The organism is Aeromonas australiensis (assembly GCF_000819725.1).
Lineage (GTDB): Bacteria > Pseudomonadota > Gammaproteobacteria > Enterobacterales > Aeromonadaceae > Aeromonas > Aeromonas australiensis.
Map to the genome: position 1 here is coordinate 1 of NZ_CDDH01000014.1, position 86,055 is coordinate 86,055.

Annotated in this window: 73 protein-coding genes and 1 pseudogene; 22 read left to right on the forward strand and 52 right to left on the reverse strand. The window is 55.5% G+C overall.

Annotated elements, in window-relative coordinates:
* The 5 genes from iscA to trmJ all read right to left on the reverse strand — a co-directional run.
* A partial coding sequence (iscA, locus tag BN1117_RS02460; RefSeq protein WP_040094673.1) for an iron-sulfur cluster assembly protein IscA occupies positions 1 to 301 on the reverse strand: 301 nt, incomplete at its 3' end.
* A gap of 15 nt (positions 302 to 316) precedes the next feature.
* Positions 317 to 700, reverse strand: coding sequence for a Fe-S cluster assembly scaffold IscU (gene iscU / locus BN1117_RS02465; protein WP_040094674.1), 384 nt, complete (start codon positions 698 to 700; stop codon positions 317 to 319).
* 41 nt (positions 701 to 741) lie between these two features.
* Positions 742 to 1,956, reverse strand: a complete 1,215-nt coding sequence (locus BN1117_RS02470; RefSeq protein ID WP_040094675.1) for an IscS subfamily cysteine desulfurase — start codon at positions 1,954 to 1,956, stop codon at positions 742 to 744.
* Between the two features lie 53 nt (positions 1,957 to 2,009).
* Positions 2,010 to 2,513 carry a Fe-S cluster assembly transcriptional regulator IscR gene (gene iscR, locus BN1117_RS02475; protein ID WP_040094676.1) on the reverse strand — a complete coding sequence of 168 codons (504 nt, stop codon included), beginning with the start codon at positions 2,511 to 2,513 and terminating at the stop codon, positions 2,010 to 2,012.
* 92 nt (positions 2,514 to 2,605) lie between these two features.
* Entirely contained in the window at positions 2,606 to 3,328 is a 723-nt protein-coding gene (trmJ, locus tag BN1117_RS02480; RefSeq protein WP_040094677.1) for a tRNA (cytosine(32)/uridine(32)-2'-O)-methyltransferase TrmJ, read from the reverse strand.
* Between the two features lie 189 nt (positions 3,329 to 3,517).
* Here trmJ and BN1117_RS02485 point away from each other — a divergent pair, with 189 nt between their 5' ends.
* A complete protein-coding gene (locus tag BN1117_RS02485) occupies positions 3,518 to 3,934 on the forward strand; it encodes a hypothetical protein (RefSeq protein ID WP_040094679.1) in 417 nt (138 codons plus the stop codon).
* Here the strand turns inward: BN1117_RS02485 and ubiT are convergent.
* Positions 3,887 to 4,420: a ubiquinone anaerobic biosynthesis accessory factor UbiT gene (gene ubiT, locus BN1117_RS02490; RefSeq protein WP_040094681.1), complete on the reverse strand. Its 534-nt coding sequence runs from the start codon at positions 4,418 to 4,420 to the stop codon at positions 3,887 to 3,889. The two genes, BN1117_RS02485 and ubiT, sit on opposite strands and share 48 nt — an antisense overlap.
* 189 nt (positions 4,421 to 4,609) lie before the next feature.
* Between ubiT and ubiU the strand changes: the two genes are divergently transcribed.
* Both ubiU and BN1117_RS02500 read left to right on the forward strand, forming a co-directional pair.
* On the forward strand, positions 4,610 to 5,605 hold the full coding sequence (gene ubiU / locus BN1117_RS02495) for a ubiquinone anaerobic biosynthesis protein UbiU (protein ID WP_040094683.1): 996 nt from the start codon (positions 4,610 to 4,612) through the stop codon (positions 5,603 to 5,605).
* 11 nt (positions 5,606 to 5,616) lie between these two features.
* Positions 5,617 to 6,489 (forward strand): U32 family peptidase, encoded by an 873-nt coding sequence (locus BN1117_RS02500; RefSeq protein WP_040094685.1) that lies wholly within the window; start codon positions 5,617 to 5,619, stop codon positions 6,487 to 6,489.
* Between the two features lie 63 nt (positions 6,490 to 6,552).
* Here BN1117_RS02500 and nlpI read toward each other — a convergent pair whose 3' ends face one another.
* From nlpI to queA, 7 genes are all read right to left on the reverse strand, one after another.
* Positions 6,553 to 7,497: a lipoprotein NlpI gene (nlpI, locus tag BN1117_RS02505; protein WP_280135994.1), complete on the reverse strand. Its 945-nt coding sequence runs from the start codon at positions 7,495 to 7,497 to the stop codon at positions 6,553 to 6,555.
* 92 nt (positions 7,498 to 7,589) lie between these two features.
* Positions 7,590 to 7,958 (reverse strand): rhodanese-like domain-containing protein, encoded by a 369-nt coding sequence (locus BN1117_RS02510; protein ID WP_040094687.1) that lies wholly within the window; start codon positions 7,956 to 7,958, stop codon positions 7,590 to 7,592.
* Positions 7,959 to 8,055: 97 nt separating this feature from the next.
* Positions 8,056 to 9,003 carry a protein translocase subunit SecF gene (secF, locus tag BN1117_RS02515; RefSeq protein ID WP_040094689.1) on the reverse strand — a complete coding sequence of 316 codons (948 nt, stop codon included), beginning with the start codon at positions 9,001 to 9,003 and terminating at the stop codon, positions 8,056 to 8,058.
* Between the two features lie 11 nt (positions 9,004 to 9,014).
* Entirely contained in the window at positions 9,015 to 10,868 is a 1,854-nt protein-coding gene (secD, locus tag BN1117_RS02520) for a protein translocase subunit SecD (protein ID WP_040094691.1), read from the reverse strand.
* Between the two features lie 18 nt (positions 10,869 to 10,886).
* The gene (yajC, locus tag BN1117_RS02525; RefSeq protein WP_005337327.1) at positions 10,887 to 11,222 is read right to left on the reverse strand and encodes a preprotein translocase subunit YajC; all 336 of its coding nucleotides are present in this window, start codon (positions 11,220 to 11,222) and stop codon (positions 10,887 to 10,889) included.
* Positions 11,223 to 11,273: 51 nt separating this feature from the next.
* Positions 11,274 to 12,410: a tRNA guanosine(34) transglycosylase Tgt gene (gene tgt / locus BN1117_RS02530; protein WP_040094693.1), complete on the reverse strand. Its 1,137-nt coding sequence runs from the start codon at positions 12,408 to 12,410 to the stop codon at positions 11,274 to 11,276.
* 74 nt (positions 12,411 to 12,484) lie between these two features.
* Positions 12,485 to 13,537, reverse strand: a complete 1,053-nt coding sequence (gene queA, locus BN1117_RS02535) for a tRNA preQ1(34) S-adenosylmethionine ribosyltransferase-isomerase QueA (RefSeq protein WP_040094694.1) — start codon at positions 13,535 to 13,537, stop codon at positions 12,485 to 12,487.
* 212 nt (positions 13,538 to 13,749) lie between these two features.
* On the opposite strand from queA, the gene BN1117_RS02540 reads away from it, so the two are divergent.
* From BN1117_RS02540 to ahpF, 3 genes are all read left to right on the forward strand, one after another.
* Positions 13,750 to 14,196, forward strand: coding sequence for a CBS domain-containing protein (locus BN1117_RS02540; protein WP_040094695.1), 447 nt, complete (start codon positions 13,750 to 13,752; stop codon positions 14,194 to 14,196).
* A 698-nt stretch (positions 14,197 to 14,894) separates the two neighbouring features.
* The gene (gene ahpC, locus BN1117_RS02545; RefSeq protein ID WP_005299724.1) at positions 14,895 to 15,461 is read left to right on the forward strand and encodes an alkyl hydroperoxide reductase subunit C; all 567 of its coding nucleotides are present in this window, start codon (positions 14,895 to 14,897) and stop codon (positions 15,459 to 15,461) included.
* Between the two features lie 183 nt (positions 15,462 to 15,644).
* Positions 15,645 to 17,231, forward strand: coding sequence for an alkyl hydroperoxide reductase subunit F (gene ahpF / locus BN1117_RS02550; protein WP_040094697.1), 1,587 nt, complete (start codon positions 15,645 to 15,647; stop codon positions 17,229 to 17,231).
* A 128-nt stretch (positions 17,232 to 17,359) separates the two neighbouring features.
* Here ahpF and BN1117_RS02555 read toward each other — a convergent pair.
* Positions 17,360 to 17,741 (reverse strand): annotated as a pseudogene (locus BN1117_RS02555) (LD-carboxypeptidase); the annotation flags it as partial.
* Positions 17,742 to 18,006: 265 nt separating this feature from the next.
* On the opposite strand from BN1117_RS02555, the gene BN1117_RS02560 reads away from it, so the two are divergent.
* From BN1117_RS02560 to cysG, 5 genes are all read left to right on the forward strand, one after another.
* Positions 18,007 to 18,849: a patatin-like phospholipase family protein gene (locus BN1117_RS02560; protein ID WP_040094699.1), complete on the forward strand. Its 843-nt coding sequence runs from the start codon at positions 18,007 to 18,009 to the stop codon at positions 18,847 to 18,849.
* A 200-nt stretch (positions 18,850 to 19,049) separates the two neighbouring features.
* A complete protein-coding gene (gene asrA / locus BN1117_RS02565; RefSeq protein ID WP_040094700.1) occupies positions 19,050 to 20,108 on the forward strand; it encodes an anaerobic sulfite reductase subunit AsrA in 1,059 nt (352 codons plus the stop codon).
* Between the two features lies 1 nt (position 20,109).
* Positions 20,110 to 20,949, forward strand: coding sequence for an anaerobic sulfite reductase subunit AsrB (gene asrB / locus BN1117_RS02570; RefSeq protein WP_019446166.1), 840 nt, complete (start codon positions 20,110 to 20,112; stop codon positions 20,947 to 20,949).
* Between the two features lie 11 nt (positions 20,950 to 20,960).
* Entirely contained in the window at positions 20,961 to 21,971 is a 1,011-nt protein-coding gene (asrC, locus tag BN1117_RS02575) for a sulfite reductase subunit C (RefSeq protein WP_040066440.1), read from the forward strand.
* A gap of 197 nt (positions 21,972 to 22,168) precedes the next feature.
* Positions 22,169 to 23,548, forward strand: coding sequence for a siroheme synthase CysG (cysG, locus tag BN1117_RS02580; protein WP_040094701.1), 1,380 nt, complete (start codon positions 22,169 to 22,171; stop codon positions 23,546 to 23,548).
* Between the two features lie 117 nt (positions 23,549 to 23,665).
* Here the strand turns inward: cysG and BN1117_RS02585 are convergent, their stop codons facing one another.
* The 8 genes from BN1117_RS02585 to BN1117_RS02620 form a co-directional block, all read right to left on the reverse strand.
* On the reverse strand, positions 23,666 to 23,983 hold the full coding sequence (locus BN1117_RS02585) for a heavy metal-binding domain-containing protein (RefSeq protein ID WP_040094702.1): 318 nt from the start codon (positions 23,981 to 23,983) through the stop codon (positions 23,666 to 23,668).
* Between the two features lie 172 nt (positions 23,984 to 24,155).
* Positions 24,156 to 24,938: a cell division protein DedD gene (gene dedD, locus BN1117_RS02590; protein ID WP_040094703.1), complete on the reverse strand. Its 783-nt coding sequence runs from the start codon at positions 24,936 to 24,938 to the stop codon at positions 24,156 to 24,158.
* An 83-nt stretch (positions 24,939 to 25,021) separates the two neighbouring features.
* Entirely contained in the window at positions 25,022 to 26,281 is a 1,260-nt protein-coding gene (folC, locus tag BN1117_RS02595) for a bifunctional tetrahydrofolate synthase/dihydrofolate synthase (protein WP_040094704.1), read from the reverse strand.
* A gap of 2 nt (positions 26,282 to 26,283) precedes the next feature.
* A complete protein-coding gene (gene accD, locus BN1117_RS02600; RefSeq protein WP_040094705.1) occupies positions 26,284 to 27,147 on the reverse strand; it encodes an acetyl-CoA carboxylase, carboxyltransferase subunit beta in 864 nt (287 codons plus the stop codon).
* Positions 27,148 to 27,266: 119 nt separating this feature from the next.
* On the reverse strand, positions 27,267 to 28,076 hold the full coding sequence (gene truA, locus BN1117_RS02605) for a tRNA pseudouridine(38-40) synthase TruA (RefSeq protein WP_040094706.1): 810 nt from the start codon (positions 28,074 to 28,076) through the stop codon (positions 27,267 to 27,269).
* Between the two features lie 200 nt (positions 28,077 to 28,276).
* The gene (locus tag BN1117_RS02610; protein ID WP_040094707.1) at positions 28,277 to 30,454 is read right to left on the reverse strand and encodes a FimV/HubP family polar landmark protein; all 2,178 of its coding nucleotides are present in this window, start codon (positions 30,452 to 30,454) and stop codon (positions 28,277 to 28,279) included.
* A 271-nt stretch (positions 30,455 to 30,725) separates the two neighbouring features.
* The gene (locus tag BN1117_RS02615) at positions 30,726 to 31,742 is read right to left on the reverse strand and encodes an aspartate-semialdehyde dehydrogenase (protein ID WP_040094708.1); all 1,017 of its coding nucleotides are present in this window, start codon (positions 31,740 to 31,742) and stop codon (positions 30,726 to 30,728) included.
* A gap of 193 nt (positions 31,743 to 31,935) precedes the next feature.
* Positions 31,936 to 33,057, reverse strand: a complete 1,122-nt coding sequence (locus BN1117_RS02620; protein ID WP_040094709.1) for a 4-phosphoerythronate dehydrogenase — start codon at positions 33,055 to 33,057, stop codon at positions 31,936 to 31,938.
* 248 nt (positions 33,058 to 33,305) lie between these two features.
* Here BN1117_RS02620 and BN1117_RS02625 point away from each other — a divergent pair, with 248 nt between their 5' ends.
* The 3 genes from BN1117_RS02625 to BN1117_RS02640 all read left to right on the forward strand — a co-directional run bounded on the left by BN1117_RS02625 (position 33,306) and on the right by BN1117_RS02640 (position 36,405).
* On the forward strand, positions 33,306 to 34,043 hold the full coding sequence (locus BN1117_RS02625) for a phosphatase PAP2 family protein (RefSeq protein ID WP_040094710.1): 738 nt from the start codon (positions 33,306 to 33,308) through the stop codon (positions 34,041 to 34,043).
* 100 nt (positions 34,044 to 34,143) lie between these two features.
* On the forward strand, positions 34,144 to 34,821 hold the full coding sequence (gene rnt, locus BN1117_RS02630; RefSeq protein ID WP_040094711.1) for a ribonuclease T: 678 nt from the start codon (positions 34,144 to 34,146) through the stop codon (positions 34,819 to 34,821).
* A 261-nt stretch (positions 34,822 to 35,082) separates the two neighbouring features.
* Positions 35,083 to 36,405 carry a Na+/H+ antiporter family protein gene (locus BN1117_RS02640; RefSeq protein ID WP_040094713.1) on the forward strand — a complete coding sequence of 441 codons (1,323 nt, stop codon included), beginning with the start codon at positions 35,083 to 35,085 and terminating at the stop codon, positions 36,403 to 36,405.
* A gap of 70 nt (positions 36,406 to 36,475) precedes the next feature.
* Here the strand turns inward: BN1117_RS02640 and phnE are convergent, their stop codons facing one another.
* From phnE to ydiJ, 7 genes are all read right to left on the reverse strand, one after another.
* Complete coding sequence (gene phnE / locus BN1117_RS02645) at positions 36,476 to 37,273, reverse strand: phosphonate ABC transporter, permease protein PhnE (RefSeq protein WP_040094714.1); 798 nt, start codon at positions 37,271 to 37,273, stop codon at positions 36,476 to 36,478.
* A gap of 60 nt (positions 37,274 to 37,333) precedes the next feature.
* A complete protein-coding gene (phnD, locus tag BN1117_RS02650) occupies positions 37,334 to 38,317 on the reverse strand; it encodes a phosphonate ABC transporter substrate-binding protein (protein WP_040094715.1) in 984 nt (327 codons plus the stop codon).
* 55 nt (positions 38,318 to 38,372) lie between these two features.
* Positions 38,373 to 39,206 carry a phosphonate ABC transporter ATP-binding protein gene (phnC, locus tag BN1117_RS02655; protein WP_040094716.1) on the reverse strand — a complete coding sequence of 278 codons (834 nt, stop codon included), beginning with the start codon at positions 39,204 to 39,206 and terminating at the stop codon, positions 38,373 to 38,375.
* A 281-nt stretch (positions 39,207 to 39,487) separates the two neighbouring features.
* Complete coding sequence (locus tag BN1117_RS02660) at positions 39,488 to 41,389, reverse strand: DEAD/DEAH box helicase (RefSeq protein WP_040094717.1); 1,902 nt, start codon at positions 41,387 to 41,389, stop codon at positions 39,488 to 39,490.
* A gap of 180 nt (positions 41,390 to 41,569) precedes the next feature.
* Positions 41,570 to 42,031 carry a hotdog fold thioesterase gene (locus BN1117_RS02665; RefSeq protein ID WP_040094718.1) on the reverse strand — a complete coding sequence of 154 codons (462 nt, stop codon included), beginning with the start codon at positions 42,029 to 42,031 and terminating at the stop codon, positions 41,570 to 41,572.
* A gap of 104 nt (positions 42,032 to 42,135) precedes the next feature.
* A complete protein-coding gene (locus BN1117_RS02670) occupies positions 42,136 to 42,624 on the reverse strand; it encodes a hypothetical protein (RefSeq protein ID WP_040094719.1) in 489 nt (162 codons plus the stop codon).
* A complete protein-coding gene (gene ydiJ / locus BN1117_RS02675; RefSeq protein ID WP_040094720.1) occupies positions 42,624 to 45,695 on the reverse strand; it encodes a D-2-hydroxyglutarate dehydrogenase YdiJ in 3,072 nt (1,023 codons plus the stop codon). The genes BN1117_RS02670 and ydiJ overlap by 1 nt, the downstream gene beginning before the upstream one ends.
* Before the next feature lie 166 nt (positions 45,696 to 45,861).
* Between ydiJ and BN1117_RS02680 the strand changes: the two genes are divergently transcribed.
* The 3 genes from BN1117_RS02680 to BN1117_RS02690 all read left to right on the forward strand — a co-directional run bounded on the left by BN1117_RS02680 (position 45,862) and on the right by BN1117_RS02690 (position 49,922).
* Positions 45,862 to 46,788, forward strand: a complete 927-nt coding sequence (locus BN1117_RS02680) for a cation diffusion facilitator family transporter (protein WP_040094721.1) — start codon at positions 45,862 to 45,864, stop codon at positions 46,786 to 46,788.
* 288 nt (positions 46,789 to 47,076) lie between these two features.
* A complete protein-coding gene (locus BN1117_RS02685) occupies positions 47,077 to 48,612 on the forward strand; it encodes a TerC family protein (RefSeq protein WP_040094722.1) in 1,536 nt (511 codons plus the stop codon).
* A 188-nt stretch (positions 48,613 to 48,800) separates the two neighbouring features.
* Positions 48,801 to 49,922, forward strand: coding sequence for an alkene reductase (locus BN1117_RS02690; RefSeq protein ID WP_040094723.1), 1,122 nt, complete (start codon positions 48,801 to 48,803; stop codon positions 49,920 to 49,922).
* A gap of 125 nt (positions 49,923 to 50,047) precedes the next feature.
* Here BN1117_RS02690 and BN1117_RS02695 read toward each other — a convergent pair whose 3' ends face one another.
* A complete protein-coding gene (locus BN1117_RS02695) occupies positions 50,048 to 51,112 on the reverse strand; it encodes an adenosine deaminase (protein WP_052441393.1) in 1,065 nt (354 codons plus the stop codon).
* 198 nt (positions 51,113 to 51,310) lie between these two features.
* Here BN1117_RS02695 and BN1117_RS02700 point away from each other — a divergent pair, with 198 nt between their 5' ends.
* From BN1117_RS02700 to asnB, 4 genes are all read left to right on the forward strand, one after another.
* Positions 51,311 to 52,060: an HAD-IIA family hydrolase gene (locus tag BN1117_RS02700; protein ID WP_040094724.1), complete on the forward strand. Its 750-nt coding sequence runs from the start codon at positions 51,311 to 51,313 to the stop codon at positions 52,058 to 52,060.
* Between the two features lie 15 nt (positions 52,061 to 52,075).
* Entirely contained in the window at positions 52,076 to 53,704 is a 1,629-nt protein-coding gene (locus BN1117_RS02705) for a cation:proton antiporter family protein (protein ID WP_040094725.1), read from the forward strand.
* 66 nt (positions 53,705 to 53,770) lie between these two features.
* Positions 53,771 to 54,139 carry a cupin domain-containing protein gene (locus BN1117_RS02710; RefSeq protein ID WP_040094726.1) on the forward strand — a complete coding sequence of 123 codons (369 nt, stop codon included), beginning with the start codon at positions 53,771 to 53,773 and terminating at the stop codon, positions 54,137 to 54,139.
* Between the two features lie 192 nt (positions 54,140 to 54,331).
* Positions 54,332 to 55,996, forward strand: a complete 1,665-nt coding sequence (asnB, locus tag BN1117_RS02715) for an asparagine synthase B (RefSeq protein WP_040094727.1) — start codon at positions 54,332 to 54,334, stop codon at positions 55,994 to 55,996.
* Positions 55,997 to 56,108: 112 nt separating this feature from the next.
* Here asnB and BN1117_RS02720 read toward each other — a convergent pair whose 3' ends face one another.
* From BN1117_RS02720 to BN1117_RS02800, 18 genes are all read right to left on the reverse strand, one after another.
* Positions 56,109 to 57,443 carry a capsule biosynthesis protein gene (locus BN1117_RS02720; protein WP_040094728.1) on the reverse strand — a complete coding sequence of 445 codons (1,335 nt, stop codon included), beginning with the start codon at positions 57,441 to 57,443 and terminating at the stop codon, positions 56,109 to 56,111.
* 7 nt (positions 57,444 to 57,450) lie between these two features.
* Positions 57,451 to 59,556, reverse strand: a complete 2,106-nt coding sequence (locus BN1117_RS02725) for a capsular polysaccharide export protein, LipB/KpsS family (RefSeq protein ID WP_040094729.1) — start codon at positions 59,554 to 59,556, stop codon at positions 57,451 to 57,453.
* 49 nt (positions 59,557 to 59,605) lie between these two features.
* Positions 59,606 to 60,157 (reverse strand): dTDP-4-dehydrorhamnose 3,5-epimerase, encoded by a 552-nt coding sequence (gene rfbC / locus BN1117_RS02730; protein WP_040094730.1) that lies wholly within the window; start codon positions 60,155 to 60,157, stop codon positions 59,606 to 59,608.
* A gap of 63 nt (positions 60,158 to 60,220) precedes the next feature.
* Positions 60,221 to 61,099 carry a glucose-1-phosphate thymidylyltransferase RfbA gene (rfbA, locus tag BN1117_RS02735; RefSeq protein WP_040094731.1) on the reverse strand — a complete coding sequence of 293 codons (879 nt, stop codon included), beginning with the start codon at positions 61,097 to 61,099 and terminating at the stop codon, positions 60,221 to 60,223.
* Positions 61,100 to 61,211: 112 nt separating this feature from the next.
* Positions 61,212 to 62,099 (reverse strand): dTDP-4-dehydrorhamnose reductase, encoded by an 888-nt coding sequence (rfbD, locus tag BN1117_RS02740; protein WP_040094732.1) that lies wholly within the window; start codon positions 62,097 to 62,099, stop codon positions 61,212 to 61,214.
* A 96-nt stretch (positions 62,100 to 62,195) separates the two neighbouring features.
* Complete coding sequence (gene rfbB, locus BN1117_RS02745) at positions 62,196 to 63,332, reverse strand: dTDP-glucose 4,6-dehydratase (RefSeq protein ID WP_040094733.1); 1,137 nt, start codon at positions 63,330 to 63,332, stop codon at positions 62,196 to 62,198.
* 1 nt (position 63,333) lies between these two features.
* Complete coding sequence (gene galU / locus BN1117_RS02750; protein WP_040094734.1) at positions 63,334 to 64,263, reverse strand: UTP--glucose-1-phosphate uridylyltransferase GalU; 930 nt, start codon at positions 64,261 to 64,263, stop codon at positions 63,334 to 63,336.
* A gap of 26 nt (positions 64,264 to 64,289) precedes the next feature.
* A complete protein-coding gene (locus BN1117_RS02755) occupies positions 64,290 to 65,315 on the reverse strand; it encodes a glycosyltransferase family protein (protein WP_040094735.1) in 1,026 nt (341 codons plus the stop codon).
* A complete protein-coding gene (locus BN1117_RS02760; RefSeq protein ID WP_244463501.1) occupies positions 65,303 to 67,168 on the reverse strand; it encodes a glycosyltransferase family 2 protein in 1,866 nt (621 codons plus the stop codon). Before BN1117_RS02760 ends, BN1117_RS02755 begins: the two co-directional genes overlap by 13 nt.
* A 244-nt stretch (positions 67,169 to 67,412) precedes the next feature.
* Positions 67,413 to 68,315, reverse strand: coding sequence for a glycosyltransferase family 2 protein (locus tag BN1117_RS02765; RefSeq protein ID WP_005361368.1), 903 nt, complete (start codon positions 68,313 to 68,315; stop codon positions 67,413 to 67,415).
* 64 nt (positions 68,316 to 68,379) lie between these two features.
* On the reverse strand, positions 68,380 to 69,579 hold the full coding sequence (locus BN1117_RS02770; protein ID WP_052441398.1) for a nucleotide sugar dehydrogenase: 1,200 nt from the start codon (positions 69,577 to 69,579) through the stop codon (positions 68,380 to 68,382).
* 5 nt (positions 69,580 to 69,584) lie between these two features.
* A complete protein-coding gene (locus BN1117_RS19315) occupies positions 69,585 to 71,249 on the reverse strand; it encodes a hypothetical protein (protein WP_156129848.1) in 1,665 nt (554 codons plus the stop codon).
* Complete coding sequence (locus BN1117_RS18855) at positions 71,249 to 74,074, reverse strand: glycosyltransferase (RefSeq protein WP_167334806.1); 2,826 nt, start codon at positions 74,072 to 74,074, stop codon at positions 71,249 to 71,251. Before BN1117_RS18855 ends, BN1117_RS19315 begins: the two co-directional genes overlap by 1 nt.
* A gap of 131 nt (positions 74,075 to 74,205) precedes the next feature.
* The gene (locus BN1117_RS02780) at positions 74,206 to 75,408 is read right to left on the reverse strand and encodes a sugar transporter (protein ID WP_040094738.1); all 1,203 of its coding nucleotides are present in this window, start codon (positions 75,406 to 75,408) and stop codon (positions 74,206 to 74,208) included.
* A gap of 15 nt (positions 75,409 to 75,423) precedes the next feature.
* On the reverse strand, positions 75,424 to 76,074 hold the full coding sequence (locus tag BN1117_RS02785; protein WP_040094739.1) for an ABC transporter ATP-binding protein: 651 nt from the start codon (positions 76,072 to 76,074) through the stop codon (positions 75,424 to 75,426).
* A gap of 12 nt (positions 76,075 to 76,086) precedes the next feature.
* The gene (locus tag BN1117_RS02790; protein ID WP_040094740.1) at positions 76,087 to 76,887 is read right to left on the reverse strand and encodes an ABC transporter permease; all 801 of its coding nucleotides are present in this window, start codon (positions 76,885 to 76,887) and stop codon (positions 76,087 to 76,089) included.
* A gap of 65 nt (positions 76,888 to 76,952) precedes the next feature.
* Positions 76,953 to 78,674 (reverse strand): polysaccharide biosynthesis/export family protein, encoded by a 1,722-nt coding sequence (locus BN1117_RS02795; protein WP_040094741.1) that lies wholly within the window; start codon positions 78,672 to 78,674, stop codon positions 76,953 to 76,955.
* 50 nt (positions 78,675 to 78,724) lie between these two features.
* Positions 78,725 to 79,096 (reverse strand): hypothetical protein, encoded by a 372-nt coding sequence (locus BN1117_RS02800; protein WP_040094742.1) that lies wholly within the window; start codon positions 79,094 to 79,096, stop codon positions 78,725 to 78,727.
* Between the two features lie 1,074 nt (positions 79,097 to 80,170).
* Between BN1117_RS02800 and BN1117_RS02810 the strand changes: the two genes are divergently transcribed.
* A complete protein-coding gene (locus BN1117_RS02810) occupies positions 80,171 to 80,695 on the forward strand; it encodes an acyloxyacyl hydrolase (RefSeq protein WP_040094744.1) in 525 nt (174 codons plus the stop codon).
* A 121-nt stretch (positions 80,696 to 80,816) separates the two neighbouring features.
* Here BN1117_RS02810 and BN1117_RS19320 read toward each other — a convergent pair whose 3' ends face one another.
* The 4 genes from BN1117_RS19320 to BN1117_RS02825 all read right to left on the reverse strand — a co-directional run.
* Positions 80,817 to 81,032: a hypothetical protein gene (locus BN1117_RS19320; protein ID WP_167334807.1), complete on the reverse strand. Its 216-nt coding sequence runs from the start codon at positions 81,030 to 81,032 to the stop codon at positions 80,817 to 80,819.
* 167 nt (positions 81,033 to 81,199) lie between these two features.
* Positions 81,200 to 81,916, reverse strand: a complete 717-nt coding sequence (locus tag BN1117_RS02815) for an SIMPL domain-containing protein (RefSeq protein WP_040094745.1) — start codon at positions 81,914 to 81,916, stop codon at positions 81,200 to 81,202.
* Positions 81,917 to 81,971: 55 nt separating this feature from the next.
* Positions 81,972 to 82,532 carry a hypothetical protein gene (locus BN1117_RS02820; RefSeq protein WP_040094746.1) on the reverse strand — a complete coding sequence of 187 codons (561 nt, stop codon included), beginning with the start codon at positions 82,530 to 82,532 and terminating at the stop codon, positions 81,972 to 81,974.
* Positions 82,533 to 82,618: 86 nt separating this feature from the next.
* On the reverse strand, positions 82,619 to 86,055 hold a 3,437-nt coding region (locus BN1117_RS02825; RefSeq protein ID WP_040094747.1), incomplete at its 5' end, for a type I secretion C-terminal target domain-containing protein.

The window sequence follows — 86,055 nt, forward strand, 5'->3', positions numbered from 1 at the left end:
AACCACACTCGCCTTTGGCGTTGGGATTATTGAACTGGAAGCCCTCGTTGAGGCCCTCCTTGACGAAATCCAGCTCGGTGCCATCCAGATGGATCAGGCTCTTGGCATCAACAATAATCTTGACGCCCTGCTGCTCGAACACCTGATCTTCATCGGTCAGTTCATCAACGAACTCAAGCACGTAGGCCAGACCGGAGCAGCCGGTGGTTTTGACGCCGAGGCGCAGGCCAATGCCCTTGCCCCGGTTAGCCAGAAAAGAGGAAACCCGTGCCGCAGCGGCATCTGTCATGGTAATAGCCATACTGCTCTCCGGCGCTTAGAGACCTTTCTTCTGCTTGTAATCGGCGATGGCTGCCTTGATGGCGTCCTCAGCCAGAATGGAGCAGTGGATCTTCACCGGTGGCAGGGCCAGCTCTTCAGCGATATCGGTGTTCTTGATGCCAGCCGCTTCGTCCAAGGTCTTGCCCTTGACCCATTCGGTCACCAGGGAGCTGGAGGCGATGGCAGAACCGCAGCCGTAGGTCTTGAACTTGGCATCTTCGATGATGCCTTCATCGCTGATTTTCAGTTGTAGCTTCATCACGTCGCCACAGGCGGGCGCTCCGACCATGCCGGTCGCGATGCTGGGATCATTCTTGTCGAAACCACCAACGTTGCGAGGATTCTCGTAGTGGTCGATTACTTTTTCACTGTAAGCCATTTCTCACTCCTGCTAATTCTGTTGTGCACTGCTCCAGTGGATCAGTGATGAGCCCATTCGACCGTGTTCAGATCGATGCCGTCTTTGTACATCTCCCACAGGGGGGACATCTCACGCAGACGACCGATGGAGTCACAAATAAGCTTGACCGCGTAGTCGATCTCTTCTTCGGTGGTAAAGCGACCCATACTGAAACGGATGGAGCTGTGTGCCAGCTCGTCGTTCAAGCCAAGCGCACGCAGCACATAGGAAGGTTCCAGGCTGGCAGAGGTACAAGCCGAACCGGACGAGACAGCCAGATCCTTCAGCGCCATGATGAGGGATTCCCCTTCCACATAGGCAAAGCTGACATTCAGATTGCCCGGCACACGATGCTCCAGATCGCCATTGATGTAGACAGCTTCAATATCCTTAATGCCATTCCACAGACGCTGACGCAGTGCCAAGATACGCTCGCCTTCACTCACCATCTCTTCTTTGGCGATGCGGAAAGCTTCACCCATACCGACAATCTGGTGGGTCGGCAGAGTACCGGAACGCATGCCACGCTCGTGACCGCCACCGTGCATCTGGGCTTCCAGACGAACGCGGGGTTTGCGGCGCACAAACAGCGCACCGATCCCTTTCGGACCATACACCTTGTGCGCAGAGACGGAGAGCAGGTCCACTTTCAGTGCTTCCACATCTACCGGGATCTTGCCCACACTCTGAACGGCGTCCACGTGCAGCAAAATCTTGCGGGAGCGGCACAGTTCACCAATAGCAGCGATGTCTTGTACCACACCGATCTCGTTATTCACATGCATGATGCTGACCAGGGTGGTGTCGTCACGCATAGCGTTCTCGATCATCTCGACGGTGAACAAGCCGTTGGGCATCGGCTCAAGATAGGTCACCTCGAATCCTTCACGCTCCAGCTGGCGACAGGTGTCGAGCACCGCCTTGTGTTCAGTTTTGGAGGTGATGATATGCTTGCCCTTGCCAGCATAGAAATGGGCAACACCCTTGATGGCCAGGTTGTTGGACTCGGTAGCACCGGAAGTAAAGACTATTTCGCGCGGGTCGGCACCAATCAACTCTGCCACTTGATTACGGGCCAGATCTACCGCCTCTTCGGCCTGCCAGCCAAAACGGTGAGAACGGGAGGCCGGATTGCCAAACAGGCCATCCATGGTGAGACACTGCATCATTTTTTCTGCGACACGCGGGTCCACCGGACAGGTTGCCGAATAATCAAGGTAAATAGGCAGTTTCATGTTTTTCTCCGTCACAGTCCGGGTCATACAGAATCCCGCTGTGGAAAGCACGTTTATAGTTGGACTTTCAAGCTCACATCGCCGCGTTCTGCCCGTTCAACCAGGGACAACACGGACTTCATTTGTTCATCTTGCTTGCCGGCTATCCGGCGTACATCGGCCTGGCGCACCAGTTCAGCCAAGGTTATCTCGCCAAGAAAACTGGAAATTCGTTCGCTTAGATCTCGCCACAAAGAGTGAGTCAGACATTGGGTGCCGCCATGGCAGCCCCCTTTCCCGAGGCACTTGGTGGCATCGACCGACTCGTCTACTGCGGTGATCACCTGACCCACAGAGATCTCGTCAGGTGCCAGCCCGAGACGATAACCACCACCCGGGCCACGCACACTGCTGACCAAACCATGTTTGCGCAGGCGGGCAAAGAGCTGCTCAAGATAGGACAACGAGATGCCCTGGCGCTCGGAAATATCGGCAAGGGGAACCGGCCCCTGCTCTGCATGCAGTGCCACGTCGAGCATGGCGGTTACAGCGTAACGTCCTTTTGAAGTCAGTCTCATGTGCCTTACCGTCTTGCGAACCAATTCAATGGGGCACATGGTCACATACCCGACCAAATTAGTCAAGTATATAGTTGAGTGATTTAGTCGGATTAATCCGGAATACGGGACTTCTGCACGGAAGTCAAAATGCCCCGCAATATATTCAACTCTGCCGCTTCTGGCCGTGCCCGATTAAACAGGCGGCGCAGCTTGCTCATCACATGACCTGGGTGATCATCGGCGATAAAGCCGGTCTTTAGCAGGGTCTGTTCCAAATGCTGATAAAACCCTTCCAGCTGGGCGGCGCTGGGATAGGTGACCTCATCCTCAGGCTCTGTGGCTAGCCCCTGCAGCCAGCGCATCCGCACCTCGTAACAGAGGGTCTGTACCGCCATCGCCAGATTGAGGGAGCTGTATTCAGGGTTGGCCGGGATTGCCACATGGTAGTGGCATTTCTGCAGCTCATCGTTGGTCAGACCGGTGCGTTCACGGCCAAATACCAACGCGACCGGATGTCGCTCGCCCTCACTAACCAGTTTCTCCCCTGCTTCACGGGGATCGAGCATCGGCCAGCTAAGGGTTCGGGAGCGGGCGCTGGTGCCAATCACCAGACCACAATCGGCGATCGCGTCGTCCAGTGTCGGGACGATATGGGCATTGGCAAGCAGATCGCTGGCACCAGCCGCCAGAGCGAAGGCATTGTCATCCGGTAAGGTTTGCGGATCAACCAGTACCAGTTGGGTCAACCCCATGGTCTTCATGGCACGTGCCGCAGACCCCATGTTGCCGCTATGAGAGGTGTTTACCAAAACAATACGAATCTGATCCAACATGCCCAATCAATCTTCAGTCAAAAAATGGCGCGCAATTGTAACATAAGAGAGCGCTCTGTTGGCAGCGTAAAAGGCAAGCCATTTCAGAACAAAAACCACCGGTTTGTATAACAAAGCAGCATGAGGAGAGTGTGAGGGGAGAACTAAACTTGATAGATATCCGGTAAACGGTACAGGAGACACAACGCTATGCTTCCTCCCTTTATTTATGAGAGATTGCCCAGCCTCTACCTGCTGGCGGCCATCGCCGTCATTATGTTGGGTGAACAACCCCTGCTCTGGTTTGCAGGCGGCCTGCTGTTTATCGCCGGAGCGGTGACCTGGATGATGCGCTCCAGCTACCGGCGTACCGACCTGATTATCTTTCCAAGCAAACGCTGGCTGCAGCCGGAGTGGCTGTATGAAGCGCAGCCCTTTATCTGGCTGGCTGCGGGGCTGGCCATGTCACAGTTGCCCGCCCCTGCGGCACTCGTCGCCTTGGTGCCTTGTGTCTGGGCCTGTCGTTGTCTCTGGGCACGGCACCATTATCGTCACCATGCCCACGGAGTGATAGTTCACTTAAGACGGGATCCCGCCCGGCGCCGTCTGCACCGGAGCCTGCGCTGACTCGGTGCGGGCGCGTTCGATAAAGGTCGCCAGATCCATCAGGGGATACTTCATCAGGCTCGGCAGGCCATCGAGATCCAGACTGTCCATCAGATTTTTCACCTCAAGGCCCAGCTCGGTATCCCCTTCTATCTTCAGCTTGCGCTGGAAGAAGAGCGAATCCGGATCCTCTTTGCGACCGGCGATCAGGATCAGGTCATTGGCGGTCCCGCTGAAGCAGACATCGGCCTTGTCACACTCGCGCGCCACCACCAGCTGACCGTTTTGCTCACTGATAAACCAGCACAGCGCCAGATCAGAGACCTCTACCTTCAGCCACTTGTTTGCCAGAAACGCGAAATCGCCATCTGCGATGGCCTCTTTGAAAACCCGGGCCAGCAAGCTCTCCATCAGCTGCTTTTGCAGATTGAATGGCACCAGCTTGAGGGGATGGCGCAAGAAGCGCGGAGCCTGTTCGACCAGGCGGCGTTGCAGTTGTTGAAACACGATAGACTCCCTTTTTTGCGCATTCAAACACAGGGGGAGTGGCAAGATCCTGTTGGAAATCAAACTTGTGCAAGGTTACCTCAAGAAGGGTAAAGCCACACAAAGCTGCCTCAGGTCAAAATGCGGGAGTGCATGGCTGCATACAATCAGGGCTCGTTTGCCCTTCATATGCACTCTCGGAGCGTACCAATGGAATTACTCTGTCCGGCAGGCAGTTTGCCGGCACTGAAAACCGCCGTGGATAACGGGGCCGATGCCGTTTATATCGGTTTCAAGGATGACACCAATGCCCGCCATTTTGCCGGTCTCAACTTTACCGACAGCAAACTGGAGAAGGCGGTGGATTATGTGCATCAACATGGTCGCAAGCTGCATATTGCCATCAATACCTTTGCCCATCCCGGGGCCGATACTCGATGGAAACAGGCGGTTGATCGCGGGGTGGCCCTCGGCGCCGATGCATTAATCATCGCCGATCTCGCCGTGCTGGAATATGCCAGCCGCCACTACCCCGAGATGGAGCTCCATGTCTCGGTGCAGGCCAGCGCCACCAATGCTGCCGCCATTCGCTTCTATCAGCAGCAATTCAATGTCACACGGGTAGTGCTGCCCCGGGTGCTCTCCATGCATCAGGTCAAGCAACTGGCCCGCGAGACCGATGTTGGCCTCGAGGTGTTCGCCTTTGGCAGCCTCTGCATCATGGCCGAGGGGCGCTGCTATCTCTCCTCCTACATGACTGGCGAGAGCCCCAACACCGTCGGCGCCTGCTCACCGGCCAAATTCGTCCGTTGGGAAGAGACCCCGAATGGCCTCGAGTCACGGCTCAACGAAGTGCTGATCGACCGCTATGGCCCGGGCGAAAATGCCGGTTATCCGACCCTCTGCAAGGGGCGTTTCGACGTGGATGGCCAGACCTACCACGCGCTGGAAGAGCCCACCAGTCTCAACACTCTGGGCCTCTTGCCCGAACTGTTCCAGACCGGGATCCAGTCGGTCAAGATTGAAGGGCGCCAGCGCAGCCCCGCCTATGTGGAGCAGGTGACCCGGGTATGGCGTGCGGCCATCGATGCCTATCAGGCCAATCCCGAGGCCTATCAGGTCAAAGCTGAGTGGGATGCCCAGCTCGCCCGCGTTTCAGAAGGTAGTCAGACTACCCTCGGCGCCTACCATCGTCAGTGGCAATAAGGAGCCCACTCATGCAATTTTCTCTCGGGCCTCTACTCTTCTACTGGCCCAAAGCCGATACCGAAGCCTTTTACCATGCCGCAGCCGACAGCCAGGCCGACATCATCTATCTGGGGGAGACCGTCTGCAGCAAGCGGCGCGAACTCAAAGTGGATGACTGGATTGCGCTGGCCCGTCAGGTGGCCAGTTCCGGCAAACAGGTGGTGCTCTCGACCCTCGCCCTTATCTCCGCCCCTTCCGAACTCAAAGAGGTGAAGCGGTTGGTCGACAATGGCGACCTGATGGTCGAAGCCAACGATCTCGGTACGGTACAACTCGCCTGGGAGGCAGGGATCCCCTTCGTCTGTGGCCCCGCCATCAACGCCTATAACGCCGATGTGCTGCGCATGCTGCTCAAACAGGGGATGAAACGCTGGGTCATGCCGGTGGAGCTCTCCCGTGACTGGCTGATCCAGCTCAATCAGGATCTGGGCCCCCTGCGCGACCAATTTGAGGTGGAGGTGTTTGCCTACGGCCATCTGCCGCTCGCCTACTCGGCGCGCTGCTTCACCGCCCGCTCCCTCGACAAGCCCAAGGACAACTGCGAACTCGCCTGCATCAACTACCCCACCGGACGACTGGCCAACAGCCGTGAGGGGCAACGGGTGTTCAATCTCAACGGGATCCAGACCCAGTCCGGTTACTGCTACAACCTGGGTAACGAGCTGGCTGGCATGGCGGGTCTGGTGGATGTGGTCAGGCTGTCGCCGCAAGGGATGGAGACGCTGGAGACGCTGGCCCGCTTCAAAGCCAATCAGCAGGGCCAGGATCCCCTGCCCCTGCAACAGGGGAGCGACTGCAACGGCTACTGGCGTCAGATCCCCGGCATGAGCCTGGTGGAATAAACCCGCCACTCGCGCAACAAAAAGGCCTCATCGCGAGGCCTTTTTACTGCAGAATGATATGGGTCAGGAGGGTTGATCGCTCTTACCACGAGCGCTCTGGGCACCCAGTGGCAGGGGTTTGCGTGCCATCAGCTCCAACTCCAGCAGCGCATAGCGATGCTCGATAAAGTCATAGACGTTGTTGGAGAGGGCCAGCTTGAAGTAGCTGATGGCCTCCTTGCGGTTGCCTTTGCCCAACTCGAACTTGCCCAGATAGAAGTAAGTTTCACACAGGCGCTCGGCAAGCTCCCGGTTATCCCTCACCCCGTTGACGACCTTGCCCATCAGCTGGGACGAGGTTAGCTCACCGGTATAGAGACGGACCAGATCCCAGTTCCAGGCATCATCATCATACTTGCCCAAACGCTGGCGCATCCGGCTCATGGCTGCCGACGGGTCGAGTTTCTGCTCGGCCAGATAAAGCCAGATCACCCGATAGGGGTCTTCCGGCTGCGCCTCGTAGAAACGCTTCATATCGGCCGCTGCCAGCTCGGGACGGTTGCCGTAATAGAGTGCGATGCCACGGTTGAGATAGGCATAGTCATAGTCCGGCGCCAATTCGAGGGCGGAATCAAACGCCTCGTAGGCTTCGTCGTAATTTTGCTGCTGCACCAGATAGACACCGATGAAGTTATAGGCTTCAGCGAAATCCGGCTTCTCCCGCAGGGCACGGTTGAAATCGAGCCGCGCGAGGGAGCGCAGGCCTACCCGATCAAACACCACGGCTCGCTCATAGAACAACTCAGCCCGTTGCTCGGTGGTCAGTTCCATTTCACTGAGCATTTGCCCGAGGCGCGCCAACGCCAGCTCGCTTTGGTAGGAGACCTGCAGGGGGGTCGCCAACACCAGTGAAGCAGGCTGCGGTTTGGGAACTTTAGGGGTGTTAACCTGACTGCTACTGCTGCAACCCCATATGGGAAGCAACAACAGGATACCGAGGAGGTATCCAATCCCTTTCCTGACGTTCAATGAACACTCCGACGACGCTTACGCTTGACCCGCATATGGTAAAGGTCAACCGCGACTTTGTCATGTGGCTGAGCCCCTCTGGCTCAAATAAATCAGGATTCGACGGGATATCCGGCCTCACACCAGGCGCGAAAACCACCATCCACACTGATCACCTTGTGATAGCCCATCTGTTGCAGGTTGTCCGCCGCCAAAATGGAGCGAAAGCCACCGCCACAATAGAGGTAGAGCTCGGTCTCGGGATCTGGGAACAGGGTCTCGATATCCCGCTCGATTACGCCACGGCCAAGATAACGGGCGCCGGGCAGATGGCCTTTGGCCCACTCGCTCTCTTCCCGCACATCGATCAGGTGAAACGAGTGCCCTTGCTCCTGCCAGCGTTTGATCTGGTGTATATCTGTCTCTTCAATGCGGGGACGAATAGCGTCGACCAATGCCAGAAAGCGGGGGTTATGTTGCATCGCGTTCTCCTTGTTTTTAGCCATGAACAATGACTGAAGATGATGGTTATCATGCATCGAAACCATAAAAAAGGGCGCCCTGAGGCGCCCATCTTCATTACGGCAGGATTTCCTGTTGATCCGCGCCCTCTTTCTCCACCTGGGTCGGCAGCATGTGCTCACGCTTGACCCCGAGGAACATGGCAAAGGCACTCGCCACATAGATGGAGGAGTAGGTACCGAACGCCACACCGATCACCATGGCCACAGCGAAGCCGTGGATCAGTGCCCCGCCCTTGAGCAGCAAAGCCAGCACCACCACGAAGGTCAGACCCGAGGTAATGATGGTTCGGCTCAGGGTCTCGGTCATGGAGAGATCCAGGATGTAATCGGTATCGCCCTTGCGCACCTTGCGAAAGTTCTCTCGCAAGCGGTCGAACACCACAATGGTGTCGTTGAGGGAGTAGCCCACCAGGGTCATCAAGGCTGCCAGCACCGTCAGGTCGAACTCGTACTGGAAGTAGGCAAACACACCTAGCGTGATCACCACGTCGTGCACCAGAGAGAGAATGCCCCCCACCGCCAGACGCCACTCAAAGCGTACCGCTACGTAGATCATGATGCAGAGGATGGAGGCCAGCATGGCCAAGGCACCATCGGTGGCCAGTTCATCCCCTACTGAAGGACCAACGAACTCAACACGCTTGAGCACGGCAGCCGGGTCGATAAGCTGAGCTGCAGCCAGCACCTCGTTACCCTGCTGTTCAACCTTGATCCCCTCTTGCGGGGTCAGGCGGACCAGCACATCACGACTGGAGCCAAAGTGTTGCAAGGTCGCCCCGTCAATCTTCTGGTTGTCCAGCACCTCGTGCATCTTATCCAGGCTCACCGACTCGCTGAATCCCACCTCGATGGTGGTACCACCGGTAAAGTCCAATCCCCAGTTCAGACCCCGATCAAACAGGAAGAACAGGGCGATCACCATCAGCAGGGAAGAGAAAACCACACCCGGCTTGGCATAGCGCATAAAGGGGATGGGTTTTTCAAAATGCAAAATCTGAAACATCGTCTCTATCCTCAGATGGGCAGCTTATCGATACGCCGTCCACCCCAGCCCAGATTGATAATGGCGCGGGATACCGTGATGGCAGTAAACATGGAAGCAGTCAGACCGATGCCCAGGGTCAGGGCGAAGCCCTTGATGGGGCCGGTGCCGATACCGAACAGGATCACACAGGTGATAAGCGAGGTCACGTTGGAGTCAGCGATGGTCGAAAAGGCACGATCAAAACCTTGATGGATGGCCTGTTGAACACCACGCCCATTGCGCAGCTCTTCACGTATCCGCTCGAAGATCAGCACGTTAGCATCCACCGCCATGCCCAGTGTCAGCACGATACCGGCAATGCCGGGCAGGGTCATGGTCGCGCCGGGGATCATCGACATGATGCCGACAATCAGCACCAGGTTGAACACCAGTGCCAGGTTGGCAACCCAGCCAAAGACACGATAGTAGATCCCCATGAACAGCACGATCACCAACATGGCCCAGCCGATGGCTTCCATCCCGTTGTCGATGTTCTGCTGGCCCAGGCTCGGACCAATGGTACGCTCTTCGACGATCTGGATCGGAGCAATCAGAGCACCGGCACGCAGCAGCAGCGCCAGGTTGTGGGCTTCATTGGCATTGTCGATGCCGGTGATGCGGAACTGACTACCAAGGCGAGACTGGATGGTGGCGACGTTGATCACCTCCTCCTGCTTACGGAACTTGCGCTTGCCATCAGGCCCTGGTTGACCGACCGGCTTGTATTCGATGAACACGGTGGCCATCCCTTTACCAACGTTGTCCTTGGTAAAGTTGGACATCTTGTTGCCACCCTGGCCATCCAGCTTGATGTTGACCTGGGGGCGGCTGTACTCATCAAAACCGGACTGAGCACCCACGATGTGGTCACCAGTCAGGATCACTCGCTTTTCCAGTACGACCGGACGCCCGTTGCGGTCGGTGTAAACCTTGGAGCTGGGAGGAACACGGCCATCTGCAGCAGCCTGGATATCGGCGGCCTCATCCACCATGTGGAACTCCAGGGTCGCTGTGGCCCCCAGGATCTCCTTGGCGCGGGCAGTGTCCTGGATACCGGGCAACTGGACTACGATGCGCTCGGCACCCTGTTGCTGTACCAGTGGCTCGGCCACACCCAGCTCATTGACGCGATTACGGATGATGGTGATGTTCTGCTCGAGGGCATACTTTCTCACTTCCTTGATCTTGGCATCACTGAGCGCAGCCTTGAGGATAAACTCATCCCCTTTCTGTTCGCTGGTGAAGGTCAGATCCGGGTTGAGGCGGCGCAGATGAGAGAGGGCTCGTTCCTGATCCCCTTCGTCACGAAACACCACCTGTACCTGATCTCCTGCCCGACGCACCCCGGAATAGCGGATTTTCTGGGTACGCAGTTCAGAACGGAAATCCTGCACCATCTGCTCTTGCTGCTTGGTCAAGGCTTCGGCCATGTCCACTTCCATCAGGAAGTGCACACCACCGCGCAGATCGAGACCCAGCTTGAGGGGCGCCGCACCGATGGCTTCGAGCCAGGCGGGAGTAGAAGGTGCCAGGTTGAGTGCGGTAATGAAGTTATCGCCCAGCTTGCTGGCAACGAGATCACGCGCCTTGAGCTGGTCTTCGGTGTTCATGAAACGGACCAGGATAAAACCGTGCTCGAATGCAGCATGTTTAACCGGGATCTTGGCCGTTTCAAGGGTCTCTTTCACCAGATCAAGGGTATCTAGCTTGACTTCGGCACCACGGCTGGCAGAAACCTGCAGAGCCGGGTCTTCACCGTAAAGATTGGGGGCTGCATATAGAAAACCGATGGCGATCACGAAGATCACCATCAGGTATTTCCACAGCGGATAGCGATTTAACACGCTGTGCTCCTTGGGAGATTAAAGGGACTGGATAGAACCCTTGGGCAGAACGGCAGAAACGAAGTCTTTTTTGATGGTGACTTGAGTCTGGTCGTTCAGGGCGATCACCAGATAATCGCTGTCTGCAGCCACTTTGGCGATCTTGCCAACCAGGCCACCGGAAGTGAGCACTTCATCGCCCTTGGACAAGGAGCTCATCAGATTACGATGGTCCTTGGCACGCTTGGCCTGGGGACGATAGATCATGAAGTAGAAGATCAGGCCAAATACGGCCAGCATGATGATCATTTCCATGCCACCACCCTGTGCACCCGGTGCTGCGCCTTCTGCATATGCCTTGGAGATAATGCTCATTTAACAACCTCTTATTGATGTAGATTTGAAAAACAAAATTATATGTTGTTGTTATTTAACGTCATTTTCAGCTAACGGAGGCACAGGCTTCCCTTGCCGACGGTAAAACTCTGTTACAAAGTCGTCTAATTTACCCTGCTCGATCGCGTCCCGCAAACCTTGCATCACCCGCTGGTAATAACGCAGGTTATGAATCGTATTCAGACGAGCACCGAGGATCTCATTGCACTTGTCCAGATGATATAGATAGCTGCGGGTGTAGTTCTTGCAGGTATAGCAATCGCAGTCAGCATCCAGAGTACTGGTATCGCTGCGATACTTGGCGTTGCGGATCTTCACGACACCATCGGTGGTGAACAGGTGGCCGTTGCGGGCGTTGCGAGTCGGCATCACGCAGTCGAACATGTCGATCCCACGACGCACCCCTTCCACCAGATCTTCCGGCTTGCCAACACCCATCAGGTAGCGCGGCTTGTCAGCCGGAATTTTCGGGCAGACGTGCTCAAGGATACGGTGCATGTCCTCTTTGGGCTCGCCCACTGCCAGACCACCCACAGCATAACCATCAAAGCCGATCTCCAGCAGCCCCTTAAGGGAGACATCCCGCAGATCTTCGTAGACCGATCCCTGAATGATGCCGAACAGGGCATTCTTGTTGCCCAGCGCGTCAAACTTGTCGCGGGAACGCTTGCCCCAGCGCAGGGACATCTCCATCGACTTGCGCGCTTCTTCGTAAGTGGCCGGATACGGGGTGCACTCATCGAAAATCATCACGATATCGGAGCCCAGATCGTACTGGATCTCCATGGACTTCTCGGGGTCGAGGAAGATCTTCTCGCCATTGATGGGGTGACGAAAGTGGACACCCGCTTCGGTGATCTTGCGAATATGCCCCAGGCTGAACACCTGGAAACCACCGGAGTCGGTCAGGATCGGGCCCTGCCAGTTCATGAAATCATGCAGATCGCCGTGGGCACGCATCACTTCCTGACCCGGCCGCAGCCAGAGGTGGAAGGTGTTGCCCAGCAGGATCTGGGCACCGGTCTCGCGCACTTCTTCAGGGGTCATCCCCTTGACGGTGCCATAGGTACCAACCGGCATAAAAGCCGGCGTCTGGACAGTACCACGTTCGAACACCAGTTGACCGCGACGGGCACGGCCATCGGTGGTTTTCAATTCAAATTTCATTGCTACCTCGGCTGCGTCAGAGAAACAGTCTGACAATAGGGGGGCCGCTCACGGCCCGGTAAATAAGCTGAAACTTATGTTTCAACCTGGCGACGGGTGACGAACATAGCATCCCCGTAGCTGAAGAAACGGTACTGCCCGGCCACGGCTGCCTGATAGGCTGCCATCACGTGGTCATAACCGGCGAAGGCACTGACCAGCATGATCAGGGTCGACTCCGGTAGATGGAAGTTAGTGATCATGGCATCGACAATCTGGAACTGGTAGCCAGGGAAGATGAAGATATCGGTATCACTAAAAAAGGGTGCCAGCGGTTTGCCCTGCGCCAGGGTCACCTTGGCCGCACTCTCGAGGGAACGGACCGAGGTGGTGCCCACCGCAATCACCCGACCACCACGGGCGCGGGTCGCCGCAATAGCATCTACCACCTCTTGTGGCACTTCCGCATACTCGGAATGCATGTGGTGATCTTCGATATTGTCCACCCGTACCGGCTGGAAGGTCCCCGCCCCGACATGCAGGGTGACGAACGCTGTTTCAACCCCTTTGGCGCGAATTTTCTCAAGCAGCGGTTCATCAAAGTGCAGGCCGGCAGTCGGCGCAGCGACAGCCCCCGGCTTCTGGTTGTAGACAGTCTGATAGCGCTCCTTGTCGGCATCCTCGTCGGGCCGATCGATATAAGGAGGCAGCGGCATGTGACCGATGGCCTCCAGAATCTCCAGCACCGGGCGCGGGTCAAGGAAGTGGATCTCGAACAGGGCATCGTGACGGGCACGCATCTCGGCCTCCACGCCACCATCCATGATCATCCTGGTTCCGGGCTTGGGCGCCTTGGAGGCTCGGACATGGGCCAGTACGCTGTGCTCGTCCAGCATGCGCTCGACCAGAACCTCCAGCTTGCCGCCGCTGGCCTTCTGGCCAAACATGCGGGCCGGAATCACACGGGTGTTGTTGAATACCAGCAGGTCACCCGGATTGAGCTGGTCCAGCACATCCACAAATTGACCGTGGCGCAGGGCGCCAGTTTGACCATCGAGCTGCAACAGGCGGCTGGCGGTACGCTCTGCCATCGGATAGCGGGCAATCAGCTCGTCTGGCAGATCAAAATGAAAATCGGATACTTGCATCTTTCACCTCGGAGGGAATCGGCGGCTAGTCTAGTTATCCCCATCTTCCAAGGCAACCCAAAAGACCAAAAACCCAAGAGAGACAAGGGGTAGCGAGCAATATTGAGACACACCTCCGGTTAATTATTCTTTAATGATTTGTATTGACCCTGATCATGTTTTGCCCGTTGGGGCTGGGCTAGGGTGAAAGCAGATACATAAGGAGGCCCACCATGATGACCCTATCTGAAATCATGACCGAACATCCCTTCACTCTGGGTCCGTCAAACAGTGTCAAACAGGCGATGGATCTGATGCAGCAAGAGCGGATCCGCCACATTCCCATTGTTGACGAGCAGCACCAGCTGCTGGGGCTGGTGACCCTCACCGATATCCTGGCTACCCGGGAATCCAAGCTGCTGCTCATCAGCCCGGAGCGGGAAGCCGAATTTACCGACAGCGTGCAACTCGACGAGATCATGACACGGCAAGTGGCGAGCGTAGACCCTCACGCCGGCATCAAGGAGGCAGCACTCTACCTGCAGCGCCACAGATATGGCTGCCTGCCGGTACTCAAAGGACGCAAGTTGATCGGCATTGTCACCGAATCGGACTTCATTGCCGTGGCCATCAACCTGCTGGAATTGATGGAGGAGCAGGAACCACCTACCGATTTTTGACGGGTTAAACTGTAATTAAATTACAATAAAAGCGTTTTCAGCCGTTAAAACAGGCTTAAATCATGAAACACTTTCATTTTGATTGAAAAATTACAACAAACACTTGCCTTGTGATCTGCGTCACACTATTATCCCTCCCATGCAATAGTTGCCGAGGGGGAGATGAGGGATTGTGCACCCATTATCTGCCTCTCATATGTCTGCAAGTTTGCACACCCCGTAGTTAGTCTTTGCTGTAAAGCATTTGTTTATATAGCCATTCCTTGTTTGATGACCCGGCCCTGTCGTTGCGATAGCGCCGGGATTTTTTTATCTGCGCTTTTTGGCTTCCCCCTTGCCAACAGATCCCCATCACTGCGACCAGTTCCCTCAAGCTCCTGCGCCACACTCCCCTGCACCACACTTTGCTCCACCGTGTCTCTTAATCGCGGCTTTGCACACCTCTTCTGATGCCTTGAAAAGGGGATGTAGCGCACAGATATTGAACCACGACAAGGAGTTATCTCTGTATGCCAGAGATATTCATGTAATGTACAGCCATAGTGACTTATCTAATAAGTAGATTTAAGCGATTCAAAATTGCGGCTTTTATCGATTAGCGGAAGCCCCTATGATGAATCCATCGACAGTTAAGCGCCTCGTCTGGCAAGACTCTTCAACACCAGACCGGCATATGTACATCACCAAGGAGCAATTACATGTCTACCTACATCAACACTGAAATCAAGCCGTTCAATGCTACCGCCTACCACAATGGTAAATTCGTTCAGGTGTCTGACGCTGACCTCAAAGGCAAGTGGTCCGTGGTCTTCTTCTACCCTGCTGACTTCACCTTCGTCTGCCCGACCGAGCTGGGCGACCTGGCTGACAACTACGCCGAATTCCAGAAGCTGGGCGTCGAGATCTACGCTGTCTCCACCGACACCCACTTCACTCACAAAGCCTGGCACGACACCTCTGACACCATTCAGAAGATCCAGTACCCGATGATCGGCGACCCGACCGGTACCATCACCCGCAACTTCGGCGTGATGATCGAAGAAGCCGGTCTGGCTGACCGCGGTACCTTCGTGATTGACCCGCAGGGCATCATCCAGATCGTCGAGATCAACGCTGGCGGCATCGGCCGTGACGCACTGGAACTGCTGCGCAAAGTCAAAGCGGCCCAGTACGTTGCCGCTCACCCGGGTGAAGTGTGCCCGGCCAAGTGGAAAGAAGGCGACGCCACTCTGGCCCCGTCCCTGGATCTGGTAGGCAAGATCTAAGCCTCCTGCTTCCAAGACCGGCCCGCTTCAGGGCCGGTCTGCTTTCCGGCCCGGTTAAAGGCACCGGTCTGCTTTCCGGCCCGGTTAAAGGCGCCGGTCTGCTTTCCGGCCTTGCCAAATAGACCTGAAAGCAGACCGACTCACATTTAATGCCAACTCGCCATTACAAGAAGGAATTCGACCATGTTGGATACCAACCTTAAACAACAGCTGAACACCTATCTGCAGTACATCGTCAATCCCATCGAGATCAGCGTGTCCGGCAACGACAGCGACAAATCTGCAGAGCTGCTGGCGCTGGCCAGCGAGATCGCCGAGATGTCCCCCAAGATCACCCAGACCTCTGGCACAGCCGCTCGCAAGCCTTCCATGAGTGTCGCGCAGCAGGGCCAAGCTCCGCGCGTTCACTTTGCCGGCATCCCCATGGGTCATGAATTTACCTCTCTGGTACTTGCCCTGCTGCAAAGCGGCGGTCACCCCTCCAAGGCCAATCCGGCGGTGCAGGAGCAGATCCGCAATCTCAAGGGTGAGTTCCATTTCGAGACCTATATCTCCCTCTCCTGCCACAACTGCCCGGACGTAGTACAGGCCCTCAACCTGATGGCCACCCTGAACCCCGGCATCACCCACACCATGATCGATGGCGCCCTGTTCCAGGAAGAGGTTGCCGAGCGTCAAATCATGGCGGTACCGAATGTCTACCTGAACGGTCAACCGTTCAGCCAGGGCCGCATCTCGCTGGAAGAGATCGTCGCCAAACTCGACACTGGCGCCGCCGAGCGCAAGGCCGCCGAGCTGAATGAGAAAGATCCCTACGATGTGCTGGTGGTGGGCGGTGGCCCGGCTGGCGCCGCAGCGGCCATCTATGCTGCGCGTAAAGGCATTCGCACCGCCATCGTTGCCGAGCGCTTCGGTGGTCAGGTGATGGACACCGTCGGCATCGAGAACTTTATCTCCGTCCCCTATACCGAAGGCCCCAAGCTGGCTGCCAGCCTGGAGCAGCACGTCAAACAATATGGCGTGGAAGTGATCACCGAGCAGCGCGCCGCCGCCATCAGCAAAGATGGGTATGTGAACGTGGATCTCGCCTCCGGTGCCACCTTGAAGAGCCGCGCCGTGATCCTGGCGACCGGTGCCCGCTGGCGTGATCTGAATGTGCCGGGTGAGCTCGAGTACCGCACCAAGGGGGTGGCCTACTGCCCGCACTGCGATGGCCCCTTCTTCAAGGGCAAGCGGGTTGCGGTGATCGGTGGTGGTAACTCCGGCATCGAGGCGGCCATCGACTTGGCTGGCATCGTCGAGCATGTGACTGTGGTGGAGTTCGCCGACACCCTGCGTGCCGATGAAGTGCTGCAGAAGAAGGCTCGCTCCATGGGCAATATCGACATCATCATGAGCGCCCGCACCACCGAAGTGATCGGTGATGGCAGCAAGGTGGTGGGCATGGATTACGAAGATCGCACCACAGGTGAGATCAAACACTTAGGCGTGGCGGGTATCTTCGTCCAGATCGGGCTGGTACCGAACACCGAGTTCCTCAAAGGGAGCGAGATTGCCCTGACCCGCTTTGGCGAGATCGAGATCGATACCAAGGGGGCGACCTCCCTGCCCGGCGTCTACGCCGCAGGGGATGCCACCACGGTACCGTTCAAGCAGATCATCATCTCCATGGGTGCTGGCGCCACCGCCGCACTGGGTGCGTTTGATTACCTCATCCGCAACCCGGCTCCGGCAGCGGAAGTGGCGAAAGTTGACACCGCCACGGCCTGATCATTCTCTGCATCGCAAAGCCGACTCCATGAGTCGGCTTTTTTTCATCCCTTCAGACTCATGCTGTTGAGCAACAGCCACAATAAAACACGCCGTAACTCTGCTGCGTAGCTGCATGTTCCAGCAAAGCCAGTTTGGCGATAACTACCGAGCAGCAGGGCCGTCACCTCGCAGTCACCGACCATGCCCCAGGTGCACGCCCAGTGCCTCAAAATCGAGGTAGGGCAACAAGGCGTTTGAGTTGCTGCCGCCAATCACCGACATGATGCAGCGCACTTCGGGGTCGCGCATACGGCCGTTGAGCTCCTCGGCCCGTGCAGCGATGGCACCGGAGCGCCAGTGATCCTGCTGGCCGGTGAGGCTGCCCGCCTTGAGTTTAAAACCCTGCCCCTCAAGAAACGCCCTGGCACGGGCAAAACGCTGCGGGGCCCAGGCGGTCGCCGCGCTGGAGGGGGAGAAAAAAGCGATGGTATCGCCACGTCGGAGCAGCGGGGGAACCAGTAACGTCATAAATTGCTCATCCTTGCCAATATCCAGCCATCACAGCGTCGTTGAGACTCCTACAAATCCTCCACTAGTACAACAGTTTTATCGTTAATGTTTAGAAATACAAAACACCTCATTCATTATTAACAGATATTCTAAACGCCATCCCCTTCCTAGAATGACCTCATTGCGATGACCAATCCCGGTTGGTTGTCAGAATGGTCGGCCTGACAGCCCGAACGTTCTCTTTCCCACTTTTTCTCTCTGACTTATCAATGAGGTACCTGTCATGAACAAAAACGCATCCCCCAGCGCATTGGTTGTAGAAGGCGGTGCCATGCGCGGCATATTTGCCAGCGGCGTGCTGGATGCGTTTATCGAGCATGACTATCGCCCCTTTGACTTCGCCATCGGTGTCTCGGCGGGAGCCACCAACTTGCTGGCTTATCTCGCCAGCCAACATGGCCGCAGCCACGAGATCCTGACCAAACTGGCATGCAGCCAGCAGTTTATGGATCCCCTGCGTTTTGCCAAAGGAGGCAATCTGGTGGATATCCTCTGGCTGTGGCACACCAGCTGCCGCAAGTATCCCCTCGACATTCACGCCTACCGGGAGACCGGCATCCCCTTCTATGCGGTGGTGACCAATACCCTGACCGGCAAGGCGGAGTACATCCGGGTCAAGCCGGAGAACATGAACGAGGTGCTGCCCGCCAGCTGCGCCATTCCCCTCGCCTCCCACGCATACCCGGAGGTGCACGGGGTGCCGATGACAGATGGCGGGGTGGCCGACTCCATCCCGGTGATCGAGGCCTACCGCCGCGGTGCCCGTCACCTGACGGTGATCCTCTCCGAGCCCCTTGGCTATCGGCTCAAGCCGATGCCCTTCCCCTGGATGATCCGCACCCTGCTCAAGACCCGCCCCGCGCTAGCACAGGCGCTGGAGCAGCGGGATCGCAGCTATAACGAGGCGCTCGATTTTATCGCCAATCCGCCGGATGACTGCCAGATCGAGGTGATTGCCCCGGCCGATTACTTCCCCGTCTCCCGTTTCACCCGCGATATCAACAAGCTGGAGATGGGATACGTGATGGGCAAGTGCGCAGGCTATCAGGCCGCCCTGCTCAATTGATAAGGGTTTTACAGGCATGACCCGACCTGCCGCGACGCTCGCGCCGCCAACACAATAACAATCGGGTCAGTTGAACAAGATGAGTCATAAAAACAGACCGTGGCGAGGCAAGCGCGGCCAGAATCGGTGCCAGACACTCTGAGCGGCTTGCGCCTCATCCCTATGCCAGGGCATCTCACCCTCATACAAGGTGTTTATTTATGTCGTTTCTTCTCACCCATCCCGCGCTGGCGCAGCTGTTCGAGCGGCTGCTGCCCGATTACCGGATCATGGCGCCCGCGGCCGAATATCGGGGCGGCCGCTTCTCCGACACCGACAACGTCACCTACCACAGCATCCGCCATCCGGCCGATCTGGTGTGGCAGGAGAAGTCCCACTTCTCCCCGAAAGAGGTGGTGCTCCCCATCACCCAGACCCTGTTCCACTTCGACAATCTGGCGCTGCGCGAATCAAAGGTGGAGGCCAAGCCCACCCTGTTGTTCTTGCGCAGCTGCGATATCCACGCTCTGCGCAGGCTGGATCAGGTCTACCTGAAAAATGGCCAGAACAGCGACGTCTACTACGCCCGGCTACGCAGCAAGCTCAAGCTGGTGCTGCTGGAGTGCCGCGAGAGCTTCGAGAACTGCTTCTGCGTCTCCATGGGCAGCAACAAGACCCAGGACTACGCCGCCGCCATTCGTCTGAGCGATGAGGGTGCCCGCATCGAGGTGAAGGATCCCGAGCTGCTCGGCTACTTTGCCGAACTGGGTGAATCCGATGACTTCACCCCGGAGTTTGTCCAGAGCAACCCGGTCAAGGTACGCACCCCGGACAGCGTCTGTGACGACCCCCAGCGGATCCGCCAGATCCTCACCGCCCATCCGGTCTGGGCCGAGTACGACAGCCGCTGCATCGGCTGCGGACGCTGCACCACCTCCTGTCCCACCTGCAGCTGCTACAGCGTGCACGACCTCACCTATGCGGAGAACCCCAAGCAGGGTGAACGCCGTCGCCAATGGGCCAGCTGCATGGTGGATGGCTTCAGCGACATGGCCGGTGGCCACGGTTTTCGCGCCAAACATGGCGAGCGCCTGCGTTATCGCGCCCTGCACAAGGTCAACGACTACAAGGCCCGTCAGGGGGAGGAGCACATGTGCGTCGGCTGTGGCCGCTGCGACGATCGCTGCCCTCACTACATCTCCTTTAGCAACATCATCAACAAGATGACCGATGTGGTCGAACAGACCATCGCAGCCGACAACGCGCAGGGGGCGAACTGATATGTGCCAGTGCCAGCAAACCGCAACAGCAGAACAACAGCAGGAAGCAGTCGAAAACCGCCTGCTGCCCAAGGCCTACACCATTCTGGCCATCGAGCGTCACACCGAGCTGGAGTGGAACTTTCGGGTCTCCCGCGACTTTGATGTCCACTACGGCCAGTTTGTGGAGATCTCCCTGCCCACCGTGGGCGAGGCGCCCATCTCGGTCTCCGACTATGGCGATGGCTATGTGGATCTGTTGATCCGCAAGGTCGGCAAGGTGACCGATGCGCTGTTTGCCCTCGATGTGGGCGACAAGGTGTGGATGCGCGGCGTCCACGGTAACGGCTATCCGCTGGAGACCTACCGCAACCAGCACCTCATCGTGGTGGCGGGCGGCACCGGCGTCGCGCCGGTCAAGGGGCTGCTGCGCCGCTTCAGCAAACATCCGGAAGAGGTGAAGTCCCTCGACATGATCCTCGGCTTCAAGAACGAGCAGGCGGTGCTCTATCGCCACGAGATGCCGCTCTGGGCCGAGCAGCAGAACCTCATCGTCACCCTGGACGAGGGCAAGGAGAGCGAGCAGTTTCGCATCGGCCGGGTCACCGACTACATCGACCAGCTGGATCTCGCTGACAAGGAGGATATCCAAGTGATCGTGGTCGGCCCCCCCATCATGATCCGCTTCGTGGTGCTCGCCTTCCTCGAGCGGGGCATCCCCAAGGATCGCATCTGGGTCGACTACGAACGCCGCATGGCCTGCGCCGTGGGCAAATGTGGCCACTGCCGGATGGGCGACACCTATATCTGCGTGGATGGACCGGTCTTTCGTTTTGACCAGGCCCAGCATCTGATCGACTGAGGGAGCACACCATGAGTCTCGATATCGACATCATCAAGGCCCGCGCCAAGAACGAATACCGCCTCTCCAAGGTGCGCGGCGAAGCGATGATCAGCGTACGCATTCCCGGCGGGATCATGCCCGCCCACCTGCTGGCGGTGGCCCAACAGATCGCCGAACAGTACGGCAACGGCCTGATCCACCTCACCACCCGCCAGAAGCTGGCGATGCCCGGCATCAAGTATCAGGACATGGACAAGGTCAACGCCGCCCTCGAGCCCTTTATCAAGGAGATCGAGGTGGAGACCTGCGGCATCGAGGTAGAGGACACCACAGCCGGTTACCAGACCATCGGCGGGCGCAATATCGTCGCCTGTCAGGGCAACACCATCTGCCAGAAGGGCAATATCGACTGCACCGGGCTGGCCCAGCGGATGGAGAAACACCTCTACCCCAACCCCTATCACCTCAAGATGGTGATCGCCGGCTGTCCCAACGACTGCGCCAAGGCCAACATGGCCGACTTCGGCATCCTCGGCATCGCCAAGATCCACTTCAATGCCGAGCGCTGCATCGGCTGCGGCGCCTGCGTCAAGGCATGCAGCCACCACGCGGTGGATTGCCTCGCCATCAAGCATGGCAAGGCGGTCAAAGAGGAGAGCAAGTGCATCGGCTGTGGCGAGTGCGTGCTGGCCTGCCCGACCCTGGCCTGGCAGCGGGATCCCAAGCAGCTCTACATGGTCAAGCTGGGGGGGCGCACCAGCAAGAAGACCCCTCGTACCGGCAAGCTGTTCCTCAACTGGGTGACCGAAGAGGTGCTGCATGCGGTGATCAAGAACCTGTTCGAGTTCGAGGCCGAGATGCTGGATGGCAAACCCATCTACCTGCACATGGGTCACCTTATCGACCGGGCCGGTTATCACAAGTTCAAGGAGCGGGTGCTGCGCGGCGTCACCCTCAACCCGGAAGCCATGGTCGCTGACCGCATCTTCTGGGCCGAAGATCAGTACGTCGCCAACATGCACGTCAAAGCGGTGCAATAGGAAAAACCTCGTTTGGGGAAGCGTGATCAAGTGGCCGACACCGGTGGGGATCTGTCGTTGGCCCGGGCGTAGATCACCCTTCCCCTTTTTTATTCCCGTCGGGTGATCTTTCCCCCGACCATCCGGGGTGCGCCACGGCGCGCCCTGCTATCTCGCCCGGCGCGGCATTGCGAGCGGGCCAGCATCCGGAGCCTGTTATGGACTTTCTCCCTCTCTTCTGTCAGCTGCAAAACAAGCCGGTCCTGATCGTCGGCGGCGGTGAGGTGGCGGTGCGCAAGGCGCGCCTGCTGCTCGATGCCAAGGCGAAGATCACCATCAATGCCCCGCACCTGGAACCCCAGCTGATGAGCTGGGCCGAGCAGGGTCGCCTGACCATCTGCGCCGCCGGCTTTCATCCCGAGCTGCTCGATGGCAAGTGGCTGGTGATCGCCGCCACCAATAATCCGGAGGTCAATCATCAGGTCTTTCACGAGGCGAACCTGCGCCAGATCTTCTGCAATGTGGTGGACACTCCGGCCCACTGCAGCGCCATCATGCCCGCCATCATCGACCGCTCGCCGCTGATGGTGGCCATCTCCAGCGCAGGCGCGGCACCGGTACTGAGCCGCCAGCTGCGGGAAAAACTTGAAGCGTTGCTACCGCAACACCTCGGCCAGCTCGCGGCGCTGGCGGGCAAGCTGCGCGAGCGGGTCAAACTCATTCCGGACAAACTGGCCCGCCGCCGCTTCTGGGAGCGGCTCTTTAGCCACGATCGACTCGCCCGCCAGCTGGCCCGCGGCCAACAACAGGCTGCCGAGCAGAGCGTTGCCGAGCTGCTCGATGAGCCGCTGCAGAGCAAGGGGAGCGTGACCCTGGTGGGGGCTGGCCCCGGCGATGCGGGGCTGCTTACCCTGAGCGGCTTGCAGCAGTTGCAACAGGCGGATGTGGTGGTCTATGACCGTCTGGTCTCACAGGAGGTATTGGCGCTTGTTCGCCGGGATGCCGAGCGGATCTTTGTTGGCAAGGAGGCGGGGCGCCACTGTGTGCCCCAGCAGGCGATCAACCAGCTGTTGCTGGAACAGGCGCTGCTGGGCAAACAGGTGGTCCGGCTCAAGGGGGGCGATCCCTTTATCTTTGGCCGGGGCGGCGAGGAGCTGGAGACCCTGGCCGAGGCGGGCATCCCCTTCTCGGTAGTACCGGGCATTACGGCAGCCTCAGGCTGCGCTGCCTACAGCGGCATTCCCCTCACCCACCGCGATCACGCCCAGCGGGTGCAGTTCATCACCGGTCATGACAAGGAGGGCAATATTGCCCAGGAGTGGTCGGCGCTGGCCGCCCCCCGCCAGACCCTGGTGTTCTACATGGGCCTGGCCCATGCTGCCCGCATTCAGGATGCGCTGCAAACCCACGGCATGCCCGCTCACACCCCGGTGGCGCTGGTGGAGCAAGGCACCCAGCTCAGTCAGCGGGTGGTGCGCGGCGAGCTGCAACAGCTGGCCGAACTGGCCCGTCAGGTGAAGAGCCCGAGTCTCATCATCATCGGCTCTGTGGTCACTCTGGCCGACCAGCTGGACTGGTATGGCAACGGCAAAAATTGATCAATAAACGAGAAGGGCCGACAACCGGGTTGTCGGCCCTTGCGCAGCCAGCAGTTATCCACTTTATCCGTGACCCTGCCTGCGACGGCAGTTGTCGGCAAACATTGCCGTGGTTCGTCACACCAGCACGGCGGTACCACTGATGCTAACCATCAGCATGCTGCCATTTTGCCCCACCACTTCGTAGTCGATATCGATACCGACCACCGCATTGGCGCCAAGGGCGGCGGCACGTGCTTTCAGCTCATCGAAGGCGATCTCGCGGGCGCGGGCCAGCTCTTTTTCATAGGCGCCGGAGCGGCCGCCGATGATGTCGCGGATCCCGGCAAAGAGATCCTTGAAAATGTTGGCGCCGAGAATGGCTTCGCCCACCACGATGCCGCGGTATTCACGAATGGTTTTGCCTTCCAGCGTGGGGGTTGTCGAGAGGATCATCTTGCACTCCTGTCAGTAGCAGAAGAGCTCAGACTACCCCAACTACCCGAAAATCCCAACCGGGTGGCAGCCAGCACCACGCTCCCCTTGTACATCGTTACGGCCAGATAAAAAAACACCGCGCACGGGGCACGGTGTTTGTTTCAGAGGGCCATAGCCAACGGCAACGCCGTTACGGATTGTAAGCGACCACAGAGCCACTGAGGCCGGTCATCTGTGCAATCCGCCCCTGCATCCCCTGCAGTTTGGCCTTGGAGACATCCGGTCCAATAAAGACCCGGTTGATCTGGCCCTGCACCGGGGTGCGCGGCGAGGTGTGGGCTGAGTAGCCCGCCGCCCGCAACTTGCTCACCAGCGCATTGACGCTGTCGACGTTCTTGAAGGCGCCAAGCTGGAGGATCCAGCTCCCCTGCGCCGGTGCCGCTGCAGGCGTGGTTGGCTGGGCCAGCTTGCTTTCAATCAGATCATCGAGGGATCTGATCTGTCCTGGCTGCGGTTTGGTCGGTGCAGGGGTTTTGCTAACTTCAACCGGTTTGGCCGCTACGGGCTTGGGTGCTGGCTTTGGCGGCTCGACCGGTTTTTTAGCCACCACTTCCGGCTTGGGTTGGGCATTCTGTTGCGGCTGGACCGGCGCCGGTGCGGCAGGGGTTGTCGCCGGCTGCGCGCCATTGTCCTGACCGGCAAGGGTCATGGGATCAGCCACCTCTTCCACTTGCCACTGCTGGGCCGCAGAGGCCTGTTGCTGGCTGGCCAGATGATCGGCTGGCAGGCTGCTGGCGGCAGAGACCTGCAGCGCCGGTTTGGCAGGCTCCAGCTCGGGGCGCAGCGGGATCTTGGCAAAGGCTTCCTCCTTTTGTGCCAGCTTGTGACCATCCAGCAAGTCCGGCAGGAAAATCACAACCAGGGCCACCAGGATGACGGTGCCCACCAGACGGTTTTGAAACTTAGAGGCCAAGTTAAATCCTACCTTTAACGTAACTCAATATGGGATTGGGCTCCCCGCCCGAGGGTTAGAGGGTTAGGGAGCCAGGGTGTGGCCTAGCTGGCGACACCCGCCAGAATGTCGGCGACAGTGTAAAACGAACCAAACACAATGACCATATCGTCCGGACTCGATGCGGCCAACGCTGCCTGATAAGCGGCGCTGACATCATCAAACGCCCTGGCCGGCCCCTTGCCCTCCCCCAATGCCGCAGCCAGTTGCGCAGCGGTGGCGGCGCGCGGGCCGGTGAGGCTGGCCAGATACCATTCGCCAATCAGGCCATCGAGTTCGGCAAGAGAGCCCGCCATGTCCTTGTCTTTGAGCATGCCGACCACGGCGCGGCGCACACCCGCGCTGGGCATTTTGCGCAACTGAGCAGCCAGATAGGCTGCCGAATGGGGATTGTGGGCCACATCGACGATCACCAGCGGTGCGCTTTGCAGCTGCTGCATCCGGCCAGCCAGCCGGGCATTGGCCAGCCCGTCGCGGATAGCAGACTCCGGCAGCGGCAAGCCGAGGGACTCCAGCGCCGCCAGCACAGTCACCGCATTCATCAGCGGCAGCGCCGGTTTTGGCAGATCCCGCCACTGGTTGAGGCCGTGATAATCCCAACCGCTCTCGTACTCATCGCCACGAAAATCGATACCCACCTGACGCAGGTTGGCGCCAAGACGCTGTGCTTCGCTCGTGATTGTCGCTGGCGGATTGGGCTCGCCGCTGATGGCAGGTTTGCCGGAGCGATAGACCCCAGCCTTCTCCACCGCCACGGCTTCGCGGGTATCCCCCAGCCAGTCGCAGTGATCGAGGGCAATGGAGGTGATCATCGCCACATCTGACTCCACCACATTGGTGGCGTCAAGCCGACCGCCCAGCCCCACTTCCAGCAGCAGCACATCCGGCGCGGCGCGGCGAAACAGCCACAGCCCAGCCAGGGTGGCGAACTCGAAGAAAGTAAGGGCTATCTCGCCGCGGGCGGCTTCCACCTCGGCAAAGGCGGCGCAGTGAGCGTCATCAGGCAGCTCTTGGCCATTGATCCGCACCCGCTCGGTAAAGCGCAGCAAATGCGGGGAGGAGTAGACGCCAACCTGATAGCCTGCGGCCATCAGAATACTGGCCGCCATGGCGCAGCTGGAGCCCTTGCCATTGGTGCCCGCCACTGTAATCACCTTGAACGGTAGCTGGGTAAGCCCCATGCGCCGGGCGACAGCACCGACCCGATCCAGCCCCATGTCGATATTGACCGGATGGATCTGTTCCAAATAAGAAAGCCAGTCGACAAGCGACCGGCTTTGGGATTGTTGCATGTTTGAACTCATCTTCACTCTTCGATGACGTGAGTATTCAGCATTTTGGCGAGCAGGCTGGCCAGACGGTTACGCATTTCACGGCGATCGATGATGATATCGATGGCACCCTTTTCCAGCAGGAACTCGGAGCGCTGGAAGCCTTCCGGCAGTTTCTCGCGCACGGTCTGCTCGATAACGCGCGGGCCGGCAAAGCCGATCAGCGCCTTGGGCTCGCCTACGTTGATATCGCCCAGCATCGCCAAACTAGCGGAAACACCGCCAAGAGTCGGGTCTGTCAGCACCGAGATATAGGGCAGACCCGCCTTGGAGAGTTTGTCCAACGCCGCACTGGTTTTGGCCATCTGCATCAGGGAGAAGAGTGACTCCTGCATGCGGGCGCCACCGGAGGTGGAGAAGCAGACCAGACCTCGGCCTTCCTTGATGCACTCCTCGACGGCGCGCACAAAGCGGGCGCCAACCACGGATCCCATGGAACCACCGATAAAGGAGAATTCGAACGAACAGGCGACAACCGGTACCCCTTTGAGGGTCCCTTTCATCACCACCAGCGCATCTTTCTCACCGCTCTCTTTCTGGGCGGCAGACAAACGATCCTTGTAGCGCTTGGCATCCTTGAATTTCAGTACATCTTGCGGCTCCAGCTCGGCACCGAGCTCGGTACGTCCCTGCTCGTCGAGAAATCGTTCGAGACGGGCACGGGCGCTGATGCGCATATGATGATCACACTTGGGGCACACTTCGAGGTTGCGCTCCAACTCTGCCCGGTAGAGCACCTGTTCACAAGCACTGCACTTGGTCCACACCCCTTCCGGAATGTTGTGACGACGAGGCGCAGTGATCTTGCTCTTGGGAAGAATCTTCTCAAGCCAGCTCATGGAATTCCTTAATGCTTTTGTGCCTGACAATACGCATCGAGCCTAGGTTGTTCAAGGACTTACCTGCTCGATGGCAACAAATGACGGGTCATTAAACCACAATTTTTCGGGCGCAGTTACTAAAAACTGGTCGTACCCGGTGCCGAGTCCGGCAGCCACAGCGGGCCGAGCGGCAACTGCGGCAGAGCAAACTCGGCCGGGTAATCCACATCCACCAGATAGAGGCCACCGGCCTTGGCGGTCGGCCCGGCCAGATTACGATCCCGGGCGGCCAGCACCTCGGCAATCCACTCCACCGGTTTAAGCCCCTGCCCCACCAGCAGCAGGGAGCCGGTGATGTTGCGCACCATGTGGTGCAGGAAGGCGTTGGCCTTGATGTCGAGCACGATGTAGGGGCCGGAGCGGCTGACGCACAGGTGGGTCACATTGCGCCACGGGGTGTTGGATTGGCAGGCGACCGCCCGGAAGGTGCTGAAGTCGTGCTCCCCCAGCAGGCTCTGGCCCGCCTGGTGCATCAGTTCGGCATCGATGGTCTCATGGTAGTGACTGACGCCACTGCCGAGGATCGCTGGCCGGAAGTTGTGGTTGTAGATGACATAACGGTAGCGCCGTGCTGTGGCGCTGAAACGGGCATGAAACGTCTCATCCACCTCCTTGACCCAGCGCACCGCGATATCTGGTGGCAGATTGGAGTTGAGTCCCAGGGTCCAGGCACCTTCGGCACGATTCGCCTCGGTATCGAAGTGGATCACCTGGCCTGTGCCATGAACACCGGCATCGGTACGTCCGGCACACTGGATGGAGACAGGGTGGTTGGCGATCCGGCTGATGGCCTTCTCCAACTCCTCCTGCACGCTGATCACTTCACGCTGACGCTGCCAGCCGAAATACCGGCTGCCGTCATATTCAATACCTAGAGCAATTCGCATGGATAAACTTGTCTTGTTGTGAAACGCAGTGAAAGAAACGGGGCGGATTATACGCGCTCAGCCCGCAAAGTCCCACCACGCGCGCAATTGGCCTCTATTATGGGCCTGCGCGGCCATGCTCACCCCATCGCCAATCGCCAAAAGAAGAGGGCAGCCTGCTGGCTGCCCTCATTCTTGCTGCTCCCGTCATGGGAAATCATTTAGCCCAGCCGCTTGAGCAACTTCTCGGCTTCGGCACGCTGGTGATCGCTGCCCTGCTCCGCAGCCTCTTGCAGCAGCTCGCGGGCGCTATCCTTGTCGTCAATCTCGAGGTAGGCACGGGCCAGATCCAGCTTGGCCCCCACTCCGCCGTCATCGGCATCCACGTCAAACCCGGTGGATTCCGGCAGCACCTCGGGGAAGCCATCGAGCCCCACATCCAGCGAGAAGCCCTGATAGGGCTCCGGCTCCGGCGCGGTGGCATCCGCTTCGGCCAGCAGCTTGTCGATCTCGACATAGCCACTCTCCTGCGCCTGCTCGCGGGGCTGAAGATCTGCCGGATGTGATTCCACCTCGGCGAATGCATCTTCGAAATCAGAAAGCGCCAGCTCGTTGGGATCCCACTCCAGATCCAGCTCGGCATCCTTCGCCTTGCCAGACTCAAGACCCAGCTCGGCCAGCATGGCATCCGCGCTATCATCGGCTCCATCTGCGGCACTGAGATCAATGGCGTTATCATCTTTGTCTGCGGCGGTGTCGTTGAGGGCATTTTCAAAATCGCCGAGATCGAAGCTGGCCAGATCGTCGTCAGCGGCGCCGACTTCATCAGTGGCGCTCAAATCGGGTTCGAGGTCAGCAGAGAGATCCGCATCCAGCTCGGCAAACAGGGCTGCTTGCAGCTCCTCTTCGCTCATAACCTCATCAGCGGCATCGGGCTTGGGATTGAACTCGCTGGCCAGATCCATGGCGGGCTCGTTGGCCAGCGCGATGGGTTCATCCTGCGAGAGATCGAGATCCGGCACCAGGTCCGGGTCACGACTGGCCGGCTGGGCAGCCATCCGCTCCGGCTCGAAACCTTGCAGCTCCATCTCGCCATCATCACTGAACACCAGATCGACATCTGGCTTGGCGACGGGCTCTTCAGGCTCCATCGGCATAAAGCCATCCGGGGTGTTGAGATCCGGCACCGGCCGCTCCGGCTCACTGTCGGTCACATCGACACTCAGCAGCTCATCAAACTCGCTCTGCTCCTGATCCATCATCATGGCAGTGGACTCGGAGAGGCTCTTCTCCTGCTCTTCCAGCTCGCGGCGGGCTCGGGCACGTAGCCACAGGGTCACCAGTGCCAAGACCAGCAGCACCGGCAGCAAGATGATCATCGCGAGGTTGAGTGGTGAGGCGAGCAGATCCATCAACCAGTTTTGCTTGGATACGGGCGCTGCTGCCACCGGGGGAACCGGCCGAGCTTTGAGCTCGGCAATCTCTTTTTGCAGCGCAGTCTGATCCTGCAACTGGGCTTTGAGGGTCTCCACCTCTTCGGTCAGCGCTTGCAGACGCAGCTTGAGCCTGTGGTTCATTTCACTCACCTGGCCGAGCTGGGCATTGGCATCTTCCAGTGCCAACGCCATCTCGGTGGCCGGTTTACCCACCGGTTTATCCAGATCGGAAGGCAGAGGCGCCGGTGTGGTGCCTTCTGCAGCGCTCGGCGCAGGAGCTACCGCCTCTTTCGGCGCAGGCTCGCTTACCTTGGCCACCTCTTTGGTTTCAGCGGCCGGAGCGGGGGCCACAACCGGGGCAGGAATGGGGGCGGCTTTCACCACTGGCTGCGGCGCAGGTGCTGCTTTTACCGGCTCGGACTTGGCAGCCTGGACCTTGACGGGCTTAGCCGTGTTAGTTTCCTTATTGGCCAGATATTTGGGGCTTAACCCCTTCCAGCTGGCGTTATCGCTGCGGAATCTGGCGCGCGCCTGGGCATCGGTGATAACGCTCGCTTCAGCCGCGGTTGGCAGCTGAATACGGGACCCCACCAGAATGTGGTTGATATTGCCATCGGCAAAACTGCGGGGGTTTTTCTCGTAGATCGCCACCATGGTCTGGTAGACGCTCACGCTCGTGGAGGGGCGATATTTAGTCGCCAGGCTCCAGAGGGTATCGGTCGGACGAACAGGGCCGTAGCTACCGGCATTGGCAGTGACCTGACGCACCACTGGCTGGGCAGTTGCACGCACCGGTTGTGCAACAGGGTTGGCGACCGGCTGAGTATTGACGGCGGGAGGTGCAGGTTCGTCAGGGCCTTTTAGCTCGACAAAAAAAGGCTCCCGTACCGAGTCCTGTGCCTGGGCGGTGCCCAGCAGACCAAATACGAGTAGCGTTGCCAATGTTATGCGGGAATGTCCCATATTCGTTCCTTCGTATGACGGCCCTATCACATTGAAAAATCTGGATAGTTACCCCAAAACAGTCGGTTCAATATAAATCAGGCTCGCCTGGCAAGCCAGCAGTCCGACACATTTAGCACCCAACTTGACCCTGAGTGTAGGAAAAAACTTAATCAGTTGATATCGCAACAGAATCTTGAAGTGACGGAGTGCGGCATGGGTCACACCCCGGTTTGATCACAGGCCGGATGCGCAGCACTCCCTGCTGCGCATCCGTGGCATCTGACCAGCCTTACAGATAGTCGCGAACCAGCAGCTCGGCAATCTGTACACTGTTGGTTGCCGCGCCCTTACGAACGTTATCGGCCACGATCCACATATTGATACCACTTGGATGAGAAATATCCTGACGCACCCGACCCACCAGCACCTCATCCTTGCCGGTTGCGTCGCGCACCGGGGTCGGATAATCCCCTTCGTCATCAAACAGGGTCACACCCGGTGCATTGCGCAGCAGATCCTTGACCTGTTCGGCATCCAGTGGCTGGTGCAGTTCGACATGTACCGCCTCTGCATGGCCGTAGAAGACCGGTACCCGCACGCAAGTCGGGTTCACCGCAATGCTGGCATCGCCGAGGATCTTCTGGGTTTCCCATACCATCTTCATCTCTTCACGGGTGTAGCCGTTGTCAGTGAAGCTATCGATCTGTGGGATCAGGTTAAAGGCGATCTGCTGCGGATAGAGGGTCGGCTCCACCGGACGACCGTTAAGCAGATGAGCAGTCTGACCCGCCAGCTCGCTGACCCCCTCTTTGCCCGAGCCTGACACAGATTGATAGGTGGCCACGTTGATGCGGGCAATGCCCACTTCATCGTGCAGCGGCTTCAGGGCCACCAGCATCTGGATAGTGGAACAGTTGGGGTTGGCGATGATGTTGCGATTGCGAAAATCGGCCAGCGCATCCGGGTTCACTTCCGGGATCACCAGCGGGATATCTTCGTCGTAACGGAAGCAGGAGGTGTTGTCGATGACGATGCAGCCGTGTTCGGCAGCAATCGGCGCCCACTTGGCCGAGACCTCTGCACCGGCGGAGAAGAGTGCGATCTGCACCTGGCTCCAGTCAAACTCCTCCACATCGAGGATCTCGAGGTTCTTGCCGGCAAAGCGCACGGTATCACCGGCACTGCGGCTGGAAGCCAGTGGATAGAGGGTCGCTACCGGAAATTCGCGCTCTTCCAGGATCTCGATCATCGCCTGACCCACGGCGCCGCTGGCACCCAATACCGCTACGTTAAACTGCTGGCTCATTCTGTTCTCCTCTGATAATGCTGCAATGGCGTCGGCTGGCGCCATGGTCGGCAGGCTCTCGCGCGGCGAGATGACGCTGCCTGATATGGCTGAACCGGCGCAGTAGCATCTGCGCCAGCTCAGTAAAAAATGGCGGCGAGGTGGCCAGTGCGGCTCACCCCTTCCGGTTATCTTCCAACTCCGAGTCCCCGATTCAGGGGAGTGACAGCGCAAATCCCAACGCGCCCAGCGCTTGGTTGGCAAAGGCTCCCTCGACCTGCAGGGAGGATAGTTCACGGCGCTCGGGATAGTGCTTGCGCTGCTCGTCAAAGCTGCCGGGCAGGCCGAGTCGGGCCCGGAAACGGGCATCATCACGACGCACGTCATAAACCAGATGCACCAGCTGCTTGATTAGCGCCTGATCCGGGATGCGGCCCGGCACCACCGCCTGCAAATCGGGGGCTGGCAACAATTGATTCAAATCCTGACGAGGCTGGCGTCCCAACTGCTGGCAGAGCGCCTGATAGAGCATCCAGGTACCGCGGGCCTTCCCCTCCAGGCTGTAACCGGCGATATGGGGGGTGGCAATCTCGGTATGGGGCACCAGCGCAGCCAGTGGCTCGGGCTCGTTCTCCCACACATCCATCACCAGTCGCAACGGCTTATCGCTCAACTGGCGCGCCAGCAGGGCCCGGTTATCCCACACCTCGCCACGGGAGGCATTGATCAGGATCTGCCCGGCAGGACGGGCGGCAATCTGTTCGGCATCCAGCAGATGGTAGGTGGCATCCGGCCCTTCACGGGTAATGGGCACATGGAAGCTGACGATATCGGCACCAAGAGCGGTCTGATAATCGACAAAGCCCGCATCGGGGGTATTACGCGCCTTGGGTGGATCGCAGCGCAGTACCCTCATGCCAAGCGCTTGGGCCTTGCCAGCCACGCACTCGCCGGTATTGCCCGCGCCAATCACCGCCAACGTCATGGCCGAGAGGTCGAGTTCATAGCGCTCCGCCAGCACCAGCAGGGCTGAGAGCACATAATCCCCCACCGAATACTTGTTGCAACCGGGGGCGCTGGAGAAGGGAATATTGCGGCTTGCCAGCAGCGCCTTGTCCACATGGTCGGTGCCTATGGTGGCGGTGCCGACAAACCCGAGTTTGGGGCTGGTCGCCAGCAAATCGCCGTTGACGCGGGTGACCGAACGCACCAGCAGCACATCGGCATCCAGCAGATCGCGGGCCTGCATCTGCCGTCCGGGCAGCGCCACCACCTCGCCAAATTCGGCAAACAGCTCCACGGCATGGGGCATATTCTCATCAACGACTATCTTCATCGGGCTCTCTTTGGTCACAACCGCCACGGGGGCGCCATTCTAGCGCAAAGCCTCCCGAGATTTCAGCCTGTGATGCAATCAGCAACGAAAAGGGCCATATTGCGCGATAACCGCACTATCCAACTGGTCAAACAGCTTGTTTGCCACAAAAATGTAAGCTGCGGTAACAAACCCACGGCTCGGCTTGGTCAGGGCATGCCGCGATGGCACAATGCCCCTCTTTTTCGCGATCGTCCATACCAATCATCATGCCACCACACACCTCATCGCCAATACCCTCTTCACTCACCCGCAGTCAGGTGATTGGATTCAGCACCCTGTTGATCCTGCCCCTGCTGCTGCTTGCCACCCTACCCTGGCAGCCTTTTCTGACCGGCTCCCTGCAATCAGGCTGGCTATGGTGGTCATATGCCCTGACCCGCATGGTCGATATTCCCGGGATCGGGGTCAGTTGCGCCCTCTTGCTGCTGCTAACCCGCTACAAACTGAAACTGGCGCCAGCCCCCTTCATTGCGCTGGGATGTGCACTGGCGGCCCTGCTCGCCAGCGACTGGGTACTCAAGAGCCTGATCAAGCACCTGACCGAAGAGCCCAGACCCTATCTGCTCTGGCTGGAGAGTCAGTCGCTGATCCCAGCCATCAAGCACTTCTACGCCAGTAGCATCGATGTGCGCAGTGAACAGGTTCATGCCGCCAGCCAGTTGCTGGCCCTGCCTGAGTGGCTCGGCCACCACTGGCAGGCCGAGGTGAACTACGCCTTCCCCTCCGGCCACAGCATCGCCGCCATCAGCCTGGCCCAGTTTTTCGGCCTCATCTGGCTGGCCCGTGCCCCCACCGGCATCTGGCTGCTACCACTGTGGGCGCTGGGAGTTGGCCTGTCACGCATGGTGTTGGGGATGCACTGGCCGATTGATGTGCTGGCCAGCGCTCTGTTGGGTACGCTCACGGCGCTGATCGCCGCCCGCTGGTGGCTGCACAGATACTGACCCAAGGGTCATACTACCGCGGTTTACTCTAATGGGATGGGGGGACAAGCCTGTGCTTTTTTGCCATAATGCCGCCTCATTTTATCCCGACCGAGATCCCATGACCGACGCAGTTCATACCCTCAAGGGCCGTTTCCGTGGTTTTTACCCCGTCGTCATCGATGTTGAAACAGCCGGGTTCAACGCCAAAACTGATGCCCTGCTCGAAATCGCGGCTTACACCCTGAAAATGGATGAGCAGGGCTGGCTCGTTCCCGATCATATATTCCACTTTCATGTCGAGCCCTTCGAAGGGGCCAACCTGGAAAAGGCCGCGCTGGATTTTACCGGCATCGACCCCTACAACCCGTTGCGGGGCGCTGTCTCGGAAAAAGAGGCATTGACCGAGATCTTCAAAGGGATCCGCAAGGGGATGAAGGAGCAGGATTGCGGGCGCGCCATCATAGTTGCCCACAACGCAACATTCGATCACGGCTTTGTGATGGCTGCCGCCGAGCGCGCTGGCCTCAAGCGTAATCCGTTCCACCCGTTTGCTACCTTCGACACCGCGGCCCTCTCCGGGCTGGCGCTGGGTCAGACTGTATTGGCCAAGGCGTGCCAGAGTGCAGGCATCACCTTTGATAACAAAGAGGCGCACTCTGCCCTCTATGACACCGAACGGACCACCGAGCTGTTTTGTCATATTGTCAACCGCTGGAAAAGCATGGGGGGCTGGCCGCCAGCTCATCCAGATCACGAGACACCGGATGCCCCCACCAATGAAGAGGGGCTGGAGTAAAGAGATGCAGGCTGCCACTGGCAGCCTTCTTTTTTTCGGGACGAAATTGATCGCACCACACAGCAGAGCTCACCAGCAACCCGTTTGCATGCAACAGACGAAGACAAACAGGTCACAACCCCTCATGTTGATCAACCTTGTGCCAGATACTGCTGCGATAAGAGGGGTTTTACTGATTTTTTGCTCGACATTTGTCACATTTTTCGCAAACTAACTCCCCTTCACATGACAGACAGCAATAACAAAACATAAGGAAATCAAATGAATCCAGTTGTTATCGCAGTCGGGCTGATGCTGGTGCTCAGCCTGCTGCGGATCAATGTGGTGGTCTCGCTGGCGCTAGGGGCCATTGCTGGCGGCCTGGTCGGTGGGCTGTCGTTGACCGATACCCTCACCACCTTCAGCGGCGGCCTGGGTGGTGGCGCCGAGATTGCCCTCTCCTACGCCATGTTGGGCGCCTTTGCAGTTGCCATCTCCCGCTCCGGTATCACCGATCTGCTGGCCCGCAAGGTGATCAGCCAGTTGGGCAAGGATGCCAGCAGCAGCCGTATTTTGTGGGTCAAAGCTCTCTTGCTCTGTTCCGTGCTGGCCGTGGCTATCTCGTCCCAGAACCTGATCCCGGTTCATATCGCTTTTATTCCGATCCTGATCCCGCCATTGCTGCATGTGATGGCGCAGATGCAGATTGACCGCCGTCAGGTCGCTTGTGTCCTGACTTTTGGCCTGACAGCTACCTATATGCTGCTACCGGTCGGTTTTGGTGGCATCTTCCTGAACAACATTCTGGCCAAGAATCTGATTGATAACGGTGTGCCCATCACTACCAGCCAGATCCCGCTGGCGATGGCCATGCCGGTCTCAGGTATGCTGCTAGGGCTGTTGGTGGCGGTATTTATCAGCTATCGCAAACCTCGCCAATACGATCTGGCCAAGATCCTGGATGCCGAACCCGAAGCGGTGGAGCTCAACCTCACCCACATCTGGGTAGCGCTGCTGGCCATTGGTGTGGCACTGGGGTTGCAATTGATGACCAACAGCATCGTACTGGGTGCGCTGGCCGGTTTTGTCATCTTCACCTGTGGTGGCGTCATCAAGTTTCGCGAAAGCCAGGATGCCTTCACCCAGGGGGTACGCATGATGTCGCTGATCGGCTTTATCATGATCTCCGCCGCCGGTTTTGCCGCCGTGATGAAAGCCACCCACGGGGTCGACAGTCTGGTTCAGTTGGTCGCCTCGGGCATCGGCCAGCACAAGGGGCTCGCCGCCTTTCTGATGCTGCTGGTGGGCCTGCTGATCACCATGGGGATCGGCTCCTCCTTCTCCACCGTGCCCATCATCGCCACCATCTATGTGCCGCTCTGCCTGCAGCTGGGCTTCTCTCCGATGGCGATCATCGCCCTGGTCGGCACCGCGGGCGCACTGGGGGATGCCGGCTCACCGGCCTCCGACTCGACGCTGGGCCCCACCTCCGGCCTCAATGCCGATGGTCAGCACGACCATATTTGGGATAGCGTGGTGCCAACCTTTATCCACTACAACATCCCGCTCATTCTCTTCGGTTGGATTGCCGCCATGGTGCTCTAGCGCTCGGACAAGATGCAGACATGCAAAAGGCGACCTCGTGGTCGCCTTTTCACTTTGTGGACCAAGGCCCTTAGATAAACTGTTTGCGCAGCCGCTGGGAAAGCAGGTCCAGCATGCTCACCACCAGAATGATCACGATCAGCAGGGCGCAGGTCTGGCCAAACTGAAACCCGCGAATGGCTTCCCACAGCATCACCCCTATTCCACCTGCACCCACCATGCCCACCACAGTGGCGGAACGGACATTGGACTCAAAGCGGTAGAGGGAGTAGGAGATCCACAGCGGCAGCACCTGGGGAATGACCCCATAGATCACCTCCTGCAGCGCACTGGCGCCGGTTGCCCGCACCCCTTCCACAGGACCCGGCTCTATGGCTTCCACCGCTTCGGCAAACAGCTTGGCCAGTACCCCTGTGGTTCCGATAAACAGCGCCAGTACACCGGCAAAGGGCCCCAGTCCCACGGCCACCACAAACAGCATGGCAAACACCATTTCATTGATGGAGCGACAAGCATCCATCAGACGGCGGACCGGTTGATAGACCCACCAGGGCACTATGTTCTCGGCACACAAGATGCCAAGGGGAATGGCGCAGATAATGGCAAGTACAGTCCCCCACAGAGCGATCTGAACCGTCACTATCATCTCGCGCAGGTAGAGCTGCCACTGGGAAAAGTCCGGAGGAAAGAAGTCAGCGGCAAACTGGGCCATGTTGCCCGCATCCCGGTAGAGGGCAAGCGGATTCATCTCAGCCCCTTGCCATGACCAGGCCAACACGGCCATAAAGAGACCCCAGCCTGTCAAGCTGCGCCAGGATGGCTTGCTATTGGGGACAGCGGGATGAGGAACGGCAGTGATACTGCTCATAGTGACTCTCGACAAGGTATCGTGAAGATAAGTGCCCCCGGGCGGGGGCACGGGTTGACATCAGCTGGCACTGGCAGCCATGCGCTGCTCCAGCTGGGCCAGTTGCTCGTCCAGTATCTTGAGCTGGGCGGCTTTATCGCTCTCTTTGAGGTTGCCATTCGCCACCTCGGTACGCTTCTTGAAAAGCTCCAGCTGACGGATGGGCAACAGTTGATCATCGTCAGAGGGCTTGAACTTGGCCCACTGCAAACCGGTCAGGACCTGCTGCTCGGCGGGTTGATCCCCATAGGTCATGAAGAAGGTGCGGATACGTTCCTTGGCCCCATCATCGAGCCCTTTACGCCATACCATGGGGTCGGAAGGGATCAAGGGTGAGGTCCAGATCACTTTCAGCTGAGCGGCTTTATCCGGTGCCGTCTCTTGCAGCCTTTCCATCCCCTCGCTGTTGAAGGTACCCACATCCACCTGCTTGTTGGCCACGGACAGGGCGTTCACCTCGTGGCTGCCATTCATGGTGCGTTTGAAGATACGGCTAGGATCGGCATTGTTCTTGGCAAACACGTAATAGCCGGGCACCAGGTAACCTGAGGTTGAGTTGGGGTCACCATTGGCGAAGGTGAGCTCGCCTGCTTTGGCCAGCATGTCGTCGATGGTGCTGACCGGATTGTCCTTGTGGACCACCACCAGACTGTAGTAACCCTCGGATCCGTTGGCGGCGACCGTCTGAGCGAAGATTTCACCGTTGGCGCGATCCACGGCTTCCATGGCTGCCTTGTTGCCATACCAGGCCACGTCCACCTTGTTGAAACGCATGCCCTGTATGATGCCCGCATAATCAGGGGCAAAAAAGGCGTTGACCTTGAAGCCGGTCTGCTTGCTCATGTCGGCGATGAACGGATCCCACATTGCCTTGAGATTCTGGGACGACTCGGTAGAGATAATCCCGAAATTGAGCTCTTGCCCGGCTGCCTGGGCCTGGCCACTGACCAAGGCCCCACCCAGCAGGGCAGAAGCCGCGAGTACGTGACGCATACGCTTGAACATGAACTGACACTCCTTTGTATTGAACAGCTAATGGGTTAAATGACACTAAACAGGATCAGGCCAGAGCCTCGGTCAAACCGGACTCATGCCTGGAGGAGGCAACTTCGGAGAGAATATTGACGCTGTCGTAGGACGCTGCGCCATAAAGGGAGTCCAGCTGCATCTGGGTCAGATCGCAGATGGGACCATCAAAGTGAATGTGCCCGCCCTTGAGGGCCACCGCGCGTCGGCAGTAACGCATGGCGTAGTCAACCTGATGCAGGGTGATCACCACCGTCTTGCCATCCTGACGATTGATGTCTGCCAGAATGGACATCACCTTGCGGGCCGACTCGGGATCCAGCGATGCGATAGGTTCATCGGCCAGGATCACCTCGGCTCGCTGAGTCAGGGCCCGTGCGATAGCAACACGCTGCTGCTGGCCGCCAGAGAGGGTGGAAGCTCGCTGCATCGCCAGTTCAGCCAGCCCGACTCTAGCCAGTGCCTGCATGGCATCGGCTTTCTCTTCTGCACTGAAGAGCCCTAGAGAGCCTCGCCAGCAGGGGATCCTGCCCAAGGTGCCAAGCAGCACGTTGTGAAGCACACTCAGCCGTCCCACCAGATTGAACTGCTGGAAGATATAACCGATATCTGCACGTACTTGGCGAACGCGGGGGCTCAGTTTGCCTTGCTGCTGCACCTGGCGATCCAGTACCCGAACCAGACTACCCGGCCCGCTGTTGGCGTGGCACAGTCCAGCCAGATGGCGCAACAGGGTTGACTTGCCGGAGCCTGATGCACCGATCAGCGCCACCATCTCACCGGCCTCCACTGTCAGACTCAAATTATGTAGCGCCGGCTTGCCATGGAAGCTCTTGCTGAGACCCTCGACTCGTATAACAGGATTCATCACGCCTCTTTCTCTCCATTGACAGATTCGGGCAACCCTGCCCATTGATGGTCATCAAGGTAGTCAGGTTTTATGTCAGCTTGAGTGGATTTGAATGACACTAAGATGACAGGCAGTGACAACGACGGAGAAGAGAGAAGCTCAGAGAAACAAAGCCTAAAAGATGTAAACAGAGCCATTAGGCCGAGCGAGAAAAATCGATACGCTGTTCGATACGCATAAAAAATCCTGAACAAAAAAAGCCGCTCAATGAGCGGCTTTTTTCATAACGGGAGCAGCAATCAGCTTTCGCGACGCTTGCCACCGAATTTGCGATCTTTGTTGAAGCCACCTTCACGGCGCTCCCCGTTCTTGTTGAACGGACGGTCACCCTGGGGACGACGATCCTTGTTGAAAGGACGGTCACCACGGAACGGACGATCACCGCGCGGCGGACGGCTGCTGGTGTTGCCACCGGCCGGCACTTCGGTGTAGCGAGTGATTTGCAGCGGACGCTGGCAGACACGGGCTTTCTTGATCACTTCCAGTACATCAGCGGTCATGCCTTTGGGCAGATCGACAGTAGAGAAGTCATCTGCGATATCGATGTTGCCAATGAAACGGCTCTCGATGTTCGCTTCGTTGGCGATGGCGCCCACGATCTGGCCCGGCTTGACGCCATGATGGGCACCCACGTCTACACGGTAGCGCTCCATCTCCACATCCGGATTGTCTTTAAGCGGACGCGGCTCCAGGGAGGGCATACGACGAGCCGGGCGGTCGCCACGGTCACCGAAGTCACGGCCACCACGGTCGTTGAAGTCACGACGCTCGAAGCCGCCACGATCATTGCTGTTGTTGAACAGCGGATCCGGGATGGAGTCATCCAGCAGCAGCGGTTGGTCGCCCTGTACCAGCTTGGCCAGTGCGGCAGCCAGCTCCAGCGGATCGGCAGAATCTTCTTCGATCAGCTCGTTGACCAGGTTGTGATAGATCTCGAGCTCTTCGCCCATCATGGTTTCGCGGATGCGCTCCTTGAACTTGGCCAGACGATGCTGGTTGATGTCCTCGGTGCTTGGCATCTTCATCGGCTCGATGGCCTGACGAGTTGCGTGCTCGATGGCGCGCAGCATACGACGCTCGCGCGGAGCAACGAACAGGATGGCTTCGCCTTTACGACCGGCACGACCGGTACGGCCGATACGGTGAACGTAAGATTCGGTGTCGTACGGAATGTCGTAGTTCACAACGTGGGTGATACGCTCAACGTCCAGACCACGGGCGACAACGTCGGTGGCAATCAGGATATCCAGCTGGCCTTGACGCAGCTTGTCAACGGTACGCTCACGCAGTTTCTGCGGGATGTCGCCGTGCAGTGCTTCACAGGCGTGACCACGGGCGGCCAGCTTGCCAGCCAGCTCTTCAGCGGCATTCTTGGTACGCACGAACACCAACAGGGCTTCGTAAGATTCCACTTCCAGCAGACGGGTCATGGCATCCAGCTTGTGCAGACCGGTTACCTGCCAGTAACGCTGGCGAATGGTGGTAGCGGTCGCAGTCTTGGAGGCGATCTTGATCTCTTTGGGCTGCTTCAGGTGCTTCTGGGCCACGCGACGGATCTGCTCCGGCATGGTGGCAGAGAACAGGGCAACCTGACGAGAACTCGGGCACTGCTCCATGATCCAGTCGACATCGTCGATGAAGCCCATGCGCAGCATCTCGTCCGCTTCGTCCAGCACCAGGGCTTTCAGACCGGAGAGGTCGAGGTTCTTGCGACGGATCAGATCCATCACGCGGCCCGGGGTACCAACGACAACCTGAGCACCGCGACGCAGGGCACGGGTCTGGGTTTCGTAGGAGGCGCCACCATAGATAGGCAGCACGTGGAAATCAGGCATGTGGTGGGCATAACGTTGGCACGCTTCGGCCACCTGCAGCGCCAGTTCACGAGTCGGTGCCAGCACCAGGATCTGGGTGTTGCGGTTACCAGCTTCCAGACGAGACAACAGAGGCAAGGCAAAAGCAGCGGTCTTCCCTGTACCGGTTTGCGCCTGCCCCAGCAGATCGTGGCCCGCCATGAGGTGGGGAATTGCTGCGGCCTGGATGGGGGACGGGCGCTCATAGCCCACGTCCTGCAGCGCTTTCAATACAGGCGCGGCCAGTCCAAGCTCACTAAAAAGGGGCAGTTGTTCGGTATCAGACATAGATTCTTCCAGATTAAGGCAGGCGGCTAACACCGCGGAATAGCAAAAAGGCGGCGATTATAGCGCCACTTTGTTCTGCTGTCTTGAAAAATGTGATAGGCCTCTCAAGACGTTGGCAATTATAGAGGGATCTGACGACTATGGCTTGCTTATTTTGCACTCATGGTGCGTTATTGCAGATCACTCCTCGCTGGAGTCCTTGCCCCGCTTGTGTTTGAGCACCGCCATGGTCAGTCGGCTGGTGCACAATAAACGTCCCCGTTCATCCCGGATTTCAATTTGCCATACCTGGGTGGTCGCCCCCAGATGCAGCGGCGTGCAACGACCGGTCACTACCCCTTCCCGCTTGGCCCGCAGATGGTTGGCATTCACCTCCAGTCCCACGCAGTAGCTATCTGGCCCCACCGCCATATTGGCCGCCAGCGACCCAAGCGTCTCCGCCAATACCACTGACGCACCACCATGGAGCATGCCCAGGGGCTGGTGGGTGCGGTGATCCACCGGCATGGTCGCTTCCAGCCAATCGGTGCCAAAGGCGGTATAGACGATGTCGAGATGGGCCATCAGGGTGTTGCGAGAGGTGGCATTAAGCCCCTCCAGACTGATGGGCTTGCGCCAGATGGGGGCGTTTTCTTGATTCATGGCAAGCAGACTCCTTAGTTAATCAATGGGTTAGATACGAGCTGTGGCAGTGAAAAAGACACAGGAAAATGCCCCGTTCGAGGCATGCTGGCAACCACCTTATATCACCAGGGATAGGTAACGCCGGGCCACTCGGCCCAAGGCACCTCTCGCCCCGGCAGACGCGGCTCGGACCAGCGCCATACTCTGGCGAGCCAGTCGCGCAGCTGAATCTCCAGCTCTTCATCGGTGATGGGCGCCTCGGCCACCTTCCAGAAGAAGAGCTCAACCTCTACCTCCGGCAGAACCGAAGGGTAGAGATAGACCCCGCCCCAGAACTCGGATTCCCGATCCGGACTCCAGAGGCCATAAGCAAAGGAGCGTTTGGCCAGAAACTCCGACTGCTGCCACTCCAAATCCCCTTCGTGCTGACTCAGGCTGAAATTGGCGGAGGGCCAGATATCGTTTGGCCGAAACAGCTGATGAAGCTGTTCGCACTCGCGCAGGATGGCGACAAACTCCAGCACCGCCTGCGCGGGAGTCGCGGGCAACAACAAGAAACGCGGGTGCCGATAGGCCTTCGGCACCCGAAACCGTTTGGGAAAACGCAGCATCAAAGCAGCTCCAACAGAGCTTGCACTGGATGTTTGAGCTTTTCCCCCTCCATTCGCTTGACCTGACTGCGGCACGAATAGCCGGTGGCCAGACAACGCGCTTTGGGCAGGCGGGCTAGCGGGTCGGCCCAGCTCAACCCATAAATGCCCTTGGAGTTCTCCACCTGTTTGACGTCGTGACCATAGGTGCCTGCCATACCGCAGCAGCCCACCGAAACCGGCTGCAGTTTGGCGCCAAAGCGACCAAACAGGGTGCTCCAGTCGCCGTGAGTGGAGGGCTTGGCGGTCTTCTCGGTGCAGTGAGCAAACAGATACCAGGGCTCGCCCCCCTCCTCGCTCTTGGTCTTGTCGGTGCTGACAGGCAACTGCTCTGCCGGCAACGACAGCAGCCACTCCTGGGGCAGCAACACCTGAAAATCACCGCGAGCCGACCCCAGTGCCTTGGCATACTCGTCGCGATAGCAGAGCACCATGGCCGGATCCACCCCCACCATGGGGATGCCAAGCGCTGCCACCTTGTTGAAGAACTGGGCGCTGTTGGCGGCGGTGCGGGCAAAGGCGCGCAGGAACCCCTTGATATGCTGGGGTTTGCCGTTGGGTTTAAAGGGCAGCAAGTAGGGCTGGAACCCAAGCTTGCTGGCGAGTTTCACCAGATCGCGCACCACGGGGGCGTCGTAATAGCTGGTGAAGGGATCCTGCACGATGAGCACCACCTGCTTGCGCTGCTCGGCGCTCATCCGCTCCAGCCCCGGCAGATCAAAATAGCGGGCGCGGTTGTCGTGCAGGCTCTCGGCCAGAGTCGGCACACTCAGAAGCGGCACATCCACCATGCCGATGCTCTTCTCGGCCGCCTTCTGGGCCCACTCTTTTTCCAGGAAGAAGTTGACCAGCTTCGGCGCCTTGGCGAGCAGCGGCGTATAGCTTTCGACGGTACCGACGACGTAATCCTTGGGGGCGCGCAGGTAGCGGCCGTGATAGAGCTGCATAAAGCGGGCGCGAAAATCGGGTACATCCACCTTGATCGGGCACTGGCTGGAGCACGCCTTGCAGGCCAGACAGCCAGCCATCGCCTCCATCACCTCGTGGGAGAAGTCATACTCGCCGCGCTGTTTGGCCCAGCTGTTGCGCACCTTGTCCACCAGCTGTTTGAAGCGCACCCCACCGGATTGCAGTGCCACCTCTTCCGCCAGCGGATCGAACCCCTGCTCCGATAACTGACGCAACCATTCGCGCATCAGGCCCGCCCGCCCCTTGGGGGAGTGGCGGCGATCGCGGCTGATCTTGACCGAGGGGCACATGGGGGAGTCGGTCTCGAAGGTGAAGCACAAACCATTGCCATTGCAATCCATGGCGCGGGTGTAGCTGGTGCGCACCGCGAGCGGGATCTGGCGGTCATACTTGCCGCGCTTGGGGCCATCTACCGATACCAGCTCGGCGCCACTACCATAGGGAATACAGATCTTGCCCGGGTTGATCCGGTTAGCCGGGTCGAACGCCCCCTTGACCCGCTGCAGCTCCTCCCACAACTCGCCAAAGAAGGCGGGGCTGTATTCGGAACGAAACCCCTTGCCGTGCTCCCCCCACATCAGGCCGCCATATTTGGCGGTCAGCGCCACCACCTGATCGGAGATGCGGCGCAGCAGCAGCTCCTGCTCGGGGTCGCACAAATCCAGCGCCGGGCGCACGTGCAGCACCCCGGCATCGACGTGGCCAAACATGCCGTAGTCGAGGCCGTGGGCATCCAGCAGGGCGCGAAACTCCATGATGAAATCGGCCAGGGATTCGGGCGGCACGGCGGTATCTTCGGTGAAGGCCACCGGCTTCTTGCGCCCTTCGGCGTTGCCCAGCAGCCCCACCGACTTCTTGCGCATGGCGTAGATGGTCTCGATGCTCGGCAGGTGGTCACACACCTGATAGCCGATGATCCCCGCCTCCCCCTTGGCCAGCAGGTCGTCGATACGGCGGCAGAGCTCGGCCACCTTGGCCTTGTGTTCCGCTTCATCGGTATCGGCAAACTCGACCATATTGAGCCCCTGCAGATCCTTGCCGGGCACATCCTGAATCAGTTCTTTCACCGAATGCCAGATGATGTCGGCGCGGGCCAGCCCGAGCACCCGGGAGTCCACCGTCTCCACCGACAGGGCTTGCGCCTGCACCATAAAGGGGGCGTTGCGCAGAGCCGAGGGGAAGCTGTCGTACTTGACGTTAACGAGCGTGCGATAACGCGGGATGGGGGTGATATTGAGTTTGGCTTCGGTGATAAAGCCGAGGGACCCTTCAGAGCCGCACAGCACCCGGCTCACATCCAGGGTATCTGTGTCGGGTTGATAGAGGTGCTTGAGATCGTAGCCGGTCAGAAAGCGGTTGAGCCTGGGGAAGGTCGCTTCGATATCGGCGCGGCGCTCCTTGCCGATGCGATAGAGGGTGCGGTAGATCTCCCCTTCGCGACTCTCCAGCGCCAACTTGTCGGCAAGCCGTTCGCCATTTAGCGGCTCGGTGGCCATGATGTCGCCACTCTCCAGCACGGCTTTGAGGCCGAGCACGTGATCCGAGGTTTTGCCGTAAACCAGCGATCCCTGCCCCGAGGCATCGGTGTTGATCATGCCCCCTAAGGTGGCGCGGTTGGAGGTCGAAAGATCCGGCGAGAAGAAGTAGCCGTGGGGCTTGAGATAGGCGTTGAGCTGGTCTTTCACCACCCCGGCCTGGGCGCGCACCCACCCCTCCTCCAGATTAATTTCCATGATCTGGTTCATATAACGGGAGAGATCGACGATAATGCCGCCGCCCAATGACTGACCGTTGGTGCCGGTACCGCCACCGCGAGGGAAAAAACTCAAGGAGGCAAAAACCGGATCAGCAGCCAGCTTGAGCATCACTGCTATTTCATCCGCACTGCGCGGATAGAGCACCGCTTGAGGTACTACCTGATAGACGCTGTTGTCCGTCGCCATCGCCAACCGGCTTGCATAAGACTTTTCGATATCACCACGAAATGCACTGCGCGCTAACAACTCAAGAAATTGCAGGGTTGTGGGTGACAAACTGTCCTGGTAATCGAGTCTCGGGATCATGAATCCTTGTTCCCTTGTTTACTTGATGCCGGCACGCCGGCGACTACGACCGGTCCGTCGCCTGTCAATGGCATCCAGACCAGTCCGCTCACATGTGAGCGGGCAGTATATCAGCTAGAAAACCGCTTGCCCTTGGCAATATTCACCATTTGAAAGGAGGACTTTTATGGCTCACACCAGCCATGTTATCAGTACGCTTATCACCACCGAAAAACAGGCGCTGACCCTGTCGCTGTTCGGTTGTATCACCTTTGCCATCTTCGGCATCGGCTACGGCCTGTTGGTTGGTTCCAACGCCATCATGCTCGATGGTATCTTTACCCTGTTCAGCATGGGCATGACCGGCCTTGGCCTGGTGACCGCCTATCTCGTTACCCGCCCTTCCGATGCGCGCTTCCAGTACGGCTATGCCCACTTCGAGCCCATCGCCAACGTCATCAATGGCACCATTATTCTGCTGCTCTGCCTCGGCGCTCTCTATAGCGGCATCACCACCCTGCTGGATGGCGGACGGGAGATCGATCTCGGCCACGCCCTTATCTATGCCGCCGTCTCCACCTTCTTCTGCGCCATCATCTACCGGATTGAAGCCCGGGTCGCCGAGCAGGTAGACTCCGAACTGGTGCGGGTCGACTCCAAGGAGTGGCTGGTTGACACCATTTTAAGCGCCACCCTGCTGGTCGGCTTTCTGATCGCCATTGGCCTCGATGCCATCGGTCACGGTCAATACAACCGCTACATAGATCCGGTGCTGGTCTCGCTGCTGGCACTGTGCGCCACTCTCATTCCCATCAAGGTGCTGAGCATAAACCTGCGAGAAGTATTCAAACTTGCCCCCAAGGGCGATGTGTCACAGCAGGTCGAGCGGGAAATAGAGACGCTGCGCCAGCGTCACGGTATAGAGTGCTACAGCCATCTGGCCAAAAGCGGTCGCCGCTTCGATCTGGAATTGAATATTCTGGTGGCACCGGGTCAGGAGTGGCCCGTCGAACGTCAGGATGCCCTGCGTCAGGAGCTCTGGTCTCGCCTCGGCGATACCCTGGGGGATGCCTGGCTCTCGGTCTGTTTCACCCGCGAAAAGCGCTGGTTGTAACGACCGCACGGGGGAGTGCGGCATGGCCGCCTCCCCCTGTCGCATCACACCCCGCTGACACTGCTCTTGCCAAATTGGCGCCAGCCGCTATCATCGGGGCTCATTTTTCACCCGAGGTTTTATTGCCCATCATGGACAATCCCCGAAGTTGCCCTTCGTCTCTCTCTGTCAAAGCCTATCTTTTTCTGCTTAATCAGCGCCTCTGAATAACACCTTTGCCTTGCTGTTACTGCGGCCCTCGTGCGCCCTGCTCACGCTCTGCTCTGTCTGTTTTTTTGAGGTCACTACATGGAATTGCTGCTGGACCCCCATATCTGGATCGGTCTGTTTACCCTGATCCTCCTCGAGATTGTGCTGGGGATCGACAATCTGGTCTTTATCGCCATCCTGGTGAAAAAACTGCCCCCCGCCCAGCGGGACAAGGCGCGCGTCATCGGTCTGTCGCTGGCCCTGCTGATGCGCCTTGGCCTCTTGAGCGTGATGTCCTGGCTGATCACCCTGACCACCCCCATTTTGCACCTGTGGGATCACCCCTTCTCCGGCCGGGACCTGATCCTGATGGGCGGCGGCCTGTTTCTGCTGTTCAAGGCCACCTCCGAGCTGCACGAGCGGCTGGAAGCCAAACCCCAGGATGATGGGCCGCTTGGCGTCTACGCCCGCTTCGGCGTGGTGATCGCCCAGATCCTGGTACTCGATGCGGTCTTCTCCCTCGACTCCATCATCACCGCCGTCGGCATGGTCGATGAACTGTGGGTGATGATGGCTGCCGTCACCATCGCCATGGTGGTGATGGTGCTCGCCTCCAAGCCGCTGACCCGCTTCGTCAACGCCCACCCGACCGTGGTGGTGCTCTGCCTGAGTTTCCTGCTGATGATAGGTTTTAGCCTGGTGGCGGAAGGATTCGGCTTCCACATTCCGAAGGGTTACCTCTATGCGGCCATCGGCTTCTCGGTACTGATCGAGTTCTTTAACCAGCTGGCCCAGCGCAGTGCGGCGCGCCAGGATGCCAAACAGCCCCTGCGCGAGCGCACCACCGCCGCCATCTTCAAGTTGATGGGCAGCAAAGCCTATCAACCTCGGGAAGATGATGATTTTGATACAGCCCCCGCCGAGCGAGTGAGCTTTGGCGAGGAGGAGCGCTATATGGTGACCGGCGTGCTGTCGCTGGCCGAGCGCTCCATCCGTACCATCATGACCCCGCGCTCCGAAATGGCCTGGATCGATATCAACGACGCCAGCGACGAGATCCGCGCCCTGCTGAAGCGGGAACCCCACAGCCTGTTCCCCCTCTGTGACGGGGATCTGGACGAGGTGATCGGGGTGGTCAAGGCCCGCGACCTGCTGTTTGCCTTGAACGAAGGACAATCCTTAAGCGAATTGGCCAGGCAGAACGACCCCATTATCGTGCCGCAGACCATCAACGTGATTAAGCTGCTGGCTGAACTTCGCCAAGCCAAGGGGAGCCTGATCCTGGTCGCCGACGAGTTTGGTGTCATTCAGGGGCTGGTGACCACCCACGACCTGCTGGAGGCCATCGTCGGCGAACTGCCAGACGAGGACGAGACCCCGGATATGGTACGTAGCGGGGAAGGGTGGCTCGTCAACGGCAGCACCAACATCCACCATGTGGAGCAAGTGCTGGAGCACGAAGGGCTGGTGAGCGAGAGTGACGAGTATGTGACCCTGGCGGGCATGCTGCTCTCCCACTTTGGCACCCTGCCCACCCCGGGCCAGCAACTACAGTTGCAACAACTCTGCTTTGAGGTGGTTGACGTCAGTGAGCGGCGCATCGAACAGGTGCGGGTAATGCCGGCGATGGGCTGAGTGTGCCCGAACATGACCAGAGGGCCTGCGGGCCCTCTTTTGTTATCCCCCTTGCGATCGGCCAGCCCTCCATCAACACACCGCACCCGATTGCTGCACCAGATGCAATTCAATGGTGCAATTACCCCTCTTTTTCACAGCAAGATGGCGGCATAGAGTGGCCTCATTTCCACCATGAGGAACTCAAGATGAGCCTGGATCCCCTGTTTTGCCCGCAGCGCCTCGGCCAACTGCACCTTGCCAACCGCATCGTCATGCCCCCCATGACCCGCTCCCGTGCCAGTCAGCCCGGTGATGTGGCCAACGCCATGATGGCGAGCTACTACGCCCAGCGCGCCGAGGCGGGCCTGATCATCAGCGAAGGCACCCAGATCGACCCCGTGGGCAAGGGCTACGCCTGGACGCCGGGTATCTACAGTGCAGAGCAGATCGCCGGCTGGAAGCTGGTGACCGATGCCGTGCACGCCAAGGGGGGCACCATCTTCGCCCAGCTCTGGCACGTGGGCCGGGTCACCCATCCGGACAACATCGGCGGCGCCCAGCCCATCTCCGCTTCAGCCCTGCCCGCAGTGGGCGTCAAGGTGTTCGTCGATAACGGCAGCGATGCGCCGGGCTTTGTCGAGACCGTCACCCCGCGCGCCATGACTCAAGCCGATATCGATGCGGTAGTGAGCCAGTTCCGCCAAGCGGCCCGTAACGCCATCAGCGCCGGTTTTGACGGCATCGAGCTGCACGCCGCCAACGGATACCTCATCAACCAGTTCCTCGACTCCGAATCCAACGCCCGCACCGACAATTACGGCGGATCGCTGGAAAACCGACTGCGCTTTCTCAAAGAGGTGACCGAGGCGGTCAGTAGCGAAATCGGGGCTGACCGGGTTGGGGTGCGTCTTGCGCCGCTCACCACCCTCAACGGCACAGTCGATGCCAATCCGCAGCAGACCTATCTGGCGGCCGCCCGCCTGCTGGGCCAGCTCAACGTGGTCTACCTGCACATTGCCGAAGCGGACTGGGACGATGCCCCCCTGATGCCGGAGCACTTCAAGCAGGGTCTGCGGGATGCCTTTCCCAACACCCTGATCTATGCCGGCAAATATGATGGTGAACGTGCCCGAGCGGCCCTTGAGGCGGGCTGGGCCGACATGAATGGCTTTGGCCGCCCCTTCGTCGCCAACCCGGACCTGCCGAACCGGCTGCGCCACGGCTATCCGCTGACACCCCACGATCCGGCCACCCTGTTTGGCGGCGGCGAGCAGGGGCTGACTGACTACCCGAGTTATCAACCGACCGCTGCGCCGCTCCCGGTCTGATCTCCGTAAACCGCTCGCCGGTTGGTACACCAATACCGCCATACATAAATGAACGAGGCCCGCCAGTGATGGCGGGCCTCTTTTTATATCAACTGCTTTTCATATCGAGGGCATTGGCACCTGACTCAATGCAGGATCACCCCATGGAGCGCGGCATAGCCGCGGATCTCCCGGGTCAACCGCGCCTTGTCGGTCAGAGAGAGCCAGCTCGCCTCAACGGCATTGAGCGACAAACGGCAGAGCTGACTCGGGCTGGCACCCAGCGCATCCGCCAGGGCCACAAAGTTGGCGTTCATATAGCCGCCAAAATAGGCGGGATCGTCCGAGTTGATGGTGACGCAAAGCCCCTGCTCCAGCAGCCGCAACACATTATGCTGGGCCATATTGCCGAACACCTTGAGCCTTGTGTTGGAGAGGGGGCAGACGGTGAGTGGCAACCGGGTATCGGCCAGATAACGGAGCAGCTCAGGGTCATCTGCCGAGCGCACCCCGTGATCGATACGCCGCACCTGCAGCTCGTTGATCGCCTGCCAGATGTAGTCGGCAGGCCCCTCTTCACCGGCATGGGCCACCACCGGCAGCCCCAGCTCGCGGCATTTGGCAAAGACCCGGGCAAACTTGGTCGGCGGATTGCCCTTCTCCCCGGAGTCGAGGCCGATGCCGTGAATACGCGACAGGAAGGGCTGCGCCTGCGCCAACGTCGCAAAGGCCTCCTCTTCGCTCAGGTGGCGCAAAAAGCTCATGATAAGGCGCCAGCTGATGCCAAACTCCTTCTCTCCGGTCTGCAGCGCCCGCTCGATACCACTCAGCACAGTAGCAAAAGGAACGCCGCGGGCGGTGTGGGTTTGCGGGTCGAAGAAGATCTCCACATGTACCACCTTGTCGGCGGCGCATCGCTCAAGATAGGCCCAGGTGAGGTCAAAAAAATCCTGCTCGGTCACCAGCACGCTGGCGCCGAGATAGTAGAGATCAAGAAAGGATTGCAGGCAGTCAAAGTCATAGGCGGCGCGCACGCTGGCCACATCGGGCCAGGGCAGTGGCACACCGTTGCGGCGGGCCAGCTCAAACATCAGCTCGGGTTCGAGGCTGCCCTCGATATGCAGGTGCAGCTCCAGTTTCGGCAGTCCGGCGATAAATTGCGCGGCGGTGAGGTGTTCGGGTGTGACTGGCTTGGGAATCGGGGTGTCCATAGCGACGGCTCCAGCAGCAAAGTGATCCCGGCGTCAGCCCCTCCACCAGAGTGACACCATGACAACTTAATTGTGCACCCAAGTGGCGAGACAGGGGAGACTTGTCACCAAACAGACTTATAATGGCGTCACAAAAATCATAAATGATTGAACATCTTAACGATCGGCGACTCGCCTGCGCCCTGACAAGGAGTTTTCATGAAGAAGAACGTCATCTGCGATATTGACGGTGTCATCCTGCACAACAACGATCTCATCCCCGGTGCCGACCGTTTCGTCCACCGCCTGCTGGAGCAGGGCTGCAAGCTCTTGTTCCTCACCAACTACCCGGCTCAGACCCAGAAAGATCTGCAAAACCGCTTCCGCTCCGCCGGGATTGAGGTGCCGGAAGAGTGCTTCTACACCTCCGCCATGGGCACCGCCGACTTCCTCAAACGTCAGGATGGCAAGAAAGCCTATGTGATTGGCGAAGGAGCCCTGACCCACGAGCTCTACAAGGCCGGTTTCACCATCACCGACATCGACCCCGACTTTGTGGTGGTGGGAGAAACCCGCAACTACAACTGGACCATGATGCAGCTGGGTGCCAAGTTCGTCGATCAAGGCGCCCGCTTTATCGCTACCAACCCCGACACCCACGGCCCCCTGATGCACCCGGCCTGTGGCGCCCTGTGCGCCCCCATCGAGCGGATGACCGGCAAGAAGCCGTTTTATGTCGGCAAGCCAAGTGCCTGGATCATCCGTGCGGCGCTCAACCGGATGGAAGCCCACTCCGACAACACCATCATCATCGGCGACAACCTGCGCACCGACATTCTGGCGGGCTTTCAGGCCGGTCTCGAGACGGTGCTGGTGCTCTCCGGGGTAAGCAAGGTCGCCGATATCGACCGCATGCCGTTTCGCCCGAACCATATTTTCGACTCTGTGGTCGACATCGATATCGTCTGATCACAGGAGCCATCCATGGAACCGCTTTTCATCGCCGTAGCCTTTGCCTGCGGCATGCTGGTCAACCTGGTGGGACTGCCCCCCCTGATTGGCTTTCTGGCCGCTGGCTTCGTGCTCAATCTATTGGGCTATGGCAGCTCAGTGGTCATGACCACCCTGGCCGATCTGGGGGTGACCCTGATGCTCTTTACCATCGGCCTCAAGCTCAATATCAAGACCTTGCTGCGGCGGGATGTGTGGGGAACAGCCTCCCTGCATATTCTGATCTCCAGTGGCTTGTTCTGGGTGCTGCTACTGGCCTGCAAGGGGCTGGGCATGAGCCTGATGATGGAGCTGGATTGGCCGCACGCCCTCATGCTCGGTTTTGCCCTCTCCTTCTCCAGTACCGTGTTCGCCGTCAAGGTACTGGAGGAGCGCAGCGACATGAACGCCCTCTATGCCAAGCTGGCGATCGGGGTGCTGATCATGCAAGACATCTTTGCTGTAGGCTTTTTGACCGTATCCAGCGGCAAGTTACCCAGTATCTGGGCGCTGTGGGTATTGGCACTGCCCTTCCTGCGGCCACTGCTGTTCAAACTGCTGGAGCGGGCTGGCCACGGTGAATTGCAGATGCTGATGGGGATCACCCTGGCCCTGGTGGTGGGTGCCGCCGGCTTTGAAGCGGTCGGCCTGAAACCGGATCTCGGGGCCCTGATCATCGGCATGTTGCTGGCTCCCCATCCGGCGGCGGCCGGTATGGCCAAATCCCTGTTCAATCTCAAGGATCTGTTCCTCATCTGCTTTTTTCTCTCCATCGGTCTCAATGGCATGCCCACCGAACAGACCATGTGGATGGCGCTGGTACTGATGTTGGCCCTGCCGCTGAAAAGCGCGCTCTACTATCTGGTCTACAGCGCCGCCCGGCTGCGGGTGCGTACAGCCCTGCTCTCCACCCTGGTGCTTGCCAACTACTCAGAATTCGGGCTCATCGTGGCAGCCATTGCCGCCAAGGCAGGGTGGCTCTCCCATGAATGGTTGATTGCCCTGTCGCTGGCCCTGGCTGGCAGCTTTATGCTCTCTGCCCCCCTTAACAGCTACAGCGAGTGGATTTATCAACAGCTGGGGCCCTGGTTGCGGCGGCTGCAGGCCGATACGCTGCATGTGGAAGATAGACCCATCGAACTGGGAGACTCGGAGGTGATCGTGCTTGGCATGGGCCGCATCGGACAGGGCGCCTACCAGGAGCTGGAACACAAATATGGTCAGGTGATCCTCGGGGTAGAAAATGATGCCGAAAAAGTGGTGCAACTGCGGCAACAGGGGGTAAATGTGCTGGAGGGCGATGCCACCGATACCGATTTCTGGGACAAGGTGATCCTCTCTCATCAAGTCCAGCTGATCATACTCGCCATGCCCCATCACTCGGGAAATCTGTATGCCATCGATATGCTGCGCCAACGTGGCTTCAACGGCAAAATCGCCGCCATCGTCCGCTTTATCGATGATATCCCCTCGCTGCAGGAACACGGTGTCGATGCGGTCTTTAACCTCTATGACGAAGCGGGCAGCGGCTTTGCCCGCCACGTGATCAAGCAGTTGCATCCCCTCGATACCCCACTTGTCAATGAGGGGCCCTCTCGTTTAACTTATCCACAACATAGTTAAATAAAGTAAACACTGGCGGGGTCAGGATGGCCCCGCGTTCCTATCTGCCGAAGCCAAGGAGGCACCATGAAGACCCTCAACGACTGGATCCTGCTCGACCGCCACGAGGCGGCCCCTACCCCGCTGATGCCCGCCCCCGAGCGCATTAAAGCGGGCAACCCGAGCCAGACGGTGTGGAACCACTACTCCGACCCCCGCCAGCAGTTTCACGTCGGCTTCTGGGCTTGCGAGCCCGGCCGCTGGGCCATCCACTACACCGAACACGAGTATTGCCAGCTGCTGGAGGGGGATGTGGTGATCCACGACAGTCAGGGTGGCCAGCTGGCCCTCAAACCCGGCGATCAATTCGTCATTCCCGCCGGCTTTGTCGGCGAGTGGGAGACCCTCACCCCTTGTCGCAAGGTTTATGTGATCTTCGAGCCCGCCTCGACTTGACGTTCACGTCACCCAGCCCCGTTGCAGCAGCCCTTATCCTGTTGATCCGCTTGACGCTTACGGCATGATTTTCTGCGGTTTTCCCGCTTGCAAAAGATTTTTCCGCTAGGCATTGTGATTGGCGAGGAATGTAAACGGAATTTCGAGCCCGAACGTGGGGGGCTCATATAAAAATCAAGAGGATAACCGCCAATGTGTTCAATTTTCGGCATTCTGGATATCAAGTCCGATGCAGTAGCCCTGCGCAAATCGGCACTGGAGATGTCCAAGCGACTTCGTCACCGCGGGCCTGACTGGTCCGGCGTCTACAGCTCCGACAAAGCCATTCTGGTACATGAGCGTCTGGCCATCGTCGACCCGGGCAATGGCGCCCAGCCGCTCTACAACCCCGAGCGCACCCATGTGCTGGCGGTCAATGGCGAGATCTACAACCACAAAGAGCTGGAGAAGACCCTCAAGGTCGACTTCCAGTTCCAGACCAAATCTGACTGCGAAGTGCTGCTGGCCCTTTACAAGGAGAAGGGCCCGGCGTTTCTCGACGATCTCAACGGCATCTTTGCCTTCATTCTTTATGACGCCGAACAGGATGCCTACCTGATTGGTCGCGACCACATGGGGATCATCCCCCTCTATACCGGCCGCGACGAGCACGGCAACTTCTATGTCGCCTCCGAAATGAAGGCGCTGGTGCCGGTCTGCAAGAGCGTCGAAACCTTCCCGCCGGGACACTACCTGTGGAGCAAGGATGGCGAGCTCAAACAGTGGTACAAGCGCGACTGGATGGAATACAGCGCGGTCGAGCACAACGTCAGCGACAAAGCGGAGCTGAAAGCCGCGCTGGAAGCGGCGGTCAAGCGCCAGCTGATGTGCGACGTGCCTTATGGCGTGCTGCTCTCCGGCGGGCTGGACTCCTCCGTCATCTCCGCCATCACCAAGCTCTATGCGGCGCGCCGCATCGAGGACGATGGCAAGAGCGAAGCCTGGTGGCCCCAGCTGCACTCGTTTGCCGTGGGGCTGGAAGGCTCGCCTGACTTGGCCGCTGCCCGCAAGGTGGCCGATCACCTCGGCACCATCCACCACCAGATCCACTTCACCGTGCAAGAGGGGCTGGATGCCCTGCGGGACGTCATCTATCACCTCGAGACCTATGACGTCACCACCATTCGCGCCTCCACGCCGATGTATCTGATGGCCCGCTACATCAAAGCGATGGGGATCAAGATGGTGCTCTCCGGTGAAGGCTCCGACGAGCTGTTTGGTGGCTACCTCTATTTCCACAAGGCGCCCAACGCCCGCGAGTTTCACGAAGAGACGGTGCGCAAGCTCTCCGCCCTGCATCTCTATGACTGCCTGCGCGCCAACAAATCCATGGCCGCCTGGGGGGTGGAAGGTCGCGTCCCCTTCCTCGACAAGGAGTTCATGGATGTGGCGATGCGCCTCAACCCCGCCGACAAGATGTGTGGCAAGGGCAAGATCGAGAAGCATATCCTGCGCGAAGCGTTCGAGGATCTGCTGCCCCATGAAGTGGCATGGCGTCAGAAGGAGCAATTCTCCGACGGCGTAGGCTATTCGTGGATCGACAGCCTCAAAGCCATGGTGGAACAGGAAGTGACGGATCAGATGTTCGAGGCGGCCGCATTCCGCTTCCCCATCAACACCCCGCTCACCAAAGAGGCTTACTTCTACCGCGCCATCTTCGACGAGCACTTCCCGCTGGAGTCCGCCGCCCGCACCGTGCCCTACGGCAAGTCGGTCGCCTGCTCCACCCCCACCGCACTGGAGTGGGATGCCAAGTTCAAAGAGTTGGCCGACCCCTCCGGCCGCGCCGTGATGGACGTGCACCAGCAGGGTTATTGAGCCCTGACGGGTGAACCAGACCGGAGAATGCCAAATAAAAAAAGCCCTTCACCATGGTGAAGGGCTTTTTTATGGTTCAGCGCGACGGGCCGGCAGCGCAAAAACTGCCCTCCTAGACGGGCAGTGTTGAGCACCAGGACCCGACCGAATGCAACCCGTCCGCAATAGGCTCATAAGTGGCCAACCAGGGTAAGGTAAAGCCAACCATTTTATGCACACTGGCCCGATGCCCCCATGACACCGCCTCATCACTGCGATGCCGGGTGTCGAGCTTCATCTTTTCCATGACTGCCTGGGCACTCAGATTGAGATGACGGTAAAAACTGGCATTGAGCTGGGTCAGATGGAGCAAGGAGTGGCGCATCCGTTTGAATGTCTCCGGGCAGACCGGGCTCTGCTTGTGCCAGAAGGAAGCAAGCGAACCCTTGGTGGTCAGGCCGTCAATATCATAGAGCGCCCGCCCCATGCAGAAGGTGGGCACATCATGCAACAGCGCAGAGAGACCGACCGTGCTGTTGATAGTGATCACCCCTTTGAGCAGGGGATAGAGGGTCGGCAATGGCAGTTCATAACCGTAGAAGACCCGCCCCTCCAGACCAAGCACGGCAATGAGTCTGTTTATCTGGGCGCGATAACTGACATAGCCCCGATCCATCGGGTGATGCTTGAACAGCAACACATCTTCGGGTTTGGCATGCTCTGCAAAGGAGTTGATCACCTGGGCAACCATCTCCTCTACCCCGCTCAGGTCAGAGTGCTCCCGGATCTGAAAATCTTCGGTCACTTGCAGTGGCACAAAGAAGATCCGCCCGGCGTATTGAGGCAACGCCTTGAGCAAGGCGCGATCCTGGCGCAGATTGCCGTATTTCACCATACCGCCATACACCCATCCCATCGCCTCTTGCACCAGACTCCAGGGGCGATGATTGACAAAATGGGGGTAGCGCCACTGCATCAGCGCCTTGCAAATATGGTAACGGCTGGCATACCAGGCTCGGCGAGCAAAGGTCTTGCCCACCTGCAACGGCGCCACATAGGGAGCGGGCCAGCTCAGCCCGGCCAGCTGATCACGCCGCGCATAGAGCGGACTAAACGCATTGACCCCCCCCTGCTCCAGCGTCACAAAATCCGGGCGCAGGTAGCCCTCCTCCATGGCCCAGACCGCCACCTTTCTCAGCTTGCAGATACGAATAGCTTGTTGGTGGTAATAGCGGCAGTCGCCATAGCAGATCAGGCTCTCGATACCGTGGCGCTTGATGAAACGGCGAAAAAAGGTATTCCAGCTCTCCGGCTTGCCGGTAAACCGTTCGTTGTGACCGGCGCACGGCCAGCACTCATCCCCGCCGTTGAAATGGATCTTGTAAACCTCATGGCCAGCCTCCGTGAGGGTGTGACTCAGAGTCTGAAAGAAAGGGCCAAGCGGTCCTTGCAGCAACACAATCTTCATGATCGGTTTATCTCATTAACGAGGGAAGGGAAGGACGCTGGCGCAGGGTCTCGACCAGATAACCCAACTTGAGCTGCCAACGTTGCCAGCGGCTCGACTTGCCGCTGACCCCCTGGCCCTGCTGTGCCAGCTGGCGGATCAACTGCTCTGGCGTGATCCAGAGCCCGGTCTGCCAGTCGAGATAGCGCGGATAGGCAACCAGGGTCAGATAGACCAGCGCCGCCAGCGGCAGGCTGCGTTGACGACGGGCAGGAGGATAGGCATCCGTGGTCAGGCCCCAGCCGCTGTAGAAGGGTTGGCCCCAGGTGGTTACCTTGACCCCCTGCACCAACGCCTCAAAGCCGCTGAGCGAAGTCATGGTGTGCAGCTCATCCACATGGGGATAAAGGCTGGTGAGCCCGATATCCAGCACCTGACTATCGACACACTCCGCCAGACAGGCCGCTGAAATCGCCCCACCCCGATTGCCCGCCACCACATCAGGGTGCGGCTTGTAGAGAATATGAGCGTCGGGTTTGGCCGCCCGCACCGCCCACAGCAACTGCTCGTTGCTGCGAATATGGGGGCTCCCGGTGAGGATGGAGGCATCGCCATCCACCTGGCCCACCACCAAAACCAGCTCACGACCATCATCGGGCCTGACGTAGTGCTGCGGCTCGCCCACATTGTATTTGCTGACCCTGTGCTCCCGTAGCAAGGCGATCAGGGCGTCACCGCGCTTGACCTCTGCCTCCGTCATTCCCTGATAGTTGAGCAACTGTTCCAGCCCGCTGGGAGTCCGGCTATCGAAATAGATCCCGACCGGGTCCAGCGACAAGGAGGAAGGCCGACAGAGATTGGAGCCCAACCCCCTCGAGCGAATAAAACCATCCTCGACCCGGATTGCCGAGGCGAGATCGGGGTGACGACTGCCCCACACCAGCACCTGCTCGTCACCGGTCAACCGCTTGGGGGGCTTGCGCACAAAGCGCAGCTCATCGGCCAAATGTTGGCAAAACGCCTGCATAAAGGCCCGCTTCCACAGCGAGAAACCGACCAGATAAAGCCTGCGCCAACGTGGAGCAGGCTTTTGCTGGCGAGCAATGATGGCAACGACCTCTTCCACTTCACAACGTTGGCCAAGCACGGGGTCAAGATAGCGCGGGTAGCAGATCAAGGCTGCCGCAACAAGCTGGGGGAGCGACACTTTTACGTTGCGCCGTTCACACTGCTTACTGTCATGGGTCAGCCCCCAACCGGCATAAAACGGCATCCCGAAGCAGTAGACCGGCTTGCCCAGCAGCAGGGCTTCAAAGCCGAGCTGGGATGACACCGTATAGACAGCATCCACCACCTTGAGTAGCGCATGGGGATGGCAGTGATCGGCCACAATCTCTACATCATCGAGGTTAAGACGGGCCAACACCCCGCGCTTCTTGCCAAGGCGCATCTTGTTAAAACGAGTGTCAGGGTGGGTACGCAGCAACAGCCGCGCATCGGGATGATTGCGGCGCGCCGCTTCCACCATCGCCACAAAATCCGCTTCACTGGCCAGCGCCCCCGGAATGGAGAGATCCCCCGCCACCTGATCGACCAGCAGGATCCTGGGTTTGGCGCTCTGCTGCAGACGTGCGGCAAGCCCTGCTGGCAAGCCACCATAGTCCCCGACAGCAGAGAGTGCGGTCACGCTGCCGCTGACAATCGACTGACCGGGGGCAGTGGCATAACAGTTGTATTTGGTGATCCCGAGCCGTACCAGCTCACCAATCAATCGCTCGGCCCGTGCCAACATCTGTGGCTCGCACGGGATGGCAATCAACTGCTCAAGCTGGCTGGGCTGGCGGGCATCGTAATAGATCCCGACGGGATCGGCGATCAGCGAGACCGCCTTGCCATCCCCGGCGGGGTGACCGATATAACCGATAAAGCCATCTTCCAGCTGCCAATAGGGCAATCCTAACGCTTGTGCCTTCTGCTTAATCTGCTTGGTATTGGCTTTTTGGCCCCAACCAACTAAAACATCATTTTCAGAAAAAGAGACAACCCCTTCCATATGATGTAATGGGTAACCAAGCATAGGTTCAATACTGTTTTTTCTAGCAAGAATGCCTTTCGAACCCGTATATAAAGCCATATCATCTCAGCGAACTAAAGACTCCCTGCCATAGTGCAGGGAGTGTAATTTAGATAAACAGATCTGCGGTCTCTAATGACTTGGCAGTACTATCTTTTGCAGAGGTAAGGATGTCCGCGTTTAATTCAGGCCATTTAATACCAATCGAGGCATCATTCCATGCAATACCTCTATCGCTCACTGGTGCATAGTAATTGGTTGTCTTATACAAAAACTCGGCCGTTTCTGTCAGCGTAACAAAGCCATGAGCAAATCCTTCCGGGATCCACAGTTGTCGCTTGTTCTCTCCAGAAAGGTGAACGCCTACCCATTGCCCGAAGGTCGGGGAGCTTTTACGAATATCTACAGCCACATCAAATACTTCACCCGCCACACAGCGCACCAGCTTGCCCTGGGCATGGGGAGGCAATTGATAATGCAAGCCACGCAATACCCCTTTCGACGATTTGGAGTGATTATCTTGCACAAAAGTAACCGGATATCCAACGGCCTCTTCAAACAACTTGTGGTTGAAACTCTCAAAGAAAAAACCACGTTCATCACCAAATACTTTTGGCTCAAAAATAAGTACATCAGGAATCGCTGTCTTGATTACATTCATCTGTCTATCCACATTTGATTCAATTTTTATGGGGGGAGCATCTTCCCTCCCCCCTATATCACATCAGGCTTTGGCAACCATTCTTAACAAATATTGTCCATAGGCATTCTTTGCCAGTGGCGCTGCAAGTTCACGCACCTGGTCGGCATTGATAAACTTCTGGCGATACGCAATCTCTTCCGGGCACGCCACTTTCAACCCCTGACGGGTCTCGATAGTTTGAATAAAGTTGCTCGCTTCAATCAGGCTTTCATGGGTACCGGTATCCAGCCAGGCATAACCACGGCCCATCATGGCCACCGACAGATTGCCTTGCTCCAGGTAAATACGGTTCACATCGGTAATTTCCAGCTCACCACGGGGCGACGGCTTCAGGCTCTTGGCAATCTCCACCACGCTGTTGTCGTAGAAATAGAGGCCGGTCACCGCATAGTTGCTCTTGGGCTCCAGTGGCTTCTCTTCCAGAGAGATAGCGGTACCCTCTTTATCAAATTCCACCACCCCATAACGCTCGGGGTCATGCACATGGTAGGCAAAGACGGTAGCGCCGCTCTCTTTGGCCGCTGCGGCTTCCAACTGTTTCTGCAGGTCATGGCCGTAGAAGATGTTGTCGCCCAGCACCAGTGCACAGGGATCTGACCCGATAAACTCTTCACCCAGAATAAAGGCTTGTGCCAACCCGTCCGGACTTGGCTGTACCTTGTATTGCAAGTTCAGACCCCACTGGCTGCCATCACCCAGCAATTGCTCAAAGCGGGGAGTATCTTGCGGCGTGCTGATGATCAAAATATCGCGGATCCCCGCCAGCATCAGGGTGCTGAGCGGATAGTAGATCATCGGCTTGTCATAGATGGGCAGCAGCTGCTTGCTCACTGCCATGGTCACAGGATAGAGACGGGTGCCAGATCCACCGGCCAGAATAATGCCTTTACGTTTGGTCATGATGCTTGTTTCTTATTTTTAAATTGCAAAAGAAAAGGGTGGCTTGCGGCCACACCTTTCTGTTTTATCCCTGCCAGCCAGAGAGGCGTTCAACACATCTCTGGCCAGTGATTTATTTGTCCAGGATCTCGGTCAACATCCGCTCCACACCGACGGTCCAGTCCGGCAGCACCAGATCAAAGGTGCGCTGGAATTTGCCGGTATCAAGGCGGGAGTTATGGGGGCGTTTGGCCGGAGTCGGGAAGGCACTGGTCGGCACCGCATTGAGCTGTGTCACCGCCAGTTCAACCCCGGCCTCTCTGGCTTTGGCAAACACCAGCTGGGCGTAGTCAAACCAGGTGGTGGTGCCGGAGGCAATCAGATGGTACAGCCCGGCGACCTCGGGTTTGCGCTGCGCCACGCGGAGAGCATGGGCAGTACAATCGGCCAGCAACTCGGCGCCGGTCGGTGCGCCGAACTGGTCATTGATCACTGACATCTCGCTACGCTCTTTGCCAAAGCGCAGCATGGTCTTGGCAAAGTTGGCGCCGCGGGCGGCGTAAACCCAGCTGGTGCGGAAGATCAGGTGACGAGCGCACAGAGCAGCCCCCTGTTCCCCCGCCAGCTTGGTTTCGCCGTAGACGTTAAGCGGTGCAGTCGCATCGGTTTCCACCCAGGGGCGCTCACCGCTGCCATCGAACACATAGTCGGTGGAGTAATGCACCAACCAGGCACCCAATACTTCCGCTTCTTTGGCGATAGCAGCCACGCTGGTCGCGTTAAGCAGCTCGGCAAACTCCCGCTCGCTTTCGGCCTTGTCGACTGCGGTGTGGGCTGCGGCGTTGACAATCACGTCCGGCTTGACCAAGCGCACCGTCTCCGCTACGCCGGCCGGATTGCTGAAATCACCGCAATAGTCAGTGGAGTCAAAATCAACGGCAGTGATACGCCCGAGCGGCGCCAGTGCGCGCTGCAGCTCCCAGCCGACCTGGCCGTTTTTGCCAAATAATAAAATATGCATAGTGTTCTCGGGATTCAGGATTCAGGATTCAGGATTCAGGATTCAGGATTCAGGATTCGATTAACCATTAACGAGTCCCGAATAACAAATCACCAATCACTCATTACCATATTGCTGCTCAATCCAGGACTGGTAGGCACCGCTCTTGACGTTATTCACCCACTGCTGATTATCCAGATACCACTGCACGGTTTTGCGAATACCGGATTCAAAGGTCTCTTGCGGTTGCCAAGCAAGCTCACTGCTCATCTTGGTCGCATCGATGGCATAGCGGCGATCGTGGCCGGGGCGATCCGCCACATAGGTGATTTGATCGCGGTAGCTTTTCCCCCTCATCCCTGACCCTTCTCCCGCAAGGGGAGAAGGGGATAAGGGCACCATCTCGTCCAGCAGATCGCAGATGGCGTGTACCACCTCCAGATTCTGCTTCTCGTTGTGACCGCCGATGTTGTAGGTCTCCCCGACCACGCCAGTGGTCACCACCTTGTAGAGCGCGCGCGCGTGGTCTTCCACATAGAGCCAGTCACGGATCTGGTCGCCCTTGCCATAGACAGGTAACGGCTTGCCATCCAGCGCGTTAAGAATGACCAGCGGGATCAGCTTCTCGGGGAAGTGGTACGGGCCGTAGTTGTTGGAGCAGTTGGTGACCATGGTCGGCAGGCCGTAGGTGCGGCGCCAGGCGCGCACCAGATGGTCGCTGGAAGCCTTGGAGGCAGAATAGGGACTGCTGGGGGCATAGGGGGTGGTTTCGGTGAATAAAGGCAGTGATTGGTTATTGGTTAATGGTGAATGGTTGAATTCATCGGGGTGTGGCAGATCCCCATACACCTCGTCGGTGGAGATATGGTGGAAGCGGAAGGCCGCCTTGCGTACCTCGTCCAGGCCGTTCCAGTAAGCGCGAGCCGCTTCCAGCAACATATAGGTGCCGACGATATTGGTCTCGATAAAGTCAGCCGGCCCTGTGATGGAGCGATCAACATGACTCTCGGCGGCCAGATGCATCACAGCATCCGGCTGGTGCAAGGCAAACACCCGATCCAGCTCGGCGCGATTGCAGATATCTACTTGCTCAAACGCATAACGCTCGCTTGACGAGACATCGGCCAGGGATTCCAGATTGCCGGCATAGGTGAGTTTATCGAGATTGATAACAGAATCTTGGGTATCACGGATGATATGGCGCACCACGGCAGAGCCGATAAAGCCGGCACCGCCGGTCACGAGGATTTTCATATTACACATTAACCTTTTTTGTTTTTTTTGAAGTTAGGGAATTGATATAGTCAGTCACTGACTGACCAATTTCATTGTGCCTCACGGCATATGATATATTAGCCTTCATATAACCAGCTTTATTACCACAGTCGTGGGACTGCCCTGTCATATGAAATGCATCAACTATCTCTTGCTCAATCAACATGGCAATCGCATCGGTCAACTGGATCTCATTACCAGCTCCGGGAAGCGTCTTTTTGAGCAAAGGCCAGATATTATTGCTCAACACATAACGGCCAACGACGGCCAGGTTGCTGGGGGCTTCATCAATATCCGGTTTTTCAACCAAGCCAGTAATGGGTGCGGATTGACCAGGCTGCAACTTGACCTGATTGCAATCGGCTATCCCATATTTATCGGTATCGGTCAGTGGCACTGGCTCAACCATTACCTGGCTTTGTCCAGTCAACTTGTAACGCACCAACATGGCAGCCAAATTTTCGGTGTGTTGATCGGCAGTATATTCGTCCAGAATCACATCAGGCAAAACAACGGCGAACGGTTCATCACCAATGACCGGATAGGCACACAAAATGGCATGGCCTAATCCTTTGGCTTCTCCTTGACGCACATGCATGATGGTCACATCTTTCGGACAAATATTCTGTATCTCGTCAAGCAGCTTTCGTTTAACGCGAGACTCGAGGGTCGCCTCCAGTTCAAAAGAAGTATCAAAATGGTTTTCGATAGCATTTTTTGAGGAGTGAGTCACCAGAACAATCTCTTTTATTCCGGCAGCCACACACTCGTTTACCACATATTGGATAAGCGGCTTATCCACGATCGGTAACATCTCTTTCGGAATAGCCTTGGTGGCAGGCAACATTCGGGTACCCAGTCCGGCTACAGGTATGACAGCCTTTCGTACCAAAAAATTTTCATTAGGCATGTAATATCTCGTGCAGGTTATAGTTATCAGTTTGCCAAAGAATAAGCATATAGTTTCGCATTATTGGCTAGCTCAGCTCGTTTCTTTTCTTTATTAATCAGTAATGTTATTGCATCAACCCAGCGTTTGGGGTCGTTCTCCAACAGAATGCCGTTGATGTTTTGTTCGATAAAATCGTTATAGGGAGCGCAATTGCTATATACACCCACAGCGCCCATTCTGACAAAGTCATAAAATTTTACAGGACCACGTGCCAAATTAAAATCAGAGTCAAGCAGCGGCGCCAATCCGATATCCAACTGATGGGTCTTGGTATACGCAAGATAATTTTGCCAACTCATTGGATGCAGCACTGAAACTCTTGGCAGGTCGCGATAATATTTATAGATATCATGCTCGCCAAAAATTTCAAAGCTGGCACTAGGGCAGGCTTCCAATACCCCCTCGACGATTTGCCGCAGCCAGTACTTCTCTTCCCGATGAGAGCTTGAACCATGATAAGCTATTCTCACTGGTTTTCTTTTTTCAAGAAGTAATGGCGATGGTTTTGCGGAAACTATTTCCGGGTTAAGGTGGGAATATTTTTTAGCCAAATAAGCTGTAGATACCCAGATATCATCACAGTGCTGCGTGATCCATCGATGTTGAGCTGCCGAGCGCCTTATTATCTTGCTGCGATACTCTTTCGGTAACGTAGATAGAGCCGTCGGGTCAAAAAGGTCGTCATCCATGAAATAAACTATTCGGGAGCATCTGTCGATATATCTTTCTATATGCTGTTGCCACTTCGGAGAGATAAATCGAATAATGACAAGAGCAGATCCTTCCGGAATAGGGATTTCAGGGGAAACAAGAATGTCAACGCATTGACATCTTGCATCAGGAAATCGACTGGCAATAGCCGATTCAAAATAGGCCAATGTAGGGGATTTCCCTTCATGTAATATAAACAATCGCTCACTGTCAATTTCAGAGCTTTGCTGGCTGCCATAACTCTGTTTATTGAGTTTAAGATAGGGCTTGAATAGTTTCCTGCGAATTAATTCATCCATGGCAACACCATATTAGGAGCTCTGCTTAGAGAGAAATCAGGACGTTCATAACTCAAGTTAGGGTTATAGGCAGGATCGTGTTTCAGCACACCATCCCATCGCGTTCTCATATATCGCAACTCAGATTTTGCTCGTCTCTGCTGTTGTATTGATACATCTTTACCGCGGGAAATAGACTCATGATGATACAGTTCAGCAAAAGGCGTCCAGACTACTCGCCAGCCGGCCTCTCGCACTCTGAGGCAATAATCGACGTCATTAAACGCTATCGGCAAATTCGTTTCATCAAGTCCACCGAGCGCAATATATAAATCTTTATGAGTCAATAAACAGGCCGCCGTCACAGCTGACAGCTCTTGAGCACTGACAGCCCGCCGCTGGTATCCGGGATCGTTTGCGGACAAACCATTATGAAGGTGATCTGCACAACCGCCAGGTCCGACAGCATCGCCGGCATGCTGGATCAAACCATTTCCGTAATAGAGCTTTGCACCGACGACGCCCACACCAGGACGCAATAAATGGGAAACCATTTCATCCAGCCAGTCAGCGCTGATCACCTCGGTATCATTATTCAGCAAGCAGACCAGGTCACCACGTGCTTTGCTTACCGCCAGGTTATTGATGGCTGAATAGTTAAACGGATGATCATAAGAAATCACCCTGACGCCATAAACCTGTTCGATATGGGCAAGGTAAGCAAGGGTCTCCTCGTCGTCGCTCTGATTATCCATCACCATAACATCCATATTGGTGTAATGGGTTTTGTTGATCAGGCTTTCAATACAGGGGCGTAAATGAGCAAGACCATTTCGGGTGGGGATAATCACAGAGACCAATGGCAATTGCGTTGGCAATGGCCAGTGCCAACGACATATCCCATGAGGTGCAGCCCCAATGCTCACTCCTGATGGCAGTAAATTCTCTTTCTCTTTCAGTGAGTCATAATCATTTGAAAGCAACGCACTTGCAGGCAGATGCATCATCAATGACGGAATATGGGCAATCTGGTTTGGCTCACACTGTTGTGCCAACTGTAGCCACCACTGATAGCATGCCGCCGCATCAAAGGGGATTTGGCTTGCGCCTTGTTCACGCCACAAGCCACACCAGCCAATATAGTTTTGGCTCTGCAGCAGTGTTTCATTCCAGTCAGGTTTAAAGTTGGGAGAGTGACGTTTGCCTCTCTCGTCAAGCAGGTCATGGTCCCCGTATAGCCATAAACAATCCGGATCCTGGCGTAACTGATGGGCCACCCAGAATAGGGCGCTGGGGGACACCAGGGCACCCGCAGGCAACGCCCACTGCCACTCGTCGCCAGGCTGACTGGGGATATCTGAGGATGCGCCATGCTCCTGCAGCCTGATGTGACTTGCCGGATAACAGAGTGCCTGGATGCTATCCAGGGTCTGCTGGCGGCTCTGGTCACTCTTTTCGCCAACAAGATGAAAACAGACACGTGGCAATGAGTCCCAACGTGCCAACAGGCCTTCAATCAGCTTGTACTCGGCGGGTTCCAAGGTATGGAAGTTTGCTAGCCACTCTTCATAGCTATCGAGCGGCTTGTCGTCACGTACTCTACCGACAAGTTGGTAAGCCTGCTGCAGATCCGTGAGCCACAAATGCCATGAGAGGCCCAACCTTTTACGTCTGGAGTTCGACAGGCGTCGATAAAAGGGCAAGACCCGGCGCAATCGACGCCAGAGACTCTCAATAGGAGAGACACAACGAAGCTCGCTAATCTCTACATGGCAATCCGCGCCTTTGCTGCTGGCCAGCAAAGAGAGATGGCAGGCTCCCGAGGGCAGATAGACCAGCTCCTGCAAGGTGCCACGGCGAGTGACCGGCAACACTTGTTCGTGCCATCTCCCCTGCCCGCACTGCCAGCACAGACGAGTCTCCCCTCGTGGTTGGCTCGCCACGATTGTCCCCCGGAGCAGGAGCCAGCCAGAGTGGCACGAAAAAGCGTCAGGCAATGCCAGAGGTTGCCAATGACCATCGTTATACATATATAAATTCACAACCTGAGGGGGACATTGAAAGAGTCCGCCACATCAGTGGCAGACCATGGATAATAGAATTAAAAAGTAACAGCAGTTATTTAATCAGCTTTTTGAGACTAGTCGCTAACCAGGAGTTATTGGACTCCTTCCTCTCTGCAGGCAAGGCGGCTAATTGTTCACTCAGTTTTATCATTTCGGCCTTTACTTGGGGAGCCAATGCCGCGGCCAGCAGACATTGCTCGTCATTGCGATCATGCGCCTCAAAATAAGCCTTATGTTTGACTCGATTGGCAGTTGCAGCACTGCCTCGCAGGTACTTGCCGAGCAAAAACTCTTCCAATGATTTGACGGCATAGTGATTGACTCGCACTCCATGCCAGAGTACCTCTGCACTGACGCCATAACCATGTTTGGGATGCAATACTAAGTCGCTACCTTGTACATCGATATAACGGCCATAACGCAGGTCGGCATAATGGGGATTAAAAAAACGCTCGGCACGTGCAGGCCTCACAATGCTTTTAAAATTATGATTGACATTAAAAGTACGTGGTGCGCGTTTGATAAAACGCTCTATCACTAACCCTTCATTGGCAAATATTTCGCCACTCGAACCAAAATTCGCCCAGTTCAAAGCAACAGCACTGACACTCTCATCGGTAAACCAGCGTGAAAATGTGGCAGTTAATTGTTCTTGCTCCAAAGGCTGCAAAAATTCGTCAGCATCGATAAATGCCAAGAGATCGACATCACGTGGACAGATACGTAGTATTCTTTCATAAGCTGGTAGTTGTGGTTTTTGTGAGCCAACAGTAGGGAAATCTAAAACAGTGACAAATCCGAGCTTGGCCAAACCACCAAGCAGCTCACGTGTCCCATCATTGCTACCATTGTCAGCAATGATAAAACCGCTTACACCAAGCATGCGATGATAGGCAATCCACTCTAATAACGCATCCAGTTCATTTTTGACAATTGCGGCAATAAATAATTTCAAAATAAGCGCTCAGTGAAAAAATTAAAATTTAAGCTGGGGACGACATCGTCAGCTTCTAAATATATTAATCAGAGCCAAAAAGATCTCGTGTATACACCTTGTTATCAACATCAGCTAAGTCAGTAGCCATTCGATTACATAAAATAATATCACTAATAGATTTAAAATAAGTTAAATCCTGGACTACAGGATAGTCCAAGTAATGTTCGTCATTGATGGTTGGTTCAAAGACCACGACCTCGATGCCTTTTGCTCTGATTCGCTTCATGATGCCCAAAATGGCAGATGAGCGAAAGTTATCTGACCCGGCCTTCATCACCAAACGATGGATGCCCACTACCTTGGGGTTGCGGCGAATAATGCTGTCGGCAATAAAGTCTTTGCGGGTGGTATTGGCATCGACAATGGCGCGGATCAGGTTGTTGGGCACCTTGTTATAGTTGGCAAGCAACTGCTTGGTATCTTTGGGCAGGCAATAACCACCATAACCAAAAGAGGGATTGTTGTAGTGACTACCGATACGGGGATCAAGGCCAATCCCTTCAATAATCTGGCGACTATCAAGACCGTGAGACTGGGCATAGGTATCCAGCTCGTTGAAATAGGCCACCCGCATCGCCAGATAGGTGTTGGCAAACAGCTTGATAGCCTCAGCTTCCGCACTGCCCGTCAGCAATACAGGAATATCCGGCTTGATGGCCCCCTCTTGCAACAGGTCGGCAAAACGTTGGGCCCGCTCGCTGCACTCACCCACCACAATGCGAGAGGGATGCAGGTTGTCATATACTGCCTTGCCCTCGCGTAAGAACTCCGGGGAGAAGATCAGATTCTCGGTACCCAACTCACGACGCATCCGCTCGGTAAAGCCTACCGGAATGGTGGACTTGATCACCATTAATGCTTCTGGGTTGATGGCCATCACATCACGGATCACTGCCTCAACCGTGCTGGTATTGAAGTTGTTGGTATCAGGATCATAGTCGGTTGGGGTAGCGATAATAACAACATCGGCAAACACATATGCTTCATACTTATTGACTGTAGCTTTAAGCTTTAGTTTTTTAGTAGATAAATAGACCTCAAGTTCAGGGTCATATATAGGTGATTTGTGCTCATTAATCAATGAAACCTTATCACTGGAAATGTCCAGCATCATGACATTGTTATGTTGAGACAAAACGACTGCGTTTGCTAAACCAACATAACCAATGCCAACGATGGCAATATTTTTCTCAATCACTTTAGGTGTATTACATGGTTGCATTGGTGTTATACCATAATTGCTCTAGATATACGGTGATTGGAATTTTTTAAGAACACCTCAATGAAGTCAGGTGCGTCTGAAAAGCTTTTAGAATGTATACTAAAACCTGCACGAGAATTAATTCCACGGCTTTCCATATCAGCTCTTTCAAATCGACTAACAGTTACATCATTATTATTTTTTATGCTGAACGCAGATATATCAATGTAATTTTTCGGATGGTTTCTGTCATATACCCAGCCATATATAACACCATCTACAATTCTTTCAACATTAAAGTGAATAAATTGCGGTTGCAATAACATGCCTGAGTTATTGAGATGCTCCTTTGTGTGATGCTCTACCGCATATACACGGGTACTATTAACTAATATCGGCATATATATATTTAGCGGCAAGCTAAATGCACTGTAACCATCTCTCTTTCCTGCAGACTTCAAATCACCTCTAAATTTGTCGCTCAAGATTTTATAATGCGGAAGTGATTTATCCTTAAAATAAATATGAACGGTTGCTGCTTCTTTAAGTTCTTTATTGATACACCAACCAAAGAGGTTTTCTCCATCATATCTATCAAGATATCCCTCTATATGTACAGGACTATATTTTTCTTGCGGATAAACCTTAGTAGTGAGCTCATCGTAAATACTCTTCAACGAGACAATCTCTGACATTTCAAGATGTTCAATACCAAAGCGATAAATACTTTCCTCGATCAACTTCAATAATTTTTCACACTCCCCAGGTAGAAAAACTATATCGAGAAAACGCTTGGCAGAACGATAATGAAGATGTTTCTCCAAGGCCAGAGAGAAACACTTTTTCGATAATTCTTGATCTGTAAGAATATTTGACACAGCAATGCAATATAATACGGTATGATGCAAGCCGTCCATACCCTCTAATTTTAGAGGTTCTCGACAGACACCATCAACATTTTCTGGATAAAATAACTGGTGTAGTATTTCATATTGAGCTGAAGGTAAATGGAATGGTTTAAAGATTTTTTCTACATGTTTTACTGCTAAATTTGTGTCTTCAACAAATACTCGGAGTGCCATTTTACTTGCTAGAATGGCCGTCAAGGTATGGTTGCAACCCCATAAGTGTCTGCATGTTGCATTATTTGATGTTCTTAATCTCTGGTGGGTTAGTATGTCACTAATCATACTGTCACCATGTAAGATGACTTTCTCAATGTTAGAGTTTATTATTCTATCTTCAAATTGATTATAAATAGCTACATGTTGATTTCGATACTCTTTCGCTAAAAAAGACTCTGAGTAAAGTGGTATGCTTGGACCTAAAGCTAGAATTTTATTTACATTCAAAAGTGTTCCATAAAGGAGGGCGCCATAGCCCCCCATAGAACAGCCTAGAGTTATTACCTGTATATTTTCACCGGGTAACTCCTGTAGGATTTCATTAATATGATGGATGGTTTCTTCTAGACTGTCACCCAGACCATGAATACCTTGATGATAATATTCTTCAGCAGTGGTATTCAAATATATCTGGTGATAATCGTTATGTGAAAAACTCCGAATATAATTGAATTTTCCTTTAGGGGTATTAAAGCCAGAAAAACAAATAACACACAGATTGCTATTACTAACAACCTTTACTTTACAGTAATCACCAATATCTTTTTCAGCTATCAATTGTCCCATCATTGAACCTTAATATTGTAATAGTTTTTTATAATTGATGGATATTGTACGCCAGTTGACCGCTGCTCTGCAACAAGGGTGGATAGATGGGTTTTCAGCGTATTAAAGATAGACGCATAATCATCATTTAATGGTATTTGCAATACAGATCTCATTGAATCCGAGCGCTCCATTACAGCACCTAACTTGAATGTAGCAATAGGTAGATCACTCGCCACAGCCTCTGTAAATGTATAACTGAATGTTTCTGGCCAGATGCTGGATAAGAAAATTATATCAACCTCATTTTCTTTTAATAAAGTGTCAATACGCTCTCGATCATACTTCCCTGTTATTTTTACAAAGTCAAATTGCTCAAAATAACTATCATCAGATGTATATCCAATGACCGTGATTTTAGCCTTTTCACCATTTTCTTGAATATAACGAGCAAGACCTTTTATGATCTCCACTCCCTTGTGCGGACCAATTGCCCCGATAAATCCTATATTTATTTCTGCATTAGCCCGATGATTTACTGTCGAAAAAATAAGGGGTTCAGGATGATATTTATACTCTATATTTTTAAGCGGTATAAAACTTTTTATTCTCTGCATTGTATCATTAGATGGCGTATATACTTTACGTGCTTTTGACAAGTGCATGCTATGGAAGCCACGCCAATCTTGTACATTATATCCAATATCTTCTAACTTTAATTTTGAAGAGGCATGAACACCTAATTGTCTGATACAACGATTACAGTCATCCGTTGTTGGATTACCGCAGAATTTGTCATGATGACTGACCATATTTGCTCTAGGACAGACTGTATAGTAATCGTGAAGTGTCACATCATATTTACAGCCAAGTGAACCAGGAATGCTCCAAACATCTGTAGGGAATTGCAGTGTATGATGATAATGAACATGCCATACACCAATTTCTTTTAGAAAATCAATAAAGAGATCTTTTTCATTTTCAATGAAATAATCGGAAAATACACCAACTTGCTCAAGAGACAAACGCCACATTCCATTTTCTCGGCATGTTAGCATTATTACTGGATAATCTTCTTTATTTAGCAATTTCTCCATCTCATCAGTCGCAACTTTTGTTCCGCCACCAATTACGAGAGAAATAAAGAGAACAGGCTTTTTACTATATCTAGCTAGCTCAATCTTTATTATTTTTTCTGCTAGCTCTTGCCGTAAAACCCTTACAGGATCATTTTTAACGAATTTGGCGACAAGTTCAGGATAGTCTGGATATATCCCGTTCAGTTTTTCTAGATTTTTTGCAATGAATTCAGAAGCGCTACTGGCGAAAGAAACAGAACCTAAATGATGAACAAAAGTCTTATTGGTTACAACATGCTTCCAACCAAGCTTGGATGCTCTCAAAGAGAAATCATTTTCCTCAGCATATCCTTTCCCCCACTTCTGATGATCAAAATATCCTACATCATTCAATACTTCTCGCTTGATGAACATGCAGTAACCATGTGCGGTAGGTAATTCTTGAGCTGGAGCAGTATTGGTTGAACATATGGCAGCTAATTTACTAACGTCATAATTATAAGGAATAGAGTTATCTATGCAAAACTCAGGGAAACTACATATAGTTGCATTGTTAGATATAGGTGTAACTGTGCCGACAATCTTAGAATCATCCATATTGTACGCTTCAGTTATAATTGCATCCAACCATCCATCTGCTACGATAGTATCTGAATTCAAAAGTATTACATCATGCTCTTCCGCTATGATCATACCTCGGTTGACAGTACCTACAAAACCAAGATTAACATCATTTTTATATATTTCTACATTTTTAAAATTTTGGAAGCAGGATAGTTCCTGTTCCATATCCTCATCAGGGCTGCAATCATTTATTACTATCAACCTGTAAGGCACATTATTATTCGCAGAAATTACACTGTTTATACAGTTAACCGTCTCTTGTACACCTTTGTATACGGGAACAATAACTGCAATCGCATTACTTTTTCGGTCGGTGTGAGTATGATTACTGCTAATCATTGGAACATCGCTGTTAGCTCGACATTGATCAATGAGTGCAGGAATTATTGAATGGACAACCTGATAGGTTGATTTTGAAAGAGACGCATAACCTTCTTTACGTAAAAAAGATTGAAGCTCTGTTAAACTTTTAACTTTCGAAGAAAAAGAAGAAAATTTAGTCAATGGAGCTAATGTATACTGTTTATCATAATTTAGCTCAACACATACATCACATTCATCAGCTTCAGATATCTCAAAGGCATTGATATAGAACCCATGCTGAAAATTAGTTATACCGATGACAGAAAGATCTGTTCTGGGTAGGTTTGCTGATACGGTATGACTAATTCCATTAATAATAACATTCAGAGAAAAGGAAATATCTTGATTATTTTTATCTACAATCCATCCGGCACAAACACCATTCTCAAAAATATCAATAGAAAAGGCGACATCAGGAGTGTTCAATTTTTTTGGAGAGTTTTTTAGCTCATAATGACCAAGTTCTGAGCGGATGGATATAGTACAGTCATGGCCATAATTTTGGACAATTTCTTGTAAGTTTAGTTTTTCAGAGAAGCCCGCAAATCCCTCATTTATTTCAGCTAAAGCAAGGTCTTCCCTGTAAGCCCCACTGGAGAAGTTTTTATATTTTACATTGTTGATATATAGCGATAATGTTACAGGTTTTTTCTTATCTCTATCAATAGCCCATCCATGAACATATTGACCATCAATGACATCAAAATGCCCTTTTATTTCGCTTTCCTGCAATGTAACTGCATTAAAAATATTTTTTATTTTTCTACCCGCTTTTTTCATTCTGCCCCGTACCATGGAATATACTCACCCTCTTATTATGTTGTTATGAAAATATATAAATATTTAAATTGAATTTGAAAAACACATTAATATATCTAGAATAGTAATATTATATTTAGCTCCATTATATTTTAGTCTTGATGCTCACGTAAGGTTGCAAGTCCCATCACGATCAGACCATAGAAGAGGCAAAGCAGTACACCCACGGTAGCAAGGTTATAAAGGCGACGCGGATATTCGGCATCTTCCGCCAGTGTAGGCTGAGTGATCACCAACAGGTGCTTCAACTTGCGATACGCTTCAACCCTGGCTTGCTCCAGGCTGATAAGACCGGTTTTATAGAGATCTGCCGCCAGGGTTGCCTGGGTTTGCACATCCAGATAGCCGGCGGTGATTTCATTCATGGCGTCCTTGTCCTGACCGGTCAACTTGGCTCGTTCCTGCTCAAGTTGCCTGGTCAAGGCATCAACCCGGCTCTGTACCGAGACAACGGCGGGAGCGGAATCCTTCATATAGCTGCGCAGTTGTTTCAGCTCGGCCTGTTGGCGCACCAGTTCGCCTTCAATCTGGCTGACCACCCCCAAGCGTGCGCTACTGGTCGACTCTGGGCTGATAAGTTGATGGCTGTTTTGAAAGGCCAGCACCTTGGCTTTTTCATCTTGCAACCGTTGATAAGCCCGATCGACTTCCTTTTCGACAAAGGCAAGTTGATCGAGAGCCACCTGATGCCCCAACTTGTTGATAAAGCGTTCTGACTCTTTAAGCATCAAGGCCACAACCTGTTGGCCATATTGGGGATCAAATGTCTGCAACTCGATGGTAAGTACACCGGACAACTCATCAAGATGTAATCCCAGATGCTGGCGATAGTACTTGATGAAATCCTCTCGACTGACATCATCAGACAAGCGTGAAAAATAATCTGCCGCACCACTTTGATAGTGTGATTTGAGGGCGAGCTCTTTATCCAGCTTGGCTAACATATCCCATGACTTAAGATAATCCTGGATTAACAATACATCTTGATGATTGCTGCCACCAATCCCCAACATTGACAGCGCATCGGGTAACATCTTGATTTGATCAGCTTGCTTGATGATCAACTCGGCACGACTGACATAACGGTCAGATGCCATAAAACCAAAATAGACTGTCGCGATCGCAAAGCAAAGTACCACCCACAAGAAGCTACCTAATTTGAGACTACTTTGCCAAGAACGATGAGCAATCTGATAACCGCTGGAGTCAATAAAAAACTGTTTCGGCTCTTTACTTAACTTGCGCAACTTGCGCACAAAGCGTGAGGACTTTTCTGATTTGATAAGTTGAGTCATGTTGAATTTGGCTTATTATAGATTCTGATAGATACGGATGGCATCGTCGATATTGTCAAATACTTCCAGTCTGCTATTACGCAACAGAATACCCATATCGCACTGCTGACGAAGGTTTTTCATATCGTGCGACACCATGATAAGACTGGCTGTTTCGCGTTTTTGATTAAACACATCAATACATTTCTGTTTAAAGCGCGCATCGCCTACCGAGGTGATCTCATCCGTCAGATAAATATCAAAATCAAAGGCCATACTGACGGCGAAATTGAATTTTGACTTCATACCACTGGAATAGGTTTTGATGGGTAACTCATAGTGCTGACCGATCTCTGAGAACTCCTTCACCCACTCTTCAACCGTCTTGGTATCCCGTACACCATGAATACGACAGACAAAGCGCGTATTCTCTCGTCCGGTCATACTGCCTTGAAATCCACCACTTAATGCTAACGGCCAGGATACACGACAAAGACGACTAATTTTTCCCTTGCTAGGCATATCCATTCCACCTAGAAGACGAAGCAGTGTTGATTTACCTGCCCCATTTATACCAAGAATACCGATGTTACGATCTCTTGGCAGCTCAATACTGACGTCGCGCAGTACATAGTTGCGGCCAAACTTTGTTGGATAGTACTTGGTTACATTATCAAGAATGATCATTTTTGATTCACGTTAACTTGCGATCAACCGACGATGCCCAAGGCGATAACAACTCATAGCAAACGTCAGCAAAATTAGAGTGATACTAGAGAGATATGCGGCACTTACACTCGTGCTGTTATAGCCCGAGATCCAACCACTACGGATCAGTTCGAGAGCATGCACAAGTGGATTCCATAAAAACCAATATTGATACTGAGTCGGTATGCTCATTAGGGGATACATGACACACGAGACAAACATAAGAGGCATCATTAATAGGTTTAAAAATTTATCCGCCTCTTGAAATAAGCTACATATAATGCAGAAGATGATGCCAAGAGAAAATGAGAAAACCATTAATAGAAAATAGATAAAAATTACTTGTAAAGGATCTGCCGGAATGGCATCAAAACCGAACCAAAGTAGTCCCATAACAAGAATGATACCAACCATCATGCCCACCATAGCCTCAAGTATAAAACGGGCAACAAATGTGGAAAAGGGAGTGACTTGTCGATAGCAGAACAGTCCCATGTTGGCGTTGACTGCGGATTGTAATTTGCTCACCACATTCTTGAAAAATAGAAAAGGCAAGTAGCCGGCAGTGATAAACAGAGGTGCGGGGGCTCCGCCAAAGCCGCTGTGGTTGCGAAGACCGAAAATCAGACTGAATGCACTAATCATTAGCAAGGGGTCAATAAGGGCCCAAGCATAACCCAGCCGATAATTACCAAAACGGGTTTTAAGCTCGCGAATAAGCAGGCCAAAGACAACATCTCGCAACACCTGCAGGGATGTGCGCGGCGTTTGATTAAGTATCGGTTTATTCATTATTTCGCTTTACCCATAGCAGACTCGCCCGTTGGCGAGTCTGCTTTTTCTCATCAAGAAGCGGCTTACTTAATTGCTACGTTAGCAGCCACGGCGATCTGATAGATAATTTGAGTAATATCCTTGACCGATTGCATGGTTTTGCTGTCGACCTTGGGCAACACCAGGATCTGATCACCGGGCTGGACACTCCCCTTATCTTTAAACTCCACCAACCCGTTGGCATGTACGATTGCGATGCGCTGATCATTGGCCCGTTCGGTGAATCCGCCCGCCCAAGCCACATAGTCATCGAGAGTCGCATTGGTGTTGTAGACCACGGCTTGCGGCATCAAGACTTCCCCACCGACCTGGATCAGATCCGTTCTGTTGGGAATGACAATCTGGTCACCCTGTTCCAGCTGAATGTTCGCAACAATCCCTTTATCTGCGACCACTACTTTGCCAAGAGGCTGGATTTTTCTGGCCTTTTCGACAAAGCGCATCACCAGTTCGGCCTCTTTGGCACGAATCGTGGCTTCCCCATCCGAACTTGCAGGTGCGGTGAACACACTGCGTTCCAGTCGGTTGAGCGACTCATCCAGCATCTCTTTTTGCCGCGCCGCCACACTCTTGCGCATCAGATAGATAGATTGGTAATCGGCAAGCTGAGGATCAATAGGGATGTGGTTGAGCAGGTCGTGCAACTTGGTCTGCTTGCGCACAGTAAAGTAAGAGGGACCCATATAGCTGCCAGAGACCTGCACATCATATACCTGTGCATGCATGTCATCGTTGAACAGCACTTTGTCACCATCTTTGAGCTGGATATTGGCAAAGTCTTTATATGGCAGATAGACAGAGAAGGGGCCATTGGCACGATCGCCAATCACACCGACGTGACTTACTTTGGCCAACGGCAGCGCATAGTTGATGAGTTCCGCCCCCAGGGTGTTGCGCTGGGTCAGTTCAAAGCGGAATGGATTACGGACCTTGCCCGCCACATTGATCATCGGACCTTGCGGTTCAACCAAAATAACGTCCTGATCCTTGAAGGAGAGAATGGGCATTTTGCCCTGGCGCATAAATTCATAGAGGTCGACCTGCTGGATCACCCGATTCTGACGCAGCACCTTGATCTGGCGGTAGCTGCCCCGCTCCGAGTCAATCCCGCCTGCACGTTTGAGGAAATAGAGCACGCTGTCTGACGATTGACCGGCATATTGACCCGGGCGGATCACCGGGCCGGTGACATAGACACTCACAGGTGTAGTGGTCAGCAGATTGACGTAAACATTGACATTGTTGGTGAAGACATCGCCAATGCGGCTGGTTACCAGCCCGTTAACCTGACTGGCCGGCACATTCTTGACATTGATGGGGCCCACATCAGGGATGAAGATATTACCCTGATTATCCACCGTCACCACGTTGGAAAAGTTGACGGCTCCCCAGATCCAGATATTGAGTTTGTCGCCTGCGGCTATCAGATAGTTGTCATTCAAGCCGTCACTGCGTTCGGTTTCATAGCCTCCGGCAAACAGGTTGGCACCGTAAGGAGGCGGCAATCCGGCCTCGGCTTGCGGCAACAATTTGCGTACATCAGCTTCCCCTGGCAACAACATTCCTTGCCGGTTCTGTTGGGCAAAGGTGCCGGTGGTGGAATCTGTATTGGCTTGACCACCTTGTGCAGAGTGCAGGCCTTTGTTGTTTGCCAGTTGATAGCCAAAGGTTTGACCATCTGATTGGGCCAGATTGGGGGCACTGGCAGAGAGTACGGGGAAAGATGCAGTGATCAACCACAACATCAAACTCAAACGGCTACTTTTAATCTTCAAAACCTAACCCTTTCGCGTTGTTACCCGGCAAACAAATTGCCCAAAGATGCCTGATCCAATTGAGGAACCTGGTACCACTGCTCAGCACTCTTGCAAGCTGCACTGCGTTGCTGGTGCCCTTGCTGCTGACTGTACATCAGCTCGACACACTCACGCCCAAGCGCCGAGACATAACGCTTCCCGAGCGTAAATGTGGTGTCGTGATGGGTGAACGCCGAGCCCTGAGGCAGCGTATTGAGCGCCTGTTGTACAGCGCTTGGCATAACTGGCTGTGCATTCATATCAACCGGGTTAACCAATGGACGAGATGCCTCGACCTGCTTAGGTTGATATGCGCAGCCACCGAGCTGAATGGCGAAGATGACCGCCAGAAACGGAGTGACATTGTTCATGTATCAAGATTTTCCATTAGTTCATATTGCGAGATGCGCAATAGTGTTCCGTAAATGCTTGGAGGAAGCGAGCTTTTGAGGAAATGAAACAAGAGAGGCAATCGCATTTCGCGCCGTTAGACCGAGATGACGCTCCGATTGGCAAGTTGAATTTGCCGCATACGATGCCTGTGTACGGGAGGCTTGGCTTAACTTGCGGCAAGGAGCGCGAAGAAAAGCAAAGAGCAAGCAACGAACCCATGGAACCCATGGTTTCCATGAAAATATGCATGGCTACCGCACGACAATTGCCACTAAAGTGAATAGACATAGCTACCGCACGGCAATGACATCTTCCCGGACAAAAAACATGCAAACTGACTGAGAAAAATAAAACGGGGGGGGTAATAGCGAGCACTGCCAGTTAAAAAACCAACAGCGTAGATTGCGCAGTAAACATCCAACCCGTGCACTGAACGTCATTGTGTGACGTATATCATGCTTATTTTATTTTTGGGGGATACTATCAACCAGTCACGATTGAGTCAACACTTAATAAATCCTGCCCCCAGAAACCATGTTATATGATGCATCAAGTAACTTACTGTTTTTACATTGATTTTCAATCATCAAACCATGGATGATAGCTTGGGTTGAATTATTAAAGGCGTGGTGGCGAGAAAATATACAATTTAGAGAGTGCTTATTTATGCTCTAGCTACATCACTTTATCTATAGTTAATCTATTTTTGCGACCACCATATCTTGCTAAAAAAGAGGAAATGATGTATGCAACCTCTATTTCGTGATAGTAATACCTACTAAATACCTTTCAGACATACCAAGTACTCAAACCAACAGTTTAATCAAATTAAACGCATTGGTCCGACCTCATCTTCTCACGAAACAAGATTGCTCGATTAACGAACAAAACATCCGCGCCATATAGAAACCAAGCACGCTAGACCATTAATTAGCCAACATACATTTTTTTAGTTTTCTGTCACGAATTGACAATGCTCTTGAACGTTGTCTATGCCTTAGATGTGTCCGGTTGAATCGGTACCACAGGGTCACAACGGCATAGGAGGGGGCATGGACGCTAACACTCTTTCAAGGATCTGCATGCTGGCAACACTGATCACCAGCCCGGCTGTGATGGCCAATGACAATATCGTGGCATTACAGCTTGGCAAAGCCTTCAGCAAGGAAAAGCTCGACATCAAAATCGCCGACGCCAAGTTCCATCACATGTTCTGGCAATGGGGCGACTCAGGCTGTCAATTTGGGCTGGGGGGACGTGGCGGTATGCTGAAAGTCGGGGGCGAAAGCACCGCCAGACTGGGGGGCGGTGCACGCATGGAGTGCCGCTGGAACAATTGGACAGGCTGGATCCCTGCCGATGTAGTGTGGCTCGACCAGCATCAGTTTGGTCAGCGTGGCAATGGCTTCAAAGATTATGGCGGCCCTGTCCAGTTTACCTTTGGCATCGGGATTGGTTATTCAATCAGCAGAAATTGGCTGATCGGCTATCAGTATGAACACATGTCCAACGCTGATCGGTACGACAAGAACCCAGGGCTGGACAGCCATAATCTCCACATCGAGTATCGGTTTTAGCCAGACAGATTCGACCGTTACCTCTGCCGCTCCCTCCACAATGCGATACGAAAAAGCCTTCATTCCCGGGAAGGCTTGAGCGTGCTGAAGACCCCCTCTTTTTCAAAAGAAGGGGTCTTTTTTAGCTCGGGGCCATGGGGATGCTCACTGCCTGACCAGTGACCATAGTGGTCATCGTCGCCCCGAACCAGGCATCGGAGGCGGCGAGATCGCAGCTAAAGCCACTCGGGTGAGAGGGGGGCCGGATACGGGCATTTGCACCCGACATGCCCTGCATTTTGGCGAGGCGGCTGGAGCCAAGCCCGATGGTAGAGATGAAAGGGGGGTACCCCGACACAGCCGGTGACCGGTTGTGCTGGCGTAAACCGCAAACGGGACTTTTCTGCTTCACCAGCCAATGCCATTTGCTAAAACGGGCCCACGGCGGCCCTCGCCAAGAGCCGCAATCAGCACCAGGTGATAACAGGTGCCAGTAAGGGGGTGAGCCACTGATGGAGGGAGCGGTTACTCCAGCAGGAAAACGGCTTCGATGTTATCGCTTACCGTAATCAGCTGCTGTTGATAGCTGTTGTCTGCCATATCCGGTACGGGAGCCGCCATCGCCATAGCCTGCCCCACCTTCAGATTGCGGCTGTAGGCGGTGATGGGCGAAGCGTTGCGGTACTCCACACTGTACACCTTGCCAAGCTTCATCCCGAATGCCTTGGCCAGAGACTCAGCCTTGGTTTTGGCATCCTCCACGGCATTCAAACGGGCTTTCTCCTTGATAACCTGCGGCGATTTTAGCCCGTATTCAATGCGGGAGACGGACTCCAGCCCGGCTTTGAGGGCGGTATCCATCAAGGGGCTCAGCTTATCGAGCTGATAGAGTTTGACAGCCAATTGGCGCTGGGCACGGTATCCCAGCAATACCGGCTTCTTGTTATCGCCATACTGATATTCCGGTGAGACCATCAAGTTGCCAGCCTCAACATCGCTGCGCTTGATCCCCAACCCTTCCAGCTGGCTGAAGAAGGCTGCGACCTTGGTATCAACCTGCTGCTTGGCCTTGAGGCCCTGCTTATCCAGTGCACTTACCGCCACATTGAGAGTGAGCATATCGGGTTCGGTCTTTTGCTCGGCATAACCGCTCACCACCAGATGGGGCGCTTGCGGTACTTCAATCGCTAGCAGCGGAGCACTGACAACCAGAGCGGAAAGAGTAAGAAGGGGACGCCACATAGAAAAAACCTCAATCGGAAAGATTGAGGTCATTATGCCCGTGCGGCTACGGGATTCATATATCGTGCAAGGGGGGGAGCTGATCCAGTATCTGATTGGTCAGGTCAAGACTTATGGTGACCATGCTGCCAGGCTCCTGACTCTGGTTTGCCAGATCCAACGCAGGAGCCGCGTCACAGACCAATACCTCATCATCGAAATGGAACGAGTCCCACGACAGAACGTGTCCTTGCGTAACCTGTCCGCTATCGTTACCACCACTCAGCTCCTCCATCGCAGACCAAGGAATGGTATCAGATGGTCCCAGCAAATCGTGCAGCAACGGGGAGTGAAAACTCGCCAGCGGATACTCCTGCTGCCCATGCTCATGACCAACCAGGATCACGTTATGGGCTGACTCGGTATCCATGACGGGTACATAGGTGATAGAGGCCGCAGCAAAGTCAACATAGAGCGAGCCCGCGACATCACCGGCCTCATTCTCAATCTCCATCCCATCCAGCCGATCACCCGCGATCGAGGCCTGATAGCCAAACTGACCTGCACAGGTAATGTTCCCCTGCCCATCCCAGCTATAACGGATGCCATCAATGTCGATCCAGTTGAATGACTGCATGATTACCCCTCTCCTTTACTGCCGCCATCTTATCCATCCCCTTGGGGAAAAAACAGGGGCCAGGCAAGCCCGGCCCCGAAACAGCGTTACGGATCAACCTTCAAATTGCCATCCTCAAGCAGTTTGTTGATGATGTCCTGATTACTACCCAGGGTTGTCAGGTCAATCCCATCAAACAGAATGGTTTGATGCACCTCTACACCATTGGTGGCACCATTCGTATCGATGGTGAGGACCGTCTGTCCATTGACTGCGTCATAGCTGAAATTAAGGTATGGCTGCAGTGCGCTTGCATCCGCACTGGCACCGACCAGCAGATCCGACAGGTCCAGCACATCTCCACCACTGAGCGGTGCACCCAGGGTGAAATCCGTGATGGTATCGGTACTGCCGTCCGCATCACCCGCCAGCCACTTGAAGGTGTCGCTGCCGGCCCCACCGGTCATGGTATCGTTCCCCAGACCACCAATCAGGATGTCATTGCCAAGCCCACCAATCAGAATGTCGTTTCCTGAGCCACCGTGCAGGTAATCATCTCCATCCCCCCCATCGAGAATGTCATTGCCTTCCTGACCGAAGAGGATGTCATTGCCACTGCCCCCATACAGAGTGTCATTGCCGCCACTGCGACCACTCTCCTGACTCAGCTCGGTAAGATGGGTTCGGATGTAATCCACCGTCTGTGCTCGCGTCCAGCCATGATTGGTCTCCAGGGTTTCAAAGACCAGCCAACCGGAGCCCGCAGGCAGATTCAAGCCAAGCTGAATAGCCAGCGCATCGGTATTGAGCACATCTCCAAACAGGATGTCATTGCCTGCCCCGCCTTCGAGTACGTCATTGCCTGCGCCCAGCAGCACTGTGATTTGATCCCCCTCGGTCAGTGCTGCCGTCAGCTGCTCGGCACTGGTCACAATCTGGGCCTCCCCAATCGGGGCGTTGAATCCCTGCTCAATCCGGATATTGTCTATCCGCACCTCTGCAGTCCGGTTGTTGGAGCTGTCGAGCAGTTCGAATACAAACCCGTATTGCCCGGCCGCCAGCCCATTGGTGGTAATGGTGCTATAAGCTGTGGTGCCTGAAGTACTGATACCAGTGACGGTGCCGCTTTGCAGGGGATTGGCCAGATCCCAGACCCCGCCATCCAGTCTCACCAATTTCCATGTGAAACTGTCGCTCCCATTGACAGAACTCAATGCGTACTGGAACTGCAGGCTTGCCCCCGCTTGCGCGGCCGAGATCTGGATAGCATTGGCCACGGCCAGTGCCAGCACAGTACGGTCCGTATCGGCATTTGTGCGATCCTCACGGATCTGCAGGTAACCCCCTGTTACTGTATGTGTTCCTTGTGCATCACCACTGCGTACCCATCCAGAGGCCGCATTGATGCCAGTGCCTCCAGAACCAAAGGTGGCAAGGTCAAGGAAGCTGCCGGCCGAGTAGAACTGCGAGCCAGTCTCTGTTGTGTTGTCAAAGAATTTGAGCAGCTCCTGATTGACGCTGTTGGTCACCCCGATAGCATTAACCTGACTGATACTGCTCAGCGCTGCAAACGCATCGACAGACTCCTTGACCACAGTGTAGGTGGTACTGTTGCCCGGTCCTGCTACCTGATTGCTGTCGTTGAGGTAGTAAGTCGGGTTGCCATCCGTGACGAAGAAGGTCAGGTTTTGATAGCCGGGATCTGCCTTGCTGCCATTGTTGAACCACTGCACCGCCTGATTGAACGCGGCCTCATAGTTGGTGCCACCATTGGCAACCAGATCATTAATGGCACCGATCAGGGTGTTCACATTGCTGGCATCCAATCCCACTATGGTCACACGCTCGCTGGCATTGGTGGCAAAGCTGATCAAGGTGACATTGATCTCACCGTCATGATCCTTGAGCTGATTGGCCAGATGGGTCAGGGATGCTTGGAGCATGCTCAGGCGGGCACCAGCCATACTGCCGGATACATCCACAACCAAGGCTATATTGTAATTTTCACCCGGGATAAAGTTAGTGGCGGTGCCACCCACATCCCCGACCAGAATATCGTGCCCGGTACCACCCGCCACGACACCATCCACACTGCCAGTGGGATTAGGCACCTTGTGATCATCCCCGGTCGTGGGTGTCCCGGTGCTGTCTGGGGTATCCGAGGTATTGCTGCCAACCACCAGAATGTTTGAGGCGACAGGGGGTTCATTACTCTTGACTGAGACTGTGAAGTTGGCGCTGGCCTGATCGCCATCCCCATCGGTCAAGGTTGCACTGAAATTGAGATCTATATCGGGAGGTGTCACCCTGTCGATCACTGCGAACTCCTCAATGCGCACCGAGTTGTTACCATCCAGCACAAAACGTATATCCAGCTGACTGAACTCACCACTAGACTCGATAGTGGCCATCTGCATGGCACTCTTGAGCCCGGACAGAACAAGTTCGCCCGAGTCAACCACTGTGACACCATCTGCTGCATAGGCTACCCACTGGATGGTGCTGGTATTGGTATTGCCGACCCCGTAGACATTGAAGGAGAGACCATCGACTGCCGCAGAGGTGGTCACTCTAAATCCTTCATTGTGATCCAGGTTGCCATTCTTGATCCCGAAACCATTACTGTTCGGATTAAGATCATCCAGATCACTGCCCGGCAGATTCTGGGGGTTGTTCACATTGCTATTAAACAGCAAGCCATCAAACAGGATGTCAATCCCGCCCGCAGTCACCCCGATAGTCTCGACCGGTCCACCGGCACCAAACTGTGCTCCAATCGCAAGGGTTTGTGTTGGCTGAGGGGTAACCAGATTGAAGCTATAGGTATCGTCCTCATTGAGAGTCAGGGTATAGAACACTTTAGGTGGCAGCCCACTGCCATCAATGGTGGCCACCAGAGTCTTGCCATCTGCGGACAAGGTCTCGGTGATCCCGGCCAAATCGGGCCATCCGGTCAATTTCAATCCACCGGTAGCCAGAGGACCATCTGCACCAAACGAGACGCCAAACAGACCACCGGTGGTGATGCCAGCTACATTCATCACCTCCAGACTTTCGATGCCGGTGATCACGGGCATATCGTCTTCAATCACCACATTAACCTGCTTGGTATCACTCAAGTCACCATCGCTGACCGACAAGTTGAAGGTAAATGTCTTCAATCCTTCCTGATTGTCGCCAAACTCATGATCAATGGGGCCCAGCAAATCAACCGTGTATTTGCCCGTCGGATCCACCGATACCTGGATGACCGGGCTCCCCCCCACGGAGCCAATCAGGAGCGCAGAGCCCATACCGCTCCACACCACAGGCTGCCCACCAGAGCTCAAGCTGGATGGTGCCGAGAGCGTAAAGGTAAAGGCGCTGCTATCGATATCCGTCACACTGGCCGTAGCACTGGCTGATGTGCTGTCTGTGGTATCGTCCGGATAGGGTGAATTATCCGGGTTGGCCCACGCTAATCCCTCTTCAGAGATACGCAGATCCGAGACAGACAGCATGGGCGCATCGTTGGTCGCATTGATGGTCACGGTGAAGGCCTGAT

Bases quoted from the DNA above. Each gene is read 5' to 3' on its own strand.
- BN1117_RS02705 (WP_040094725.1), top strand. From the start codon at position 52,076: ATGGAACCGCTTTTCATCGCCGTAGCCTTTGCCTGCGGCATGCTGGTC.
- BN1117_RS02795 (WP_040094741.1), bottom strand. From the start codon at position 78,674: ATGTTGTGGTTGATCACTGCATCTTTCCCCGTACTCTCTGCCAGTGCC.
- BN1117_RS02660 (WP_040094717.1), bottom strand. From the start codon at position 41,389: ATGTCTGATACCGAACAACTGCCCCTTTTTAGTGAGCTTGGACTGGCC.
- ubiU (WP_040094683.1), top strand. From the start codon at position 4,610: ATGGAATTACTCTGTCCGGCAGGCAGTTTGCCGGCACTGAAAACCGCC.
- rnt (WP_040094711.1), top strand. From the start codon at position 34,144: ATGACCGACGCAGTTCATACCCTCAAGGGCCGTTTCCGTGGTTTTTAC.
- accD (WP_040094705.1), bottom strand. From the start codon at position 27,147: ATGAGCTGGCTTGAGAAGATTCTTCCCAAGAGCAAGATCACTGCGCCT.
- BN1117_RS02680 (WP_040094721.1), top strand. From the start codon at position 45,862: ATGGCTCACACCAGCCATGTTATCAGTACGCTTATCACCACCGAAAAA.
- galU (WP_040094734.1), bottom strand. From the start codon at position 64,263: ATGCCTAATGAAAATTTTTTGGTACGAAAGGCTGTCATACCTGTAGCC.
- BN1117_RS02665 (WP_040094718.1), bottom strand. From the start codon at position 42,031: ATGAATCAAGAAAACGCCCCCATCTGGCGCAAGCCCATCAGTCTGGAG.
- phnE (WP_040094714.1), bottom strand. From the start codon at position 37,273: ATGAGCAGTATCACTGCCGTTCCTCATCCCGCTGTCCCCAATAGCAAG.
- BN1117_RS18855 (WP_167334806.1), bottom strand. From the start codon at position 74,074: ATGAAAAAAGCGGGTAGAAAAATAAAAAATATTTTTAATGCAGTTACA.
- asrC (WP_040066440.1), top strand. From the start codon at position 20,961: ATGAGTCTCGATATCGACATCATCAAGGCCCGCGCCAAGAACGAATAC.
- BN1117_RS02695 (WP_052441393.1), bottom strand. From the start codon at position 51,112: ATGGACACCCCGATTCCCAAGCCAGTCACACCCGAACACCTCACCGCC.
- BN1117_RS02610 (WP_040094707.1), bottom strand. From the start codon at position 30,454: ATGGGACATTCCCGCATAACATTGGCAACGCTACTCGTATTTGGTCTG.
- BN1117_RS02690 (WP_040094723.1), top strand. From the start codon at position 48,801: ATGAGCCTGGATCCCCTGTTTTGCCCGCAGCGCCTCGGCCAACTGCAC.
- BN1117_RS02710 (WP_040094726.1), top strand. From the start codon at position 53,771: ATGAAGACCCTCAACGACTGGATCCTGCTCGACCGCCACGAGGCGGCC.
- BN1117_RS02685 (WP_040094722.1), top strand. From the start codon at position 47,077: ATGGAATTGCTGCTGGACCCCCATATCTGGATCGGTCTGTTTACCCTG.
- BN1117_RS02500 (WP_040094685.1), top strand. From the start codon at position 5,617: ATGCAATTTTCTCTCGGGCCTCTACTCTTCTACTGGCCCAAAGCCGAT.
- BN1117_RS02510 (WP_040094687.1), bottom strand. From the start codon at position 7,958: ATGCAACATAACCCCCGCTTTCTGGCATTGGTCGACGCTATTCGTCCC.
- secF (WP_040094689.1), bottom strand. From the start codon at position 9,003: ATGTTTCAGATTTTGCATTTTGAAAAACCCATCCCCTTTATGCGCTAT.
- BN1117_RS02585 (WP_040094702.1), bottom strand. From the start codon at position 23,983: ATGATCCTCTCGACAACCCCCACGCTGGAAGGCAAAACCATTCGTGAA.
- rfbB (WP_040094733.1), bottom strand. From the start codon at position 63,332: ATGAAAATCCTCGTGACCGGCGGTGCCGGCTTTATCGGCTCTGCCGTG.
- BN1117_RS02755 (WP_040094735.1), bottom strand. From the start codon at position 65,315: ATGGATGAATTAATTCGCAGGAAACTATTCAAGCCCTATCTTAAACTC.
- BN1117_RS02820 (WP_040094746.1), bottom strand. From the start codon at position 82,532: ATGCAGTCATTCAACTGGATCGACATTGATGGCATCCGTTATAGCTGG.
- folC (WP_040094704.1), bottom strand. From the start codon at position 26,281: ATGAGTTCAAACATGCAACAATCCCAAAGCCGGTCGCTTGTCGACTGG.
- BN1117_RS02785 (WP_040094739.1), bottom strand. From the start codon at position 76,074: ATGATCATTCTTGATAATGTAACCAAGTACTATCCAACAAAGTTTGGC.
- ahpC (WP_005299724.1), top strand. From the start codon at position 14,895: ATGTCTACCTACATCAACACTGAAATCAAGCCGTTCAATGCTACCGCC.
- queA (WP_040094694.1), bottom strand. From the start codon at position 13,537: ATGCAAGTATCCGATTTTCATTTTGATCTGCCAGACGAGCTGATTGCC.
- BN1117_RS02815 (WP_040094745.1), bottom strand. From the start codon at position 81,916: ATGTGGCGTCCCCTTCTTACTCTTTCCGCTCTGGTTGTCAGTGCTCCG.
- BN1117_RS02470 (WP_040094675.1), bottom strand. From the start codon at position 1,956: ATGAAACTGCCTATTTACCTTGATTATTCGGCAACCTGTCCGGTGGAC.
- BN1117_RS02485 (WP_040094679.1), top strand. From the start codon at position 3,518: ATGCTTCCTCCCTTTATTTATGAGAGATTGCCCAGCCTCTACCTGCTG.
- BN1117_RS02770 (WP_052441398.1), bottom strand. From the start codon at position 69,579: ATGCAACCATGTAATACACCTAAAGTGATTGAGAAAAATATTGCCATC.
- rfbC (WP_040094730.1), bottom strand. From the start codon at position 60,157: ATGAATGTAATCAAGACAGCGATTCCTGATGTACTTATTTTTGAGCCA.
- BN1117_RS02540 (WP_040094695.1), top strand. From the start codon at position 13,750: ATGATGACCCTATCTGAAATCATGACCGAACATCCCTTCACTCTGGGT.
- BN1117_RS02780 (WP_040094738.1), bottom strand. From the start codon at position 75,408: ATGACTCAACTTATCAAATCAGAAAAGTCCTCACGCTTTGTGCGCAAG.
- BN1117_RS02670 (WP_040094719.1), bottom strand. From the start codon at position 42,624: ATGCTGCGTTTTCCCAAACGGTTTCGGGTGCCGAAGGCCTATCGGCAC.
- yajC (WP_005337327.1), bottom strand. From the start codon at position 11,222: ATGAGCATTATCTCCAAGGCATATGCAGAAGGCGCAGCACCGGGTGCA.
- BN1117_RS02640 (WP_040094713.1), top strand. From the start codon at position 35,083: ATGAATCCAGTTGTTATCGCAGTCGGGCTGATGCTGGTGCTCAGCCTG.
- phnD (WP_040094715.1), bottom strand. From the start codon at position 38,317: ATGTTCAAGCGTATGCGTCACGTACTCGCGGCTTCTGCCCTGCTGGGT.
- phnC (WP_040094716.1), bottom strand. From the start codon at position 39,206: ATGAATCCTGTTATACGAGTCGAGGGTCTCAGCAAGAGCTTCCATGGC.
- BN1117_RS02790 (WP_040094740.1), bottom strand. From the start codon at position 76,887: ATGAATAAACCGATACTTAATCAAACGCCGCGCACATCCCTGCAGGTG.
- iscR (WP_040094676.1), bottom strand. From the start codon at position 2,513: ATGAGACTGACTTCAAAAGGACGTTACGCTGTAACCGCCATGCTCGAC.
- BN1117_RS02625 (WP_040094710.1), top strand. From the start codon at position 33,306: ATGCCACCACACACCTCATCGCCAATACCCTCTTCACTCACCCGCAGT.
- ahpF (WP_040094697.1), top strand. From the start codon at position 15,645: ATGTTGGATACCAACCTTAAACAACAGCTGAACACCTATCTGCAGTAC.
- BN1117_RS02560 (WP_040094699.1), top strand. From the start codon at position 18,007: ATGAACAAAAACGCATCCCCCAGCGCATTGGTTGTAGAAGGCGGTGCC.
- truA (WP_040094706.1), bottom strand. From the start codon at position 28,076: ATGCGAATTGCTCTAGGTATTGAATATGACGGCAGCCGGTATTTCGGC.
- rfbD (WP_040094732.1), bottom strand. From the start codon at position 62,099: ATGCATATTTTATTATTTGGCAAAAACGGCCAGGTCGGCTGGGAGCTG.
- rfbA (WP_040094731.1), bottom strand. From the start codon at position 61,099: ATGACCAAACGTAAAGGCATTATTCTGGCCGGTGGATCTGGCACCCGT.
- tgt (WP_040094693.1), bottom strand. From the start codon at position 12,410: ATGAAATTTGAATTGAAAACCACCGATGGCCGTGCCCGTCGCGGTCAA.
- ydiJ (WP_040094720.1), bottom strand. From the start codon at position 45,695: ATGATCCCGAGACTCGATTACCAGGACAGTTTGTCACCCACAACCCTG.
- asnB (WP_040094727.1), top strand. From the start codon at position 54,332: ATGTGTTCAATTTTCGGCATTCTGGATATCAAGTCCGATGCAGTAGCC.
- asrA (WP_040094700.1), top strand. From the start codon at position 19,050: ATGTCGTTTCTTCTCACCCATCCCGCGCTGGCGCAGCTGTTCGAGCGG.
- BN1117_RS02800 (WP_040094742.1), bottom strand. From the start codon at position 79,096: ATGAACAATGTCACTCCGTTTCTGGCGGTCATCTTCGCCATTCAGCTC.
- BN1117_RS02720 (WP_040094728.1), bottom strand. From the start codon at position 57,443: ATGAAGATTGTGTTGCTGCAAGGACCGCTTGGCCCTTTCTTTCAGACT.
- BN1117_RS02810 (WP_040094744.1), top strand. From the start codon at position 80,171: ATGGACGCTAACACTCTTTCAAGGATCTGCATGCTGGCAACACTGATC.
- asrB (WP_019446166.1), top strand. From the start codon at position 20,110: ATGTGCCAGTGCCAGCAAACCGCAACAGCAGAACAACAGCAGGAAGCA.
- BN1117_RS19315 (WP_156129848.1), bottom strand. From the start codon at position 71,249: ATGGGACAATTGATAGCTGAAAAAGATATTGGTGATTACTGTAAAGTA.
- trmJ (WP_040094677.1), bottom strand. From the start codon at position 3,328: ATGTTGGATCAGATTCGTATTGTTTTGGTAAACACCTCTCATAGCGGC.
- cysG (WP_040094701.1), top strand. From the start codon at position 22,169: ATGGACTTTCTCCCTCTCTTCTGTCAGCTGCAAAACAAGCCGGTCCTG.
- BN1117_RS02615 (WP_040094708.1), bottom strand. From the start codon at position 31,742: ATGAGCCAGCAGTTTAACGTAGCGGTATTGGGTGCCAGCGGCGCCGTG.
- BN1117_RS02620 (WP_040094709.1), bottom strand. From the start codon at position 33,057: ATGAAGATAGTCGTTGATGAGAATATGCCCCATGCCGTGGAGCTGTTT.
- BN1117_RS02700 (WP_040094724.1), top strand. From the start codon at position 51,311: ATGAAGAAGAACGTCATCTGCGATATTGACGGTGTCATCCTGCACAAC.
- iscU (WP_040094674.1), bottom strand. From the start codon at position 700: ATGGCTTACAGTGAAAAAGTAATCGACCACTACGAGAATCCTCGCAAC.
- BN1117_RS02725 (WP_040094729.1), bottom strand. From the start codon at position 59,556: ATGGCTTTATATACGGGTTCGAAAGGCATTCTTGCTAGAAAAAACAGT.